General features: G+C 72.6%; 101 protein-coding genes and 1 tRNA gene (2 of these 102 running past the window's edge). 77 read left to right on the top strand and 25 right to left on the bottom strand.

Annotated elements, in window-relative coordinates:
• On the bottom strand, positions 1–1,592 hold the 5' portion of the coding sequence (acs, locus tag ACIOD1_RS26575; RefSeq protein ID WP_365615524.1) for an acetate--CoA ligase. The gene continues 406 nt to the left of window position 1, outside the view; only the first 1,592 of its 1,998 coding nucleotides appear in the window; it begins with the start codon at positions 1,590–1,592; the stop codon falls past the left edge of the window.
• A gap of 209 nt (positions 1,593–1,801) precedes the next feature.
• Positions 1,802–4,315: a SulP family inorganic anion transporter gene (locus ACIOD1_RS26570; protein WP_401905040.1), complete on the bottom strand. Its 2,514-nt coding sequence runs from the start codon at positions 4,313–4,315 to the stop codon at positions 1,802–1,804.
• A 234-nt stretch (positions 4,316–4,549) separates the two neighbouring features.
• Here ACIOD1_RS26570 and ACIOD1_RS26565 point away from each other — a divergent pair, with 234 nt between their 5' ends.
• Positions 4,550–5,860 carry a hypothetical protein gene (locus tag ACIOD1_RS26565; protein WP_365615518.1) on the top strand — a complete coding sequence of 437 codons (1,311 nt, stop codon included), beginning with the start codon at positions 4,550–4,552 and terminating at the stop codon, positions 5,858–5,860.
• Here the strand turns inward: ACIOD1_RS26565 and ACIOD1_RS26560 are convergent.
• Complete coding sequence (locus ACIOD1_RS26560) at positions 5,817–6,827, bottom strand: ATP-binding protein (RefSeq protein WP_365615515.1); 1,011 nt, start codon at positions 6,825–6,827, stop codon at positions 5,817–5,819. The genes ACIOD1_RS26565 and ACIOD1_RS26560 overlap by 44 nt on opposite strands.
• A gap of 109 nt (positions 6,828–6,936) precedes the next feature.
• Here ACIOD1_RS26560 and ACIOD1_RS26555 point away from each other — a divergent pair, with 109 nt between their 5' ends.
• Positions 6,937–7,758 (top strand): oxidoreductase, encoded by an 822-nt coding sequence (locus ACIOD1_RS26555; protein ID WP_401905036.1) that lies wholly within the window; start codon positions 6,937–6,939, stop codon positions 7,756–7,758.
• Positions 7,759–8,262: 504 nt separating this feature from the next.
• Here ACIOD1_RS26555 and ACIOD1_RS26550 read toward each other — a convergent pair.
• Positions 8,263–9,132, bottom strand: a complete 870-nt coding sequence (locus ACIOD1_RS26550) for an HAD-IB family hydrolase (protein WP_365615509.1) — start codon at positions 9,130–9,132, stop codon at positions 8,263–8,265.
• Positions 9,133–9,642: 510 nt separating this feature from the next.
• Here ACIOD1_RS26550 and ssd point away from each other — a divergent pair.
• The 7 genes from ssd (at position 9,643) to ACIOD1_RS26515 (ending at position 14,594) form a co-directional block, all read left to right on the top strand.
• Complete coding sequence (gene ssd, locus ACIOD1_RS26545) at positions 9,643–10,797, top strand: septum site-determining protein Ssd (protein WP_401905090.1); 1,155 nt, start codon at positions 9,643–9,645, stop codon at positions 10,795–10,797.
• Positions 10,794–11,942 (top strand): TadA family conjugal transfer-associated ATPase, encoded by a 1,149-nt coding sequence (locus ACIOD1_RS26540; protein WP_401905033.1) that lies wholly within the window; start codon positions 10,794–10,796, stop codon positions 11,940–11,942. The genes ssd and ACIOD1_RS26540 overlap by 4 nt, the downstream gene beginning before the upstream one ends.
• Positions 11,939–12,823, top strand: coding sequence for a type II secretion system F family protein (locus ACIOD1_RS26535; protein WP_401905031.1), 885 nt, complete (start codon positions 11,939–11,941; stop codon positions 12,821–12,823). Before ACIOD1_RS26540 ends, ACIOD1_RS26535 begins: the two co-directional genes overlap by 4 nt.
• An 11-nt stretch (positions 12,824–12,834) precedes the next feature.
• Positions 12,835–13,599: a type II secretion system F family protein gene (locus ACIOD1_RS26530; protein ID WP_401905028.1), complete on the top strand. Its 765-nt coding sequence runs from the start codon at positions 12,835–12,837 to the stop codon at positions 13,597–13,599.
• Positions 13,600–13,694: 95 nt separating this feature from the next.
• A complete protein-coding gene (locus ACIOD1_RS26525) occupies positions 13,695–13,892 on the top strand; it encodes a DUF4244 domain-containing protein (protein WP_365615497.1) in 198 nt (65 codons plus the stop codon).
• The gene (locus ACIOD1_RS26520; protein WP_401905025.1) at positions 13,879–14,256 is read left to right on the top strand and encodes a TadE family type IV pilus minor pilin; all 378 of its coding nucleotides are present in this window, start codon (positions 13,879–13,881) and stop codon (positions 14,254–14,256) included. Before ACIOD1_RS26525 ends, ACIOD1_RS26520 begins: the two co-directional genes overlap by 14 nt.
• Positions 14,253–14,594 (top strand): Rv3654c family TadE-like protein, encoded by a 342-nt coding sequence (locus ACIOD1_RS26515; protein WP_365615491.1) that lies wholly within the window; start codon positions 14,253–14,255, stop codon positions 14,592–14,594. The genes ACIOD1_RS26520 and ACIOD1_RS26515 overlap by 4 nt, the downstream gene beginning before the upstream one ends.
• A 707-nt stretch (positions 14,595–15,301) precedes the next feature.
• On the opposite strand, the gene ACIOD1_RS26510 is transcribed toward ACIOD1_RS26515, so the two are convergent.
• Positions 15,302–17,932, bottom strand: coding sequence for a DEAD/DEAH box helicase (locus ACIOD1_RS26510; protein ID WP_401905022.1), 2,631 nt, complete (start codon positions 17,930–17,932; stop codon positions 15,302–15,304).
• An 81-nt stretch (positions 17,933–18,013) separates the two neighbouring features.
• Between ACIOD1_RS26510 and bldG the strand changes: the two genes are divergently transcribed.
• From bldG to ACIOD1_RS26455, 11 genes are all read left to right on the top strand, one after another.
• The gene (bldG, locus tag ACIOD1_RS26505) at positions 18,014–18,355 is read left to right on the top strand and encodes an anti-sigma factor antagonist BldG (protein WP_069920854.1); all 342 of its coding nucleotides are present in this window, start codon (positions 18,014–18,016) and stop codon (positions 18,353–18,355) included.
• A gap of 103 nt (positions 18,356–18,458) precedes the next feature.
• On the top strand, positions 18,459–18,899 hold the full coding sequence (locus ACIOD1_RS26500; protein ID WP_365615485.1) for an ATP-binding protein: 441 nt from the start codon (positions 18,459–18,461) through the stop codon (positions 18,897–18,899).
• A 334-nt stretch (positions 18,900–19,233) separates the two neighbouring features.
• Positions 19,234–21,642 (top strand): sodium-translocating pyrophosphatase, encoded by a 2,409-nt coding sequence (locus ACIOD1_RS26495; protein ID WP_365615482.1) that lies wholly within the window; start codon positions 19,234–19,236, stop codon positions 21,640–21,642.
• A gap of 198 nt (positions 21,643–21,840) precedes the next feature.
• Positions 21,841–22,407, top strand: a complete 567-nt coding sequence (locus ACIOD1_RS26490; RefSeq protein WP_401905017.1) for a small secreted protein — start codon at positions 21,841–21,843, stop codon at positions 22,405–22,407.
• Between the two features lie 260 nt (positions 22,408–22,667).
• Positions 22,668–24,185, top strand: a complete 1,518-nt coding sequence (locus ACIOD1_RS26485) for a class I SAM-dependent methyltransferase (RefSeq protein ID WP_365615476.1) — start codon at positions 22,668–22,670, stop codon at positions 24,183–24,185.
• Between the two features lie 159 nt (positions 24,186–24,344).
• Complete coding sequence (locus ACIOD1_RS26480) at positions 24,345–24,542, top strand: hypothetical protein (RefSeq protein ID WP_365615473.1); 198 nt, start codon at positions 24,345–24,347, stop codon at positions 24,540–24,542.
• A 404-nt stretch (positions 24,543–24,946) separates the two neighbouring features.
• Positions 24,947–27,784: a type I DNA topoisomerase gene (gene topA, locus ACIOD1_RS26475; protein WP_365615470.1), complete on the top strand. Its 2,838-nt coding sequence runs from the start codon at positions 24,947–24,949 to the stop codon at positions 27,782–27,784.
• A 265-nt stretch (positions 27,785–28,049) separates the two neighbouring features.
• Positions 28,050–31,265, top strand: coding sequence for a dTMP kinase (tmk, locus tag ACIOD1_RS26470; protein ID WP_401905013.1), 3,216 nt, complete (start codon positions 28,050–28,052; stop codon positions 31,263–31,265).
• A gap of 95 nt (positions 31,266–31,360) precedes the next feature.
• Complete coding sequence (locus tag ACIOD1_RS26465; RefSeq protein ID WP_365615464.1) at positions 31,361–32,572, top strand: DNA polymerase III subunit delta'; 1,212 nt, start codon at positions 31,361–31,363, stop codon at positions 32,570–32,572.
• A gap of 194 nt (positions 32,573–32,766) precedes the next feature.
• Entirely contained in the window at positions 32,767–34,329 is a 1,563-nt protein-coding gene (locus ACIOD1_RS26460) for an alpha/beta hydrolase (RefSeq protein WP_401905010.1), read from the top strand.
• 101 nt (positions 34,330–34,430) lie between these two features.
• Positions 34,431–34,504 (top strand) — tRNA-Thr (locus ACIOD1_RS26455).
• Positions 34,505–34,997: 493 nt separating this feature from the next.
• Here the strand turns inward: ACIOD1_RS26455 and ACIOD1_RS26450 are convergent.
• Complete coding sequence (locus tag ACIOD1_RS26450; protein WP_365615434.1) at positions 34,998–35,714, bottom strand: DUF4352 domain-containing protein; 717 nt, start codon at positions 35,712–35,714, stop codon at positions 34,998–35,000.
• 220 nt (positions 35,715–35,934) lie between these two features.
• Here ACIOD1_RS26450 and ACIOD1_RS26445 point away from each other — a divergent pair, with 220 nt between their 5' ends.
• From ACIOD1_RS26445 to ACIOD1_RS26405, 9 genes are all read left to right on the top strand, one after another.
• Complete coding sequence (locus ACIOD1_RS26445) at positions 35,935–36,504, top strand: NADPH-dependent FMN reductase (RefSeq protein ID WP_401905007.1); 570 nt, start codon at positions 35,935–35,937, stop codon at positions 36,502–36,504.
• Complete coding sequence (epsC, locus tag ACIOD1_RS26440) at positions 36,504–37,115, top strand: serine O-acetyltransferase EpsC (RefSeq protein WP_365615428.1); 612 nt, start codon at positions 36,504–36,506, stop codon at positions 37,113–37,115. The genes ACIOD1_RS26445 and epsC overlap by 1 nt, the downstream gene beginning before the upstream one ends.
• 93 nt (positions 37,116–37,208) lie before the next feature.
• On the top strand, positions 37,209–38,216 hold the full coding sequence (locus tag ACIOD1_RS26435) for a cysteine synthase family protein (RefSeq protein WP_365615425.1): 1,008 nt from the start codon (positions 37,209–37,211) through the stop codon (positions 38,214–38,216).
• A gap of 72 nt (positions 38,217–38,288) precedes the next feature.
• On the top strand, positions 38,289–38,507 hold the full coding sequence (locus ACIOD1_RS26430; protein ID WP_365615422.1) for a 4-oxalocrotonate tautomerase family protein: 219 nt from the start codon (positions 38,289–38,291) through the stop codon (positions 38,505–38,507).
• Positions 38,504–39,799, top strand: coding sequence for an MFS transporter (locus tag ACIOD1_RS26425; protein WP_365615419.1), 1,296 nt, complete (start codon positions 38,504–38,506; stop codon positions 39,797–39,799). The genes ACIOD1_RS26430 and ACIOD1_RS26425 overlap by 4 nt, the downstream gene beginning before the upstream one ends.
• Complete coding sequence (locus ACIOD1_RS26420) at positions 39,796–41,031, top strand: ATP-grasp domain-containing protein (protein WP_365615416.1); 1,236 nt, start codon at positions 39,796–39,798, stop codon at positions 41,029–41,031. Before ACIOD1_RS26425 ends, ACIOD1_RS26420 begins: the two co-directional genes overlap by 4 nt.
• Complete coding sequence (locus ACIOD1_RS26415; protein WP_401905002.1) at positions 41,031–42,350, top strand: ATP-grasp domain-containing protein; 1,320 nt, start codon at positions 41,031–41,033, stop codon at positions 42,348–42,350. The genes ACIOD1_RS26420 and ACIOD1_RS26415 overlap by 1 nt, the downstream gene beginning before the upstream one ends.
• The gene (locus ACIOD1_RS26410) at positions 42,347–43,603 is read left to right on the top strand and encodes a hypothetical protein (RefSeq protein WP_401904999.1); all 1,257 of its coding nucleotides are present in this window, start codon (positions 42,347–42,349) and stop codon (positions 43,601–43,603) included. Before ACIOD1_RS26415 ends, ACIOD1_RS26410 begins: the two co-directional genes overlap by 4 nt.
• Before the next feature lie 192 nt (positions 43,604–43,795).
• Positions 43,796–43,954 (top strand): hypothetical protein, encoded by a 159-nt coding sequence (locus tag ACIOD1_RS26405; protein WP_365615407.1) that lies wholly within the window; start codon positions 43,796–43,798, stop codon positions 43,952–43,954.
• A gap of 73 nt (positions 43,955–44,027) precedes the next feature.
• Here the strand turns inward: ACIOD1_RS26405 and ACIOD1_RS26400 are convergent, their stop codons facing one another.
• Positions 44,028–47,129 carry a BTAD domain-containing putative transcriptional regulator gene (locus ACIOD1_RS26400; RefSeq protein ID WP_365615404.1) on the bottom strand — a complete coding sequence of 1,034 codons (3,102 nt, stop codon included), beginning with the start codon at positions 47,127–47,129 and terminating at the stop codon, positions 44,028–44,030.
• 158 nt (positions 47,130–47,287) lie between these two features.
• On the opposite strand from ACIOD1_RS26400, the gene ACIOD1_RS26395 reads away from it, so the two are divergent.
• The 12 genes from ACIOD1_RS26395 to ACIOD1_RS26340 all read left to right on the top strand — a co-directional run bounded on the left by ACIOD1_RS26395 (position 47,288) and on the right by ACIOD1_RS26340 (position 60,131).
• A complete protein-coding gene (locus ACIOD1_RS26395; protein WP_401904995.1) occupies positions 47,288–48,097 on the top strand; it encodes a cupin domain-containing protein in 810 nt (269 codons plus the stop codon).
• Positions 48,098–48,102: 5 nt separating this feature from the next.
• Complete coding sequence (gene asnB, locus ACIOD1_RS26390) at positions 48,103–49,947, top strand: asparagine synthase (glutamine-hydrolyzing) (protein ID WP_365615399.1); 1,845 nt, start codon at positions 48,103–48,105, stop codon at positions 49,945–49,947.
• Entirely contained in the window at positions 49,944–50,999 is a 1,056-nt protein-coding gene (locus tag ACIOD1_RS26385) for a PrpF domain-containing protein (protein ID WP_365615396.1), read from the top strand. Before asnB ends, ACIOD1_RS26385 begins: the two co-directional genes overlap by 4 nt.
• A complete protein-coding gene (locus tag ACIOD1_RS26380; protein WP_401904992.1) occupies positions 50,978–52,141 on the top strand; it encodes an acyl-CoA dehydrogenase family protein in 1,164 nt (387 codons plus the stop codon). The genes ACIOD1_RS26385 and ACIOD1_RS26380 overlap by 22 nt, the downstream gene beginning before the upstream one ends.
• Complete coding sequence (locus tag ACIOD1_RS26375; protein ID WP_401904990.1) at positions 52,129–53,712, top strand: dihydroorotase family protein; 1,584 nt, start codon at positions 52,129–52,131, stop codon at positions 53,710–53,712. Before ACIOD1_RS26380 ends, ACIOD1_RS26375 begins: the two co-directional genes overlap by 13 nt.
• A complete protein-coding gene (locus ACIOD1_RS26370) occupies positions 53,709–54,242 on the top strand; it encodes a flavin reductase family protein (RefSeq protein WP_365615390.1) in 534 nt (177 codons plus the stop codon). Before ACIOD1_RS26375 ends, ACIOD1_RS26370 begins: the two co-directional genes overlap by 4 nt.
• A gap of 3 nt (positions 54,243–54,245) precedes the next feature.
• Entirely contained in the window at positions 54,246–54,725 is a 480-nt protein-coding gene (locus ACIOD1_RS26365) for a MarR family winged helix-turn-helix transcriptional regulator (protein WP_401904986.1), read from the top strand.
• A gap of 100 nt (positions 54,726–54,825) precedes the next feature.
• Complete coding sequence (locus tag ACIOD1_RS26360; protein WP_401905088.1) at positions 54,826–56,109, top strand: MFS transporter; 1,284 nt, start codon at positions 54,826–54,828, stop codon at positions 56,107–56,109.
• Between the two features lie 40 nt (positions 56,110–56,149).
• Positions 56,150–57,364, top strand: a complete 1,215-nt coding sequence (locus ACIOD1_RS26355; protein WP_401904983.1) for a serine hydrolase domain-containing protein — start codon at positions 56,150–56,152, stop codon at positions 57,362–57,364.
• A 76-nt stretch (positions 57,365–57,440) separates the two neighbouring features.
• Positions 57,441–57,941, top strand: a complete 501-nt coding sequence (locus ACIOD1_RS26350; protein WP_365615378.1) for a GNAT family N-acetyltransferase — start codon at positions 57,441–57,443, stop codon at positions 57,939–57,941.
• A gap of 89 nt (positions 57,942–58,030) precedes the next feature.
• A complete protein-coding gene (locus tag ACIOD1_RS26345; protein ID WP_365615375.1) occupies positions 58,031–58,558 on the top strand; it encodes a SigE family RNA polymerase sigma factor in 528 nt (175 codons plus the stop codon).
• Positions 58,559–58,664: 106 nt separating this feature from the next.
• Complete coding sequence (locus ACIOD1_RS26340) at positions 58,665–60,131, top strand: hypothetical protein (RefSeq protein WP_401904980.1); 1,467 nt, start codon at positions 58,665–58,667, stop codon at positions 60,129–60,131.
• A gap of 49 nt (positions 60,132–60,180) precedes the next feature.
• Here the strand turns inward: ACIOD1_RS26340 and ACIOD1_RS26335 are convergent, their stop codons facing one another.
• A complete protein-coding gene (locus tag ACIOD1_RS26335; RefSeq protein WP_401904977.1) occupies positions 60,181–61,866 on the bottom strand; it encodes a bifunctional 3'-5' exonuclease/DNA polymerase in 1,686 nt (561 codons plus the stop codon).
• Positions 61,867–61,992: 126 nt separating this feature from the next.
• On the opposite strand from ACIOD1_RS26335, the gene ACIOD1_RS26330 reads away from it, so the two are divergent.
• On the top strand, positions 61,993–63,165 hold the full coding sequence (locus ACIOD1_RS26330; protein ID WP_365615369.1) for a DUF2786 domain-containing protein: 1,173 nt from the start codon (positions 61,993–61,995) through the stop codon (positions 63,163–63,165).
• A gap of 79 nt (positions 63,166–63,244) precedes the next feature.
• On the opposite strand, the gene tatA is transcribed toward ACIOD1_RS26330, so the two are convergent.
• On the bottom strand, positions 63,245–63,418 hold the full coding sequence (tatA, locus tag ACIOD1_RS26325; protein WP_365615366.1) for a Sec-independent protein translocase subunit TatA: 174 nt from the start codon (positions 63,416–63,418) through the stop codon (positions 63,245–63,247).
• 129 nt (positions 63,419–63,547) lie between these two features.
• Here tatA and ACIOD1_RS26320 point away from each other — a divergent pair, with 129 nt between their 5' ends.
• Entirely contained in the window at positions 63,548–65,599 is a 2,052-nt protein-coding gene (locus tag ACIOD1_RS26320) for an FUSC family protein (protein WP_365615363.1), read from the top strand.
• A gap of 101 nt (positions 65,600–65,700) precedes the next feature.
• The gene (locus tag ACIOD1_RS26315; protein ID WP_365615360.1) at positions 65,701–65,946 is read left to right on the top strand and encodes a DUF397 domain-containing protein; all 246 of its coding nucleotides are present in this window, start codon (positions 65,701–65,703) and stop codon (positions 65,944–65,946) included.
• A gap of 117 nt (positions 65,947–66,063) precedes the next feature.
• On the opposite strand, the gene ACIOD1_RS26310 is transcribed toward ACIOD1_RS26315, so the two are convergent.
• A complete protein-coding gene (locus tag ACIOD1_RS26310) occupies positions 66,064–66,558 on the bottom strand; it encodes an ATP-binding protein (protein ID WP_401904973.1) in 495 nt (164 codons plus the stop codon).
• Between the two features lie 360 nt (positions 66,559–66,918).
• On the opposite strand from ACIOD1_RS26310, the gene ACIOD1_RS26305 reads away from it, so the two are divergent.
• The 4 genes from ACIOD1_RS26305 (at position 66,919) to ACIOD1_RS26290 (ending at position 70,680) form a co-directional block, all read left to right on the top strand.
• Entirely contained in the window at positions 66,919–67,797 is an 879-nt protein-coding gene (locus tag ACIOD1_RS26305) for a helix-turn-helix transcriptional regulator (protein ID WP_365615354.1), read from the top strand.
• 92 nt (positions 67,798–67,889) lie between these two features.
• On the top strand, positions 67,890–69,347 hold the full coding sequence (locus tag ACIOD1_RS26300) for an aldehyde dehydrogenase family protein (RefSeq protein ID WP_365615351.1): 1,458 nt from the start codon (positions 67,890–67,892) through the stop codon (positions 69,345–69,347).
• 150 nt (positions 69,348–69,497) lie between these two features.
• Positions 69,498–70,010 (top strand): DinB family protein, encoded by a 513-nt coding sequence (locus ACIOD1_RS26295; RefSeq protein WP_401904969.1) that lies wholly within the window; start codon positions 69,498–69,500, stop codon positions 70,008–70,010.
• 43 nt (positions 70,011–70,053) lie between these two features.
• Positions 70,054–70,680 carry a PadR family transcriptional regulator gene (locus ACIOD1_RS26290; protein ID WP_401904963.1) on the top strand — a complete coding sequence of 209 codons (627 nt, stop codon included), beginning with the start codon at positions 70,054–70,056 and terminating at the stop codon, positions 70,678–70,680.
• Between the two features lie 172 nt (positions 70,681–70,852).
• Here ACIOD1_RS26290 and ACIOD1_RS26285 read toward each other — a convergent pair whose 3' ends face one another.
• On the bottom strand, positions 70,853–71,440 hold the full coding sequence (locus ACIOD1_RS26285) for a pyridoxamine 5'-phosphate oxidase family protein (RefSeq protein WP_365615342.1): 588 nt from the start codon (positions 71,438–71,440) through the stop codon (positions 70,853–70,855).
• 154 nt (positions 71,441–71,594) lie between these two features.
• On the opposite strand from ACIOD1_RS26285, the gene ACIOD1_RS26280 reads away from it, so the two are divergent.
• Positions 71,595–72,353, top strand: a complete 759-nt coding sequence (locus tag ACIOD1_RS26280; protein WP_401904960.1) for a MerR family transcriptional regulator — start codon at positions 71,595–71,597, stop codon at positions 72,351–72,353.
• A 183-nt stretch (positions 72,354–72,536) separates the two neighbouring features.
• Complete coding sequence (locus tag ACIOD1_RS26275) at positions 72,537–73,238, top strand: DedA family protein (protein WP_401904957.1); 702 nt, start codon at positions 72,537–72,539, stop codon at positions 73,236–73,238.
• Between the two features lie 93 nt (positions 73,239–73,331).
• Here ACIOD1_RS26275 and ACIOD1_RS26270 read toward each other — a convergent pair whose 3' ends face one another.
• Positions 73,332–74,975, bottom strand: coding sequence for a threonine/serine exporter family protein (locus ACIOD1_RS26270; RefSeq protein WP_365615336.1), 1,644 nt, complete (start codon positions 74,973–74,975; stop codon positions 73,332–73,334).
• 216 nt (positions 74,976–75,191) lie between these two features.
• Entirely contained in the window at positions 75,192–75,686 is a 495-nt protein-coding gene (locus tag ACIOD1_RS26265; protein WP_214947725.1) for an inorganic diphosphatase, read from the bottom strand.
• 157 nt (positions 75,687–75,843) lie between these two features.
• Between ACIOD1_RS26265 and dacB the strand changes: the two genes are divergently transcribed.
• The 7 genes from dacB to ACIOD1_RS26230 all read left to right on the top strand — a co-directional run bounded on the left by dacB (position 75,844) and on the right by ACIOD1_RS26230 (position 83,781).
• Positions 75,844–77,265, top strand: a complete 1,422-nt coding sequence (dacB, locus tag ACIOD1_RS26260) for a D-alanyl-D-alanine carboxypeptidase/D-alanyl-D-alanine-endopeptidase (RefSeq protein ID WP_365615333.1) — start codon at positions 75,844–75,846, stop codon at positions 77,263–77,265.
• 38 nt (positions 77,266–77,303) lie between these two features.
• Positions 77,304–78,455, top strand: a complete 1,152-nt coding sequence (locus tag ACIOD1_RS26255) for a zinc-dependent metalloprotease (RefSeq protein WP_365615330.1) — start codon at positions 77,304–77,306, stop codon at positions 78,453–78,455.
• A gap of 313 nt (positions 78,456–78,768) precedes the next feature.
• A complete protein-coding gene (gene tilS / locus ACIOD1_RS26250) occupies positions 78,769–79,830 on the top strand; it encodes a tRNA lysidine(34) synthetase TilS (protein ID WP_365615327.1) in 1,062 nt (353 codons plus the stop codon).
• 66 nt (positions 79,831–79,896) lie between these two features.
• Complete coding sequence (gene hpt, locus ACIOD1_RS26245) at positions 79,897–80,457, top strand: hypoxanthine phosphoribosyltransferase (RefSeq protein ID WP_030158549.1); 561 nt, start codon at positions 79,897–79,899, stop codon at positions 80,455–80,457.
• A gap of 204 nt (positions 80,458–80,661) precedes the next feature.
• On the top strand, positions 80,662–82,692 hold the full coding sequence (gene ftsH / locus ACIOD1_RS26240) for an ATP-dependent zinc metalloprotease FtsH (RefSeq protein WP_365615324.1): 2,031 nt from the start codon (positions 80,662–80,664) through the stop codon (positions 82,690–82,692).
• A gap of 106 nt (positions 82,693–82,798) precedes the next feature.
• The gene (folE, locus tag ACIOD1_RS26235; RefSeq protein ID WP_365615321.1) at positions 82,799–83,416 is read left to right on the top strand and encodes a GTP cyclohydrolase I FolE; all 618 of its coding nucleotides are present in this window, start codon (positions 82,799–82,801) and stop codon (positions 83,414–83,416) included.
• A complete protein-coding gene (locus tag ACIOD1_RS26230; protein WP_365615318.1) occupies positions 83,413–83,781 on the top strand; it encodes a hypothetical protein in 369 nt (122 codons plus the stop codon). Before folE ends, ACIOD1_RS26230 begins: the two co-directional genes overlap by 4 nt.
• Positions 83,782–83,814: 33 nt before the next feature.
• Here ACIOD1_RS26230 and ACIOD1_RS26225 read toward each other — a convergent pair whose 3' ends face one another.
• From ACIOD1_RS26225 to ACIOD1_RS26200, 6 genes are all read right to left on the bottom strand, one after another.
• On the bottom strand, positions 83,815–84,300 hold the full coding sequence (locus ACIOD1_RS26225) for a DUF3180 domain-containing protein (protein ID WP_365615315.1): 486 nt from the start codon (positions 84,298–84,300) through the stop codon (positions 83,815–83,817).
• 47 nt (positions 84,301–84,347) lie between these two features.
• A complete protein-coding gene (folK, locus tag ACIOD1_RS26220) occupies positions 84,348–84,956 on the bottom strand; it encodes a 2-amino-4-hydroxy-6-hydroxymethyldihydropteridine diphosphokinase (protein WP_365615313.1) in 609 nt (202 codons plus the stop codon).
• The gene (folB, locus tag ACIOD1_RS26215; protein ID WP_030010912.1) at positions 84,953–85,312 is read right to left on the bottom strand and encodes a dihydroneopterin aldolase; all 360 of its coding nucleotides are present in this window, start codon (positions 85,310–85,312) and stop codon (positions 84,953–84,955) included. The genes folK and folB overlap by 4 nt, the downstream gene beginning before the upstream one ends.
• Before the next feature lie 130 nt (positions 85,313–85,442).
• The gene (locus tag ACIOD1_RS26210) at positions 85,443–85,886 is read right to left on the bottom strand and encodes a nuclear transport factor 2 family protein (protein ID WP_365615310.1); all 444 of its coding nucleotides are present in this window, start codon (positions 85,884–85,886) and stop codon (positions 85,443–85,445) included.
• A gap of 28 nt (positions 85,887–85,914) precedes the next feature.
• A complete protein-coding gene (folP, locus tag ACIOD1_RS26205; protein ID WP_365615307.1) occupies positions 85,915–86,787 on the bottom strand; it encodes a dihydropteroate synthase in 873 nt (290 codons plus the stop codon).
• Between the two features lie 139 nt (positions 86,788–86,926).
• Positions 86,927–88,786, bottom strand: coding sequence for a phosphatidylglycerol lysyltransferase domain-containing protein (locus tag ACIOD1_RS26200; protein ID WP_365615305.1), 1,860 nt, complete (start codon positions 88,784–88,786; stop codon positions 86,927–86,929).
• Positions 88,787–88,938: 152 nt separating this feature from the next.
• Between ACIOD1_RS26200 and ACIOD1_RS26195 the strand changes: the two genes are divergently transcribed.
• On the top strand, positions 88,939–90,048 hold the full coding sequence (locus ACIOD1_RS26195) for an alpha/beta hydrolase-fold protein (protein ID WP_365615302.1): 1,110 nt from the start codon (positions 88,939–88,941) through the stop codon (positions 90,046–90,048).
• A 139-nt stretch (positions 90,049–90,187) separates the two neighbouring features.
• On the opposite strand, the gene ACIOD1_RS26190 is transcribed toward ACIOD1_RS26195, so the two are convergent.
• Positions 90,188–91,162 carry an ATP-binding cassette domain-containing protein gene (locus ACIOD1_RS26190; RefSeq protein WP_365615299.1) on the bottom strand — a complete coding sequence of 325 codons (975 nt, stop codon included), beginning with the start codon at positions 91,160–91,162 and terminating at the stop codon, positions 90,188–90,190.
• A gap of 155 nt (positions 91,163–91,317) precedes the next feature.
• On the opposite strand from ACIOD1_RS26190, the gene ACIOD1_RS26185 reads away from it, so the two are divergent.
• The 5 genes from ACIOD1_RS26185 to ACIOD1_RS26165 all read left to right on the top strand — a co-directional run bounded on the left by ACIOD1_RS26185 (position 91,318) and on the right by ACIOD1_RS26165 (position 95,395).
• Entirely contained in the window at positions 91,318–92,010 is a 693-nt protein-coding gene (locus ACIOD1_RS26185; RefSeq protein ID WP_365615296.1) for an ABC transporter permease, read from the top strand.
• A gap of 4 nt (positions 92,011–92,014) precedes the next feature.
• The gene (locus tag ACIOD1_RS26180) at positions 92,015–92,683 is read left to right on the top strand and encodes an ABC transporter permease (RefSeq protein ID WP_365615293.1); all 669 of its coding nucleotides are present in this window, start codon (positions 92,015–92,017) and stop codon (positions 92,681–92,683) included.
• A gap of 55 nt (positions 92,684–92,738) precedes the next feature.
• On the top strand, positions 92,739–93,722 hold the full coding sequence (locus ACIOD1_RS26175) for an ABC transporter substrate-binding protein (protein WP_365615290.1): 984 nt from the start codon (positions 92,739–92,741) through the stop codon (positions 93,720–93,722).
• A 98-nt stretch (positions 93,723–93,820) separates the two neighbouring features.
• Complete coding sequence (locus ACIOD1_RS26170; protein ID WP_365615287.1) at positions 93,821–94,891, top strand: hypothetical protein; 1,071 nt, start codon at positions 93,821–93,823, stop codon at positions 94,889–94,891.
• A 39-nt stretch (positions 94,892–94,930) separates the two neighbouring features.
• The gene (locus ACIOD1_RS26165; RefSeq protein ID WP_401904947.1) at positions 94,931–95,395 is read left to right on the top strand and encodes a hypothetical protein; all 465 of its coding nucleotides are present in this window, start codon (positions 94,931–94,933) and stop codon (positions 95,393–95,395) included.
• Positions 95,396–95,480: 85 nt separating this feature from the next.
• Here the strand turns inward: ACIOD1_RS26165 and ACIOD1_RS26160 are convergent, their stop codons facing one another.
• Positions 95,481–96,029, bottom strand: a complete 549-nt coding sequence (locus ACIOD1_RS26160) for a TetR/AcrR family transcriptional regulator (RefSeq protein WP_365615281.1) — start codon at positions 96,027–96,029, stop codon at positions 95,481–95,483.
• A gap of 240 nt (positions 96,030–96,269) precedes the next feature.
• Here ACIOD1_RS26160 and ACIOD1_RS26155 point away from each other — a divergent pair, with 240 nt between their 5' ends.
• Positions 96,270–97,157, top strand: coding sequence for an NAD(P)-dependent oxidoreductase (locus ACIOD1_RS26155; RefSeq protein WP_401904944.1), 888 nt, complete (start codon positions 96,270–96,272; stop codon positions 97,155–97,157).
• Between the two features lie 12 nt (positions 97,158–97,169).
• Here the strand turns inward: ACIOD1_RS26155 and ACIOD1_RS26150 are convergent, their stop codons facing one another.
• The 4 genes from ACIOD1_RS26150 to ACIOD1_RS26135 form a co-directional block, all read right to left on the bottom strand.
• Positions 97,170–98,504, bottom strand: a complete 1,335-nt coding sequence (locus ACIOD1_RS26150) for an alpha/beta hydrolase (protein WP_401904942.1) — start codon at positions 98,502–98,504, stop codon at positions 97,170–97,172.
• A 109-nt stretch (positions 98,505–98,613) separates the two neighbouring features.
• The gene (locus ACIOD1_RS26145) at positions 98,614–98,829 is read right to left on the bottom strand and encodes a hypothetical protein (protein ID WP_365615273.1); all 216 of its coding nucleotides are present in this window, start codon (positions 98,827–98,829) and stop codon (positions 98,614–98,616) included.
• Between the two features lie 104 nt (positions 98,830–98,933).
• Entirely contained in the window at positions 98,934–99,782 is an 849-nt protein-coding gene (locus tag ACIOD1_RS26140; RefSeq protein ID WP_401904939.1) for an arylamine N-acetyltransferase, read from the bottom strand.
• Between the two features lie 84 nt (positions 99,783–99,866).
• Entirely contained in the window at positions 99,867–101,009 is a 1,143-nt protein-coding gene (locus ACIOD1_RS26135) for an NADH-quinone oxidoreductase subunit D (RefSeq protein ID WP_365615267.1), read from the bottom strand.
• Between the two features lie 31 nt (positions 101,010–101,040).
• On the opposite strand from ACIOD1_RS26135, the gene ACIOD1_RS26130 reads away from it, so the two are divergent.
• From ACIOD1_RS26130 to eccCa, 13 genes are all read left to right on the top strand, one after another.
• A complete protein-coding gene (locus tag ACIOD1_RS26130) occupies positions 101,041–101,532 on the top strand; it encodes a PH domain-containing protein (RefSeq protein ID WP_365615264.1) in 492 nt (163 codons plus the stop codon).
• A gap of 50 nt (positions 101,533–101,582) precedes the next feature.
• Entirely contained in the window at positions 101,583–102,986 is a 1,404-nt protein-coding gene (locus ACIOD1_RS26125; RefSeq protein ID WP_401905085.1) for a PH domain-containing protein, read from the top strand.
• Positions 102,987–103,348: 362 nt separating this feature from the next.
• On the top strand, positions 103,349–103,681 hold the full coding sequence (locus ACIOD1_RS26120; protein WP_365615261.1) for a hypothetical protein: 333 nt from the start codon (positions 103,349–103,351) through the stop codon (positions 103,679–103,681).
• 20 nt (positions 103,682–103,701) lie between these two features.
• On the top strand, positions 103,702–104,013 hold the full coding sequence (locus ACIOD1_RS26115; protein WP_365615258.1) for a pore-forming ESAT-6 family protein: 312 nt from the start codon (positions 103,702–103,704) through the stop codon (positions 104,011–104,013).
• A 55-nt stretch (positions 104,014–104,068) separates the two neighbouring features.
• Positions 104,069–104,449 (top strand): DUF6507 family protein, encoded by a 381-nt coding sequence (locus ACIOD1_RS26110; protein ID WP_365615255.1) that lies wholly within the window; start codon positions 104,069–104,071, stop codon positions 104,447–104,449.
• Entirely contained in the window at positions 104,446–106,800 is a 2,355-nt protein-coding gene (locus ACIOD1_RS26105; RefSeq protein ID WP_401904934.1) for a hypothetical protein, read from the top strand. Before ACIOD1_RS26110 ends, ACIOD1_RS26105 begins: the two co-directional genes overlap by 4 nt.
• An 11-nt stretch (positions 106,801–106,811) precedes the next feature.
• The gene (locus tag ACIOD1_RS26100) at positions 106,812–107,456 is read left to right on the top strand and encodes a hypothetical protein (protein ID WP_365615250.1); all 645 of its coding nucleotides are present in this window, start codon (positions 106,812–106,814) and stop codon (positions 107,454–107,456) included.
• 28 nt (positions 107,457–107,484) lie between these two features.
• The gene (locus ACIOD1_RS26095) at positions 107,485–108,519 is read left to right on the top strand and encodes a hypothetical protein (RefSeq protein WP_401904930.1); all 1,035 of its coding nucleotides are present in this window, start codon (positions 107,485–107,487) and stop codon (positions 108,517–108,519) included.
• 124 nt (positions 108,520–108,643) lie between these two features.
• Positions 108,644–109,168: an immunity 49 family protein gene (locus ACIOD1_RS26090; protein ID WP_401905083.1), complete on the top strand. Its 525-nt coding sequence runs from the start codon at positions 108,644–108,646 to the stop codon at positions 109,166–109,168.
• On the top strand, positions 109,168–109,410 hold the full coding sequence (locus ACIOD1_RS26085; protein ID WP_365615245.1) for a hypothetical protein: 243 nt from the start codon (positions 109,168–109,170) through the stop codon (positions 109,408–109,410). Before ACIOD1_RS26090 ends, ACIOD1_RS26085 begins: the two co-directional genes overlap by 1 nt.
• 22 nt (positions 109,411–109,432) lie before the next feature.
• The gene (gene eccD / locus ACIOD1_RS26080) at positions 109,433–110,773 is read left to right on the top strand and encodes a type VII secretion integral membrane protein EccD (protein WP_401905081.1); all 1,341 of its coding nucleotides are present in this window, start codon (positions 109,433–109,435) and stop codon (positions 110,771–110,773) included.
• Positions 110,774–110,789: 16 nt separating this feature from the next.
• The gene (locus ACIOD1_RS26075) at positions 110,790–111,950 is read left to right on the top strand and encodes a hypothetical protein (protein ID WP_401904927.1); all 1,161 of its coding nucleotides are present in this window, start codon (positions 110,790–110,792) and stop codon (positions 111,948–111,950) included.
• Positions 111,947–114,994: the 5' portion of a type VII secretion protein EccCa gene (eccCa, locus tag ACIOD1_RS26070; RefSeq protein WP_365615239.1), read on the top strand. The gene runs 999 nt beyond the window's last position; only the first 3,048 of its 4,047 coding nucleotides appear in the window; the start codon lies at positions 111,947–111,949; its stop codon lies off the right edge, out of view. The genes ACIOD1_RS26075 and eccCa overlap by 4 nt, the downstream gene beginning before the upstream one ends.

Here is a 114,994-nt window from a genome sequence, read left to right as displayed (position 1 = left end):
ACCCGGCCCAGCAGCCAGATGTCGCCGTCTTCGTCCTTCTTGGCGCCGTCGCCGGCGAAGTACTTGCCCTCGAAGCGGGACCAGTAGGTGTCGATGAACCGCTGGTCGTCGCCCCAGATGGTGCGCAGCATCGAAGGCCACGGCTCGGTGAGGACGAGGTAGCCGCCTCCGCCGTTGGGGACCTCGCGGCCCTCGTCGTCCACCACGGTGGCCCCGATGCCGGGCAGTGCGCGCTGTGCGGATCCGGGCTTGGTCTCGGTGACGCCCGGCAGCGGTGAGATCATCATCGCGCCGGTCTCGGTCTGCCACCAGGTGTCCACGATCGGGCAGCGGTCGCCGCCGATGTGTTTGCGGTACCAGATCCAGGCCTCGGGGTTGATCGGTTCGCCGACCGAGCCCAGCACGCGCAGGCTCGACAGGTCGAACTTCGCGGGGATGTCGTCGCCCCACTTCATGAACGTGCGGATGGCCGTGGGCGCGGTGTAGAGGATGGTGACGCCGTACTTCTGCACGACCTCCCAGAACCGGCCCTGGTGCGGGGTGTCCGGCGTGCCCTCGTACATGACCTGGGTGGCGCCGTTGGCGAGCGGCCCGTAGACGATGTAGGAGTGCCCGGTGACCCAGCCGATGTCGGCGGTGCACCAGTAGACGTCGGTCTCCGGCTTGAGGTCGAAGACCGCGTTGTGGGTGTACGCGGCCTGCGTGAGGTAGCCGCCCGAGGTGTGCAGGATGCCCTTCGGCTTACCCGTGGTCCCCGAGGTGTAGAGGATGAAGAGCGGGTGCTCGGCATCGAAGGGCTGCGGGGTGTGCTCGGTGGACTGGCGGCCGACCACGTCGTGCCACCAGACGTCCCGGCCTTCGGTGAAGGCGGTGTCCTGTCCGGTGCGACGGACGACGAGCACGTGCTCGACCTGCGGGCACTTGGCGACGGCCTCGTCGATGGCGGGCTTGAGCGCGCTGGGCTTGCCGCGCCGGTAGCCGCCGTCGGAGGTGATCACCAGCTTGGCGTCGGCGTCCTGGATCCGGGAGGCGACGGCGTCGGCCGAGAAGCCGCCGAAGACCACCGAGTGCGCGGCGCCGAGGCGGGCGCACGCGAGCATCGCGACGACGGCCTCGGGGATCATCGGCAGGTAGACGGCGACCCGGTCGCCGGCCCGCACACCGAGCTCGGTGAGGGCGTTGGCGGCCTGGGAGACCTCGTCCTTGAGCTGGGCGTAGGTGATCGAGCGGCTGTCGCCCGGCTCGCCCTCGAAGTGCAGTGCGACGCGCTCGCCGTTGCCGGCCTCCACGTGCCGGTCCACACAGTTGTACGCGACGTTCAGCTTGCCGTCCGCGAACCACTTGGCGAAGGGCGGATTGGTCCAGTCGAGCGTCTGGGTCGGCTCGGTGTCCCAGTTCAGCCGCCGCGCCTGCTCGGCCCAGAAGCCCAGCCGGTCCGCGTCGGCCTGTGTGTACGCCGCCTCTGTCACGTTGGCGGCGGCGGCCAGATCGGCGGGCGGTGCGAACCGCCGCTCCTCTTTGAGCAGATTGGCCAGGCTGTCATTGCTCACGACATCTCCCTTTCCCAGGGTGTCCGTTGTGTCCCCGGGCATAGCTCATCAGTTCAGACGCCCAGGTGACAAGGGGTAGCCGTAAATTGGTTTAGACCTATACCACGCCAAGGCGTCGCGCATGACCGTCGTGCGCGCCCTCGCGGACGGCTCGCGGACGACGTGCCGACGGCCCCTTCCGTCGCGAGTGCGGGGAAGGGGCCGACAGCGTGCACGGATACGGGAGGGTATCGGTTCGGGCGGGCAGCGGGTCAGGCGCTCTGGCCCACGGTGTCGAAAACGCGGCAGTCGAAGAAGTCCTCGCCCTCCGACAGCAGGTACGCCTGGGCCTCGCCCACGTGGAAGTACATCCCGTGCAGCTCCAGGGTGCCCTCGGCCAGACGCCGGGCCACCGATTCGTGGGCCCGCAGGTGCTCCAACTGCTGGACCACGTTGGTCAGGCAGAGCTGTTCCACGGCGTCCGCCGGGAGCCGGCCCGAGATCCGGGCCCAGGCGTGGTGCCGGCTTGCCATCCGCTCCAGGCTGGGCAGCCCGTGCCGCAGCCACCGGCGCAGCGGGGTCATCGGAGCCCCGGGGTGGGAGTTCAGCAGGGCCTGCATGGCCCCGCAGCCCGAGTGCCCGCAGACCGTGATGCTGTCGACCTGGAGCACGTCCACGGCGTACTCGATGGCCGCCGCGACCGAGTCGTCCGTGGACTCGGCGCCGGGGAGGGGGACGAGGTTGCCGACGTTGCGGACGGTGAAGAGGTCGCCCGGCCCGCTGGCCGTGATCATGCTGGTCACCAGGCGGGAGTCCGCGCAGGTCAGGAAGAGCTGAGACGGCTGCTGCCCCTCCCGGGCCAACCGGGCCAGCTCGTCACGGACGTGCGGTGCGGTGTCCCGCTGGAAGGCGCCGATCCCGTTGGCCAGTTGACCCGCTCCGCGCCGCCGGACAGGGGCGGCCATGGCGTCGGGAGGACCTCCCGCCCCCGGAATCACCGGGGCCCGCATGCCGTCGGGGAGACCGGGGACGGCCGCCGGGGTCGCCGGCTGCTCGGGGTGCGTGACCCGGTGGTCGCAGTGGTTCTGCCAGGGCGTCCAGGGGCGGCAGCACTGGTGCGCCACCCGCCCGGAGTCGCCCCGGTGGCCACCGGACCCGCCGACCGCGGTGCTCCCGCCCACCGGTGCCCGGCCGGAGCCGGTCGAGGAATCCCGGCCCGACTCCGCCCCGTCGTGGGCAAGGGGCGCCGTCTCCTCCGGGTCCTCCGGCGAACGGCCACCGTGGGAGATGGCGGCGCCGGCCCGGCCGGTGAGCTTCACGGAGCCCCCGTGGGCGCGGTGCGAGTCCTGCCAGTCCTGGAGGATCTCGTAGGCCGCGTGGTCGATGAACGAGCCGTCCAACTCGATCACGACGTGGCCCCCGTGCGGGATCGAGTTCAGGACCCGGCTCAGGCGGGGCACGGCGAGGAAGGTCAACTGTCCTCGCGCGCGCACCCGGTGGACTCCGTCCGCCTCGGCCAGGGTGATCCTGGTGCGGGCCAGTCGGTGCAGGGCCAGGGCCACCGCGACGGCGATGCCGACGGCTGCGCCCTCCAGCACCCCGCCCAACACCACGGCCACGATGGTGGCCGCGTAGACCAGGACCTCCCGGTGCCGGGTGACCGTCCTCAGGTGCGTGATGCTGACCACCTGGATGCCGATGGCCAACACCAGTGCAGCGAGCGCCGCGAGGGGGATCAGGTCGAGGACCGGGACGAGCAGTCCGGCCGCGAGCACCACCCAGAGCCCGTGCAACATGGCCGATTTCCGACTGACCGCACCGGACTTGACGTTCGCCGCGCTGCGTACGGCCACGGCCGCGACGGGCAGCCCGCCGAGCATCCCGGAGACGATGTTGGCGGCGCCCTGACCGCGCAACTCGCGGTCGAGGTCGGCGCGGGGCGGGCGGTTGTCCGCGCCGCGCTCGGAGGCGATCAGCTTGTCGGTGGCGACCGAGGACATCAGGGACTCGACGCTGCCGACCAGGGTGATGGTCAACACGGCGGCGATCAGTCCGAGGACCGGACCCTGCGGGAGCTCCGGCAGGGCGTGGCTGCTCCAGGAGGGGAGGTTCACCCGAGGCAGGGAGAGCCCCGCCAGGGCCGCGAAGGCGGTGGCCGTGGCGACCGCGGCCAGTGCGGCGGGGATCTTGCGCAGGGCTCGTCCGGCCCGCCCGGGGATCCGGGACCAGCCCAGCAGGACGCACAGCGTCAGCGCGCTCACCCCGAGCGCGGCGGGGTGCAGATCGGCCAACTGGGCGGGAAGCCCGATCACGTTGGCGACGGCCGAACTCTGCGGGGTGCCGCCGAGGACGATGTGCAGCTGGGCCAGCGCGATGGTCACGCCGATGCCGGCGAGCATCCCGTGCATGATCGCCGGACTCACCAGGAGGGCCGAGCGGGCGGTGCGCAGGAAGGCCAGCGCGAGCTGGCAGCAGCCGGCGAGCACGGTGACGGCACAGGTGGTCCGCCACCCGTAGTGCTGGATCAGCCCGGCCGTCACCACGGTCAGTCCGGCGGTCGGCCCGCTGACCTGGAGGGGGGCCCCGCCGAGCCGGCCGGCGACGATCCCGCCCACGGCGGCGGCGACGAGCCCGGCCTGGAGGGGGGCGCCCGTGGCCAGCGCGATGCCGAGGGAGAGGGGTAGGGCGATGAGGAAGACGGCGACGGACGCGGACACGTCCGCTGAGAAGTCCTTGCGCGGACCTCTCGCGAGGGCGGTGGTCGGGGTGGTTGCTGTGCCTGTCATGGGTTCCCGTCTCCTCTGGGGAGGGATGAAGCGGCGGGAGTCTCAACACTCAGTAAACGGATGGTAATGGAGAGTAAAGAGTAGTGGTGGGGAATGCGGGCAAATGGTCTAGGAATTAGCACTGGAGGATGAATAGGCATTTTGTCTGGCTTGTCACACCTTCCTTAAAGCGGACCGCATGGGACGTTGCGTCGCGTAAGTCCTGCGATGGAACTGCGAGGGAGAGGTGTGCGGATGATCGCCGCCACGAAGAAGATCGCCGGCGGCCTGGTCGCCACGGCCCTGGTCTTGGGCGCTGCCGGGTGTGGCACCTCGGAGCCCGTCAAGCCCGCCCCCGGCGCACAGAACGCCAGGAAGGGCGCGGCCGCTCCGGAGGCCCCCGGCAGCGTCAACCGCCCCATCGGAGACGGCTCGACCGCGTACACCGGCACCCAGCCGAACGTGCAGAAGCCCCAGAAGCTCAAGCCCGGGGAGAAGCCCCCGCAGTTCGTGGTGTTCTCGTGGGACGGGGCCGGCGAGGACAGTCAGAAGCTCTTCTCGCACTTCCGCGAGGTCGGGAAGAAGTACAACGCCCGGATGACCTACTTCCTCAGCGGCGTGTACATGCTGCCGGAGGAGAAGCGTTCCCTCTACACCGCTCCGCAGCACTCCTCGGGCCGCTCCGACATCGGCTTCGGCGATCTCCAGGGCATCAAGGACACCGCCACCCAGGTCCGCGGGGCCTGGCTGGAGGGCAATGAGATCGGCACCCACTTCAACGGTCACTTCTGCGGCCCCGAGGGCGGCGTCGGAACCTGGTCGGTGGAGGAGTGGAAGAGCGAGATCAATCAGGCCAAGTCCTTCGTCAAGAACTGGAAGACGAACACGCCGGACCTCAAGGACCTGGAGGCGCTCCCCTTCGACTACGACAAGGAGATGATCGGAGCGCGCACCCCCTGCCTGGAGGGCCAGAAGAACTTCATGCTGGCCGCGAAGGACATGGGGTTCCGCTACGACTCCAGCGGCATCAGCAAGCAGATCTGGCCGAAGAAGACGGACGGGCTCTGGGACATCCCGCTCCAACTGGTACCCATGCCGGGCCGCGCCTTCGAGACGCTGAGCATGGACTACAACTACCTGGTGAATCAGTCCGGGACGACCACCCAGGGCGACCCGTCGCAGCACCAGTACTGGGGCGACCAGATGCGCGACGGCCTGAAGGAGGCCTTCGACCGCGTCTACAAGGGCAACCGCGCGCCGCTGATCATCGGCAACCACTTCGAATCCTGGAACGGCGGCACCTACATGCGTGCCGTCGAGGAGTCGATCGAGACCATGTGCACCCAGAAGGAGGTCCGCTGCGTGCCGTTCCGCGAGCTGGCCGACTGGCTCGACGCCCAGGACCCGAAGGCCCTGGAGTGGATGCGCTCGCTCGACGTCGGCGAGGCGCCGAAGGAGGGCTGGCAGAAGCTCCTCACCGCGGGGCCGCCGGCCAAGCCGGCCGCCCCGTCCGGTGCCGCGGTCAAGCCGGCTGAGGAGTCGGCCGCAGGTCCTGACGAGGGCTGACGAGGGCCTCGCTCAGGATGAAGTCGGGGTCGACCTGGTCCGCCAGGTCGACCCCGGTCTTGGCGTTGCCCCAGCTCTCCGCGTTGCGCAGGTGGAAGTGGACCATCTGCTCCGTGTACTTGGCCCAGTCGCGGTCGGCGTAGGAGTCCTCGGCCGCGTCCTGGAGCGCCTGCAGCGCCAGCCGGTTGGTGGCCTCCAGCAGCTCGAACCGGGCCGGGCGCCCCTTCTCCATCGCGCGCACCCAGTCGGAGTGGCCGAAGGTGACGAGGAGGTCCTCGCCCACTTCGTCCTGGAGGAACTCGATGTCCTCGGGCCCCTGCACCTTGTTCCCGACGACCTTGAGCGTGATCCCGAAGTCCCGGGCGTACTCCTTGTACTGCCGGTAGACCGAGACGCCCTTGAGGGTGGGCTCGGCGACGAGGAAGGTCATGTCGAAGCGGGTGAACATGCCCGAGGCGAAGGAGTCCGAGCCCGCCGTCATGTCGACGACCACGTACTCCTCCGGACCGTCGACCAGGTGGTTGAGGCAGAGTTCGACGGCCCCGACCTTGGAGTGGTAGCAGGCCACCCCCAGGTCGGCCTCGGTGAACGGCCCCGTCGCCATCAGTCGGACCGGCTCCCCGTCGAGCACCAGCGTCCGCGCGCAGGCCTCGAAGACGGGGTTGTCCTCGGTGACCCTCAGCAGCCGCGAGCCCGCGCCGGGCGGAGTGGTCTTGATCATGCTGTCGGTGGACGCGATGCGCGGATTGGAACCGCGCAGGTACTCCTTGATCAGCGGCAGGTGCGCGCCCAGGGCGGGCAGCGCGGCGGCCTCGTCCTCGGCGAGTCCGAGGGCGGCGCCGAGATGCTGGTTGATGTCGGCGTCCACCGCGACGACGGGGGCTTCGTTGGCTGCGAGGTGGCGGATGAAGAGGGAGGACAGCGTGGTCTTGCCGCTGCCGCCCTTTCCCACGAAAGCGATCTTCATGTTCACCAAGCGTAGTGGGTCGGTAGCGCCATGTGGTCAAGGTGAGTGAAGAAGACCACTCCAAGGAGGGGTCGGTGCCAGGGGTGGGCAGTGCGTAGGCTCCCTACTTATGAGTAGCGCAGCTGACCCGTTGGCGGCCCTGGGGGCGCTCCCGGGTGTCGCAGAGTCCGTGGATTCCGTACGCAAGGCCGTGGACCGGGTCTACGGGCACCGGGTGATGCGCCGGCGGAGCGGAGAGATCACCTCGGAGGCCGCGCTGCGCGCCGCCCGGGGGAGCGCGGCGCTGTCCGGAGCAGACTGGGCGCTGGAAGAGGTGCGCCGCCGGACCGACTTCGGCGCGGAGACCGATGCGCGAACGGTGGGCGCGGCCCTGCGCCTGACGGCCGAGGCCGGCCAACTGCTCAGCATCTGGAGGCAGTCGCCGCTCCGGGTCCTGGCCCGACTGCACCTGGTCGCCTGTGGATCGACCGAGGCCGGGGACGTGGTCGGCCGCCCGCGGCTGGCGGGCGAGCCGGTGGACGAACCGCTGGTGGAGCTGCCACTGCCGAGCGCGGACGAGGTCGCGGGGCGGCTGGACGGCCTGTCCCGGCTGATCATCGCCGGCGGGTCCGCTCCGGCGCTGATCACGGGAGCGGTCGTGCACGGAGAACTGCTGGCGCTGCGCCCCTTCGGCTCGTACAACGGCTTGGTCGCCCGCGCCGCGGAGCGGATCGTGCTGATCAACAGCGGTCTCGACCCGAAGGCGATCTGTCCGGCGGAGGCAGGGCACGCCGAGCAGGGGGCCGAGGCCTATCTGGAGGCCTTCGAGGGCTACGTCTCGGGCACCGCGGAGGGGATGGCCGCCTGGATCGCGCACTGCGGCCGGGCGATCGGACTCGGGGTGCGTGAGTCGACGGCGGTCTGCGAGGCGCTCCAGCGGGGCGCGGCGTAAGGGTCTCCGGTCCGGGGACGGGGCGGGCCTCGACGCGTAGGGGTCCGGGCATGGGTTGCGGCGACACCGTCTTGCTTTGGTGTCGCCGCTGGCACTTGCGCCCAGTTACCAAGCGTCCTCGATGATTGCCCATCAGGTCGGGAACTTAGCCCGTTCCCTGGTGCGGCTGGCCCGTAATCGACGGGTCGACGTCGCGTGGGTGCTCGGCGCTCATGCTTCGGTCCGTGGGCCTTACTGCGGTTTAAAGATGATCCTCTCGGATGTTCTTTGGTCTCGCGGGCCGTTGACTCCTTTGTACTCCGCTTCCGAGCGGAGCGAAACCCCTGGCCTGAGTTCTTTACTTTCCGGGACGAGTCGGGGTGATTCGGACAGGCCATATCGGTGCAGGCCCGGACAGTCGTGCAGGTCGGGACGGTCCGGCGGGCGGGGTCCGGGGCCGGTGCCCGGCGACCGGGGCCCCGCGACCGGGCCCGGGGTCCGGGGCCCGGTGGGGCGGGCTTCGGGTCAGGCGGAGGCGGTGCGCAGGGCGGCGCGACGTCGGCTGGCGTACCAGACGAGTCCGGCGGTGGCCGCGGCCGCTCCGACCGCCACCGCGGCGACCAGGGCCGGCCGGGCGGGCATCGAAAGTCCGGGTAGCCGCTGCTTGAGGCGCACCGGCTTGTTGAAGACCAGTACGGGCCACTCCCGGGCGACGGCCTCGCGCCTGAGGGCCCGGTCGGGGTTGACCGCGTGCGGATGCCCCACCGCCTCCAGCATCGGGACGTCGGTGAAGGAATCGCTGTACGCGTAGCAACGGGCGAGGTCGTACCCCTCGGACTCCGCCAGCTCGCGGACGGCCTCCGCCTTCGTGGGGCCGTAGGCGTAGTACTCGATCTCTCCGGTGAAGCAGCCGTCGTCGCCGACGACCATGCGCGTGGCCACCACCCGGTCCGCGCCGAGCATCTCGCCGATCGGCTCGACGACTTCGGCGCCCGAGGTCGACACGATCACGACGTCACGGCCGGCCGTGTGGTGGGCCTCGATCAGGGACGCGGCCTCGTCGTAGATGATCGGGTCGATCAGGTCGTGCAGGGCTTCGGCGACGATCTCCCGCACCTGCTGCACGTTCCACCCCTTGCAGAGGGCGGACAGGTACTCGCGCATGCGCTCCATCTGATCGTGGTCGGCGCCGCCGGCCAGGAAGATGAACTGCGTGTACGCGGTGCGCAACACGGCCCGCCGGTTGATCAGGCCGCCTTGGTAGAAGGACTTGCCGAACGTCAGGGTGCTCGACTTCGCAATGACCGTCTTGTCCAGGTCGAAGAAGGCAGCGGTTCGGGGCAAGGAGTGCGGCGAGGGCTGATTTTCCACGCCCCGAGCATATGCGCCCACCATTCGGCGTAAGGCGTGGCGCGTGGGTTTGCTTGAGAAGCCTCTCGGGTACACCATGGAAGTCACGGATCGTTCGCGACCGTGCTAACCCGGTCTGGCTCCTCCCCCCCCGAGTCGGACTGTGGGGACGACCCCCGCTCTCCCCCCCGGCGGGGGTCGTCGCATGTCCGGACGCGGTTCGCGTCCGATGCCTCGGCTCTCAGTGATCGTCATCCCGGCACCTCCCTCGTGGTGGGCCCGCATGACACGAGCCTTCACCCATCGAAGAGTCGTGACGCTGTGTAGTGGTTCCCGTGCGCTCGGGAACTCACCTGATGGTGTGGCGAAGTTATTCACAGCCCCCTTCTTGTCCACAGTTTTCGACCAAGATCCACTTCATTTTCCCGATCGCCGCAGTGTGATTCCGGCCGCGAAGTCCGCGGTTCGTGCATTCGCAGGGAGAAGGGGGCGGAGATCGTGGCTGGATCGAAGTCGTGTGAAGCAACGGCGCCCGTACCGGCCGGTGGACGGGGCCTGCCCGACCGCGCGCCGGGCGTCGGGCCCGGTGGTGGGCGGCCGCTGATCATCACGGAGGACCCGCTGTTGCTCGACGACCTGCTGCGGCTGTGCGCCGCGGCGGGCGCCGAACCGCACGTGCGGCATGCGGTGCCGGAGCCGAGCGGCGCCGGTGGTGAGCGTGGTGGCGGTGGTGAGCGCGTTGGCGATGGCGGTGTTCGGGACGTGGGCATCGACTGGGAGTCCGCCCCGCTCGTGCTGGTCGGCGACGACATCGCCCGCCGGATGGGCGGCGCGCCGCGTCGGGACGGGGTCCTGCTCGTCGGGCGGGATCTCGACGACCCCCTCGTGTGGCAGCGGGCGGTGGAGATCGGCGCCGAGGAGGTGCTCCGGCTTCCCGATGCGGAGCACCGGCTCGTCGACCGCATCGCCGACGTGATGGAAGGGGCCGGAAAGCCCGCCGTCACCGTCGGAGTCATCGGCGGCAGCGGCGGGGCCGGTGCCTCCACCCTCGCCTGCGCGCTCGCCCTCCGGGCAGCCCGGGCCGGGGAGCGCACCATCCTCATCGACGGCGACCCGCTCGGCGGAGGCGTGGACGTCCTGCTCGGCGGCGAGAGCGCGGAGGGGCTGCGCTGGCCCGATTTCGCCGCCTCCCGGGGCCGGGTCGGCGCCGGCGCCCTGGAGGAATCCCTGCCCGAGCTGCACGCCTTGCGCGTGCTCAGTTGGGACCGGGGGGAGCGGGTGGCGGTGCCGCCCGCGGCGGTGCGTTCGGTCGTGGCCGCCGCCCGCAGGCGGGGCGGGGTGGTCGTGGTCGACCTGCCCCGGCGGGTGGACGAGTCGGTGGCGGAGGTGCTGGCCCAACTGGACCTCGTGCTCCTCGTGGTCCCCGGAGAACTGCGGTCGGTGGCCGCGGCGGGGCGGGTGGCCGCCGGGGTGCGGATGCTGGCCCGGGACGTCCGCGTCGTCGTGCGGGGCCGGTGCCCGGACGGACTCGACGCCGAGGCCGTGGCGCGGCTGCTGAGGGCGCCGCTGGCCGGGGAGGTGCCGGTCGAGGTGGGGCTTCCCGGGCGGGTGGCCGAGGGGGAACCGCCGGGCGCGCGGGGCGCCCTGGCCCGCTTCTGCGACGGCTTCTGGCAGCGGGCGCTCGGTCCCGCTCAGGGGGCGCCGGTATGAACGTGATGCTGCTGGACGCAGTGCGCCACCACCTCGCGGAGAGCGGCGCCGAGCCGACGCCGGCGCGGGTGGCGGAGGCGCTGCGGGCCCAAGGGCGACTGCTGGGGGACGCCGAAGTACTGGGAGTGGCAGCCGAGTTGCGCAACGAACTGGTCGGCGCGGGCCCGTTGGAAGGTCTCCTGGCCGACCCCGGGGTCACCGATGTCCTGGTGGCCGCGCCGGACCGGGTGTGGGTGGACCGGGGTGGCGGGCTGGAACTGACCGGGGTGACCTTCCCGGACGCCGAGGCCGTGCGCCGACTGGCCCAGCGACTGGCCGCCGTCGCGGGACGCCGGCTGGACGACGCCAGGCCCTGGGTGGACGCCCGGCTGCCCGACGGCACCCGCCTGCACGCCGTGCTCCCTCCGGTCGCCGTCGGATCGGCCTGCCTGTCCCTGCGGGTGGTGCGGCCGAGGGCCTTCACCCTGGAGGAACTGGTGGCCGCCGGGACCCTGCCTCCGGGAGGACAGCGCCTGCTGCGGGCGATGGTGGAGGCCCGGCTCTCCTTCCTCGTCTCCGGGGGGACCGGTACGGGGAAGACCACCCTGCTGAGCGCCCTGCTCGGGCTGGTCGGGCCGGGCGAGCGGATCGTCCTCGCCGAGGACTCCGCCGAGTTGCGACCCGACCATCCCCACGTGGTGAGACTGGAGACCCGGCCGGCGAACCAGGAGGGGGCCGGTCTGGTCACCCTGGCCGACCTGGTCCGCCAGGCCCTGCGGATGCGGCCCGACCGGCTCGTGGTCGGCGAGGTGCGGGGCGCCGAGGTGGTCGATCTGCTCGCGGCCCTCAATACCGGGCACGAAGGAGGGTGCGGCACCGTGCACGCCAACGCCGCCGCGCATGTACCGGCCCGGCTGGAGGCCCTCGGCAGCGCCGCCGGTCTGGATCGGGCCGCACTGCACAGCCAGTTGGCGGCCGCGCTGACCATGGTGGTCCACCTGGTCCGGGACCGGGCGGGGCGTCGCCGGGTCGCCGAGGTGCACGTCCTGGAGCGGGACCCGACCGGGTTGGTGGTGACCGTGCCGGCGCTCCGGTGGGCTGCGCGCGGCTTCGTCCGGGAGCGGGGCTGGGCGCGGCTCGGTCCACTGCTCGGGGGCGCCTCGTGAATGCCGAGACCCTCGCGTCGGTGCCCGTGTTCGCGGGGGTGCTCTGCGCCGGTGCGGCCGGTTGGGTGCTGACCGGCGGCGATCGACTGCCCAGGCGCGTCCGGTTGGTGTTGGCCGGGGGAGCCGCGGTGGTGCCGGGTGCGTCGGTGCGGGCGGCGCGGGTGGTGGCGGCGTTGCGGGCCGGGGCCGACCGGTGGCCCGACTGGGTTCCGCCGGCGGTCGGGGTGGCCGTGGCCCTGCTGGGGTGGTCGCCCATCCCGTTGGTGTTGGGGGCCGCCGGAGTGCCCCTGCTGCGCAGGTGGTCGCGGGCCCGGGAGCGGGAGCGGGCGCGCGCCGCTCGGGCCGCCGGAGTGGTCGCGCTGTGCGGGGCCGTGGTCGGCGAGTTGAGGGCCGGGGCGCAGCCGGGCCAGGCGCTGACGGCGGGGGTGCGTCGGATGGTCGAGGAACCCGGTGGGCCGGGGGCCGCTGAGGCGGGGGTGCTCGCGGCGGCGGCCTTCGGTGGGGACGTGGCCGGAGCGCTGCGCGAGGCGGCCCGGGAACCGGGTGGGGAGGGGCTGGCCGGGATGGCGGCGTGTTGGCGGGTCTCGGTCGACGGGGGCGCCGGTCTGGCGGCCGGACTGGACCGGCTGGAGGGCGCGTTGCGGGCCGAGCGGGACCGGGAGGAGTCGCTGCGGGCCCAGTTGGCGGGGGCCAGGTCGACGGCCGTGGTCCTCGCGCTGCTCCCGTTGGTGGGGCTGCTCATCGGCACCGGGCTGGGGGCGGATCCGCTGCTGGTGTTGCTGCACTCCCCGATGGGGTGGGGCTGCCTGCTGGTGGGCGGGGTGTTGGAGGCGCTGGGACTGCTGTGGTGCCGGCGCATCGTGCGGGCGGGGGAGCGGTGATGGGTGGGGCGGTGGTCCACAGGCTGGGGACGGCCGTGTGCCTGGCGGTCATGGCCTGGTGCGCGGTGTCGGGGGTGACGGCTCGGCTGCGGAGTCGGGCTGCCGGACGTCGGCTCACGGTGCTGTTCCGGGCGGAGCCCGCGCGGAGCGGGCCGGAGTGGGGCCGCCGGATACGGGCGGCGGCGGTGGTGTGGGCGGGTCCGGCCGGGGCGTTCCTGGCGGGCTGGGTGTTGGTCGGCGGTGTACTCGGAGTGCCGGCCGGCTGCGGGGCGGCCTACGCGACGCACCGTCTGCTGGCTCGGGCTCGGCCGGCGGTCGGGGTCGATCCGCATGAGGCCGAGCGGCAGTTGCCCTTGGCCGCCGACCTGCTGGCCGCGTGTCTGGCGGCGGGAGCGGGGCCCGTGGAGGCGGCCGAGGTGGTGGGTGAGTCGTTGGGCGGCCCCGTCGGGGAGCGGCTCGCTTTCGCGGGGGCGCAGTTGAGGCTCGGCGGGGATCCGGTCTCCGCGTGGGGGAGCCTCGCGGAGATACCGGGGGCCCGGGGGCTGGCGGAGTGCCTGGAGCGGGCCGCGCGGACCGGGGCTCCGGCCGCGGAGCCGGTGTCCCGGCTGGCGGGGGCCCTGCGGGCGGAACGCTCCCGACAGGCGGGCGCCAGGGCGCAGCGGGCGGCGGTGCTTGTCACGGCTCCGGTGGGGCTCTGTTTTCTCCCCGCGTTCCTCGCGGTCGGGGTGGCCCCGGTGGTGATCGGAATGGCCTCCGGATTTCTCTCCGACCACTGACGAACCATCTGGATCACCGGAATCATCGGACCGGCCCGCATGCCGGAATCACAACCTGAAAGAACATCAAGAACGTAATCCCACTGGAGGGTGTCATGAAGGTCATCTGGAATCGTTTGCGGGCGGCGCTGAGTGGGCGCGGGCGCGATGACGGAATGTCGACTTCGGAATACGCCATGGGCACGATCGCGGCCTGTGCGTTCGCCGCGGTTCTGTACAAGGTGGTGACGAGTGACGTGGTTTCGACGGCGCTCCAGTCGACCATCGGGAAGGCGCTCGATGCGCCCTTCTGAAAGAAACCCGCGGGGAAGCGGGGACCGCGGATACGTGACGGCGGAGGCGGCCGTGGTGATCCCCGCGCTGGTGCTGTTCGCCGCCCTGCTGGTGTGGGCGCTGATGGCGGCCGCCGCGCAGATCCGGTGTGTGGACGCGGCCCGGGCCGGTGCCCGGGCGGTGGCCCGGTCGGAGTCCGTGGAAGCGGCACGGGCGGCGGCCCGGGAAGCCGCCCCGCCCGGGGCGGAGGTCGAGTTGGAGCGGTCGGGTGACCTGTGGCGGGTCCGGGTGGTGGCCCCGGCCCCCGGTCCCGACGGGCTCCCGGTCCGGCTGGGGGCGCGGGCGGCGGCCCTGGCCGAGGACAGCGTGGGGCCGCCGCCGTGAGCCGGGACCGGGGTTCCGCGACGGTGTGGGCCACCGTGGTCGTCACCGTCCTCGGGACGGTGTTCGGGGGCGTACTGCTCCTCGGCCAGGCGGTGGTCGCCCGACACCGGGCGGGAGCGGCGGCCGACCTCGCGGCCCTCGCGGCGGCGGCGACCTGGGCCCGGGGTCCCGAGGCGGCCTGCGCGACGGCCGCCCGGGTCGCCGGGGCCCAGGGGGCGGCGGTGGCGAGCTGCCGGGTCGGGGGCGAGGTCGCCGAGGTCACGGCCCGGGTCCGGGCGGGCCCCTTCGCCCCCGAGGTCCCGGCCCGCGCGGGCCCACCCCTGCTCCCCGAGCCATGACCCGACGGGGCGGCCCGGCCGCCCGGGCCGCCCCGTCGCCGGGGTGCCGGGGCTCGCGGTGCGGGCTCCTCCGCGCGGTGCGGGTGGGACCCGCCCCGGGTGGCCCAGGGGTCTCGGTGCGGGGCGCCCGGACGGTGTGGGCGCCCTGGGGCCCCCGGTCGGTCCAAGGCCCCTTCGGCGGGCGCCCAGGGGTGCTGGAGGGGCCTCCGTGCAGGCGGCCCCGGTGTCGGCGGCGCTCCCGGAGCCCGGGGGCGGAGGCTCAGGCCTCGGTCGGTCGGGCCGCACGGAGCGACACCTGGGCAGCCCAGATGCCTCAGGGGGCCGAGCGTCACCCGGGGTCGGGGTCGGGGGTCGGGGGCTCAGGGCGCCGGGCCGGGCAGCGCGGCGTGCGACGGGCCGCACGGTGGGCCGCCCGGGGTGCCCGGGCGGCCCGGGTGCCTGCCGGGGCCGGGGGCTCCGGGGCGCCGGTGGGACGGGCTGCTCGGGTGGTGTCCCCGGCGGCTCGGTCGTCGTCCCGGCGGGCCAAGCGCCCGAGTGGCCTGCGGGTCAGGCGCTCTGGGGGCGCCCTGGGTTACGCCTGCGGTCCTGCCACCACGGGTTACACCTGCGGGTCAGGTGCCCCGGGTTGCACCGGCGCGCCAGGGGTGGTCGGTGTCGCGGGCGGGCCGGAAGGCGTGGGGGCTTCTGGGGGTCGGGCGGGTCGGGAGCTACGGGGCCTCGTGGGGTTCCGGTGGGCCGGGAGCTACGGGGGGCTCCTGGGGTTCCGGTGGGCCGGGAGCTACGGGAGCTACGGGAGCTACGGGGGCTTCGTGGGTCTCGGGCACGACCGCGGGGGTGGAGGGTTCCGCTGGGGTGGGGGGGGCAGGGGGGTTCGGTGGGGACGACGGGGCGGGGGCGGGTGGGGCGAGGAGGCGGGTCAGGAGGCGGATGGCGCCGCGCTTGTGGAGGGGGTCGTTGCCGTTGCCGCACTTGGGCGACTGGATGCAGGAGGGGCAGCCGGCCTCGCACTCGCAGGCGGCGATGGCGTCCCGGGTGGCCGTCAGCCAGGCCCGGGCCGTGTGGAAGGCCCGCTCGGCGAAGCCCGCGCCGCCCGGGTGGCCGTCGTAGACGAACACGGTCGGGAGGAGGGTGTCGGGATGCAGCGGGACCGAGACCCCGCCGATGTCCCAGCGGTCGCAGGTGGCGAACAGCGGGAGCAGGCCGATGGAGGCGTGCTCGGCGGCGTGCAGGGCCCCGCCGAGGATCTCCGGGTTGATCCGGGCCTCGTCGAGTTGGTCCTCCGTCACGGTCCACCACACGGCCCTGGTGCGCAGGGTGCGCGGGGGCAGGTCCAGCTTGGCCTCCCCGAGCACCTCGCCGGTGATGAGCTTGCGCCGCAGGTAGGAGACGACCTGGTTGGTGACCTCCACGGAGCCGAAGCAGAGCCGGGCCGAGCCCCAGGGGATCTCGGTCTCGGTCTCCAGGATCGTGATGGCGGTGGTGTCGCGGGCCGTGGTGGAGAACGGCGGCGACGCCTGCTCGACCAGGGCCACGGAATCCTCCAGGTCCAGGTGCTTCACCAGGTAGGTCCGGCCCTGGTGGAGGTGGACGGCGCCCTCGTGGACGGCGGTGTGGGAGGCGGCCTCGTCCACCGTTCCCAGCAGCCTGCCGGTCCCGGCCTCCACGATCTGGACCGGCCGGCCCCCGCCGCCCCGGATGTCGGTGAGGTCCGAGGCCCGCTCGCGGCGGGTCCAGTGCCAGGCCGTGGCCCGGCGGCGCAGCAGCTTCGCCGCCTCCAGCTGGGGCAGCAGCTCCCGGGAGGCGGGGCCGAAGAGGTGCAGGTCGCTCTCGGTCAGGGGCAGCTCGGCCGCCGCCGCGCACAGGTGGGGGGCGAGGACGTACGGGTTGTCGGGGTCCAGCACGGTGGCTTCCACGGGCTGCCGGAAGAGGGCTTCGGGGTGGTGGACCAGGTAGGTGTCCAGGGGGTCGTCGCGGGCGACGAGGACGGCCAGGGCGCCCTGCCCCGCGCGGCCGGCGCGGCCCGCCTGCTGCCACAGGGAGGCCCGCGTGCCCGGGTACCCGGTGATCAGGACGGCGTCCAGGCCGGACACGTCGATGCCCAGCTCCAGGGCCGTGGTCGCGGCCAGCCCGAGCAGTTCCCCGGAGTGCAGGGCCCGCTCCAGGGCGCGCCGTTCCTCGGGCAGGTAGCCGCCCCGGTAGGCCGCGACACGCCGGGGCAGGGACCGGTCGACCTCCGCGAGCCGCTCCTGGGCGATCACGGCGATCAGCTCGGCGCCGCGCCGGGAGCGCACGAAGGCCACCGTACGGACCCCCTGCACGACCAGGTCGGTCAGCAGGTCGGCGGTCTCGGCGGTGGCGGTACGGCGCACCGGGGCGCCCTTCTCGCCCTTCAGGTCGGTCAGCGGCGGCTCCCACAGGGCGAAGACGACCTCGCCGCGCGGCGAGGCGTCGTCGGAGACCTCCGTGACCGCCACGCCGGTCAGCCGGGACGCGGCGGCCGCCGGATCGCTCGCCGTGGCGGAGGCCAGCAGGAAGACCGGCTCGGAGCCGTAGCGGGCGCACAGCCGCCGCAGCCGACGCAGGACCTGGGCCACGTGGGAGCCGAAGACCCCGCGGTAGGTGTGGCACTCGTCGATGACCACGTAGCGCAGGGCCTTCAGGAAGGAGGCCCAGCGGGCGTGGGAGGGCAGGATCCCCCGGTGCAGCATGTCGGGGTTGGTCAGCACGTAGTTGGCGTACTGGCGGACCCACTCGCGTTCCTCGAAGGGGGTGTCCCCGTCGTACACGGCGGCGCGTACGGCGTTCCCGAGGGGCGCGGCCAGTTCCCGTACCGAACGGCGCTGGTCGGCCGCGAGAGCCTTGGTGGGGGCCAGGTAGAGGACCGTGGCGCCCCGACCGTTGGGCGCCTCGGCGCCGTCCGCGAGGGCGGAGAGCACGGGGGCCAGGTAGGCCAGCGACTTGCCCGAGGCGGTTCCGGTGGCGACGACCACCGATTCCCCGTCCAGGGCGTGCTCGGCCACCGCGGCCTGGTGTTCCCACGGATGTTCGATCCCGGCGGCCTGGATGGCGGCTACGACATCCGTTCGGATGCGATCGGGCCAAACCGCATGACGACCCGCCCGAGGGGGCAAGTGCTCCGTATGGGTGATGCGCGCAGCCCGGGAAGGCCCCCGTGACAGGCGGTCCAAGACCGTGCCGGGGGTGGGTCTGGGGTCCGCGTGGGCCGTGGGCTGCCCGGGGCGGTGAGTGTTGGCCATTGGAACCGAGTGTGTCACCGGCGTGCGGGACAATGGTCCCAAGGCGTCGTGCGCGCCTGCCGGTAAGTGATTGAATGCCATCGCGGCAGCCGATCCCTCCCCTACCTTCGGGTGGGGAGGCCCCTGGGGGGCGCCGCTCGATAGCAAGGTGCTGGAGGATCCGTGGACCTGTCCCTGTCGACTCGCACTGTCGGCGACCGTACGGTCGTGGAGGTCGGTGGCGAGATTGATGTGTATACCGCGCCCAAGCTGCGCGAGCAGTTGGTGGAGTTGGTGAACGACGGCAGCTACCACTTGGTTGTCGACATGGAGCGAGTGGACTTCCTCGACTCCACCGGCCTCGGTGTGCTCGTGGGCGGACTCAAGCGCGTCCGTGCGCACGAGGGCTCGCTGCGCTTGGTGTGCAACCAGGAGCGCATTCTGAAGATCTTCCGGATCACCGGTCTGACGAAGGTGTTCCCGATCCACACCTCGGTGGAGGACGCGGTCAACGCCACCGACTGACGGAAGGCTCCGGATACCGAGGAGCCGATGAGGAGCGGGGGTACCGGGCCGTTGTCGGTCCGGGCCCCTGTCAAGGCACGCCCGTAGTCCGAGGGGGACGCACATGGCCACCGTTGAACTGCGCTTCAGCGCCCAGCCCGAACACGTCCGTACGGCCCGCCTGGTGGCAGCCGCGGTGGCGCGCCGGGCCGGGGTGGAGGAAGCCGTCCTCGACGAGGTCCGCCTCGCCGTGGGCGAGGCGTGTTCCCGTGCCGTCGGACTGCACCGCAGCAATGGGCTGACCGCGCCGGTCCGGGTCGTGCTGACCGAGGAGGAGAAGCAGTTCTCCATCGAGGTCGGCGACGAAGTGCCCGGTCCGGCCGGCGGTTTCCCCGGCACCGTGCCGGGGATCACCGCCGTCCTGGACCCGGACATCGACGGCGAGGACGAGATGGGTCTCGCGGTCATCAGCGGGCTCGTCGACGACGTCTCCGTCACCACTGGGGAGCACGGCGGAACGATTCGGATGAGCTGGCCCGTCTCGGGAGCCTCCGAACTCGCCTAGCGCGGACGGGGAGTCCGGGCCGCCGATGGGCTGTCCGCGCGTCCGGGCCGCCGACGGGCCGCCCGCGCCCACCGCCGTCGTATCTTCCGATCTTTATCAAGGCCCTGCTGAGCAGGGCCTTTTTTATTTTCCCGGAAAATTCCGCAGCTCGCCGAGCGTGCGTCACGGCCCGTCAATGCCTTTGCCCCATTACTACTTTCGAGGGTATTGGAGTGACGTGATCTATTGCTGAGGAGCGAGTGCAGGCCAATTCCGTTCCACGCCCACTGTTTTGATCAGGGCGCGCTCCCTACAATCCGTCCACATCTTGGGCTCATCACGTCAAGGAGGACGAATGACGGGGCTCTTCACCCCTATCGCGCCGGATCGCTTCGAAGATCTGGCAGGCGCAGTACTCACCGATGACAATCGGCTCATCGTTTTCGTGATCGCGGGCGTCGCGCTCGCCGCCCTCGTCGTCGCGCAGATCCTGGTCCGCCAGGTCCTCGCCGCCGACGAGGGGACCTCCGCGATGAAGGAGATCGCCGCGGCCGTACAGGAGGGCGCCAACGCCTATCTGGGACGGCAGTTGCGGACCCTCGGCGTCTTCGCCGTCGTGGTCTTCTTCCTGCTCTTCCTGCTCCCCGCCGACGACTGGTCGCAGCGGGCGGGACGGTCCGCCTTCTTCCTCGTCGGCGCGCTCTTCTCGGCCGCCACCGGCTACATCGGCATGCGGCTCGCGGTCCGCGCCAACGTGCGTGTCGCCGCGGCGGCACGCGAGGCCACCCCCGCCGAGGGCGAGCCCGCCAAGGACCTCACCGACGTCTCCCACAAGGCGATGAAGATCGCCTTCCGCACCGGCGGCGTCGTGGGCATGTTCACCGTCGGCCTCGGCCTGCTCGGCGCCTCGTGCGTCGTCCTGGTCTACGCCGCCGACGCGCCCAAGGTCCTGGAGGGCTTCGGCCTCGGCGCCGCGCTCATCGCGATGTTCATGCGCGTGGGCGGCGGCATCTTCACAAAGGCCGCCGACGTCGGCGCCGACCTGGTCGGCAAGGTCGAACAGGGCATTCCGGAGGACGATCCGCGCAATGCCGCGACCATCGCCGACAACGTGGGCGACAACGTCGGCGACTGCGCGGGGATGGCGGCCGACCTCTTCGAGTCCTACGCCGTCACCCTCGTGGCCGCGCTCATCCTGGGCAAGGCAGCCTTCGGGGACCTCGGTCTCGCCTTCCCGCTGATCGTGCCCGCCATCGGCGTCGTCACCGCGATGATCGGCATCTTCGCGGTCGCGCCGAAGCGCTCCGACCGCAGCGGGATGGCGGCGATCAACCGCGGATTCTTCATCTCCGCGGTGATCTCCCTGGTGCTCGTCGGGATCGCCGTCTACGCCTACCTGCCCGCCACCTACAAGGAGCTCGTCGGCGTCGAGGACGCGGCGATCTCCAACCACTCCGGGGACCCGCGCGTCCTGGCCGTCGTCGCCGTGGCGATCGGCATCGTGCTCGCGGCCCTCATCCAGCAGCTGACCGGCTACTTCACCGAGACCAGCCGCCGTCCCGTCCGGGACATCGGCAAGTCCTCGCTGACCGGCGCGGCCACCGTCGTCCTCGCCGGCATCTCCGTCGGCCTGGAGTCCGCCGTCTACACCGCACTGCTGATCGGCCTCGGCGTCTACGGGGCCTTCCTGCTCGGCGGGACCTCGATCATGCTGGCGCTGTTCGCCGTGGCCCTCGCCGGCACCGGTCTGCTCACCACCGTCGGCGTCATCGTCGCCATGGACACCTTCGGGCCGGTCTCCGACAACGCCCAGGGCATCGCGGAGATGTCCGGCGACGTCACCGGGGCCGGCGCCCAGGTGCTCACCGACCTCGACGCGGTCGGCAACACCACCAAGGCCATCACCAAGGGCATCGCCATCGCCACGGCCGTGCTCGCGGCGGCCGCGCTCTTCGGCTCGTACAACGACGCCATCGCCACCGCGGTCAAGCAGGTCGGGGCCAAGGCGGGCGAGATGAACCTCAGTCTCGACATCGCCCAGCCCAACAACCTGGTCGGCCTGATCCTGGGCGCGGCCGTCGTGTTCCTCTTCTCGGGCCTGGCCATCAACGCCGTCTCCCGCTCCGCGGGCGCCGTCGTCTACGAGGTGCGCCGGCAGTTCCGCGAGCACCCCGGGATCATGGACTACACCGAGAAGCCCGAGTACGGGCGCGTCGTGGACATCTGCACCAAGGACGCGCTGCGCGAACTCGCCACGCCCGGCCTGCTCGCCGTCCTGACCCCGATCGCGGTGGGCTTCTCCCTCGGCGTCGGGGCCCTCGGCTCCTTCCTCGCGGGCGCCATCGGCACCGGCACCCTGATGGCGGTCTTCCTCGCCAACTCCGGTGGGGCGTGGGACAACGCGAAGAAGCTGGTCGAGGACGGCCACCACGGCGGCAAGGGCAGTGAGGCCCACGCCGCGGTGGTCATCGGAGACACCGTCGGCGACCCCTTCAAGGACACCGCCGGACCGGCCATCAACCCGCTCCTGAAGGTGATGAACCTGGTGGCGCTGCTGATCGCCCCCGCCATCGTGCAGTTCAGCTACGGCGAGGACGCCAGCGCGGTCGTCCGGGCGGTCGTCGCGGTCCTCGCGATCGGGATCATCATCGGCGCGGTCTACGTCTCCAAGCGCCGCGGGATCGCCGTCGGCGACGACCCCGAGCCGGAGGCGGGGTCGGCCGACCGGGTGGCCCAGCAGAGCAGTCAGGCGGTCGTCTCCTGACCCCGGGAGCCACACGAACCGGCTGAACACCGGATGCGGCCCGGGGGACGGGCCCGGCGGGGGCCCGGCATACGGGCCCGAGGATGCGCCCGAAAGGCGGACGGGCGGCGCGGACTGACGCGCCGTCTGTCCGCCTTTGTGCTTACCCGGATGGCGGGCGTGTATCTTCCGGCCGAGACCTTCGAAGGGACCAATCCGGTGAACAAGAAGCTTGCGGCCGCGCTGTCCGGCGGTGCGGTACTGATGCTCGTCCTGTCCGGTTGCGGTGGTGGTGGGGACGACGGCGACAAGAAGGCCGACGCCTGGGCCAAGAAGGTCTGCGACCAGTGGGAGCCACAGCTCACGAAGATCAAGACGACCAACGACGAACTGAAGCGGGTGGCTTCGCAGAGCAGCAAGCCCGACGAGGTCCAGAAGACCGACTCGACCGCCTTCCAGACGCTGTCGGAGGCGTACAAGAGCATGGGCGGGTCCCTGTCGTCCGCCGGTGAGGCACCCGTCAAGGACGGCAAGACGGCCCAGGACTCGGTGGTCAAGAGCTACGACCAGATCTCCAAGGGCTACACCGATCTCAAGACGAAGATCGACGCCCTCGACGCCAAGGACCAGGCCAAGTTCGCGGAGGGCCTCCAGCAGGTCGCCGGCGGCCTGACCGAGGTCGCGGCCAACGAGACGGCGAGCAAGGAGAAGCTCAACTCGTCCGGCCTCAAGGTGATCTACGGCCAGCAGGGCTGCAAGGTCACCACCGAGGTGCCCAAGAGCTGAACGCGGGCGGCCCGCGACGGGCCGTACGCCGGGTGCGGGGCGGTCGGGATCCGAACGGACCCGGCCGCCCCGCGGCGTTCCCGGCGGCCCGGCGTCCGTTCACCCGTGGCCCGTGGCCCGTGGCCCGCGGCCCGTGATCGTGGCCCGCGGCCGCGGCGCGGTCCGGGCGCGTTCCCGGCGGGGCGGGCGAAGTCCGGGCGTGCGGCGTTCCCGGTCGTGTGGTCGTACGGATCGCCGGCGTCAGCGGCCACAATGGACGGGTGAGTACCACCAGCCTTCCCCAGCCCGATCGCGCCGCCGGACTCCGCGCCGCCCTGCTCGCCTCCGGCTTCACCGCCGACGGTCTGCTCGACCTGCTCGGCGCCCCCGCCTACGCCGCGCTCGCCCGCAGCGAGACGGTCCCCGCCCTGCGCGCCACCCGCAGCCACGGCGACGGCCCCCTCGGGAGCCTGGTCCGGCTGTTCCTGCTGCAGAGCCCCGTGCCGTACGCGCACGCCGCCGCCGCGCTGCCCGTCGACGACGCGCTCGCCGACGGTTGGCTCCGGCGCGAGGGCGACGAGGTGCGCGCCACCGTCGACGTGCGCCCGTACGGAGGCCCGGACGGCGAGGACTGGTTCATCGTTTCCGACCTCGGCTGCGCCGTCGGCGGGGCCGGTGGGATCGGCAGCCGCGAGGAGGGGGTGGTGCTCGGCGTCGGCGGTGCCTCCACCACGCTGGCCGGGATCACCGTTCGCCTCCCCGTCGACTCGGCCCTCGACCTCGGCACCGGTTCCGGGATCCAGGCCCTGCACGCCGTCCAACACGCCACCCGGGTCACCGCCACCGATGTCAACCCGCGGGCGCTCGACTTCACCCGTTTGACGCTGGCGCTCTCCGGGGCGCCGGAGGCCGAGCTGCTCGCCGGTTCGCTGTTCGAGCCGGTGGGCGAGGCGACGTACGACCTGATCGTGTCCAACCCGCCCTTCGTGATCTCGCCCGGCGCGCGGCTGACCTACCGCGACGGCGGCATGGGCGGCGACGACCTGTGCCGGACCCTCGTCCAGCAGGCCGGATCGCACCTGAACCCGGGCGGGTACGCCCAGTTCCTCGGCAACTGGCAGCACGTGGAGGGCGAGGACTGGCACGAGCGGGTCCGTTCCTGGGTGCCGCGCGGTTGCGACGCCTGGATCGTGCAGCGCGACGTGCAGGACGTCACCCAGTACGCCGAACTGTGGCTGCGCGACGGGGGCGACCACCGGGCCGATCCGGCCGAGTACGCGCGCCGTTACGAGGCCTGGCTGGACGAGTTCGAGGCCCGCGGGACCAATGCCGTCGGCTTCGGCTGGATCACCCTGCGCCGCAGTGACGCGGCCGAGCCCTCGATCGTCGTCGAGGAGTGGCCGCACTCGGTGGAACAGCCCCTCGGGGAGGCCGTCCTGGCCCACTTCGCCCGCCAGGACTACCTGCGCGAGAACGACGACGCCGCCCTGCTGGCGGGGTACTTCCGGCTCACCGCCGAGGTGGTCCAGGAGCAGGTCGGCCCGCCCGGGGCGGAGGACCCGGAGCACGTGGTGCTGCGCCAGTACCGGGGGATGCGGCGGGCCACCAAGGTCGACACCGTCGGAGCGGGCTTCGCCGGAGTGTGCGACGGCTCGCTCAGCGCGGGCCGGATCCTGGACGCGATCGCGCAGCTCGTCGAGGAGGACCCGGTCCTGCTGCGCGACCGGACCCCGGAGGCGATCCGGATGCTGGTGGAGCAGGGCTTCCTGGAGCCGGTCCAAGGCCCGCCGGCGGGCTGAGGCGTGGCGGGCCCTCGCGGGGCGCCGGGCGGCCCGCGACGGCCCGTACCCGTGATGTAACCCGGGGTTCGCCCGCCGTACCCCCACGGCTGTCAGGCTCCCCGGACAGCGGGATCCGGGGGGATCCCCGAGCGGCCCACGGGTAAAAGGGGGAACGGCATGGAGCGCGGTCCGGCGGTATTCGCGGCGACCGTCCTCCTGCTGTTCGGGACCGCTCTGCTGGTCTGGACGGGGGCGCGCGCTCTGCACCGCGCGCCGGTGGCCGAAGGCGTGCGCCCCGTTCTGGCCGTTCCTCTGGCGCTGCTCGCCGGGGCGGGTTCGCTGGCGCTCGGCGTCTGGTGCCTCCAGCGTTCCTGAGGCGCCGCTGAAGCGGAGCGCGAGCTTCCGCGACGCGCCCGGGGACGTTCCGCGGCGTCGGAAAGCGGCGCGACGCGGGGTGGGCAACGCGGGCCGGGGTGGTTCCGAGGCGGTGGGACGCCTTCCGGAACGGTCTGGTGCGGGCTCCGGAGATGATCTCCGCGATGTGGGAAACCCGACGTCGCAGGTGGTGCGAGGGCGGGGCCAGACGGCCCCCACACCACTCTGCCCGGTGACCGCGAGGGGTCCGCCGAGGCATCCGGGCGGCAGAAACGGCACTTGTCGGGTTACCGTTCGAGTGGCCGTTGCGGTCTTGTGCCGTTTGACACGGGGGCGGGTTGTACCGTCACACTCCGCAGCGTCGCCGTACCGCGACCGAGTGCCGACCGGAGAGAAGAGCCAAGTTGTCCCCGACTAGCGAGACCGCAAAGGGCGGCCGCCGACTCGTCATCGTCGAGTCCCCTGCCAAGGCGAAGACGATCAAGGGCTACCTCGGCCCGGGATACGTCGTCGAGGCGAGCGTCGGGCACATCCGCGACCTCCCCAGCGGCGCGGCCGAGGTTCCCGACAAGTACACCGGCGAGGTCCGCCGTCTCGGAGTGGACGTCGAACACGACTTCCAGCCGATCTACGTCGTCAACGCGGACAAGAAGGCGCAGGTCCGCAAGCTCAAGGAGCTGCTGGCCGAGTCCGACGAACTCTTCCTCGCCACCGATGAGGACCGCGAGGGCGAAGCCATCGCGTGGCACCTGCAGGAAGTCCTCAAGCCCAAGGTCCCCGTCCACCGGATGGTCTTCCACGAGATCACCAAGGACGCGATCCGCGACGCCGTCGCCAACCCGCGCGAGCTCAACCAGCGCATGGTCGACGCCCAGGAGACCCGCCGCATCCTCGACCGCCTCTACGGCTACGAGGTCTCGCCGGTCCTGTGGAAGAAGGTCATGCCGAAGCTGTCGGCGGGCCGCGTGCAGTCGGTGGCCACCCGCATGGTCGTCGAGAAGGAGCGCGAGCGCATCGCCTTCCGCTCCGCCGAGTACTGGGACCTGACCGGCACCTTCGCCACCGGCCGCGCGGGCGACCCGTCCGACCCCTCCACGCTGGTCGCCCGCCTGAACTCGGTCGACGGCAAGCGCGTGGCCCAGGGCCGCGACTTCGGTTCGACCGGGAAGCTCAAGAGCGAGGTGCTGCACCTCGACGAGGCGGGCGCCCGCGAGCTGGCCGCCGCGCTGGAGGCGACCTCGTTCGCCGTCCGGTCGGTCGAGTCCAAGCCGTACCGCCGCTCCCCGTACGCCCCGTTCCGTACGACGACGCTCCAGCAGGAGGCCTCGCGCAAGCTCGGCTTCGGTGCGAAGGCGACCATGCAGGTGGCGCAGAAGCTGTACGAGAACGGCTTCATCACCTACATGCGTACGGACTCCACGACCCTGTCGGAAACCGCCGTGACGGCGGCCCGCGCGCAGGTCACGCAGCTCTACGGGTCCGAATACCTGCCGGAGAAGCCGCGTGTCTACACGGGCAAGGTCAAGAACGCCCAGGAGGCGCACGAGGCGATCCGCCCCTCGGGTGATCGTTTCCGCACTCCGGCCGAGACCGGCCTGACGGGCGACCAGTTCCGTCTGTACGAGCTGATCTGGAAGCGGACCGTCGCCTCCCAGATGAAGGACGCCGTCGGCAACTCGGTCACCGTCAAGATCGGCGGCCGGGCCTCGAACGGGCGCGACGCCGAATTCAGCGCCTCCGGCAAGACGATCACCTTCCACGGCTTCATGAAGGCCTACGTCGAGGGCGCGGACGACCCGAACGCCGAGCTCGACGACCGTGAGAAGCGGCTGCCGCAGGTCACCGAGGGCGACGCGCTGTCGGCCGAGGAGATCACCGTCGACGGCCACTCCACCAAGCCGCCGGCCCGCTACACCGAGGCCTCGCTGGTCAAGGAGCTGGAAGAGCGCGAGATCGGCCGCCCGTCGACGTACGCGTCGATCATCGGCACGATCCTCGACCGCGGCTACGTCTTCAAGAAGGGCACGGCGCTCGTCCCGTCCTTCCTCTCCTTCGCCGTGGTCAACCTGCTGGAGACGCACTTCGGCCGGCTCGTCGACTACGACTTCACCGCCAAGATGGAGGACGACCTCGACCGCATCGCGCGGGGCGAGGCCCAGTCCGTACCGTGGCTCAAGCGCTTCTACTTCGGCTCCGAGGAGGCCTCGGAGGTCGTACCGGCCAACGGTGACCACCTCGGCGGCCTGAAGGAACTGGTCACCGACCTGGGCGCGATCGACGCCCGGGAGATCTCCTCCTTCCCCGTCGGCGACGGGATCGTGCTGCGCGTCGGCCGCTACGGGCCGTACGTGGAGCGCGGCGAGAAGGACACCGAGGGCCACCAGCGGGCGGACGTGCCCGAGGACATGGCTCCGGACGAGCTGACGGTCGAGTACGCGGAGGAGCTGTTCGCGAAGCCGAGCGGTGAGTTCGAGCTGGGTCAGGACCCGATCAGCGGGAACCAGATCGTCGCGAAGGACGGTCGCTACGGGCCGTACGTGACGGAGATCCTTCCCGAGGGCACGCCGAAGACGGGGAAGAACGCGGTCAAGCCGCGGACGGCTTCCCTCTTCCAGTCGATGGCCCTGGACACGGTCACTCTCGACGACGCGCTCAAGCTGATGTCGCTGCCGCGCGTGGTCGGCGTGGACGCGGAGGGCGTGGAGATCACGGCCCAGAACGGTCGCTACGGTCCGTACCTGAAGAAGGGCACGGACTCGCGGTCGCTGGAGACCGAGGGTCAGCTCTTCTCGATCACCCTCGACGAGGCCCTGGCCATCTACGCGCAGCCCAAGCAGCGCGGGCGGGCCGCGGCCAAGCCCCCGCTCAAGGAGCTGGGCACGGACCCGATCAGCGAGAAGCCGGTGGTCGTCAAGGACGGCCGGTTCGGCCCGTACGTGACGGACGGCGAGACGAACGCGACGCTGCGCCGGGACGACGACGTCGAGACGATCACGCCGGAGCGGGGCTACGAGCTGCTCGCGGAGAAGCGGGCCAAGGGGCCGGCGAAGAAGACCGCGAAGAAGGCGCCCGCCAAGAAGGCCCCGGCGAAGAAGGCGACGGCGACGAAGACCGCCGCGGCCAAGAAGACGACGACGGCCAAGAAGACGGCCGCGAAGAAGACGACGACGGCTACGGCGACGACTACGGCGAAGAAGGCGGCGGCCAAGAAGACCGCTTCGGCGGCTTCGACCGAGGAGTAGTCGACGGGCGGGTGGTCGACGGCGGTCGGTCGCTTGCGGTGATCGGTTGCCTGCGGTGATCGGTCGCGATGGTGATCGGTCGCTCGTGGTGTTCGGTCGCTTGTGGTGGTCGGGCGCTTGTGGTGAGGGGAGGGCCCCGCGCGGATCGCGCGGGGCCCTCCCGCGTCGCCGGTGGCCGGCCGTTGTCCACAGGTGGGTTCCGGGTCACATCCGGGGTTGTCCACAGGCCCCCGCGCCTGCCAGGTACAGCGGATAGGCTGGGCGGATGACGCGAGCCGAGCAGCCGACGGTCGTGACCGCCTCCGAGAAGCCCACCTACGACGAAGCCCTGGCCGCGGACTCCCGCGAGCGAGCGGTGCGCGCCCTGCTGCGCACCCCCAGACTGCGTCGTCTGTGGAGCGCCCAGTTGGTCAGCGGCATCGGCGACGCCCTCGCCCTGCTGACCCTGGTGCTGCTGGCTCTCCAGGCGGCCGTGGCGGCCGATCCGGGAAGTCCGTTCGGCGGCGGCATCCGCGGTGTGGCCTTGGCCGTCGCCGCCGTGTTCGGGGTGCGGATCCTCGCCACCGTGCTGTTCGGGGCGGTTCTGCTCGGCCCACTGGCCAAGCTCACCGCCCCCGGCGGCACGCTCGACCGGCGCTGGACGATGGTGGGCGCCGACGGACTGCGGATAGCGCTCTTCGTCGTGGCACCGCTGTGGATCGACTGGATCCCGAACCAGGCCACGACCGCGCTGCTCGCCACCGTCTTCGTCTCCGGGGCCGCCGAGCGCGTGTGGACGCTGGCCAAGGAGAGCGCCGCCCCCGCGCTGCTGCCGGAGCCTCCGCCGGAGGGCGCGACCATACGGCCGCTCCCGGACCACCTCGACGCCCTGCGGCGCCTGACCCTGCGCACCGCCTTCGCGGCGGTCCCGATCGCGGCCGCCGCGCTGCTCGCCGCGAACCTCGTCGGGCGGGCCTTGGGCCTGGGCGTCGACTGGTTCGCCGAGAACGACGCGGCCCTGGGTTCGTACGTCGCCGCCGGACTGTTCGCCGCCTCCGTCTCGCTGCTGCTCCCCTTGACGCTGCCCGCGACCAAGACGCCGAGGCCGCGTTCCCCGCTGGAGGGGCTGCGCGCGCCCAAGTCGGGCGACCGTCCCGAGAGGGGCCGGACGGGCGCGATCCCGCTGTTCGTGCTCGCCTGCGCCGCCGTCGCCGGAGCCGTCGCGAGCGCGGCCTCCATCTCGGTCCTGCACGCCTTCGACCTGGGCGGCGGCCCGTCCGCCTACGCCCTGCTGGTGCTCGCCCTCGTCGGGGGCGCCGCTCTGGGCATCCGCGCCGTCCAGGCCGGGAAGGTGCTCCCCGGGCTGTCCCGGCGCCGTCTGTTGGCCCTGGCCATCGCGGTGGCCGGGCTCGCGCTGCTGCTGACCGGGCTCGTCCCGGACACGGCGACCGTGATCTTCCTGGCGCTGCTCGCGGGCACCGCCGCGGGCGTGGCCGCCAACACCGGACACACCCTGCTGGACCAGGAGACCGAGGAGTTCCGCCGGGCGAGGGTCACCGCGCACCTCCAGGCCGTGGTCCGGGTGGCCATCGCGGTGGGCGCCGTCGCGGCCCCGCTGCTGGCCGCCGTCATCGGCCCGCACCGGCTGGCCGGCGGCGACGTGGTCTTCTCGCACGGCGGCGCGGCCTTCACCCTGATGCTGGTGGGCGCGCTGTTGCTGCCGGTTTCCGTGGTGGTGCTGGCCAAGGCCGACGACCGGGGTGGCGTACCGCTGCGCCGCGACCTGCGCGAGGCGCTGCGCGGCGGGGAACCCAGCCAGGCCCCCTCCGCCACCGGGTTCTTCATCGCCCTGGAGGGCGGCGACGGAGCCGGCAAGTCCACCCAGGTGCAGGCGCTGGCCGAGTGGATACGGGGCAAGGGCCACGAGGTGGTCGTCACGCGGGAACCCGGCGCGACCCCGGTCGGCAAGAGGCTCCGTTCGATCCTGCTCGACATCTCCTCCGACGGACTGTCCAACCGCGCCGAGGCGCTGCTGTACGCCGCCGACCGCGCGGAGCACGTGGACACGGTGGTCCGGCCGGCGCTGGAGCGGGGCGCAGTGGTCATCTCCGACCGCTACATCGACTCCTCGGTGGCCTATCAGGGCGCCGGGCGCGACCTGTCCCCGACGGAGATCGCCCGTATCTCCCGCTGGGCCACGGACGGGCTCGTCCCGCACCTGACCGTGCTGCTCGACGTCTCCCCGGAGGCCGCCCGGGAGCGGTTCACCGAGGCCCCGGACCGGTTGGAGTCGGAGCCGACGGAGTTCCACCAGCGGGTGCGGGCCGGCTTCCTGACCCTCGCCGCGTCCGACCCCGGTCGCTACCTGGTGGTCGACGCCGGCCAGGACCCTGGTTCGGTGACCACCGTCGTACTGCACCGCCTGGACCGGATGCTCCCGCTCTCGGAGGCCGAGGTGGCGGCGCAGTTGGAGGCCCGCCGGCTCGCCGAGGAGGAAGCCCGGCGCAGGGCCGAGGAAGAGGCTGCCCGCAAGGCGGAGGAAGCCCGGCTGAAGGCCGAGGAAGAGGCCCGCTTGGTGCGGGAGGCCGAAGAGTCCCGGGTCAGGGCCGAGGCGGAGGCCGCTGAGGCGCGCCGGGTCGCGGAGGCCGAGGCCGCGCGCAAGGCGGAGGAGGAGCGGCTGCGCGCCGCGGAGGAGGCCCGGGTCCGGGCCGAGGCCGAGCGGCTGCGCGTCGAGGCCGAGGAGAGGGCGCGGGCCGTCGAGCGGGAGCGGCTGCGGCTGGAGGAGGAAGAGGCGGCCCGGCTGCGTGCCGAGGCCGAGGCGCGGCGGCTGGAGAAGCAGCGCCGGGCGGAGGAGGCCCTGCTGCGGGCGGAGGAGGCGCGCCGGCTGGCGGAGACCTCGGCGGCTGCGGCTGCCGCGGCCGCCGCGGCGTCGGGCACGGCTGCGGCGGGTACGGGTACGGGTACGGCTTCGGGTTCCGGAGCGGCTTCTGCTGCGGCGGAGGCTCCCGCTCCCAGGGTCGGGATGCGCAAGGCACCGCACCATCCGGACGACGCCCTCACCGTCGAGACCCCGGTGATCAAGCGGGTCGTACAGCCCGACGACGTCACGCAGACCGTTCCGGTGCCTGTGGTCGACCCCGCGGCGCGGGAGCGTGCGGCGGACGAGACGGCGGTGCTCCCGCCGGTCCGGCCCGAGGCCGGCCGCACGGCGCCCCCGGCCGGGGGACGTACCGGATCGGCGGAGCGGCCCACGGCCCGGCGCCAGGACGGGGAGCCGGCCGACCGGGTCCCGCCGGGCATCTTCCGGGACGCCGCCGGCAACGACGTGACCCGCGAGCTCCCGGTCCTCGGCGACGACGGCAGGCCGCGCAGGGCCCCGTCCGACTGGGCCGAGGCCACCCCGATGGACGACCTGCCGACCCTGGCCGACGAACTGCTGGGCTCGCGCCGGGACGACGAGGGCGACCAGGGCCACGAGGACGGCCCGCGCCGCCGTCGCTGACCGGTCCGCTGATCGGCCCGCCGGCCGGGATTGTCGGTGGCGGGCGCGACAATGGAGCAGGACACGCACACGGACAGTGAGAGGCGGTGGGCGGGATGCCCGTATGGGACGACCTGGTGGGACAGGAGCGCGTGCAGACGCAGCTCGCCGCCGCCGCCCGCGACGCCGACGCCCTGGTGACGGCCATCGCGGCGCGCACCCCGGCGCCCGCCGCCTCCAAGATGACGCACGCCTGGCTGTTCACCGGGCCGCCCGGCTCCGGTCGGGCCACGGCCGCCCGTGCCTTCGCCGCCGCCCTCCAGTGCGTCAGCCCGGACCGTGCCCTCGGCGGTGAGCCGGGGTGCGGATTCTGCGAGGGCTGCCACACCACGTTGGTCGGCACCCACTCCGACGTGGAGATCGTCCGCACCGACCTGCTGTCCATCGGTGTGAAGGAGACCCGGGACCTGGTGCGCCGGGCCCAGCTCTCGCCGGCCGTCGGCCGCTGGCAGGTCATCGTCCTGGAGGACGCCGACCGGCTCACCGAGGGCGCGGGCAACGTTCTGCTGAAGGCCGTGGAGGAGCCCGCTCCGAGGACGGTCTGGCTGCTGTGCTCGCCCTCCCTGGAGGACGTGCTGCCCACCATCCGCTCCCGCTGCCGGCACCTGACCCTGGGCACTCCGTCGGTGGCCGCCGTGGCCGACCTGCTGGTGCGCCGGGACGGCGTCGAGCCCGCCGCCGCCGCGAGCGCCGCCCGGGCGACCCAGGGCCACATCGACCGGGCCCGCCGGCTCGCCACCGACGAGAGTGCCCGCACCCGACGGTCCACCGTGCTCAGAATGCCGCTGCGCGTGGACGACGTCGGGGGCTGCCTCAAGGCCGCCCAGGAACTGGTCGACGCCGCCGCCGAGGACGCCAAGCAGATGGCGGAGGAGGTCGACTCCAAGGAGACCGAGGAGCTGAGGGCGGCGCTCGGTGCCGGAGCGGGCGCGGGAAGCCGTATGCCGCGCGGTACCGCGGGCGTGATGAAGGAGCTGGAGGACCGCCAGAAGCGTCGGCGCACGCGTACCCAGCGCGACAGCCTCGACTTGGCGCTGACCGACCTGACCGGCTTCTACCGCGACGTGCTGGCGCTGCAGCTCGGCTCCGCGCTGGCCATCGCCAACGAGGACGTACGCCAGGACCTCGACCGGATCGCCCGCGCCTCGGGCCCCGAGCGGACGCTGCGGCGCATCGAGGCGATCATCGCCTGCCGGGTCGCCCTCGACCGGAACGTGGCGCCGCTGCTCGCCGTCGAGGCCATGACGATGGCGCTGCGCGCGGGCTGACCGGAGCCGGCCGGGAGCCCGAGGGGATCGGCCTGCGGGCCGGCCACCGCTCGGGTTCATCCGTACGAGGGATCCGGCGCGCCCAACGGGACCGCTCGGGCCCGGCGGGGCGGCGGGTCGGGCCCCGGTCGGGGGACCGCCGCCCGATGCCCGTGCGCCGGACGCGGGCGCCGGGCAGGACGTAGTCTCCCCGCATGGACACCAGGAGCCTGCTGCGTACCACCGGCATCGTGATCGCGGCCGGCGGGCTGCTGCTCTCGGGCTGTACCTCCGGCGGCTCGGAGGCGGCCTCCGGTTCCGCCTCGGGCGCGGCCTCCGCCTCGCCGAGCCCCGTCCCGGCCGCGCTGCGCCCGTACTACGAGCAGAAGCTGACCTGGCGCGAGTGCGGTGTCGCCGGCTTCCAGTGCTCGACGATGAAGGCGCCGCTGGACTACGCGGATCCGGGCACCCCCGACTCGGCGAAGGCCATCGACATCGCGGTGTCCCGTCGCGTGGCCACCGGCCCGGGCAAGCGGCTCGGTTCCCTCGTGGTCAATCCGGGCGGGCCCGGCGGCTCCGGCATCGGCTACCTCCAGGCGTACGCGGGCATCGGTTACCCGGCCGGCGTGCGGGCCCAGTACGACATGGTCTCCTTCGATCCGCGCGGAGTGGAGCGCAGCAGCCCCGTCGAGTGCCTGAGCGGTCCCGAGATGGACCGCTTCACCCAGGTGGACCAGACCCCGGACGACACGGCGGAGCGGGCCCGGCTGGTGACCGCGTTCAAGGAGTTCGCGGCAGGCTGCCAGAAGAAGGCGCAGCGGGTGCTCCCGCACGTCTCCACCGTCGAGGCCGCCCGGGACATGGACCTGCTCCGCTCGGTCCTCGGGGACGAGAAGCTCAACTACGTCGGCGCCTCGTACGGGACCTTCCTCGGGGCGACGTACGCGGACCTCTTCCCAGGACGGGTGGGGCGGCTGGTGCTGGACGGGGCGATGGACCCCTCGCGGCCCGCCCTCGAACTCAACCGGGACCAGACGGCGGGCTTCGAGACGGCCTTCCGGTCCTTCGCGAAGGACTGCGCGTCGCAGCCGGACTGCCCGTTGGGCCAGGGCGATCCGGACGCGGTGGCGGAGCGCCTCAAGGAGTTCTTCGCCAAGCTGGACGCCCAGCCGATCCCCTCGGGCGATTCGGTGCGCCCGCTGGGCGAGTCCCTCGCGACGACCGGGGTGATCGCGGCCCTGTACGACGAGAGCGCCTGGCCCCAGCTGCGCACGTCCCTCACGGACGCGATGAACGGCGACGGCGCCGGGCTGCTGGCCCTCGCCGACAGCTACTACGAGCGGGCGCCGGACGGGAAGTACGCCAACCTGATGGCCGCGAACGCCGCCGTGAACTGCCTGGACCAGCCGCCGGCCTTCTCCGGCCCGGAGGCCGTGGACGCGGCCCTGCCCTCGTTCCAGAAGGCCTCCCCGGTGTTCGGCGCGGGCCTGGCCTGGGCCTCGCTGAACTGCGCGTACTGGCCGGTGAAGGCCACCGGCTCGGCGAAGCCCCTGGCGGCGAAGGGCGCTGCCCCGATCGTGGTGGTCGGCACGACCCGCGACCCGGCGACCCCGTACAAGTGGGCGCAGGGCCTGGCCGCACAGCTCGACTCGGGCACCCTGCTCACGTACGACGGCGACGGCCACACGGCGTACGGGCGCGGCAGCGACTGCGTGGACACCGCGATCAACCGCTACCTCCTCCAGGGCGCCCCCCCGCCGAAGAACAAGCGCTGCTGACCTCAGGAGACCCCGGTTCGGGGCACCCCTTCAAAGCCTGTAGACTTGGCGCCGCTGCTGATGAGAGCCTTCCTTCGCGGGAATTCTTGTCTCCCAGCGGTGCCGCCTTAGCTCAGCTGGCCAGAGCAACGCACTCGTAATGCGTAGGTCTCGGGTTCGAATCCCGAAGGCGGCTCTGTAGAACCCCCAGGACTCACTCGCCGTGACCTGGGGGTTTTGCTATTTCTGGGACCCCCGGCGTCGCCGCGCGCGGGCTGCCCGGTGTCGTCGGGCGCGGTGCGGGGAGCCGCGAACGCCTCGCCCTTCGGGGCCGGCCTCACGTACGAACTCCGGGGGACCCTTCGGGTCGGGCCGGGCGCCCGGTCGATAGGGGCTGCTGCTGCGGCTTCCGGGAGTGGCGGCCGCTCTTTTGCCGTTGTGGGGGTTCCCCGGCTGCCACGTTCCGTCAGCTTGCGCTGGGGGCGATCATGCTTCGTAGTGCACTGTGTGTCGGGTCAAATCTCCTTGTGCACAAAGGGAGTTCCGGTCTCTGGAGGTACGCAGCCCGGGTGGGCCGTCCGCGGACAGGGCTGAGCCCCAGGGCGCGGGGAGCGGGGCCTGGGGCTTGAGGGGAGGCGCGGGCGCGGTCGTGGCCGGGGCCGTTTGGGCGGTGCGGGCGGTCGCGTCGGTCAGGAGACCTCGGCGCGGTTGGCCTTGCCGATCAGGCCGTCGGTGTACGTCACCGTCTTCGGGGTGAAGACGCCCTTGCCGGTGATCGAACCCGTCACGTTCTCGCCCGGGGCGAGTTCGACCGTGTCGATCTGGTTCTCGTCGACGGCGAGTTCGGCCGTGTGCTTGGTCCCGTTGGTGTCGGTGATCGCGAAGTAGAGCGGGTTGACCGCGATCGGCTTCGACGAGTTGTTGGTGATCGTGACGGACACGCTCGTGTGGGCGTCGTCCGACGCGAGGATGCTCTTCTTGAACTCCGTCTTCTTCGCGACGACGTCGATGGCGGCCTTCTTCGCCGGTGCGGACGAGGACGGCTTGGACTCCGGGGTCTTCACCGGAGCGGAGGAAGCGGCCGCCGGCGGCGCGGGGTTCTTCGCCGTGTCGTCGCCGCTGTTTGCGCCGAAGACCGCACCGATGATGCCGAGCACCACGACGAGTCCGACGATGCCCAGGCACGAGAAGCCGACGATCTTCCCCGCGGAGGACTTGCGCGGCGGCTGCGGCGGCGGGTACCCGTACCCCGGCTGGGGCTGGCCGGGCGGCAGGTAGCCGTAGCCGGGCTGCTGGGGCTGGCCGGGCGGCAGGTAGCCGTAGCCGGGCTGCTGGGGCTGGCCGGGCGGCGGGTAGCCGTAGCCGGGTTGTTGGGGCTGGCCGGGCGGCGGGAATTGCTGGGACATGGAGGACCCCCCACGGGAACGGATGCGAATCCGGTCACCGTATGGGGACATCAGCCCCCAGGGGTGTCTATGTCCGAACCGTGATACGCGCCGACTCGCCCGGCGCGGCGACCCGCGGGGGCGAGGGGGAACGGAGCGGGAGGGGTTCGGGAACTCGGAGAGGGAGGGTCTGGGGAGTCGAAGGCCTGCCGATCGGGGAGGCCGTGGAGGAGGGGTTCCCGTGGCGAAGATCGTTCTGGTATCCGGCAGCACGCGTCGGGACTCGGTGAACGGGGCGGTGGTCGAGACCGTCCGCCACATCCTGGCGGGGCTGCCCGGTGGGCACGAGGCCGTGACGCTGTCCGTGGCGGAACTGCCGTTCTACGAGGCGGAGCTGGAGCGGGTCGACGGTTCGGCCGCGGTGCGCGAGGCCAAGGCGCTGGTCGCCGGCGCGGACGCGCTGTTCATCAGCACCCCCTCCTACAACGGCGAGATGCCCGGCGCGCTGAAGAACGCCCTGGACTGGCTGTCCCGGCCGGGCGGTGCGAGCCCGCTCGTCGGGAAGGTGACGGCCGTGGCCAGCGCCTCCCCGGGGGCGCGCGGCGGGCTGGACGCGCAGGCCGGGCTGGTCGGCGTACTCGGGCGCTGCGGCGCGCGGGTGGTCGAGCACGAGCCGGTCGCCGTGGGCGGTGCGGGTGGGCCGGCCGTCGAGGGCGGCCGGTTCACCGACCCGGACCTCGTGGCCCTGCTGGAGGGCCTGACCCTGGGCGTCCTCGCGGCCGTCGCCGACCGCGCCGGGGCGCTCGTCTGATGGCCGTCGACCCGCCCGGCCTGTTCCGGATCATGAAGGAGGACCTGGACGTGGTGGTGGCCCGGGACCCGTCCATGCGAAACCGCCGCGAGGCCCTGCTGCACGCGGCCCTGCCCGCGCTGTGGGCGCACCGGGTGGCGCACCGGCTGCACCGGCGCGGACTGCGGATGACGGCGCGGGCCATCGCCTGGTACGCCCGCCGCAGCACCGCGGTGGAGATCCACCCGGGCGCGGTGCTCGGCCGGCGGGTGTTCATCGACCACGGCGCGGCCGTGGTGATCGGTGAGACCGCGGTGGTCGGGGACGACGTGACCATCTACCACCAGGTGACGCTGGGCGCGGTCGGCTGGTGGAGCGACAACGAACGGCCCGAGGGCGCACGCCGTCACCCGGTCGTGGGCCGGCACGTCGTACTCGGTACGAACGCGACCGTGTTGGGGCCCGTCACCATCGGCGAGCACGCCGTCATCGGGGCGCAGGCCCTGGTGAACAAGGACGTGCCCGCGGGCGCCCGGGTGCTCGCCGCCACCGCCGTGATCAAGGTGGTCGGCTCGCAGCCGAAGCCCATGGAGGACCTGTACGCGGCGACCGCCTCCGCCGGGTCCTGGTAGTACCCCACCCCGTACTCCGCCCGTGCCCCACCCCCCTTCTCCTGCCGCCGGCGTACGCGCCGATCGTGCGACCTGACTTGTGAGGAACCAGACGTGGAAAGCCGTGAGACGCGCGCCATCGCCGACAGCATCGAGGACCTGGTCGGTTCGACCCCGTTGATCCGCCTGCGCTTCGAGGACACCGCCCCGGGCACCGAGGTGTTGGCCAAGCTGGAGTCGGCCAACCCGATGTCCAGCAGCAAGGACCGGGCCGCCCTGTACATGCTGCGGGCCGCCGAGCTGCGGGGCGACCTGACGCCCGGCAGCGGCACCGTCATCGAGGCGACGTCCGGCAACACCGGCATCTCGCTGGCCGCGTTCTCCGCTGCCCGCGGCTACCGCTGCGTGATCGTGCTGCCCGACAGCGCCACTTCCGAGCGGGTCGCCCTGCTCAAGGCGCTCGGCGCGGAGATCGTGCAGACCCCCCGCGAGGCGGGTTACCCCGGCGCGATCGCCAAGGCCGAGGAGCTGCACGCGGCCACCCCGGGCTCCTGGTTCCCCTGCCAGCACGAGAACCCCGACAACGTACGGGCCCACTACGAGACCACCGGGCCGGAGATCTGGACCGACACGGCCGGCCGCATCGACGTCCTGGTCTGCGGGGTCGGCACCGGCGGCACCCTCAGCGGCGCCGCGAAGTACCTGAAGGAGCAGGACCCGACGATCCGTGTCATCGCGGTCGAGCCGGAGAACTCCCCGGTCCTCTCCCAGGGCGTCGGCGGCCTGCACCGGATCCCCGGCCTCAACGGCGGGTTCGTCGCCCCCACCACCGACGTGTCCCTGATCGACCACGTGGTCACCGTCTCCGACGAGGACGCGATGGCCGCCGCCCGTGCGCTCGCCCGCCGCCAGGGCATCTTCGTCGGGGTCTCCTCCGGCGCCGTCGCCCACGCCTGCGCCCGACTGGCCGCGCACCCCGACTACATCGGCGCGTCGATCGTCACGGTGCTGCCCGACACGGGCGAGCGCTACCTGAGCCTGTGGGGCGAGGACGGCGCCGCCGGTGCCCCCGGTGCCTCCACCGCGGCCGGTGCCTCCACCGTCGCCCCCGTCACGTCCTGACACGTACGACCCCCGACCTCCCGCTCCCCCCAACTCCCACCCCCCACCCCCCACTCCGCAAAGGAACCCGACATGCCGGTGATCACCGTCGACTGGTGGCAGGGCAACGACCGCGCCCAGCGCACCCAGCTCGTCTCCGAACTGACCGAGACCGTCTCCCGGATCGCCCACTGCCCCCACGAGGCCGTGACCGTGATCGTCCGGGACGTGGAGCTGAGCCACTGGGGCAAGGGCGGCGTCCTCGCCGACCGCCTCGTCGGCGAGCCGGCGGACACCGGGGGCGGGGCGTGAACCTCCGGGAGCTGCACCCGAACATCAGGCTGAGGCTCGGGGTCGGCTTCGTCCAGAGGCTGCTCGGCATCATGCTGATGCCGCTCATGGTCATCCACCTGGCCGCGCTCTACGGCGCCGCGACGGCCGGCGTGCTCACCCTGGTCGTGGCGGTCTGCGGCATCGCCGCCAACTTCCTCGGCGGCCACCTCGCCGACGTCCACGGCCGAAAGCCGCCGATGGTGGTCGGCGAGATCGGGGCGACCCTGACCTTCGCCCTGCTCGCCCTGGCCAACTCGCCCTGGTGGCAGTCGGGAGCGGCGACCTTCGTCCTCTTCCTGCTCAACACCTGTCTGGCAAGCGCCGCCACCCCGGCCGCCGACGCGATGATGATCGACGTCTCCAGCCCGGAGAACCGCACGCTCGTCTACACGATCAACTACTGGTCGATCAACATGGCGTTCACCGCCGGCGCCCTGATCGGCGGGTTCTTCTACGGGGACCACTTCGCCCTCCTGCTGACTGCCGCGGCCGTGCTGTCCGCGCTCACCGCGCTGGTCACCTGGCGCTGGATCGCCGAGAGCGCCCCGGAATCCGCCAAGGAACGGGCGGCAGGTGTCCCGGCGATGGTCCGCGGCTACCTCGCGGTCGCCCGTGACGGAGTGTTCCTGCGGCTGATGGTCGCGGCGACCCTCACCCGGGCCGTCGAGGTCCAGATCGGCTACTACATCGCCGTCCGGCTCGCGGACGAGTTCCCCGAGCAGGCCCTGACCGGCCTGGAGCGGTGGTTCCCCGCCGTGGACGGTGTCGGGATGCTCGGCATCCTGAGGGCCGTGAACACCGCCCTGGTCGTGGCGCTCGCCCTGTTCGCGGGCAGCCTGTTCCACCGGCTGTCCCAGCGGGTCCGACTCCACGCGGGCCTCGCCGTCTTCACCGCCGGGTACATGGTCCTCGCCGTCAGCAACAGCGGCTGGATCCTGATCGCCGCCGCCGTCCTCATGACCCTGGGCGAGATCGCGAACGTCCCGGTCAAGCAGGCCATCCTGGCCGACCTCGTGGACCCGGCCGCCCGTACCAAGTACCTGGCCGCCTACGGGCTCAACGCCCGCGTCGGCCTGCTCGTCGGCTCGCTGTGCGTGACCGTGGGCGCCTTCCTGCCGCCGGTCGGCATGAGCCTCCTCTTCGGGGCCTTCGGCCTCGGCGCCATCCTCGTCTACCGCTCCCTGCTGCCGTTGTGCGAGACCCGCCGCGCGGCCGCCGAGGAGCCGGAGCCCGCGACCGCGGAGCCGGTCCGGAACGGAGCCACGTCATGACCCCCTTCCACAGCGCCGACCGGCTCCTCATGGTGATGCCGTACGAGCAGCTCGTCCGCAAGGCCGTGGACGCCGGCTTCCGGGTCTGGTCGATCTGGGACCCCGCGCTGCGCGGTGCCGACTACCTCGCCCAGGTCGCGGCACATTCCGAGGACCTGGCCCTGGTCGACTTCGAGGACGAGGCGGCGCTGCGCGCCCTGATCGCCCGTACGGCCCGGGAGAACGACATCCGGTACGTCCTGCACCTGGGCAGCGAGTCCAGCATGGCCCCCGTGCTCGCCGAGGCCGAGGCGCTCGGCCTGTCGCCGAACCGCGCCGAATCGGTCCGGCTGCTCAACGACAAGAACGCGATGCGCCGCCTGCTCAACCGCAATGGCGTCTCCGTGGTCCGCGCCCGGGAGGCCTCCCACCTCGCCGAGGTGGAGCCGCTGCTCACCGAGTTCGGCCTGCCGGCCGTCGTCAAGCCGGCCAATTCCGCCGGCAGCCGGGGGATCGCCCTGGTCCGTACGGCCGCCGACCTCACGGAGTGGACCGACCGGGTCAAGTCCGCCGGGATCGAGGGGCCGTTCATCATCGAGGACTTCCTGGAGGGGCCGGAGTTCAGCGTCGAGACCCTGACGGTCGACGGCATGCACCAGGTCGTCGGGATCACCGCCAAGCAGACCGGTGGGCCGCCCGGGTTCGTCGAGACCGGACACGTCCACCCGGCCCCGCTCCCGCTGGTCGACGAGGGCGCCATCCGCTCCACCGTCACCGCCCTGCTCGACCTCGCGGGCTACGAGTTCGGCCCCGCGCACACCGAGGTGATCCTCACCCCGGCGGGCCCGCGCATCGTGGAGTCCCAGGCCCGTCTCGGCGGCGACCGGATCCCGTTGCTCGTGGAGGTCGCCACCGGCTTCGACCTGGAGGCCGCGATCTTCCGGGCGCTGGCCGGCGAGGACGTCACGGCGCCCGCGCCCCACCGCTACGCCTCCGTGGGCTTCTTCCGGCTGCCCGCCGGGCGACTGGAATCCGTCGCCGGGCTCGATGCGCTGGCCGCCGAAGAGCACGTGCACGCCGTCCACTTCCCGTACGCGCCGGGTGACCTGCTGCCGCACACCACCGACTCGGGCAGTCGCCACGGCTACGCGGTCGTCGACGCCCCGAGCCCCGGCGAGGCCGCCGAACGGATCGCCGCCGCCCACGCCGCGCTGCGCGCCACGACCACCCCCACCCCGAAGGAAGCACCCTGATGACCGCGCAGACCGCGCAGACCGCGGACCGGACGATGCTGCTCGTCGGCGGCACGGACCAGCACCTGGAGCGGGCCAAGGCCCTCGGCGTCCGCGTGGTGCTGCTCCAACACCCCGACAAGATCAACGCGTTCCAGACCGGCACGGCCGACGCCCTGTTGATGGTCGACTACACCGACTGGGACACCGTACGGCCCCTCGCCGAGGCCGCCCGTGAGGTCTGGGCCTTCGACGCCGTCGTCTCGCTCACCGAGGGCGGACTCGACATCGCGGCCCGCCTCAACGAGCACTTCGGCTTCCCCGGGACTCGCCCCGAGGTCAGTCGACGGCTGCGCAACAAGGCCCTGATGCGGCAACACCTCCGCGACCGGGGCGCATCGACGATGCACTGGGACCGGGTCACCGACCGGGAGTCGCTGGAGGACTTCGCCCGACTGGCGGGCTTCCCCTTCATCGTCAAGCCCACCGACGCCACCGCGAGCTTCGGCCTGATCCGGGTCGCCGACGCGGGCGCGCTCGACGCGGCGTGGGAGCGGATCGAGGAACTGCGCGGACGGCGCACCGACCGCGGCTCGACCCTCTTCACCGTCCACGAGTTCCTGATGGAGTCCTACCTCGACGGCCCCGAGTTCAGCGTGGAGGCCTTCAGTTTCGCCGGTCGGCACGTGGTGGTCGCGGTGACCGAGAAGCTCGTCGACGACAGCCACTTCGCCGAGCTGGGCCACGCCCTGCCCGCCAGACTGGCGCCCGAGGCGCACGCCCGGATCACCTCCGCCGTCACCGGGTTCCTCGACGCGATGGGCGTGGCGGACGGGCCCAGCCACACCGAGCTGCGCCTCGGCTCCCGGGGCCCCGCGGTCATCGAGTCCCACAACCGGGTCGGCGGCGGCCACATCAACGAGCTGGTCGAGGCCGCCTACGGCATCGACCTCATCGGCTACGGCGTGGCCTGGCCGATGGGTCTGGTCGAGGCGCTCCCGGAGCCTCCGGCGGCCCGCGCCGGGGCCTGCACCCGCTTCGTGCTCCGCGATCCCGGCACGGTCACGGCCGTCTCGGGCGTGGAGGAGATCGCCGCCCGGGCCGACGTGCTCGCGGTGGAGGTCTCCGTACGGCCCGGCGATCCGGTCCGCCCGCTGCGCGACAACTGGGACCGGCTGGGCTTCGCGGCGGTGACCGCCGCAGACACCGACGCGGCGATCGCCCTCTGCGAGCGGCTCACCGGCGAGATCCGGATCGACGTGGCTCCCCACGCACCCGACGGGGCCGCCGGCCCCGACCGGTCGGCCGTCGCCACGCACGACATGGAGGTGGCGGCATGACCGCCCTCGTACTGCACCGCTTCCCGCTGGAGCCCTTCCCGTACGACCGCTGGCTGGCGGAGCTGGACGGCGGGGTGGTGATGATCGCGGCCCGCGACAAGATCCTGGCGGGCGGCGAGCGGCTTCCGGACGGGAACGGCGGCTACCGTCACTTGGAGCTGGTGGACACCTTCGACGACGAGGAACTCGTCGACCGGCTGGCCCGCGACCTCGCCCACGAGCACCGGGTCACGCACGTGATCGCGCACCACGAGGCGGACCTGATCCGGGCGGCCGGACTGCGCGAGAAGTTCGGCTTGGCGGGCCAGCTCCCCGCCGGGGTCATGGCCTTTCGGGACAAGGTCCTGATGAAGCGGAAGCTGGCGGAGGCCGGCATCGAGGTCGCCCCGCACACGCTTCCCGCGACGGCCGACGAGGTACGGGACTTCGCGGCGGAGCACGGCCTGCCGCTGGTCTTCAAGGCCCGCGACGGCTTCGGCTCGATCGGGCTGCGGATCGTCCGGACCGGGGAGGAGCTGGAGCGGCAGCTCGCCGAGGCCTTCGCGCCCGGCGCCGGGCCCCGCGAGGACCTGCTGCTGGAGGCGTACGTACCGGGGCGGATGTGCCACGTGGACGGTGTGGTCGCGGGGGGCCGCACCGTCATGGCCTGGCCGTCCCAGTACCAGTACGACCTCTCCTCCTTCCAGGCCGACGGCGGCGCCCGGGTGGACCTCACCCTGGACCCCTCGGACCCGCTGACGCCTCGGCTGCTGGAGCTGACGGAGCGGGCGCTGGAGGCGCTGGAGGGTCCGGTGGACCACGCCTTCCACGCGGAGGTCTTCCACACCCCGGACGACCGCCTCGTGGTGTGCGAGGTCGCGGCCCGCCCGGCGGGCGCCCGGATCCGGGACGTGCTGACCGCCGTCTTCGGGACGCACCCGGTGGAGCTGGCCGCGCGGGCCCACACGGGGCTGCGGCTACCGGCCCTGGAGGCCCTGCCCGAGGGCCGGGAGCGGCTGGAACCGGTCCGGATGGCGGGGCAGGTGCTGATGATGAAGCGGCCCGGAACCGTCCGCGCTATTCCGGCCACCCCGGAGGAACCGTGGGTGGAGTTCTACGGGGTCTTCGCGGAGCCGGGCGAGGTCATCGGCGAGGCGGCGATCTCCTCGGACTTCCTGGCGGCGGCGGTGCTGTCGGCGACGACGCGGGAGGAGTGCGAGCGCAGGCTGCGGGCGTTGGGGGGCCGTTTCGAGACGGAGATCGTGATTGATTGAGTCATTGGTCTGAATTTGTTGTAAAGCGGCTGCTCAACGAGCGGACAGAACCTGGTTCCCGGTTCGTTCCCGCTGTAGCGTCCGAGCGCGGTATCGCGGAGGGAGTCGTTGGGGAACGGCTCCGGGGAATCTCTGGGTGTCGCAAGCAGCACGCACGACAGCACGGGACCAACGGGGCGGGGAACAAGAAAAATGCGCAGCAAGCTGGCCGGAATCGTCGGAATCATCGCACTGGGCCTGGCGGTCGTCGCCGGAGTCACGGCCGACCCGGGAACGGTCCCCGCGAACGTGCAGTACGTCCAGGCGGACGGCAAGGGCCCGGCCGGCCCGGTGCCCGCCCCCGGCAACTGATCACCGGGCCACCGGCCTGCGGCGCACGACGACGGCCCGCCCCCTTCTGGGGGCGGGCCGTCGCGCTGTCACCTCACAGAGGGCGGCGCGCCGTATCGGGGACGCCCATCGCGTCGAACAGTGCGACGGCACGGGCCCTGCACTCCTCAGCGCGCGGCAGGTCTCCCAGGGCGTGCGCGGCCCGGGCGATGCCGGCCAAGGCCCGGGCCTCTTCCACCCGGTATTCGGCGGCCGTCGCCCGGCCGAGGGCTCTCTCGTAGAGCGTCAGGGCGCCCTCGTTCTCACCGCGCTCCAGCCGGGCGTCGCCGACCAGACGCTCGACGACCGTCTGTCGGGCGGGAGAGCTTCGGAGGCGCAGGAGCTCCAGGGCTTCCGCTTCGGAGCGGCGCGAGTCCTCCGGTCGGCCCAAGCGCTGGAGGACGTCGGCCATGAGAGCGAGCGTCAGCGCGAAGTGGTCACTGTGCTGTGACTCGTCGAAGAACGCCAGGGCCTGCTTGAGGTCGGCCTCGGCCTCCGTGTAGCGGCCCAGGTCCAGGTGTGCGGACGCCAAGTCGTTCAGTGCCGTGACCTCGTGGCCGAAGCTGCCGATTTCCCGGGCGAGCCGTACTCCCTGTTCCGCGGTGCCCACGGCCTCCTCGTGGCGCCCCATGCGCGAGTACGTGGTACTGAGCGAGCAGAGCACGTGGATCTCGCTCTGCACGCCGCCCGTCTCCCGGAACATCGCGACCGCCGGCTCTTGGTGGCGCAGCGCGGCCTCGAACTCTCCGAGGCAGCTGAGCAGAAGTCCGAGCGACTCCAGGGAGTAGGCCTCGCCCACCCGGTCGCCACGCGAACGGGCGGAGTCGAGGGCCTCTTCGGCGACAGTGAGCCCTTCCCGGAGCCTGCCGAGCTTCCACAGCGCGGTGACCTGGTTGGTGAGGCTCAGGCTCAGGGCGCGGGCGTCGCCCAGTTCCCGGGCGGCGGCGGCCGCGAGGCGGCCCACCCGCAGGTCCTGCTCGGTGTAGGTCCGCAGGTCCAGGAAGAAGGCGAGGTTGCGGCCCAGCCACACGGCGTGCCGCGTGCGGCCGTTTCCGCCGGCTACGGCCACGCTTGCGATCAGGGCCTCGATCTCCCGGTCGAACCAGGTGGTCGCGGCATCGGCGTCCGCCATCGGGGGCAGTCCGGCGCCGGAGACGGGCAGTCCGGTCTCGTACTGCTTGCGGCCGGGGAACAGCACCGCGCACGCGCGCTCCGTCGCCGCGTAGAAGTAGTCCAGCAGGCGTTCCACCGCCGATGTGTCGTCTTGCGCCGTCTCCGGGTTGCGCAGGCTCTGGGCGAAGCTGCGGACCAGGTCGTGGAAGGCGTAGTAGCCCAGCTCGTGCTGCTGGACCAGGTGCATGTCGAGGAGGTCCTCCAGGAGGTCCTCCGCGTCGCGGGTGTCCGTGCCGAGCAGGGCGGCGGCCGAGTGGACGTCGACCTCCGCGCCCGGGTGCAGGCTCAGCAGCCGGAACGCGCCGCGGTGGTCCTCGTCCATGGCCTGGTACGAGAGCCTCAGCGTCGCCGCGACGCTGCGTTCGCCGGAACTCAGCTCGTCCAGCAGTCGGGTCTCGTCGCCCAGCCGGTCCACCAGGTGCCGCACCGTCCAGCGGGACCGGTTGCGCAGTCGGGCCGTCGCGATGCGCAGGGCCAGCGGGAGGTGGCCGCACAGGGCGGCCAGCGCGCGGGCGGCGTCCGGTTCGCGGGAGGTGCGCTCGGCGCCCAGGGTCTCGGTGATCAGGGCCAGGCTGTCCGAGGGGGACATCACCCCGATGGAGATCCACTCGGCGCCGTCCAGCTCGACCAGCCTGGCCCGGCTGGTCACGAGGACCAGGCAGCCGGGGGAGGCGGGCAGCAGCGGGACGACCTGGGCCGCGTCGCAGGCGTTGTCGAAGAGGAGCAGCAGCCGGCGCCCGACGAGGGTGGCCCGCCACAGGGCGGCGCGGGCCGCGGCGTCCTCGGGGATCTGCTCGCCGGGCACGCCCAGGGTGCGCAGCAGACCGGCGATGACGGCCCCGGGGAGCAGCGGCCGCTCGCCCGGGGTGTAGCCGCGCAGGTCGACGTGGAGCTGCCCGTCGGGGTAGCGCTCGGCCAGCCGGTGGGCGACCCGGACGGCGAGGGAGGTCTTGCCGGTGCCGCCCATGCCGTCGACGGCGACGACCCGGGTGCCGCTCTCCCCGCCGTCGCCGGTGGCGGCCAGCAGCTCGGTGAGTTCCCGCTCGCGCCCGGTGAAGTCGGCCAGGTCGTACGGGAGGGTGCAGGGCGTGGCGCCGTCGCGGGCGCCGCCGCCCGCTTCGGCGGGGGTGGCCGTTCCCGGTGTGCCGGGGGCCGGGGGCGCGCCGGCGGGGGCCGGCTCGGCGGGCGCGGGCACGGCCGCGGGCGGCGGCTCGGGGGTCGCCAGTTCCGGGCTGTCGCGCAGGATCCCCTCGTAGAGCTTGCCGAGCCGCGGGCCGGGGTCGACGCCCAGTTCCTCGACGAGCAGCTCGCGGACCCGGCCGAACTCCTCCAGGGCCTCGGCCTGCCGTCCCGAGCGGTACAGGGCCAGCATCAGGTGGCCGCGCAGGGTCTCCCGCAGCGGATGGGCGGCGACGAGTTCGCGCAGGTCACCGATGAGTTCGGCGCTCTCGCCGCGCTCCAGGCGGAGCTGGAAGAGCTGCTCGGCGGCGGCCAGCCGGCGCTCCTCCAGGGCGGTGGAGGCGGATTCGACGACCGGGCCGCCGGAGCCGGACAGCACCGGCCCCCGCCACAGGGCCAGCGCGGCGCGCAGTTCGGCCTCGCCGTCCGCCGGGCGCCCGGCGGCCAGGGCCTCGCGGGCCCGCTGGGTGTGCAGGAGGAAGAGGGTGAGGTCGAGCTGCCCCTCCTCGACGACGGCCCGGTAGCCGGGTCCGTCGGTGGCGATCACGCCGGCTCCGCCGGGGATCCGCTGGCGGAGGTCGGCGACCGCCTTGCGGATCTGATGTGAGGCGGTTGCGGGCGGTTCGTCCTCCCACGCGGCCTCCACGAGCCGAGTGACGGGGACCACTCTTCCCGGTTCCAGAAGCAAAGTGACGAGCACCCGTTCCTGGATCGGACCGCCGAGCCTCAGCCGGTTCCCCCCGGACCAACCCTCCAGCGACCCAAGGACGTTGAACCTCACTCCGGCCTCGGTCTGCTCCGCCATGTCCCCCACCCTCATGCACCCCAAAACCCCAGGTAGAGGTCCCGTATGAGAAGAGGGTAGAGGCTTCCGGGATCGGGCGGTACTGCTCCGGGAGGTGATCGGGAACCCCGAAACGGAAGCTTCACGGGCCAGCAGGAGCGAGTACAGACGGAGCACCGATGAAGACTTCCAGCCACCTCGGCACCGCCCGGATCATCACCTCGCGCGAATTCGAGTACGAGAACACGCCGGACGGTTCCGGGACCGAGGTCGCGACCCCGGTGAGCCCGGCCGTGGGCGCCCCCTGCGTCACGCTGCACGTCGTACGGGTCGCCCCGGGCGCCGCGTGGAGCCCCGAGGACACCCTCGTCGAGGAGAACACCGCGGTGGTCTACGCGGGCTCCGGCCGGGTCCATGTCGGCTCCGAGAGCCGCGAGGCGCGCCGTGCCTCCGCCGCCTACGCGCCGACCGGCCGGGCGCTGACCCTGACCGCCGGCCCGGAGGGGCTGACCGCCTACGTGTGGCGCACCCCACTGGCCGAGGGCCGCACCCCGGGCACCGACCCGAAGGTCTTCTCGACGCTCTGGGACGACGAGACCCGGCTGCGGGGCTTCGCGGGCACCGGCCAGATCGACCCGGAGGCGGCACCGCGCGCCACCATGAACTTCGTCTTCTGGCCGGGCGCCGGCAGCGCCCAGCTCTGTCTGCACTGCGGGATCCAGCAGCCCGGCGAGACCTTCAACGTGCACCTCCACACCCACAGCGACGAGGCGTTCATCGCCTTCGAGGGCGTCGGACAGATGTACCTCGTCGACCGCTGGATCGACGTCGAGGCCGGAGACGTGCTCTTCGCCGCCCCGGGCGTGCTGCACGGCGCCCGCAACCCCCACACGGGTTCCGAGGCCCGCCGCTTCGTGACCTGCGGCGGCCCGACCCCCTTCGACCCTGCCCTCTACGACGCCGCCGGCGTCTCTTCCCAGGTGGTCTGACCCACATGTGCCGTATCTACGGATCCTTCAACGCGGCCACGAGCGACCAGGAGCTGCGCACCGTCGCCGCCCTGCTGCGCCACGGCGGCCCCGACGCCCAGACGTACGCCGGCGCCCCCGACTGGGCCCTCGGCAACAACCGGCTCTCGATCATGGACCCCGAGGGGGGCGAGCAGCCGTACCGGCTGGGCGCCGTCACGGTCGTCTTCAACGGCGAGCTGTACAACCACCGCGAGCTGGCCGCCCGTCTGGAGGCGCGCGGCCACCGCATCCCGGACCGCTGCGACGGCTCGGTGCTGCCCGCCCTGTACCTGGAGTACGGGGAGCGCTTCGCCGAGCAGCTCGACGGCATGTACTCCGTCGCGGTGATGGACCTGCGCGAGGAGCCCAAGCTCGTCGTCGCCACCGACGCCTCGGGCATGAAGCCGCTGTACTACGCCTGGGACGAGCGCGGCGGACAGTTCCGCTTCGCCTCGGAGATCCCGGCGCTGCTCGGCTTCGCCGACGTCACCGCGCAGGAGGACGAGTACGGCCTCGACGCCTACCTCGTCTCCAAGACCCCCTTCGGCGACCGGACGATGTTCCGCGGCATCCGGGTGCTGCCCCCGGCCGCCACCGCCGTGGTCGGCCGGCGCGGCGGACTGCGGATCACCACCCGCCCGCTGGGCCACACCGAGACCGTCGCGAACCCCTCCCGGGGCCTGAACCAGGCCGGCGAGGAGCTGCGCGAACTGCTGGCGACGGAGGTCTCGCGGCTGCTGATCGCCGACGCGCCGGTCGCCGCCATCACCTCCGGCGGCCTGGACTCCAGCCTGGTCACGGCGCTCGCGGCCCGCTCCGCGACCGACCTGCACACCTTCAACATCGCCTACACCGGCAACTGGCCCAGCGACGAACGGGCCTTCGCGGCCGAGGTCGCCGAGGCGGCCGGCACGGTCCACCACCAGGTCGAGGTGGACCCCGCCACCTTCCCCGACCTCCTCGCGGACGTCGTGTGGCACCTGGGCCAGCCCAACGCCGACCCGATCACCCTGTCGACGTTCTCCCTGTTCCGCGCCGTCCGCGACGCCGGCTTCAAGGTGGCGCTCACCGGCGACGCGGCCGACGAACTCTTCGGCGGCTACGCCCGCATGACGCAGGCCATGGCCGCCCCCGGCGGACTCGGTTGGGTCCAGGACTACCTCGATCACCTCTCCGCCGTCCCGCGCGCCCTGCGCGAGCGGCTCTACACGGACGACTACACGGCGGCCGTACGGGCCCACGGGCCGGCGCTGCCGGCCGGGCTCACCGAGACCCTGGAGAGCGGCGCGGGCACCCGGATGCGCCGGATCTGTGCCATCGAGCAGGAGTTCCGCCTGCCCTCCTACCACCTGCGCCGCGTCGACCACCTGTCGATGGCCAGCTCGGTCGAGGCCCGACTGCCGTTCTGCCAGCCGGAGGTGGTGCGCTTCGCCTCCACCCTCACCGACACCCAGAAGATCGACTCGACCGGAGTCAAGCGCGCCCTGTACGCCGCCGCCCGCGGACTGGTCCCGGACAGCGTCCTGAACCGCCCCAAGCAGCCCTTCACCCTGCCCATCACCGCCATGCTCCGCCCCGGGCAGGCCCTGTGGGACGTGGCCCGCGACGCCCTGTCCGAGTCCGCGCTGCGCGCCGACGGCCGGATCCGCCCCGAGGTCGTCACCGGCCTCTTCGAGGAGCAGGCGGGCCGTCCCTCCGACAGCGCCTCCCTCGCGCTGTGGGCGCTGATGTCCCACCAGCTGTGGCGCACCCAGTTCTTCGGTCCGGGCCTGCCCGGCTCGCCGCGCGAGCCCCGCGTGGCGACGTCCAGCCCGGGTGGGGCGCTGTGAGCGGCTACTTCGCCAACGCGCACGGCGCGCCCTGCCCGACCCTGGTCCTGGACGGCGGGGGACTTCCCGAGGACACCGACCGGCTGCTGGAGACCCTGACGGCGATCCGCGGCGACCTGAGCGCCGACGGCGTCGGGCACGTCCTGAAGAACGCGATCGTCCGGCCGTCCGCGCATCCCCTCTTCGACCTCGACTACCGCTTCGTGCAGTCACTCCCGCAGTCCACCTCCTCCTTCGACCTGCGCGGTTCCTGCGGCCACTCGATCCTGGCGGCCGTCGAGGCGGCGGCCCGGTCGGGAATGATCCCGCCGCTGGTCAGCGGGGCCCGGGTGCGGGTCAACGTCCTCAACAACGGCGACAACGTGGTGTGCGAGGTGGAGGAGGCCTCCGAGGGCGGCACCCGCTTCACCGCGCACTTCCTGTGCACGCCCACGAAGCCGTTCCACGAGCTGCTGATCACGGGCGACACCGTCACCGAGGTCTCCGTGGACCGCACGGTCATCCCCGTCTCGCTCGTCTCCATGGGCAATCCGTATGTCTTCGTGCCCGCCGGGCACCTGGGCGTCGCCACCCGGGAGGAGCTGTTCTCCGCCGGCGACCGGCTCTTCGAGCAGTTCGCCCGGATCCGCCTCGCGGTCTGCGAACAGCAGGGCTGGGACGCCTCCGGGGCCTTCCCGAAGATCGCCGCGGTGCTGTCGGAGCCCGGCGGCGCGCTGGCGGTCCGCGCCGTGTCGGTGCCGTCCTGGCACCCGACCCTCGCGCTGACCGGCGCGATCTGCCTGGGCACCGCCGTCGGCATCGAGGGGAGCGTCCCCTGGCAGCTGGCGCGGGACGGCGGCCACCGCGGCGGCCCGGTCCGGCTCGTCACTCCCGGGGGCGAACTCCAGGTCTCCGCCTCGTCGGTGGTGACCGACACCGGCCCGCGGCTCGCCTGGGTCTCCGTCGCCGGCAAGCAGGTCGACTACCAGGGGTGGGCGGGCCTGCCCGCCGATCACTTCAGCTATCCGTCCCCGTCCGCCGAGGAGCGCGCATGTCTGTCACTGTCAGTCTGAACACCGCAGGCGCGGACGTACGGTTGTCCCTCGCCGCCCTCGACCCCGAGGTCCGCGAGGCGCTGGAGCGGTGCGCGGTCGCCGCGGACCGTACGGGCGAACCCGACCGGGACGCCGTCGCCGTGCTCCGCGAGAGCCGGCTGCTGGGGCTCGCCGTACCGCGCGAGTTCGGCGGCGCGGGTGCCGGCCCGGTCGACCTGAACCGGTGCGTCGAGCAGGTGGCCGCCGTCAACGGCTCCGCCGCGATCATGCTCTTCCAGCACTTCGCGGTCAGCAGTCGCATCGTCGAGCAGGGCAGCCCGGCGCAGCACCGCGAGGTGCTGCCCAAGCTCGCCTCCGGAGAGTGGCTCGCCGCCTCCGCGTGGAGCGAGACGGGCGCCGGCGCCAACAAGAAGAACCTCGCCACGCGGGGCCGCCGGATCGCGGACACCGGCTGGCACCTGGAGGGCGCGAAGGCGTTCACCACCAGCGCCGGACTCGCCGACGTCTACCTGGTGCTCGCCCAGACCGGCGACGACGCCCCGGCCGACGGCGGGGACGGCGACACCGGCTACGGGGCCGCCGGCCAGACCTTCTTCCTGGTCCGCGGGGACAACCCGGGCCTGATCCCGGACACCTCGATGAGCCTGGCCGGCATGCGCGGCTCCGCGACCGGCTTCGTCGACCTGCGCGACTGCCGGCTCACCGACGAGGACCGGCTCGGCGCCGAGGGAGTGGCGGCCTCCGTCATCGCCCGGGTCCGCGAGAGCGGCGCGACGCTCGGCGCGGTCGCCGTCGGACTGGCCCAGGCGGCCCTGGACGCGGCCCACGAGCACGCCCGCAAGCGCGGCCTGCTCGGCCACCAGGCGCTGCGCTACCGCCTCGTCGACCTCACCACCCGCGTCGAGGCCGCCCGCGCCGTCGTCGAGCGGGCCGGGCGCCGGGACGCCGCCGACCCCGGCATGGCCACGCTGCACTCGAAGCTGTTCGCCTCCGCCGCCGCCGACCGGGTCGTCTCCGAGGTGGAGCAGATCCTCAGCTCGGCCGGCTACGTGGACGGCCACCCGATCAACCGGTACGGCCGTGACGCCCGTGCCGTCGCCCTCATGGGCCCGACCAACGACCTCTGCAGGGAACTGGTGAGCATCTCGTGGAACCGCTGAACCCCGGCCCGCTGAACCCCGAACCGCTGAACCCCGGCCCGCTGAACCCCGAACCGACGGGCTCCGAAGCCCCGAACCCCGCCGGTCGCCTCGACGGCCGCACCGCCACCGCCGACCTCGTTGTCGAAGGCGGGCGCCTGGTCACCCCCGACGGGGTCCGGGACGGCTCCGTCGTCATCCGCAACGGCCACATCGACGCCGTCCTCGGCCCGGACGAGGAGCTGCCCGAGGGCCCCCGCGTCGACGCCCGCGGACGCTACGTCCTGCCCGGGCTCATCGACAGCCACGTCCACTTCCGCACCCCGGGCCTGGAGTACAAGGAGGACTGGGAGCACGCGGGCCGGGCGGCCATCCTGGGCGGCGTCACCACCGTCGTCGACATGCCCAACACCCGCCCGCCGTCCCTGAACGAGGCGGACCTGCACGCCAAGGCCGCGCTCATCGAAGGCCGTTCGTGGGTGGACTACCGCTTCCACATCGGCGCCGACCCCGAGCACCCGGAGGTCCTGGCCACCCTCGACCCCGAAGTGGCCACCTCCGCGAAGGTGTTCATGGCCGGACACCACACCGCCCCGGTGGTCTTCCGCGACTGGCGGGCCCTGGAAGCGGCCTTCGAGGCCGCCGCGCGGGGCAACGTACAGCTCGTGCTGCACGCCGAGGACCAGCACATCTTCGACCTCCTCGACACCTGGCGCGGAGACCCGGACTCCTACGACGAGTACGAGCCGCACCGCCCGCGCTCGGGCGCCATCGTGGCCTGCGCCAAGGTGATCCAGCTGGTCCGTACGTACGGCACCCGCGCCCACGTCCTGCACGCATCCACGGCGGAGGAGGCGGACATGCTCGTCGCCGCCGCCCAGGAGGGGCTGCCGCTGACCTTCGAGGTCACCGGCCACCACCTGTCCTTCACCGACGCCGACACCTGCCGACGCGGCCCGCGCACCCGCCTCTCGCCCGCCATCCGCGGCCTGAGCGATCAGGACCGGCTGTGGCACGCGGCGCTGGCCGGCGAGGCGGCGAGCCTCGGCAGCGACCACGCGCCGCACACCATCGAGGAGAAGAACAAGGTCCCCGCCGACGCGCCGCCCGGCCTGCCCGGGGTGCAGGAGCTGGCCATCGCCTCCTGGACCGGGATGATGACCCGACGCGTCGCCCCTGACGAGGCGGCCACGCACCTGGCCCGCCTGATGGGATCCGGGCCCGCCGACCTGTTCCGGCTGCCCGGCAAGGGCCGGCTCGTGCCGGGCGCCGACGCCGACCTCGCGCTCCTCGACCCGACCGAGCGCTGGCAGCCGACCCGGGAGGACATCCAGGCCAAGTGCGGCTGGTCCGCGTACGAGGGCTGGCTGTTCCGGGGCCGCTTCACCACCGTGATCAAGGGCGGCGAGCAGGTCTGGGACCTCCGCTCGGGCTTCGCCGGCGCCCCGGCGGGCCGCTGGCTCGCGCCCTCCCCGGCGGTGCTGCCGGCCGCCGTACCGGCCGCGGAACGGGCGGCGTCCCCGGCCGTTTCCCCGGCGGCGTCCCCGGCCGTTTCCCCGGCCGCCCCGCAGGACGGGGAGGCGGCCCGATGAGCGCCGCCGTCCTGTCCCGGGCCGATGTCAGCGCGGAGGAGTTCCGCGCGGCGATGGCCGCCCTCGCCGCCCCCGTCACCGTCGTGACCTGCTACGACGAGTACGGGACCGCGCGCGGACTCACCGCGAGCGCCGTCTCCTCGCTCTCCCTGGACCCCCCGCTGTTCCTGGTCTGCCTGGACAAGGGGTCCTCCAGCCACGAAGCGCTCTCCGGCGCCGACGAGTTCTGCGTGAACCTGCTGGGTCCCGGAGACGAGGCCCTCGCCCTGAAGTTCGCGGGCCGACCCGACCGCCGCTTCGAGGGGGTCGCCCTGGCCCCCGCCTCGGGCCGGGTCCCGGCCCTGGCCGCCGCCGCGCTGCGGCTGGTCTGCGAGAACGACCGGACCCTGGACGCGGGCGACCACACCATCCTGATCGGCCGCGTCACCGCCGTCGAGGGCGAGGGCCTCGGCCTCACCCCGGCCGGGGGACTCGTCTGGCACCAGCGCGGCTTCGCCCACGCCCGCCCGGTGCCCCGCCCGGGGGACTGAGCGGTGCGGGGCACCGCCGCCGAACCGGCGGCGCGCCCGGCGGGGCTGTTCCACCGCGCCGAACTGCTGGCGCAGGCCGTGGAGGAACACACCCGACCCGTGTGCCGCCGGTACGGGCTCAGCCGTACGGGGCTGCGCGTGCTGAGCGAACTCCGCCATGCGCAGGCCCCGTACACGCTGGCCCCCGGCGCGCTCTCCCGCACCCTGGGCATCACCTCGGGCGCGCTGACCGGCTGCCTGGACCGGCTGGAGGAGGCGCGGCTCGTCACCCGCCTCCCGGTCCCCGGCGATCGGCGCCGCCTCGGCATCCGCCTCACCCCCGAGGGCGTGCGCACCGCCGGCCTGGCCCTGGCCGACCTGGACCGGATCCAGCGGGAGGCGCTCACGCTGTCCGCACCGGACACGGCCCTGCTCACCGCCCTGTTGGACTCGCTGACGGCCGCGCTGCCCGGCACGCGGGGGCTCGGCGCCCCACCGGCTTGACGCGGTTTTCGGGGTCTGCCTATAAACCACCATGTACGACGGTGACGCACCCAAGACCGCCGATTCCCCCGATACCCTCGCCCCTCCTCCGTCCTTTCGCCTGCCCGCTCCGCCCTCTCCGCCGACGTCTTCCGTTCCCCCGCTCACGAAGATCCGCGGGTTCCGTTTCTTCCTGCTGTCCCGGGTGACGTCCGCACTGGGCTCCGCCGTCACCTCGGTGGTCCTGCCGGTCCTCGTCTACCAACAGACGCGTTCGCCGCTGCTGGTCTCCCTCGTCGCCGCCGCCGGAACCCTCCCGTACCTGCTCTTCGGCCTCGTGGCCGGCGCGGTCGCCGACCGGGTCGACCGCAGGCGGCTCATGGTGACCGCCGACGGCCTCAACGCCCTCTGCCTGGCGACGGTTCCGCTCGCCGCCGTGCTCGGCGTGCTGACCGTCGGGCAGGTGATCGCCGTCGCGCTGCTGTCGTCGAGCCTGTGCCTCTTCTTCGACGCCGGGGTCTACGGCCTGGTCCCCGAGGTGGTGGGCAAGGAGAACATCGCCCGCGCCAACGGCCTGTTGTACGGGGCGGAGTCGACGGTCCGGATCGCCGGGACCTCCCTCGCCGGAGCGCTGCTGGTGCTCCTGCGGCCCAGCGACGCCCTCGTGGTCGACGTGGTCTCCTTCGCCGCCTCCGGCCTGCTGGTGCGGGCGATCGGCCGCCGGCCCCGGGGCGCCGCCGACCCGGCGCCCGAAGTCCCGCCCGAAGTCCCGCCCGAAGTCCCTTTCCAGGAACCCGGGTTCGTGAAGTCCGTCGGCGAGGGGCTCCGCTTCCTGTGGGGGCATCCGGTGCTGCGCGTCCTGACGGTCGTCGGGACCCTGCAGTCCTTCGCCGGGGGCGCGGTCGTCGGCCAGCTCGTCGTCCACGCCGACCGGGTGCTGGGCATCCACGGCACGGACCCGCGGATCGGCTTCCTCTACACCGCCTGGAGCGCCGGCGGGATCGGCGGTGCGCTGCTCCTGCCCCTGCTGCGGCGGCGGCTCGATCCGCTCCGGATCCTGCTCGTCGCGCTCCCTGCCGGGGCCGCGCTCGGGGTGGTGGTGGTGTTCTCCGCCGACTGGCGGCTCTCCGTCGTCGCGCTGACCCTGTGGGGGTCGGCGTACCTGGTGGTGCTGGTCAACACCATGACGTACGCGCAGGAGGTCACGCCCCCGCGCCTCCAGGGCCGGGTCAACACCACGCGCCGGATGCTCTCCTCGGGCCTGGGCGTTCCGCTGGGCGCGCTGGTCGCCGGCGCCCTGACGGCGCGCTTCGGCATCCACACCGGCATGTCCGCCGCGGTCGTCTCCGTCACCGCGGCGGCGCTGCTCGCCCTGCGGTCGCAGGGCGAGCGGGTACGGGCTTAGCGTGGTGAGGGGGGCCGCTGCGTGTGGCAGGAGGCCGGGCATGAGGACACGGTGGTGCAACGTGACGGTCGCGGCGGCGGCGATCGGCCTGGTGGTGGTCCCCTTGAGCGCCGGCGCGGGATACGCCCGCACCGGGGAGCCGACGACGGCGGTGGCGCCCGCGGCGCCCGCGGCCGATCAGTTCCCGCAGCTCACGCCCGCGGTGAAGGCGCGGCTCGACGCGGCCGTCCGGAAGGTGATGCAGCAGGCGAAGGTGCCCGGGGTGATGGTCTCCCTCTCGGCCCCCGGCAAGGGCGAGTACGTGAAGGCCTTCGGGGTCGCCGACACGGCGACGAAGCGGCCCATGGCCACCGACCTCTACATGCGGATCGGCAGCGAGACGAAGACCTTCACGGTGACGGCCCTGCTCCAGCTGGTCGACGAGGGCAAGGCGGCCCTGGACGACCCGATAGGGAAGTACGTGTCCGGAGTGCCCAACGGCCAGAAGATCAGCCTGCGCGAACTGGCCGGGATGCGCAGCGGCCTGTTCAACTACTCCGCCGACGAGGCCTTCTTCAAGGCCCTGACCGGCGACCCCCACCGCCAGTTCACCCCGCGTGAGCTGCTCGCGTACTCCTTCGGGCACCCGGTGAACTTCGCCCCGGGCGCGAAGTTCGAGTACTGCAACACCAACCTGATCCTGCTGGGGCTGGTGGTGGAGAAGCAGAGCGGGCAGCCGCTCGCCTCGTACATCAACGAGAAGGTCTCCAAGCCGGCCGGCCTCAAGCACACGCTGTTCCCGATCGCGGCGGAGTTCCCCGGGCCGCACGCGCACGGCTACACGAACCAGACGGCCTCCGGGAAGATCGAGGACGCCACCGACTGGAACCCCTCCTGGGGCTGGGCGGCCGGATCGATGATCTCCGACCTCCCCGACCTGCGCAGTTGGGCGAAGACCCTGGCCACCGGCACCCTGCTGACGCCCGCGACCCAGGCGCAGCGGCTGAAGGTCAGCCCCGCCGGGCCCCTCCCGGACACCGGCTACGGCCTGGGCATCTTCAACGTGGACGGCTGGATCGGTCACAACGGCTCGCTGCCCGGCTACCAGTCCCTGACCATCTACCTGCCGCAGTCGCGGGCCACGCTGGTCGTGATGCTCAACACCGACGTCACCTCCGGCGGCTCCGCACCCAGCACGCTGTTCGGCGAGGCGATCACGCGGATCGTCACCCCGGACCACGTCTTCACGCTGCCGGCCGAATCCGCTCCCCACTGACGTCCCCCGTCCGCCGGCGCCTCCCCCCGCTCGCGCACAATGAGCCCGGGCGTGCGAGCGGATCAAGGAGACGGACATGGACGACGACCGACAGCGGACGGCGGACGGGACCACGTGGGACGGCGGCGTGGTCCTGCGCGTCGCGGCGGAGGCGGACCTCGACGTGGCGGCGGAGCTGTTCCGCGGCTACCTCGACTTCTACGAGGTGACGGTCGCCGACCCGGACGGCCCCCGCGCCTTCCTGGCCGAGCGCGTCGCGAAGGACGAGTCGCTGGTGCTGCTCGCCGAGGTGCCGGGCCTCGGCACGGTGGGCTTCGCGCAGGTCTACCGGCTGTTCTCCTCCCTCACCCTGAGCACGGCGTGGCTCCTGAACGACCTGTACGTGGACCCGCGCGGCCGCCGCACCGGCGCCGGCCGCGCCCTGCTGCGCGAGGTCCTGCGCCGGGCCCGCGAGGCCGGGGTGGCCGGCGTGCAGCTGGAGACCGCGTACGACAACGACGTCGCGCAGGCGCTGTACGAGGCCGAGGGCTTCGAACGCGAGGAGTTCCACGTCTACTTCCACGGCCTGGAGGGCTGAGGGCCCGCCGATTTCCTCCCGCGGGTGTGAAACATTCCCCCACCCCCGCCGCGTCTATGGGGTGAGTCGGACGCGAGGGGGGACGGGGCATGCGGCAAGCAGGCAGGGAGGGGTTCCGCGAGTTCGCGGAAGGCCGGGCGGGGAGTCTTTACCGTTCGGCCTGTCTGCTGGCGAGTGGGGACACCCATCTCGCCGAGGACCTGGTGCAGGAGACCCTGGGCCGGATGTACCTGATCTGGGGCAGGACCTCTCGCATCGACAATCCGGCGGCGTACGCGCAGACGGTGCTGGTGCGGGAGTTCCTCAAGCACAAGCGCCGCCGCTCGGCCGGGGAACGGCCCTTCGCCGTCCCCGCGGAGCCGGGCGGGGCGGTGCCGGCGTTCCCGGTCGCGGGGGCCGATCCGGTCCTGCGGTTGACCCTGTTGGAGGCGCTCGGCCACCTGGCTCCCAAGGACCGGGCGGTGCTCGTGCTGCGGTACTGGGAGGACCGCAGCGTCGAGGAGACCGCCGAGGCGATGAACGTCAGCTCGGCCGCCGTGCGGACGCGCAGTTCCCGGGCGCTCGCCCGGCTCCGTGCGGAACTGGGCGGCAGTCTCAGTGTGTTCGTGGCCACCTGAGCCCGCCGGGCACACCGTGCCGCTGTCGTACCCCCGTTCCCGTCACGTTCGTCGCCGGGCCACGCACCGGCGCATTACCCACCACCCCATCGGAAGGTGATTCGGCATGCCCTTTGAAGACGAGCTCGGTGAAGCCCTGCGGCGGACGGGAGACGAATTCGTTCCCGGCCGCCCGGACCTGGTGGCCTCCGGCGAACGGCGCGGGCGCCGGCTGGTGGCCCGCCGTCGGGCGGCCGTCGTCGGCGGCTCGGCCCTGGCCCTGGCCGTCGTCGGCTCCGTCGGTGCCTACGGTGGCGGCCTGTTCGGCGCCGCGGGCACCGGGGGCGACGGCATGGCGAACGTCGCCGCCGCCCCCGTACCCACCACCCAGACGGCGGCCGCCTCCACTCCGACCTCCGCGCAGCCCGCCGGCGGTGTGAGCGCCGCCCGACTGATCGAGATCTACCGCCAGTTGTTGTCGGGCGGCCGGGTGAGCGACACCACGGCCCGCGGGACGGGCGGCGCCGACGAATCGTCGAACGCGATGGTGGCCGGCGTGTACGACGACGGGAAGGGCCGGGCGGCGATCTCCGTCGGTCTCGCCCGCACCGACCCGCGCGGTCAGGCGGCGAAGGACATGCTCGCGTGCCCGGACAAGGAACTCGTCCCCTATGACTCCTGCACCGTCGAGACGCTGCCGGACGGGGGGAAGCTGAACCTCTTCCAGGGCTACGAGTACCCGGACAAGCGCGAGCCCACCAAGCTCTGGCGGGCCGTCCTGGTCACCCGGGAGGGCTACCAGGTCGACGTGTCGGAGTGGAACGCCCCTGCCGAGAAGGGCGAGCCCGTCAGCCGGCCCGCCCCGCCCCTGAACAAGGCCGAGCTGAAGGCCTTCACCACCTCGGCCCTGTGGCGCCAGGTCCTGAGCCGGCTGCCCGCGCCCCAGCAGGCACCGCAGGGGGCGGAAAGCGCCGCGGACACGGGCGCGGGCACGGCGGCGAGCCCCCGCGCCTCCACGGGAACGAACACGGGCGGAAACACGGGCACCACCACCGGCACCCCCGCCGGAACGGGCACGGGCAAGGGCACGGCCGGCGCCGGCGCCGACGACCCGCAGGCTCCCGCCGGGACGGGCCAGACTCCGGACCAGGGCGACCCGAACCAGGGCGACCCGGGCCGGGGCGGCACGGTCGCGGTGCTGGAGTCCCTGGTGCCGAAGTCCGGGATCACGGTCCTGCGCCGAGCAGGGCAGCCCGGCTACGGCTCCCTCGTGCTCGACGACGGCAAGGGCGCCTCGCTGGTCCAGGTCAATGTCCAGGAGGGGATGGGCGAGCTGCTCAAGGACCGCATGGAGGGCCCGGGCGCCGTCGTCCTGCCCGACGGCACCCGAGTGCTGGCGGAGCAGAAGTCGGGCGAGAAGGGCGGTTCGGGCGTGGTGTGGTGGAGCGTCGACACGCTGCGTCCCGACGGGCGGCGGGTGGTCGTCTCGGCCTTCAACACCGGCGACCAGTCGAAGGCGGCGACCCGGGCCCGGCCGATCCTGACGATGGAGCAGATCAGGGCGATCGCCCTCGACCCCAAGTGGTTCGGCTGACCGCGCGCGGGGCCCTGCCCGGCCTCCGGCGCGGGGGCCGGCCGGTGCCTCACTTGGCGTCGGCGTAGCACTCCACGACGGCCGTGGTGAAGGGGAAGCGGACCGGGGTCTCGCCGAAGCAGATCCGGCCCGCCCGTTCGGAGGCGGCGCGGATGGCGTCGGCGACGGCCTCGGCCTCCTCGGCGGGGCAGTGCACGATGACCTCGTCGTGCTGGAAGAACACCAGCTCCGCGCGCATCCCGGCGGCGGCGATGGCCTGGCGCAGGGCCGCGAGCAGCAGCAGGGCCCAGTCGGCGGCGCTGCCCTGGACGACGAAGTTGCGGGTGAAACGGCCGCGGGCCCGGGTGTTGGTGGAGGCGTAGCTCGGGGTCCAACCGTCGTCCCGGCTCCCGGAGTCCTGCGGGATGCCGGCCTCGCCCTCGTCGGGGGCCGTGGCCGGCGGCGGGCAGGTGCGGCCGAGCCAGGTACGGACGAGGCGCCCCTCCTCGCCGGCCTTCGCCGCCTCGTCCACGTAGGCCACGGCGCGGGGGAAGCGGCGGCGCAGCGCGGCCAGGTTCTTGAGGCCGTCCCCGGAGGTCTGACCGTAGACGGCGCCCAGGACGGCCAGCTTGGCCGAGTCCCGGTCGCCGGCGAAGCCCTGCCGGGAGACGGAGGTGTAGAGGTCCTCGGGCCGACCGGCGACCTCCATGAACGCCGGGTCGCGGGAGATCGCGGCCAGGACGCGCGGCTCCATCTGGTCGGCGTCGGCGACGACGAGCCGCCACCCCGGATCCGCGACGACCGCGCGGCGGATCACCTTGGGGATCTGTAGGGCCCCGCCGCCGTTGGTGACCCAGCGGCCGGTGAGGGTGCCGCCGGGGATGAACTCGGGGCGGAAACGGCCCTCGTGCACCCAGTCCCCGAGCCAGGACCAGCCGTGCGCGGTGTAGATCCGGTACAGCTTCTTGTGGGCGATGAGCGGTTCCACGGCCGGATGTTCCAGGTCCTGGATTTCCCAGCGGCGGGTCGACTTCAGCTTGATGCCGGCCTCCGCGAACGCCTTGATGACATCGGCGGGCAGCTCGGGGCGCACTCGGCGGCCGAAGGCGGCGGAGACCTCGTCGGCCAGCTCGGCCAGGCGGCGGGGCTCGCCCCGGCCCGCGTAGCGCTCGCCGAGCAGCTCCGTCAGCAGGGCGCGGTGGACGTCGGCCCGCCAGGGCAGGCCCGCCCGGCGCATCTCGGCGGCGATCAGGAACGCGGCCGACTCGGAGGCGATCAGCAGGCGTATCCGGTCGGGGTGGGCGGTGGCGGCGATGCGCCGCGCCTGGTCGGCGTGGACCGCGAGGAGGGCGTCGAGGGGGACGGAGACGGTGGGCCGGGGGTCGAAGAGGGAGTCCTGGGTGCCGGGCACGGCGGCGCGCTGGGGCGGATCGGGCGGTACGGGGGCGTCGGTGAGGCGGGCCCAGGCGGCGGCGGCCGATCGGGGTTCGCCGAAGCGGCCCTCGTGGCCGAGGAGCAGCAGCTCGGCGTCCTCGACGTCGTAGCAGCGCTCGACGCGGACCCCGGCGGCGAGCAGCCGGGGGTACACGGCGGCGGTGGAGCGCCAGACCCACCGGGCGCCGGCGGGCGCGGCCCGCACGGCCTCGGCCGGGTCCCGTACCCCGCCGACGCGCTGACCTCCGGGCGCCACGGGCGCGGCGTGCCAGCGCCCGTCGGCGTCTTCGGCGAGGGCCCATGCCCCGGGGTGACCGCTCACGGCTTCGAGTCTCGCACCCCCCTCTGACACACCCCGCCCCGCCGCCCCGGGCCGCACCGCCCGGGCCCCGTCGGGCGGGGCGGCCCCGTGGAGCCCCGGCCGGGGAGGGGGTGCAAAGCTGAGGGGGTGAGTGAGTTCTCCGAGATCGTCGACCGGGCCTTCGCCGCCGCCCTCCACAACCAGGACCACGGGGGCCTGGACACCGGGGCCTCGCTGCTCGCCGCCGACCCCGGTCGGTGGAGCGGGGCCGCGCGGGAGGTGCTGGCGCGCGGTGAGGCGTACGTACGGCAGGCCTGGGAGCGGGGCTGGCAGCCCGCCGACGTGCTGCGACTGGTCCGGCGGGACCTGGAGGAGCTGCACGTCCGGCTGGCCGGGGACCTGGTGGCCGCCGAGGCGCGCCGCTACGCCCGGCTGCCGGAGCGGTGGACCGACGCCGAGGTCTGGTGGGGGAGCGACGCGGAGTACGGCGACCGGCTGGCCGGGCGCGAGCGGACGGACCGGTTCACGCTGGCCACGGCCGTCCTGGAGCTGCTGCGGCTGCTGGTCCGGCTGCCGTCGATCGAGCCGGTCGGTCCGCTGCCCGGCGACCCCACCGAGGAGGTCCACGCGCACATCGAGCCCCGCATGCTGGGCCGGATCCGGGCCCTCCTCGCCAAGGCGGAGGCGACGAACTTCCCGGAGGAGGCGGAGGCGCTCAGCGCCAAGGCCCAGGAGCTGATGGCCCGGCACACCGTCGACGAGGCGCTCCTCGCGGCGCGCGGCGGCGGTCCCCAGCAGACGCCCGGGGCCTGCCGGATCGGGGTGGAGCAGCCGTACGAGGAGGCCAAGGCGGTCCTGCTGGACGCCGTGGCCGGGGCGAACCGCTGCCGGGCCGTGTGGAACAGCGGCTTCGAGTTCTCCACGGTGGTCGGCTTCGAGAGCGACCTGGAGGCGGTGGAACTGCTGTACACCTCGCTGCTCGTGCAGGGCACCGCGGCGATGACCCGCGCGGAGGCCGGCCAACGGGCGGGCGGCCGCAAGCGGACCAAGACGTTCAGGCAGTCCTTCCTGCTGGCCTACGCGAGCCGGCTCGGCCACCGCCTGGCGCGGACGGCGGAGCACGCCGCGTCCGAGGTGCCCGACCACCTGCCGGCGCTGGTGGCCCGGGACGTGGCGGTGACCTCCCGGGCGGAGGAGATGTTCCCCCGCACCACCACGACCCGGCTGCGCGGGGCCACCGACCTCGCGGGCTGGGAGGACGGCACGGCCGCAGCCGACCGCGCCCACGTGGGCGGCCCGGACCGCAAGCGCCTGCCGTAGCCGGACCGCAAGCGCCTGCCGTAGGGCGTCGGCCGTCACAGGCCGTAAGGCGCCGTAGGCCGTCGGCCGCCGCAGGCGTTCACGCCGGCCGGTCGGGGTCCTCCGTGCGCAGGGCCCGCGCCTCCGACTTCAGGATCCGCGCCGACCTGCCCAGCGAACGGGCCATGTCGGGGAGCTTCTTCGAACCGAACACGAGCAGGCACACCACGAGGACGACGATCAGGTGCCAGGGTTCCAGGGCGTTTCGGAACACGCGCGTTCCACCTTTCGGCCTTTCGGCGGGTGACCGGAGACCCGATCGGGGTCATGGAACCGCCACAGACAGGGTCCTGACAAATCTGAAGAAGTCCTGAAAGCCGGTGGTACGGATAACCTCGGAGCCATGAGCTGGCTCCGGGCGCTGAAGGACACCGCACGCTCGGCGGTGAAGGTCGAGCGGACCCGGCTGGAACCCCTCGTCGCCTTCCGGGCCACCGTCGGCCTCGCGATCTCCGTCGCCGCCACCCTGGCCCTGCTGGGGCCGGGAGCGGCGGCGAGCGCCGCCTTCGGCTCGTACATGGCCGCCATCGCCGGCTTCCAGAAGAGCTGGCGCACGCGCCCCGTCCTCGCCCTCGCCTCCGGGTTGACCCTGGCCGTCTCCACCTTCGTCGGCTACCTGGTCGGCTCCTCCGCCACCGGGCTCTTCCTCCTCCTGCTCGCCGCCTGGTCCTTCGTGGCCGGGATGCTCTGGGCGGCCGGTCCCACCGCCGGGATCATCGCCTCCGGCAACGTCGCGATCATGCTGGTCACCGTCACCCTGCCGACCTCCGTCCCCCAGGCGGCCGGCCACGCGGCCGTCATCGCCGGGGGCGCGGTGGTGCAGGCGCTGCTGATCGTGCTGTTCCCCGTCCGACGCTGGGGCGCCCAGCGCGACGCCCTCGCCGACGCCCTCGCCGCCGAGGCCGACTACGCCCGCCGGCTGCGCCACGACCCCCGCGCGCCCTTCGACCCGGCCCCCCTGATGAAGGCGCGGGACGCCGCCGCCGTCACCGCCCGCCAGGCCCGCCGGCGGCCGGCCGAGCTGCACGGGGCGCGCGGGCTCGCCGAGCGGATCCGGCCCGTGCTCGCCTCCCTCGCCGACCCGGCGGTCGGGGCCCCCGCCGAGGGGCCGGGGCGGGACCGGGTGCGGGAGCTGTTGGCCGCCGCCGCGGCCGTCCTGGACTCCGCCGCGCGCGCCATCCGGCACGGGGACCCCGTACGGGTGCCCGCCTCCGACCTGGCCGTCCTGAAGGCCCCCGACCTGCCGGACCTGCTCCGGGGCGCCCCGGAGCGGGCCGCGCGGAGGCTGGCCGCGCTGTTGGACGACGTACTGGAGACGGCCGAGCCCGGCTCCGGACGCACCGCCGATCCCGCCGAGTCGATGCTGCGGCCCGGGCTGTGGGCGCTGCTGCCGCTGGTGTGGCGGGCCGTACGGGCCGAGCTGCGCCCCGACTCGCCCGTCCTGCGGCACGCCGTGCGGGTCACGGGGGCGGTCTGCGCCGGGTACCTGATCGGGCGGGCGCTGCCCTTCGGGCACGGCTACTGGGCGCCGATGGCCGCCGTGATGGTGATGCGGCCCGACTTCACGCAGACCTGGTCCCGGGCCGTCGCCCGGTTCGCCGGGACCCTGGTCGGGGTCGGCCTGGCCACCGCGATCGTGCAGGTGGCGGCGCCGGGGATGTACCTGTCGGGGCTGCTCGCCGTGATCAGCGCGGGCCTGATGTTCGTGCTGATGCGCACCGGGTACGCCGTCGCGCAGGTCTTCGTCTCCGCCTACGTGGTCTTCCTGCTCGGCATGGGCGGCGTCCGCTGGGACCAGAGCGTGCCCGACCGGATCGCCCTCACCCTGGTCGGCGGGCTCATCGCGATGGTCTCGTACGCCCTCTACCCGGCGTGGGAGACCCCGAGGCTGCGCACCCGGCTCGCCGACTGGATCGCCGCCGACGGGCGCTACGCCGCCGCCGTGCTCGGCCGGTACGCCGACCCGGCCGGGGCCCCGCGCGCCGACGTCCGCGAGGCGCTCCTCGCGGTCCGCGACGCCCGGGTGGCCTGGCACGACGCCCTCGCGCGGGCCGAGGGGGAGCCGGTCCGCCACCGGGGCCTGTCCCGGGCGGCCGCCGACGGGGCGGGGGAGGCCCTCGCCGGTCTGGGGCGGGCCGCCATGCTCCTGGAGGCCCACCTCCCCGACCGCTCCCACGATCCGGTGCCGGGCGCGGCGGAGCTGGCCGAGGCCGTGCGGGAGGCGACGGAGGAGGGCGCGCGGGCGGTGCGGGAGCGGCGGGTGCCGGACTGGGACCGGGTCCGGGAGCTGCTGGCGGAGGGGAACGTCCCGGGATCACCCGTCTTGTACGGGGCGGCGGTGCGGTTGCTGGCCTCGCTGGACGAGGTGTCCGAGGCACTCAGCCCCTCTGAGTGATCAACGGAGCACCGCGCGTGCACGTGCATCTGCCCATGCAGGCGCTGATGAACACAGCTATGATCCGGTGCAGTTGACATCTGCACTATCGGGGGCTTCCTGTGGACCACGCGTACAACGGGATGGCAGCTGCAGAACTCGCTTCCTTGTATCAGCTGACCTGGCAGAAGAGCAGACACAGCAACTCGCAGGGATCCTGCGTCGAGTTCGCGAAACTGCCGGGCGGGGACGTCGCCATGCGCAATTCGCGCTTTCCCGACGGACCGGCCCTCGTGTACACGCCGGCCGAGATAGAGGCGCTGCTCCTCGGCGTCAAGGACGGCGAGTTCGATCATCTGATCGGCTGAGCCAAGCGTCGCGCGACCGAGGGAACGGCGCATCGAAACAGGCCATGCACGTGCACTGGCCGGGACTGATCTAAACGATCAATCCCGGCCGGCTCCGCTGCCCGTCGATCCGGATGCTCAGTCCTGGAGCATGAACAGCGCCCAGACCACCTTGCCGGTCAGCCGCCCCGCGAGCGGGTGCCAGCCCCAGCCGTCGCTGTAGGCGTCCACCAGGAACAGACCCCGGCCGGACTCCATGTCGCAGTTCTCCTCCGTGCGCTCCGGCGCGAAGGCCCCGCCGGGCCGCGCCTCGCTGGGGTCCCGCACCGCGCAGACCAGTCGCGTGCTCCACCGCATCAGGTGCAGCCTTACGGCAGCCTCCTGCTCGCCGGACGCTGCCGCGGGGCGCCCGTCGTCGGGCAGGGCATGGCGCAGCGCGTTGGTGACCAGCTCGGAGACGACCAGGGAGACGTCGTCGAAGCGGCAGTCGAGTCCCCACTGGGACAGCGTCGAGCGAGTGAAGGAGCGTGCCGCGCGCACCGCCTCGAAGCGGGCGGGCAGGGCGCATGACGCGGACCCGGAGACAGCCGTGGGATCGACCGGGGGAAGCCCCTGCCGTAACGGCTCGAGCATGGTCGATCCATTCGTCCCCATGCGAGGCACTCCCGGGATTCGCGGACGAAGCGGCGGCTCTGTCCATAGAGAACTGCGGGGTGGGTCCCGCGCCGGCGCGAAGTGCACGCAGGTGCGCGGCACCATCGTTCCGAATGCCGAAGCCGGATGCAAGGGCAGATGCACGTGCATGCGCCGGACCTGTCCACTCACGTGACGGTTCTTGCTCATTTCTTCCTACGCATACTTACGGACTTCTTCTCCGGGGCGCCGGATTCCGTTACAGAACGAGTACGGCCCGATGCGTTTTGGTGGCAGACTGCGGCACCGGGGTACGGGGGTCCCGACGAGGCACGCGCACACCACGCGCACACCATTGCGATGGGGAGGGCAGTACTAGTGACCGCAGAAGCCAGCGGTTCTGTGGTGCGCCGCATCCTCCTGGGCTCTCAGCTCAGGCGACTCCGAGAATCCCGCGGCATCACCCGTGAGGCGGCCGGCTACTCGATCCGCGCATCAGAATCGAAGATCAGCCGCTTGGAGTTGGGAAGGGTGAGCTTCAAGGCCAGAGACGTCGAGGACCTCCTCACGCTGTACGGGGTCACGGACACCGTCGAGCGCGAATCCCTGCTGGGACTGGTCCGAGAGGCCAACGCGACCGGTTGGTGGCACAGCTACGGCGACGTGCTGCCCGGTTGGTTCCAGACGTACGTCGGACTGGAGGGCGCGGCCTCACTCATCCGGATCTATGAGGTCCAGTTCGTCCACGGTCTGCTCCAGACGGAGGCCTACGCCCACGCCGTCGTCGAACGCGGCATGCCCGGTGCGAGCGCCGCCGAGATCGACCGCCGCGTCGCGCTGCGCCTGGAGCGCCAGAAGGTCCTGGTCTCCGAGAACGCCCCCGTCTTCCACGCCGTCCTCGACGAGGCCGCGCTGCGCCGGCCCTACGGCGACCGTGAGGTGATGCGCGGTCAGCTCGAACACCTGATCGAAATCAGCCAGCGGCCCAACGTGCAGCTTCAAGTGATGCCCTTCTCCTTCGGCGGCCACGCGGGCGAGAGCGGGGCCTTCACCCTGCTGCGCTTCCCCGAGTCCGACCTCCAGGACATCGTCTATCTGGAACAGCTCACCAGCGCCCTCTACCTGGACAAGGACGAGGAAGTGGGGCAGTACTCCCGCGCGATGGAGCGGCTCCAGGCCGATTGCCCCGATCCCGACAAGACCCGTGATCTGCTGCGCGGTCTGCTCCAACTGTCTTGAACCGCACGTACTATGACGACTGATCAGTGCATGAAGTCGACCGATCGGTCTCCGGTGCAGCGCAAGGGTGCGCGCTCGCAGTAAGGGATGGCATGTCCATATTCACCGACCTGGCTCACCAGTACATCGACGGCGAATGGCTGGCCGGCACCGGTTCGTGGGACATCATCGACGTCAATCCGTACAACGGCGAGAAGCTCGCGGCCATCACCGTGGCCACCGTCGAGCAGGTCGACCGGGCCTACCGCGCCGCCGAGCGCGCGCAGCGGGAGTGGGCCGAGACCAGCCCGTACGTCAGGCGCGCGGTCCTGGAGCGCGCGCTGCGGATCACCGAGGACCGCCGCAAGGAGATCGTCGAGGCGATGATCGACGAGCTCGGCGGGACCCGTCCCAAGGCCGAGTACGAGGTCCACCTCGCGATGGAGTTCCTCCGCGAGTCGATCCAGTTGGCCGTCCGACCCGAGGGCCGCATCCTGCCCTCGCCGGTCGAGGGCAAGGAGAACCGGATCCAGCGCCTGCCCGTCGGGGTCGTCGCCGTGATCAGTCCGTTCAACTTCCCGCTCCTGGTCACCCTCAAGTCGGTCGCCCCGGCCCTGGCGCTCGGCAACGCGGTCCTCATCAAGCCGAACCAGAACGCGCCCGTCACGGGCGGCGGGATCATCGCCAAGATCTTCGAGGACGCGGGGCTGCCGGCCGGACTGTTGAACGTCCTGATCACCGACATCGCCGAGATAGGCGACGCGATCCTGACGCACCCCGTCCCCAAGGTGATCTCCTTCGCCGGCTCGGACCGCACCGGCCGGCACGTGGGCGCGGTCGCCGCCCGCCACTTCAAGCGGACCGTGCTGGAACTCAGCGGCAACAGTGCCCTGGTCGTCCTGGACGACGCCGACGTGGACTACGCCGTGGACGCCGCCGTCTTCAGCCGGTTCGTCTTCCAGGGCCAGGTCTGCATGGCGGCCAACCGGATCCTCGTCGACGCCTCCCTGGCCGAGGAGTTCACCGAGAAGTTCACCGCCCGGGTGCGCGGGCTGAAGACCGGCGACCCGCGCGAGGCCGACACGCACATCGGCCCGCTGATCAACTCCTTCCAGGCCGACGCCCTGACCACGCTCGTGGACCGCGCCGTCGAGGCCGGCGCGGTGGCGCTCGTACGGGGTTCTACGCGCGGCAACCTGGTTGAACCGACCGTCCTGGCCGGACTCCCCGAGGATTCCCCGCTGCTGACGCAGGAGATCTTCGGCCCCGTGGCCCTGCTGGTGGTCTTCGACGGCGAGGACGAGGCCGTACGGCTCACCAACGCGACCCCCTACGGCCTCAGCGGCGCGGTGCACACCCGCGACGTCGAGCGCGGGGTCCGCTTCGCGCGGCGCATCGAGACCGGGATGATCCACGTCAACGACTCCACCATCGGGGACGAGCCCCTCGCCGCCTTCGGCGGGGAGAAGGACTCCGGGCTGGGCCGGCTCAACGGGGAGGCCACCGTAGAGGCCTTCACCACCCAGAAGTGGATCTCCGTCCAGCACGGGCGCACCCGCTTCCCCTTCTGACCCCTGCCGATCCGCTGCCGATTCCCTGTCGATTCCCTCCGAGTCGCGGACCGAAGCTGACCGCAAGTCTTCGTAGCGTGGTCCTCGCAGGGAAGGGGCGCCGCAGGCAGGAAGCGGCGCGAACACAGCAGCGGGAAGAGGCGGTCAACCATGGCTCACATGTCGGACGAGGTCCCCGGTGACGAGCGCGCCACGCTCCTCGTCTTCGTCGATTCGCAGCGCCGGGCGTTGCGCGCGACCGTCGAGGGGATGACCGAGGAGCAGGCCGCGAGCCGCCCGACCGTCAGCGAGCTGTCCCTGTCGGGGCTGCTCAAGCACGTCGCCGAGGTGGAACTGAACTGGCTGCGGATGGCCCAGCAGCGGCCGAACCCGTCCCGGCGCGCACAGGAGGACTGGGCGGGGGGCTTCCGGCTGACCGAGGAGGAGAGCATCCCGGACGCGCTGGCCTTCTGGGACGGGGTGGTCGCGGAGACGGAGGCCTTCATCCGGTCCGTCCCCAGCCTGGACGACACCTTCCCGCTGCCGCCCGCGCCCTGGTTCCCCCAGGACGCCAAGGTCTCGATGCGCTGGATGCTGCTGCACCTGGTCAGGGAGTTCGCCCGGCACGCGGGCCACGCCGACATCATCCGCGAGTCGCTGGACGGCACGAAGGCCATGGGCTGACGGCACCGGGTCCGGCTCCGGCGCAGGTCGGTAGCCTGGCCCGATGTCAGCGATTCGGCTTCTCGTCCTCGGGGCGGTCCGCCAACACGGCCGGGCGCACGGCTACCAGGTGCGCGGCGACCTGGAGTACTGGGGCGCGCACGAGTGGTCCAACACCAAGCCCGGCTCGATCTACCACGCCCTCAAGCAGATGGCCAAGCAAGGGGTCCTGCTCGCCCACGAGGTGGCGCCGAGCGCGGCGGGCGGGCCGCCGCGCACCGAGTACGAGGTGACGGACGTGGGCCGCGAGGAGTACTTCAGGCTGCTGCGCGAGGGCTTGGCGGCCTACGACCAGAAGGCGGACGTGCTGTCGGCGGCGATCGGCTTCATGGTCGACCTGCCCCGGGCCGAGGTGCTGGAGCTGTTGGGGCGGCGGCTGGCGAAACTGGCCGGCTGGCGGTCCGCCGTGAGCGACTACTACACGCCGGAGGGCGGCCCGGGGCAGTTGGGCCACATCGGCGAGATCATGCACCGCTGGGTCCACTCGGCCGACGCCGAGGCGCAGTGGACGCGCGGGCTGATCGGGCGGATCGAGGGGGGCGCGTACTCCTTCGACGGGGAGGGCGGCGAGCCCTTCGTCGGGGTCCTGGCGGAGGGCCAGGAGAACCCGTACGCCCGGAAGGACCGCTGATCAAGTTCGCCCAACCCGGATCCCGGGCGTACTTCGACGACCCCTCATCTACTCAATCCCGGTCCGGCCGCTCGCCCTCCTGGCCGTCTTCGCCCCGCTCGCCCTGCGCCGCCACCGGGGGCTCGGCCGCTGGGGCCGGCCCGGCCGGGGCGCCGTCCGGCGGCGGCGCTGCTCAGAAGTTGCCGGGCGGCAGTGGCAGGGGGAGGCCGGGCAGGCCGTCGATGCTCTGCGCGATGTGGTCCTTCTTGCTGAAGTACGCGCTCAGCGAGGCGTCGTCCTCCCGCGAGAAGCGCTTGCCGTGCAGGTCGCGCTCTTCGTCGTACGACATGAAGGGCACGCCGTACCCGCAGGAGTCGCGGACGAGTTCGGCCGTGACCACGATGATCGCGCGCAGCCCGTGCAGGGTCGGGTCGATGTCCGGGAAGTGCGCGAGCAGTTCCTTGAAGCGCGGGTCGTCACGGAAGACGGGCTCGCCCCGGCCGTGCACCCGAACGATGTTGGGCGGTCCCTGGAAGGCGCACCACATCACCGTGATCCGGCCGTTCTCCCGCAGGTGCGCGATGGTCTCGGCGGTGCTGCCGGCGAAGTCGAGGTAGGCGATCCGCTGCTCGTCCAACACCACGAAGGAGCCCTTGAGGCCCTTGGGCGAGAGGTTGACCGTGCCGTCGCCCACCAACGGGGCGGTAGCGGTGAAGAAGATCGGCTGCTGCTCTATGAAGGTGCGCAGCCGACCGTCGATGCGTTCGTAAGTCTTTCCCATGCCTAAGGATTATGTAATGAAAATCTTCGCCTGTCTAACGACTTCCCGGGCCCGGCCCCCGCCCCGGTCGCACGCGGGCTCGGGAGCGGGCTTGCACCTCACGCGGCGTGAGGATCCACAGTGAGGGGCGTACCCAATCAGAGGAGCGGAAGAGATGAGCTACTCCGTGGGCCGGGTCGCCGGTCTCGCCGGGGTGACGGTGCGCACCCTGCACCACTACGACGAGATCGGCCTGCTCTCCCCGAGCGGTCGCAGCGGGGCCGGACACCGGCGTTACGACGACGCCGACCTGGACCGGCTCCAGCGGATCCTGTTCTACCGGGAGCTCGGCTTCCCGCTCGAAGAGGTCGCGGTCCTGCTGGACGATCCGTCGTCGGACCCCAGGGAGCACCTGCGCCGGCAGCACGCCCTCCTGTCCGACCGGATCGCCCGGCTCCAGCAGATGGCCGAGGCCGTTGAGCACGCCATGGAGGCGAAGAAGATGGGCATCAACCTCACGCCCGAGGAGAAGTTCGAGGTCTTCGGGGACAAGGACCCGGAGCGGTACGCGCGGGAGGCCGAGGAGCGCTGGGGCGGCACCGACTTCCACGCCGAGTCCCAGCGCCGGGCCGCCGGCCACACCAAGGCGGACTGGCAGCGGATCCAGGACGAGACCGCCGACTGGGGCGCCCGGTACGCGGCGCTCGTGGCGGCCGGGGAGCCCGCCGAGGGGGAGGCCGCGACGGACCTGGCCGAGGAGCACCGCCTCCACATCTCGCGGTGGTTCTACGACTGCCCGTACGACATGCACGCCTGCCTCGGTGACATGTACGTGGCCGACGAGCGGTTCAAGGCGTTCTACGACTCCATGGGGGCCGGAGTGGCCGAGCACCTGCGGGACGCGATCACGGCCAACGCGGTGCGCCGGATGTAGCCGGCCGGAGCGAGGGGTTGCGGAACGCGTCGCGGCGGACGGCCGGGCGGACCGCTGATGTTTCCCGGGAGGCCCCCACCGGGACCTGGAACCCGGTGGGGGCCCTGTGCGTTCATAATTGGAACCACCCGTCCTGCCTTCGCACCCCCGCGAACACCCCCGATCCAGGAGAGCCCGGAACCCGTGAACACGCTTGCGCTCGGCCCTGAGTGGCTCTCCCCGGATTACCTGATCGGGGAATTCGGCCTGATCGGCATCCTGATCATCGTCTTCGCGGAATCGGGTCTCTTCGCGTTCCTCCCCGGCGACTCCCTGCTCTTCACGGCGGGCCTGTTCGTCGCGAGCGGTGACATCAGCCAGCCGCTGTGGCTGGTCTGCACGCTGATCGTGGCCGCGGCGATCACCGGCGACCAGGTCGGCTACCTGATCGGCAAGTACTTCGGCCCCAAGCTCTTCAACCGGCCGAACAGCAAGGTGTTCAAGCGCGAGAACCTGGACGCGGCCCACGACTTCATGGACAAGCACGGCCCCAAGGCGATCGTGCTGGCCCGCTTCGTGCCGATCATCCGCACCTTCGCCCCGATGGTCGCGGGCGCCGGCGCGATGAAGTACCGCACCTTCCTGACCTACAACATCATCGGCGGCATCGCCTGGGGCGCGGGCGTCACCTGCCTCGGCTACCAGCTCGGCCAGTTCGACATCATCAAGAACAACGTCGAGACGATCTTCATCGGCATCGTGCTGATCTCGGTCATCCCGGTGATCTTCGAGGTGCTCAAGGCGCGCAAGAACAAGCCGAAGGCCGGCGAGGCCCCCGCGGCCCCGTACGGCGCCCCGGAGGACCCGCAGGCCCCGGGGCAGCGCGGTCGCCACGCCAAGCGCTAGCCGCCCGACGGAAGGCCCCGTACGGCCCCTCGTGCGCCCCGGAGACCACGCGTCCCCGGGGCGTTCGCGTACCCCGGACAGGGCGGGCGGCCCTCAGAAGCCGCGGGTCCGCTTCGCCGCGCGGCGCTTGGCGGCGCTCGCGGCGCCCGGGATCCGCATGAACAGCCGCGAGCTCTCCGAGCCCAGGTTGACCCCGATGGCGATGGCGAAGGCGATCGCGGCGGCGTTGGTCAGCGAGGCGAGGCCCTGGTCGGGGTGGTTCTGGGCGATCAGGAGCAGTCCGTAGTACGTCGCCGAGCCCGGCAGCAGCGGACCGATGGCCGCCGTGGTGTAGGGGAGGGCGGAGGCGAAGCGGTAGCGGGAGAAGAGCTGGCCGAAGAGGCCGACCAGCCCGGCGGCGGCGGCGGTGGACGGCACGGGCGGGATGCCGCCCGCGTAGTGCAGGGCGCCGTACGTCGCCCAGGCGACCCCGCCGTTCAGCGTCACGATCAGCACGGTGGAGCGTTCCTGTTGGAGCAGGATCGCGAAGGTGAAGACCAGCACCATCGAGGCCACGATCTGGAGGACCGGCCGCTGGGTGATTTCGAGGGCTTCCTCCGGATTGGGTTCGCTGCCGCCCAGATGAACGCCCAGGTAGATCACCACCAGCACGCCCATGATGATCCCGATGAAGAGGTACATGACCTCCAGCAGCCGGGCGGACGCGGTGATGTAGTAGCCGGTCAGGCCGTCCTGCACGGCCGCCACCAGGGCCCGCCCCGGCAGCAGCGCGAACAGACCACCGGTGATCACGGCCGAGGCGCGGACGTCGATCGGCGCGAGCTGGAGGCCCACCCCGAGCGCGGCGGGCGGCATCCCGGCCACCACGAACTGGTAGAACTCCGGCAGCCCGCGCCCCGCGCACAGCCAGGCCAGCCGGTCGCCGAGCACGGCTCCGATCGCCGCCGCGAAGAACACCACCACCCCGCCGCCGACCAGCGTGGAGGCGGCCCCGGCGAGCAGCCCGGCCGCGGCCGTGAGCACCCAGCCGGGGTACGGGTGGCGGTTGCGGCGGATCTCGGCGAGGCGGCGGTAGGCCTCCTCCAGGGAGACCTCCATCTCGTCCACGCTGATGTCGTCGACCAGCCGGAACACGGCCGCCAGCCGGTTGTAGTCGGTGCCCCGGCGGCGCACCGTCCGGTTCGCCGAGACGGGGTCGTCCACCAGGGAGGGCTGGTGCGTGATCGAGAGCATGGTGAAGGTGACCGTCGGCTCGCAGCGGTCGAGCCCGTAGGAGCGGGCCACGGCGAACATCGCGGCCTCCACGTCCTCGGCGCCCTCGCCGCCCGCGAGCAGCAGCTCGCCGATGCGCAGGGTGAGGTCGAGGACGCGGCCCACGGGGGGCCCGGCCTCGCTCGCCTTCTGCGCGGCTTCGGAGATCGGCCGGGCGTCCACCGGCATGCGCAGCATCGTGCGCATCCGGTCCTGCCAGGGGGACTCCTTCAGCCGGGACACGGGATAGCCCGGCGGGGGCGTGTACGCGGGCGGGGAGTGCTGGGCGCTGTAGGTGGCCGGGGTGGCGAAGGCGGAGCCCTCGGGCTCGACGACCTGCGGGGCCATCCCGTCGGGGACGGCGAACTCCGAGGTCGGCTGGTCGTCCTCCGGGGCCTCCGGCCACGTCCCCGCAGGCGTGGTGAACGCGCTGCGCGCCTCGTCGGACTTGGGCTTCGCGTCCTCTGTCCCGTCGGCCTCCGCCACGCGCCCTCCAGTCCGTGATCATCCGCCGTACCAGTATGCGGAACCGTTTCCTCCTCCGCGCACGGGACGAGCCCGTCCGCCACGGCCGCACCTGCCCAGGACCACCCCCGCGGAAAACACGACGGCGGGCGGCACCCCCGAAGGGATGCCGCCCGCCGTGCGCGGTCCGTCAGCCGGTCGGCCCAGAGGGGCCCGCCGGATTCACGGAACCGGAATTCAGTGGTGGCCGCCCTGGGCCTCAAGGCGCTTGTACGAGGCCTCGATCTCGGCCTCGGCCTCGGTGCGACCCACCCAGTTGGCGCCCTCGACCGACTTGCCCGGCTCCAGGTCCTTGTAGACCTCGAAGAAGTGCTGGATCTCCAGGCGGTCGAACTCGGACACGTGGTGGATGTCGCGCAGGTGCTCGACACGCGGGTCCGAGGCCGGCACGCAGAGCAGCTTGGCGTCGCCGCCCGCCTCGTCCGTCATGTTGAACATGCCGATCGCGCGGCACTTGATCAGGCAACCCGGGAAGGTCGGCTCGTCGAGGATGACCAGCGCGTCCAGCGGGTCGCCGTCCTCGCCGAGGGTGTTCTCGACGAAGCCGTAGTCGGCCGGGTAGCTGGTCGAGGTGAAGAGGCGACGGTCCAGACGGATCCGGCCGGTCTCGTGGTCCACCTCGTACTTGTTCCGCGAACCCTTGGGGATCTCGATGGTGACGTCGAACTCCACGTCCTGCTCCTCCATGATCAGCTTCAAGCGACTTGAGTGCTTCGAGTGACGACGCGTCCGGCCCAGCCCTGCCGGGTGGGGTGCCATGCTCGCGGCAAGACGCAGTGGTTAAGTGTCCCTCACGCATATGTGTGATCGCGAAAGGGGCTGGTCCGAGGTGCCATTGGTCAAGACGTGGCAGCTCATCGCGGGGTCGACCGTCGCCGGCCTCGCCCTCGCGGCCACGACGGTGGTCGCCGCCGGTCCGTGGGACTCCGGTCAGCGTAAGGCCGAGCAGGACAGGGCCGCCTCCTGGGGCCGTACGGGTGGCACAGATCACGCCGCCGGAGGCCTTCCGCAGGCCGCGCCCAGCGCCCCCGGAGTGCTCGCCGGGGTCGCACCGCGCGCTCCGGGCGCACGTCAGGCCTCCTCCGGCGCCCTCGCCGGGGTCCTCGGCCCGATGCTCGCCGACACCGCGCTCGGCACCCTACGGGCCGCCTCCGTGGTGGACACCGCGACCGGCGAGGTCCTGTACGAGTCCAACGCCGGGGAGGCCATGACCCCCGCCTCCACCGTCAAGATCGCCACCGCGAGCGCCGCCCTGGTCGCCCTCGGCCCCGAACACCGGCTCCGCACCACCGTGACCCCCGGAGCGGGCCCCGGACAGATCGTCCTGGTCGGCGGCGGCGACCCCTCGCTCACCGCCAAGAAGAAGAGCCCCGCCGGATCGGGCGGCAGCCTCGTCGCGCTCGCCGCCGACGCCGCCCAGGCCCTCAAGGCCGCCGGCACCAACAGCGTCTCCCTCGGCTACGACGACTTCCTCTACACCGGGCCCGTCCGCCACCCGATCGGCCTCAACGACAACATCGCACCCGTCACGGCCCTCACCGCCGACGAGGGCCGCCCCGACGACTCCACCTCCGGGCCCGTCGCGCGCACCGACGACCCCTCCAAGGACACCGCCCGCGCCTTCGCCGGCCTGCTGCGCGACCGGGGCATCGAGGTCACCGGCGAACCCGCTCGCGTCCAGGCCCCGGCCGGGGCCCAGCCGCTGGCCACCACCCTGTCCACCCCCCTCGCCGGGCTCGTCGAGCGGATGCTGACCAACAGCGACAACGACATCGCCGAAGCCCTCGCCCGGCACACCGCCCTCGCCTCCGGACAGCCCGCCGGCTTCGAGGGCGCCGAGAAGGCCGTACGCGACCGGCTGGCCTCCCTCGGCGTGGACGTGAACGGCTCCCGCTTCGCCGACGGCAGCGGGCTGAACCGGGCCGACAAGGTCACCACCCGCCTCCTGACGGGCCTCCTCGCCAAGGCCGCCGACCCCCAGCGGTCCGAGCTGCGCCCGGTCCTGACGGGCCTGCCCGTCGCCGGGTTCACCGGCACCCTGAAGTCCCGCAACGCCGGCACCTCTCCGGCCGCCGGGCTGCTCCGCGCCAAGACGGGCACCCTGACGGGCGTCAACTCCCTCTCCGGCACCGTCGTCGACCCCTCGGGGCGCCTGCTCGCCTTCGCCTTCCTCACGGCCGGCGCCGGCGACGGGGGGGCCGCCGAGAAGGGCCTCGACAAGCTGGCCGCCGCGGTCGCCACCACGCCGTAGGGGGTCCGCCGGAGCGAAGCTCCACGTACGGTTGACGCATGACGAGCATCGGTGGTGCGGAGATGGTCGACTGGAACCTCGCGGTGGCGACCGCGACCCGGCTCGTGCGGCCGGGTCCGGAAGTCGGCCGCGACGAGGCCCGGGCCGTGGTGGCCGAACTGCGGCGGCACGCGCGGACCTCCGAAGAGCACGTGCGCGCGTTCACCCGGATGATGCCCGAGGGCATCGAGGTCCCCGACACCCCCGTCCTGGTCGTCGACCGGGCCGGCTGGGTCAAGGCCAACGTCGCGGGCTTCCGCGAACTGCTGGGCCCGCTGCTCGGCAAGATGCAGGAACGCCGGGGCTCCGCCGCCGCCGGCGCCGTGCTCGGCACGGTCGGCGGCAAGGTCACCGGCGTCGAGCTGGGCATGCTGCTGAGCTTCCTGGCCTCCCGCGTCCTCGGCCAGTTCGAGACCTTCGCCCCCGCCACAGCGGGCCTGCCCGGCTCCGCCTCCACGGGGGGCCGACTGCTGCTCGTCGCCCCCAACATCGTGCACGTGGAGCGCGAGCTGCAGGTGAACCCGCACGACTTCCGGCTCTGGGTCTGCCTCCACGAGGAGACGCACCGTACCCAGTTCACGGCCGTCCCGTGGCTGCGCGCCCATCTGGAGGGCGAGATCCAGACGTTCCTCGGCGCCACAGAGATGGAGCCCGGAGCCGTCCTGGAACGGCTCCGCGAGGCCGTCCAGTCCTTCTCCGGAGCCCGCCCCGACGGGGAGCGCGGGGAGGAGGGCGAAGGCCGTTCCCTGGTCGAACTCGTCCAGACCCCCGAGCAGCGCGAGGTGCTGGGCCGGCTCACCGCCGTCATGTCCCTGCTGGAGGGGCACGCCGACTACGTCATGGACGGCGTCGGCCCCCAGGTCGTGCCCTCCGTCGCCGAGATCCGCGAGAAGTTCCAGCAGCGCCGGGCCAGCGGCGCGGGCCGCCTCGACGCCACCCTGCGCAAGCTCCTCGGCCTCGACGCGAAGCTCCGCCAGTACCGCGACGGCGAACGGTTCGTCCGCGCCGTCGTCGACCAGGTCGGCATGGACGGCTTCAACCGCGTCTGGACCTCTCCGAACACGCTGCCGACCAAGGCGGAGATCGCCAGGCCGGCGGAGTGGGTGGCGCGCGTGCACGGCAGGGGGAGCGCGGGGAGCGAAGAAAGGTGACGCAGGGGGCGTAAACATGTCTCACTGGGGGAAGCAGCGTCACCCTTCCGAGGGACCGTGGGGCGTGCAAGGGCGTGCGATGCTCGGGGAACGGCCCTGTTCTGTCACCATCGACGCACTCTGAGTGACAACCCGCGCGGCACGAGGGCGCCCCACCGGGCACCAGCGAACACCGCGAGGGCACTCCGGGCAGCGTCGATCAGCACCGAACAGCACCGAACAGCACCCCCGCGCAACACCCCAAGGGGGCAACCCCCGGCGCCCGGCCGGGAGGAGCCTCCCCCGCATCGGAACTCCACGAAGGGCACCGGACATGGGTCCCCATCCTGCGGTCGCGGCGATACGCCTGGCGGTCCGCCGCGTACTCCACGACGTACTCACCGACCTCACCGACGCCGGCCACCTCGCCGACGCCACGCCCCGTACCGCCGACCGTCGCACCCCCGCGGCCGACGCGCCACTCGTCCTCGTCGCCTGCTCCGGCGGCGCCGACTCCATGGCTCTCGCCTCCGCCCTCGCCTTCGAGGCCCCCAAACTCGGCCTCCGGGCCGGCGGCGTCACCGTCGACCACGGCCTACAGGCCGGCTCCGACCTGCGCGCCGCCGAGGTCATCACCCGCATGACCGCGCTCCACCTCGACCCGGTGGAGTCCGTCGCCGTGCGCGTCGGCCGCGAAGGCGGACCCGAGGCCGCGGCCCGCGACGCCCGCTACGCCGCCCTCGACGAGGCCGCGGACCGGCTCGGCGCCGTCGCCGTCCTGCTCGGCCACACCCGCGACGACCAGGCCGAAACCGTTTTGCTGGGCCTCGCCCGGGGCTCCGGGATCCGCTCCCTGTCCGGCATGGCGGAGAAGTCCGGCGCGACCGGCCGCACCCACCGCTACCGCCGCCCCTTCCTCCAGATCGACCGGCAGACCGCCCGCAAGGCCTGCATGGTCCAGTCCCTCCCCGTCTGGGACGACCCGCACAACATCGACCCCGCCTACACCCGCTCCCGGCTGCGCCACGAGGGGCTCCCCGCCCTGGAGAAGGCGCTCGGCAAGGGAGTCGTGGAGGCCCTCGCCCGGACCGCCCAGCTCTCCCGGGACGACGCCGACGCCCTCGACGCCTGGGCCGCCGACGCCGAGAGCGGCGTACGCGACGCCGACGGCCGCCTGGAGTGCGCGAAGCTCTACGCCCTGCCCCCCGCCGTACGCCGCCGCGTGCTCCGCCGAGCCGTGGTCGCCGCGGGCTCCCCGGCGGGCTCGCTCTTCGCCCGCCACATCGAGGAAGTCGACCGCCTCATCACCGGATGGCGCGGCCAGGGCGCCATCAACCTGCCCGGCCGCGTCGAGGCCCAGCGGCAGGGTGGCAGACTGGTCATCCGGCAGGGCTGATTGGTGCTGAAACACGGCTGAGTCCTCCGGGGTCACCCCCCGGAGCCCCGGCCGACAACGAAAGTGATGCGGGTGGACGAGAAGGACATGGGCAGCGACCTCCAGTCGGTGCTCATCACCAAGGAAGAGATCGACGCGAAGCTGGCCGAGCTGGCCGCGAAGATCGATGCGGAGTACGCGGGCAAGGACCTGCTCATCGTCGGTGTGCTCAAGGGCGCCGTGATGGTGATGGCGGACCTGGCGCGTGCCTTGTCCACCCCGCTCACCATGGACTGGATGGCGGTGTCCTCCTACGGCGCCGGAACCCAGTCCTCGGGCGTCGTCCGGATCCTCAAGGACCTGGACACCGACATCAAGGACAAGCACGTCCTGATCGTCGAGGACATCATCGACTCGGGCCTGACCCTGTCCTGGCTGCTGTCGAACCTGGGCTCCCGCCAGCCGGCCTCCCTGGAGGTCGTCACGCTGCTGCGCAAGCCCGACGCCGCGAAGGTCGCGATCGACGTGAAGTGGGTCGGCTTCGACATCCCCAACGAGTTCGTCGTGGGCTACGGCCTCGACTACGCGGAGAAGTACCGCAACCTGCCGTTCGTCGGCACGCTCGCCCCGCACGTCTACGGCGGCTGACCCCGCGCGTCGCGAACCCCGCAGATCTCGCCCCCGGGGGAACCTGAGGGCGATTCCCGGCGTTGAAGCATGGGAAGGCGGGTCTGTCAGCCGTCCCACGAGGCCGCGGGTGACAATACAGGGGTACATTCCGAAGAACAGTCTTTACTCACAGCAGCATTTACCTACGGGCAGGAGGGACGGGGTGCCTGGCGCCCCGTATGGATGGACGTGAAGCGATACTTCCGTGGGCCGGTCATGTGGATCGTGCTGGCCGTCCTCGCCGTGGTCGTGTTGATGAACGTCGTCGGCTCCGGCGGCGGCTACAAGTCGGTGGAGACCAGCGAGGTCATCAAGGCGATCAACAGTGGCCAGGTGGACAGCGCCAAGCTGACCACCGGTGACAGCCAGATGATCAAGATCGAGCTCAAGAAGGACCAGAAGCTCGGCAACAACGACGGCACCAAGTTCCAGGCCAACTACATCGGGGATCAGGGCGTTCAGCTCGCCCAGAACCTCCAGACCAAGTACGAAGCCGGTCAGATCCCGGACGGCTACTCCGTCACTCCGGACAAGACCAGCCCGTTCCTGAGCGTGCTGCTCTCGCTCCTGCCCTTCGTCCTGATCGTCGTCGTCTTCCTGTTCCTGATGAATCAGATGCAGGGTGGCGGCTCCCGGGTCATGAACTTCGGCAAGTCCAAGGCGAAGCTCATCACCAAGGACACCCCGAAGACGACGTTCGCGGACGTCGCGGGTTCGGACGAGGCCGTCGAGGAACTCCACGAGATCAAGGAGTTCCTCCAGGAGCCGGCGAAGTTCCAGGCCGTCGGCGCCAAGATCCCCAAGGGCGTGCTGCTCTACGGCCCGCCCGGCACCGGTAAGACCCTGCTCGCGCGTGCCGTCGCGGGCGAGGCCGGTGTTCCCTTCTACTCGATCTCCGGATCCGACTTCGTCGAGATGTTCGTCGGTGTCGGTGCCTCGCGTGTCCGCGACCTGTTCGAGCAGGCCAAGGCCAACGCGCCGGCGATCGTCTTCGTCGACGAGATCGACGCGGTAGGCCGGCACCGCGGTGCGGGCCTCGGCGGCGGTCACGACGAGCGCGAGCAGACCCTCAACCAGCTGCTGGTCGAGATGGACGGATTCGACGTGAAGGGCGGCGTCATCCTGATCGCCGCAACGAACCGCCCCGACATCCTCGACCCGGCACTGCTGCGCCCGGGACGCTTCGACCGGCAGATCGCGGTCGACCGCCCGGACATGCTGGGCCGGCTGGCGATCCTCAAGGTCCACCAGAAGGGCAAGCCGGTCGCCCCGGACGTCGACCTGGGCGCGGTTGCCCGGCGCACGCCCGGCTTCACCGGTGCCGACCTCGCCAATGTCCTGAACGAGGCCGCGCTGCTCACGGCCCGTTCGGACAAGAAGCTGCTCGACAACCACGCCCTGGACGAGGCGATCGACCGTGTCGTGGCGGGCCCGCAGAAGCGGACCCGGATCATGTCGGACCGGGAAAAGAAGATCACCGCGTACCACGAGGGCGGACACGCCCTGGTCGCGGCGGCTTCTCCGAACTCCGACCCGGTCCACAAGATCACGATTCTGTCCCGCGGTCGGGCCCTGGGTTACACCATGGTCCTGCCCGACGAGGACAAGTACTCGACCACGCGCAACGAGATGCTCGACCAGCTGGCCTACATGCTGGGCGGGCGCGCGGCCGAGGAACTGGTCTTCCACGACCCGACGACGGGCGCGGCGAACGACATCGAGAAGGCCACCGCCACGGCGCGGGCCATGGTCACGCAGTACGGCATGACGGAGCGTCTGGGAGCGATCAAGTTCGGTGGCGACAACACCGAACCGTTCCTGGGCCGCGACATGGCGCACCCGCGGGACTACTCGGAAGAGGTCGCGGCGCTGGTCGACGAAGAGGTCAAGAAGCTCATCGAGACCGCGCACAACGAGGCCTGGGAGATCCTGGTCGAGAACCGGGACGTCCTGGACAACCTGGTCCTCGCGCTGCTGGAGAAGGAAACGCTGAACAAGGAGCAGATCGCTGAGGTCTTCTCCACGATCGTGAAGCGTCCGGCCCGCCCCGCGTGGACCGGCTCCTCCCGCCGCACCCCTTCCACCCGTCCGCCGGTGCTCTCCCCGCGTGAGCTCCAGCTGACGAACTCCGCCAACGGCACCTCGGCGTCCTCGCCGGCCGTCTCGGTGGAGAAGGCCCCGGAGCCCTCCCCGGAGGATCGCCCCGAGGCCTGATCAGGTCCGGAATGGATGCCGCGCCCCCCAGGTTCTAGCCTGGGGGGCGCGGCACTTTCACATGACCGCGCGTGTCGCGTGTGTGCGGACCAGGAACGAGGATGAGATGACCGACCCAGTGACCCTGACCGGTGGCGAGGGCACGATCGGCGAGTTCGACGAGAAGCGGGCCGAGGCGGCCGTACGCGAGCTCCTGATCGCGGTCGGCGAGGACCCGGACCGCGAGGGCCTCCTGGCGACCCCGGGCCGCGTGGCGCGGGCGTACAAGGAGATATTCGCCGGTCTGCGGCAGCGCCCCGAAGACGTCCTGACGACGACCTTCGACCTGGGGCACGACGAGATGGTCCTGGTGAAGGACATCGAGGTCATGAGCACGTGTGAGCATCATCTGGTCCCGTTCCACGGCGTGGCGCACGTCGGCTACATCCCCTCCATCGACGGCAAGATCACCGGCCTGTCGAAGCTGGCCCGCCTGGTGGACGTGTTCGCCCGTCGCCCGCAGGTGCAGGAACGACTCACCACCCAGATCGCCGAATCGGTCATGGAGATCCTCGATCCCCGCGGCGTGATCGTGGTCATCGAGTGCGAGCACATGTGCATGACCATGCGCGGCGTGCGCAAGCCCGGCGCGAAGACCATCACCTCGGCCGTACGCGGCCAGCTCCGCGACCCGGCCACGCGCAACGAGGCCATGACGCTCATCATGGCCCGCCAGCGCGGTTGACGGCCCCCTGGACGCCGCTCGACGAGGACGTACGGCGTTGCCTGGATCTCCTGCTGCCGGGTGACGCCGCACCTCTGGCCGGCTACCGGGCCCAGCTCCCGTACGTCCGGATGCGGCCCGGCTGCGGCTGCGGGTGTCCCACGGTGGACCTGGACGTCCGCCCCGGGGCCGTTGCCGCGGGGCCCCTCCCGAGCGGCGAGAGCCCGATCGTGGCGAGCCGGAACGTGCTGACCCCGGAGGGCGCCTGGATCGGCGAGGCGATGCTCTTCGCCCGGGGCGGCTTCCTGACCACCATGGAGGTCTGCCACTGGGACGACCTCGGCCCCTTCGTCCCGCCGCTCTGGCGGCGGCTGGAAGCCGGCTGAGGCGGTCCGCCCCGGACGGATTCCCGCCGGGGCCTACGCGGTCGCCGGGGCCTTCTGGGGGTCCTCGTCGTCCGGGAGTTTCAGGACGTGCTCCAGGAAGAGGGCGGCGGCGATCACGGCCGCGCCCGCCAGGACGGAGCCGCCCGCGTACCAGGCCTGGTCGCGGCGGGCGGGCACGTCGAGGGCGTCGGTCAGCAGGAACACGCCGACACCGCCGTACATGCCCGCCACCAGGGCGGCGACCAGCGCACTGGCCTGCCCGAAGACCACGGCGCGGGCCGCCATCAGCGGGTCGACGCCCTTGGCCCCCGGGCGACGCTCGCGCTGGGCCTTCAGCCGGTTGCGCAGCGACAGGGCGGTGGCGAAGAGGACCACCGCGATGACCGCGAGCACGATGGGGGCGGCCAGCGGCACGCCCGGCAGGTTGCCGTACGCGTTCCACAGCCGGGCGCCCGCCCAGGACAGCACTCCGGCGATGAGGAAGATGCCCGCCAGGACCGCCGGCCTCAGTTGTTTCACTAGCCCGTTCTCCACTTCTCTGCCATGTGCGGTGAACAGGCTAACGACTACTCCGGCAGGCGGAGTTCCAGGTCGGGGCGCGGCGTGATGCCCGTCAGGCCGATTTCGGACAGGAGGGTCGTGACGGGGCCGTGGCCGGGGAGCTGGGCCTCGGGGTCGATGTCGTTCCACGGGGCCAGCACGAAGGCCCGCAGGTGCGCCCGGGGGTGCGGGAGGGTGAGGACGGGGTCGTCGGAGAGGACGTCGGCGTAGGACACGATGTCGACGTCGATCGTGCGCGGTCCCCAGCGCTCCTCGCGGACCCGGTCGAAGGCCTCCTCGATGGCCTGTCCGCGCTCCAGCAGGGAGGACGGCGGCAGGGTGGTCTTCACGGAGACGACCGCGTTGAAGTACGAGGGCTGCGAGCCGGGCTCGACGCCCCACGGTTCGGTTTCGTACACCGGGGAGACGGCCTTGACCCGCAGGCCGGGGGTGTCGCCGAGGGCGTCGATGGCGCCCTGGAGGGTGTCCAGCCGGTTGCCGAGGTTCGCGCCGAGCGCGACGACGGCCCATTTGGGGTTGGACAGCGTGACGTCCGCCGCGTCGACCGCATCGGTGACGGAGGCGGGTACCGGCTGGACCGTGGGGTCGCTCTGTGCGTGCAGTCCGTTGTTCATGCGCGGCTCCGGGTGATCGTGATGGTCACGTCGTCGAAGGGGACGGTGATGGGTGCGTCCGGCTTGTGGACGACGACCTCCACCTGTGCCACCGCTTCGTGCTTGAGGCACTGCTGGGCGATCCGCTCGGCCAGGGTCTCGATGAGGTCGACGGGCTCTCCCTGGACCACGTCGACGACCTCTTCGGCGACGACCCCGTAGTGCACGGTCTTCGCCAGGTCGTCTCCGGCCGCCGCGGGGCGGGTGTCGAGGTGCAGCACGAGGTCGACGATGAAGGTCTGGCCCTCTTCGCGCTCCCGGGGGAAGACGCCGTGGTGCCCGCGAGCCTTGAGGCCGCGCAGTGCGACACGATCCACGCGAATCACTCCTGCTTTCGTAGGTGCTCCGGTCCCGGGACTCCCCGGGGCCATGGGCCTACGCCGAGTGCGGTCGGCGTCGTCCACCTTCGAATTTACCTGCGACACACCCCCGTCCCCGCCCTAGGGGTCAGCCAGTGCCCTCTTCTTCCTCGTCATCGGAGTCCGTGAGCACCGGAGAACCGTGGTGGGACCAGAGTCTCCAGCCCTCCGGTGTGCGACGGAACACATTCGTGGCGACCACCAGCTGGCCGACCAGCGGACCCAGCTCGCCGGCCTCTTCGGCGGGTCCGCCGCTGAGGATGTTCTCCGTGCACGTCACCAGCGCGGTGTCGCCTATGAGGGCGACCTTGGTGTCGGTGAGGAAGAACTGGATGTACTCGGTGTGGGACATGATCAGCGCGTACGAGCGGAGCACCTCGCCCCGTCCGGAGAGCACCGGCCAGCCCGGGTGCACGCAGGAGATCTCGTCCGCGAGCCAGAGCGCCGACAGTGCGTCGAAGTCCCCCTGCTCCATGGCCTCGTAGAAGGCCGCGTTGACCTCTTCGACGGCTTCGATGTCGGTACGGCTCACCGTGCCCCTTCCCTGTTCGTACGGTGGGTCACAGTGCCCCTTCCACGGCACGGGCCACCCGAACCGCGTCGGCGGTCGCCCGTACCTCGTGCACCCGTACGGCCCACGCGCCCTGGTGGGCGGCGATGGCCGAGACGGCGGCCGTGGCGGCGTCCCGCTCGCGTGCGGGCGGCGGGGCGGTGTCGGCGGCTCCGGCGAGGACCCGGCCGAGGAAACGCTTGCGCGAGGCGGCGACCAGCAGCGGGAAGCCGAGGGCGCGCAGCTCGGGGAGGTGGGCGACGAGGGCCAGGTCGTGCTCGGCGTTCTTGGCGAAGCCGAGGCCGGGGTCGACGAGGAGCCGCTCGGGGGCGATGCCGCCGCGGACGACGGCGTCGATGCGGGCGCCGAGTTCGGCGGTGACCTCGGCGAGGACGTCCTCGTAGACGGCGAGGCTGTTCATGCCGTCGCTGAAGCCGCGCCAGTGCATGACGACGAAGGGCACCTCGGCGGCGGCGACGGCCGGGATCATGCCGGGGTCGGCGAGGCCGCCGCTGACGTCGTTGACGAGGACCGCGCCGGCCTCGACGGCCCGGGCGGCGACGGTGGCGCGCATGGTGTCGACGGAGACGGCGACGCCCTCGGAGGCGAGTCCGCGCACCACGGGGACGACCCGGCGCAGCTCCTCCTCGGCGTCCACGCGGGAGGCGCCGGGGCGGGTGGACTCACCGCCGACGTCGACGAGGTCGGCGCCCTGGGCGACGAGTTCCAGGCCGCGCTTGACGGCGGCGGCGGTGTCGAACCAGCGGCCGCCGTCGGAGAAGGAGTCGGGGGTGACGTTGACGACGCCCATCACCCCGCAGCGGTCCCAGTCGGGCAGCCCCGTCACCTGGCCCCTGGGGACGGGCCCGCGGTTGGTGTTCATGGGTTCCAGGGTAGATGGCCCGTTCAGGCGGGGCGGCCCGTGGGGAGCGGGTCCGTGGGGAGCGGGCCCGGACGCGACGGGAGCCCGACCCCGGGTGGGGGTCGGGCTCCCGAGAGGGCCGGGGAGTCCCGGGCCGGGGTCAGGCCGGCTGGACCTCGCGGTCGGCCTGGGCCGGGACCTTCGCGGAGGTGTGGTCGTGGCCGTGCGCGCAGGTGCGGACCGGCTTGGGGCGGCGCCGGCTCGCGAACAGCCGCGGCAGGGCCAGCGTGACGAAGCCCTCGGCCTGCATGGCGGCGAAGCCGATGCGGGGCAGGTCACGGGTGTGCCGGAAGACCACGAAGCGCGGCTCCCAGCGGGGGCGGAACTTCGCGTTGAACTTGTACAGGGACTCGATCTGGAACCAGCGCGACAGGAACACCAGCAGGCCGCGCCACATCCGCAGCACCGGGCCGGCGCCGATCTTCTCGCCGCGTGCCAGGGCCGAGCGGAACATCGCGAAGTTCAGCGAGACCTTCTCGATCCCGAGCGCGGGGGCGGCCTCCAGGGAGGCGACGATCAGCAGCTCGTTCATGCCGGGGTCGGCGGCGCGGTCGCGGCGCATCAGCTCCAGCGACATGCCGTCCTTGCCCCACGGCACGAAGTGCAGGACGGCCTTGAGGTCGCCGAAGGGGCTGGTGTCGCCCTCCTCGACGCGGTGGGCGGTGGCGATGTAGCAGTCGCCGTCACCCGGGTCGCCGACGCGGCCCAGGGCCATGGAGAACCCGCGCTCGGTGTCGGTGCCGCGCCAGGCGTTGGCCGCGCCCCGGACCTGCTCCAGCTCGATCTCGGTCAGCTCGCTGACCCGGCGGACCTGGGTGGTGTAGCCGTTGCGCTCGATGCGCTTCACCATCTGGCGGACGTTGCGCATCGCGCGGCCCGACAGGGAGAAGTCTTTGACGTCGACGATCGCCTCGTCCCCGAGTTCCAGGGCGTCCAGCCCCGTCTCGCGGGTCCAGACCTCGCCGCCGGTCTCGCTGCAGCCCATGACGGCCGGGGTCCAGGAGTGGGCCTTGGCCTCCTCCATGAACCGCTCGATCGCGCCCGGCCAGGCCTCGACGTCGCCGACCGGGTCGCCGGAGGCCAGCATCACGCCGGACACCACGCGGTAGGTGACGGCCGCCTTGCCGCTGGGGGAGAAGACCACGGCCTTGTCGCGACGGAGCGCGAAGTGGCCGAGCGAGTCGCGACCGCCGTGCTTGGTGAGCAGCTCGCGCAGCTTCGACTCGTCGTCGGCGGTGAGCCGGGCGGCCGGGTGCTCGGGGCGGAAGGCCAGGTAGATCGTGGTGACGGCGGTCAGCATGCCGAGGGCGCCGAGCGAGTAGCCGACGGTCCAGGAGACCCGGCCGGCGTAGTCGACGGGGCCCTCGAAGCCGAAGAGCCCGTAGACGACGTGGGTGATCTGCTCGTACAGGCCGGGGTTGCCGACGACCTTGTTCGGGTGGACGTTGACGATGACCAGTCCGAGGCCGATGGAGCCGGCGCTCATCAGGACGAAGTTGGCCAGGGCCTTCCAGCGGCTGCGCGGGTCGGGCAGCGCCTTGAATTCACTCTGGTGGCGCAGGAGCAGCGCGAGGAGCACCGCCGCGATGACCACGCCGATGAAGGAGTGCCGGTACGCGAACTGCGCCGCGGCGCCCGCGGGCAGCAGGACCACGGAGGCGCGCCAGGCCCGGCGCTTGTGGCGCTTGAGGCCGTGCGCGAGCAGCAGGATCAGTACGCCCGCACTGATCGAGAGGGCCGCCGCGAACGGCCCCAGGGAGCCCGGGAGCACCTCGGTGGCCGCGTGGAAACGGCTGTTGCGGAATCGCGGGAAGACGCCCGCCGCGATGTCCAGAAGGCCGACGATCATGACGGCCGTACCTACCAGCCCGGGCACGGCCTCCGGTCGTGGGCCCTTGAGGATTCGACGGACCCCGCTCGGAACCTGTCCCGACTTATCGCCATCTATCCTGCTAGACATCGCTTCCCGTTGCTCCGCGAGAGATCATGTGGCCGAAGGCCGCGACAGCCTCCGGTGTGTGGTGCGTCCATTAGGACGCCATCGAGGAGGAGCGGGTTCACTCTTCCGTCGGAAATTTCCGGTCCTGCCATCAGAAAGTCGACTCACTGCTCATGGGTCTCACCAGTAACACGGTCCTGGTTCTGGCCATCATCGCCGGTGTGTTGCTCTTCGCCGCCACCATCTGGTTCTGGCCGAAGCTCGGCGGCCGCTCCTGGCGTTCGGTCGTCGGCCGGATCGGCCTCCTGCTCGCGACCCAGTTGGCGCTGTTCTCGGCGGTCGGTCTCGCGGCCAACAAGTCCTTCCTCTTCTACGGTTCCTGGGCCGACCTGTTCGGTCAGGAGACCTCCATCGGCAAGGTCGTCGACCACTCGATGGGCGGCCGGGACATCAAGATCGTCGACAAGCAGAAGCTCGACGTTCCCGGTGGCGACAAGCCGCACATCGGTGGACAGATCCTGAAGGTTGCCATAACCGGTGAGAAGTCCAAGATAACGAGCCCCGGCTACGTCTGGCTCCCGCCGGAGTACTTCCAGCCGCAGCACAAGAACCAGAACTTCCCGGCCTCCATCGTCCTCACGGGCTACCCGGGCACCGCGGAGAACCTGATCAAAGGGCTGAACTACCCGATGACGGCCTTCAAGCAGGCCAAGCAGGGCAAGATGAAGCCGATGATCCTGGTCATGCTGCGCCCGACCGTCGCGCCCCCGCGCGACACCGAGTGCGTGGACATACCGGGCGGCCCGCAGACCGAGACCTTCTTCGCGCAGGACCTCCCGCAGGCCATCCGCAAGGGCTTCCGGGTCGGTGGGAAGCCGCAGAACATGGCCTTCGTCGGCAACTCCACGGGCGGCTACTGCGCCCTGAAGATCGCCGCGCACTACCCGCAGACCTTCGGTACCGCCGTGGGCCTGTCCGCGTACTACGAGGCCGCGCACGACGCGACCACCGGCGACCTCTTCCAGGGCGACGACAAGCTGAAGAAGCGCGCGGACGTCCTGGACAGCATGGACGCGAAGAAGCCGACGGGTACGTCCTTCCTCGTGACCAGCAGCGAGAAGGGCGAGCCGAACCTCGGTGACACCAAGAAGTTCATCAAGAAGGTCAAGGGCCCGGACCGGGTCTCCTCGATCATCCTGGACAGCGGCGGCCACAACTTCAACACGTGGCGCCGTGAGATCCCGCCGATGCTGGTGTGGCTGAGCGGACGCGTCCAGGCCTGAGGCGCGGACGCGTCCGGGCCTGAGCGGCCGGTGCGGGAAGCGGAGCGTGCGAGGGGAAGCGCGCGAGGCGAGGTGGAGGGTCCGACCGCGGTCGGGCCCTTCGTGTTTCCCCGTTGAGGCTCCTACCGCGTCCGCCCGGCTACGCCGTCCGCGCCGGTTCCAGGCCCGCCCGGCGCAGGGCCCGGTGCACGCCCTCCGGGGTGAGGACGCCGACCAGCGCGCCGGATTCCGGGTGCGTGACCCCGATCCGGCCCGAGTCCTCCTGGAGCAGGGCGGCGAGGGCCTCGCGCAGGGAGGCCCCCAGGGCCACGGTCGCGGCCGGGGCGCTCCCGCCCGGGGCGGCCGTCAGGTCGGCCTCGGTGACCGGGGTGACGGCGAGCCGCTTGAGGCCCCGGTCGGCGCCGACGAAGGAGGCCACGTAATCGGTCGCGGGGGCGGCGAGGACCTCCGCCGGGCGGGCGAACTGCTCGATGGTGCCGGTTCCGTACACCGCGATGCGGTCGCCGAGCCGGACCGCCTCCTCCAGATCGTGCGTGACCAGCAGGATCGTCTTGCGGACGGTCTTCTGAAGGGCGAGGAACTCGTTCTGGAGGCGTTCGCGCACCACCGGGTCCACCGCGCCGAAGGGCTCGTCCATCAGCAGGACCGGCGGGTCGGCGGCGAGCGCGCGGGCCACGCCGACGCGTTGGCGCTGCCCGCCGGACAGCTGCTCGGGGTAGCGGCCCCCGTAGACGGCGGGATCGAGTCCGACCAGTTCGAGCAGCTCGGCCGCCCGTGCGCGGGCCTTGGCCTTGGGGGTGCCGATCAGCTGCGGCACGGTCGCCGTGTTCTCCAGCACCGTCTTGTGCGGGAACAGCCCGACCTGCTGGATGACGTAGCCGATCCGGCGGCGCAGCTCGACGGGATCGGCCGCCGCGATGTCCTCGCCGCCGAGCAGGATCCGGCCGGAGGTGGGCTCGATCAGCCGGTTGACCATCTTCATGGTGGTCGTCTTGCCGCAGCCCGACGGGCCCACCAGAGTGACCAGCTCACCCTCCGCGACCTCGAAGGACAGGTCCTCGACAGCCGTCGTCCCGTCGGGGTAGCGCTTGGTCACGTGCTCGAATCGGATCACCCGACCATCCTCCCCCACGCCCGCGGTCGCGTGGGCGAAGGGTTTGTAAGAGGAGTGTTGCGTGTGTGCGAACGATTCCGGCCATTGTCGGTCCCGGGGGTTAAGGTCGCTCCTGGCATTCATGGGCGACGGGACGGGGGACGGAGGTGCGGAGCGTGGCCGGGCAGAACTGCCTCGTGGCGAACGACTGGATCTGCTGGGACTACGTCAGCTCCCGCTCCCAGGAACTCACCGACGCCACCGTCGAGCACGTCTGGATCACCGTCGTCTCGGTGCTCATCGGCGTCGCCGTGTCCCTGCCGCTCGCCCTGCTGGCCCGCCGGGGCCGCCGTTGGGCGGCCCCCGTGCTGGGCCTGACCACCCTCCTCTACACCGTCCCCTCCCTCGCCATGTTCTCGCTGCTGCTGCCCTTGTTCGGGCTGTCGGCCACCCTCGTGGTGACCGGCCTGGTGCTGTACTCGCTGACCATCCTGGTCCGCAACGTGCTGGCCGGTCTGGAAGCCGTCCCCGAGGAGGTGCGGGAGGCCGCGCGCGGGATGGGCTACGGCCCCACCCGACTGCTGTGGCAGGTCGAACTGCCGCTGGCGCTGCCCGCGCTGCTCGCCGGGGTGCGGATCGCGACGGTCTCCACCGTGGCGCTGACCACCGTCGGCTCCATCGTCGGCAAGGGGGGCCTGGGCAACCTGATCGCCCCCGCCGTGAACAGCTCCTTCAAGGCCCAGGTGCTCACCGCCTCCGTGCTGTGCGTGCTGCTCGCGCTCGTCGCCGATCTGCTGCTGCTCGGGCTGCAACGGCTGCTGACCCCCTGGACCCGGGCCGGAGCCGCCCGCTCCGCCAAGGAGGCCTGACCCGATGGGCGTACTGGGACAGGCCTGGGACTGGCTGGCCGACGGGGCCAACTGGGCCGGGGAGAACGGCGTCTGGCACCGGCTCGGCGAGCACGTCTACGTCAGCGGGATCGCCCTGGCCGTCGCCTGCGCGGTGGCCCTGCCGATCGGGCTGTGGCTCGGCCACCTCGGCAAGGGCGGCACCCTCGCGGTGAACGTCTCCAACGTCGGGCGGGCCGTGCCGGTCTTCGCGGTGCTGGCCCTGTTCATGGTCTCGCCGCTGCGCAGCGCCGGCTACCTGCCGACCATCGTCGCCCTGGTGCTGTTCGCCGTGCCCCCGCTGCTGACCAACGCCTACGTGGGCATGCGCGAGGTGGACCGTTCGGTGGTCGAGGCGGCCCGGGGCATGGGCATGTCCGGCCTCCAGCTGTTCCTGCGCGTGGAGCTGCCGCTCGCGCGCGGTCTGGTGATGACCGGGCTGCGCTCGGGCGCCGTGCAGGTCATCGCCACCGCCACGATCGCGGCGATGGTCGGCCAGGGCGGTCTGGGCCGGATCATCACGGCCGGCTTCAACACGTACAACACCCCGCAGGTCGTCGCCGGGGCGCTGCTGGTGGCCCTGCTGGCGCTGCTGGTGGAGGGCGCCCTGGTGGCGGCCGACCGGCTGCTGCTGCGGCGCCCGGCGGCGCGCTGACCCCTGGCCGCCCCCCTGCTCGATCCCCTGACCCTTCGCGAAACGGAGTACCTCCATGAGCAAGTCCACGCGTGTCCTCGGCGCGTCCCTGGGCGCCCTGGCGCTGACGGTGTCCCTGGCCGCGTGCGGCGGTGACACCCTGGAGAAGTCCAAGGACGGCGGCTCCTCCGCCCCCGCGGCCTCCGGGGGCGCCAAGGGCAAGCTCGTGATCGGCGCGGCCGGGTTCACCGAGTCCAACGTGCTGGCCGAGCTGTACTCCCAGCTGCTCCGCCAGGCCGGCTACAGCCCCTCCATCACCACGGTCAGCAACCGCGAGCTGTACGAACCCTCCCTGGAAAAGGGCGAGATCGACGTGGTCCCGGAGTACGCGGCCACCCTCGCCGAGTTCCTCAACGCCAAGGTCAACGGCAAGGACGCGCCCAAGGACAAGCCGGTCGCCTCCAGCGACGTGACCGCCACGGTCGCCGCCCTCGACAAGCTCGCGACCCCGCTCGGCATCAAGGCCCTGCCGGTCGGTCAGGCGGTCGACCAGAACGCCTTCGCGGTCAGCAAGGAATTCGCCGAGAAGAACAAGCTCAAGACGCTTTCCGATCTGGGGAAGTCCGGGCTGAAGGTGAAGATCGCGGCGGGCGACGAATGCTCCGTCCGCCCCTTCTGCTCCCCCGGGTTGGAGAAGACGTACGGAATCCAGGTTTCCGGTATCGACCCGAAGGGAGTCGGCACCCCGCAGGCCAAGCAGGCGGTCAAGGACGGCGTCGACCAGCTGGTGCTGACGACCACCACCGACGCGACCCTCGACAGCTTCGGCCTCGTCCTCCTGGACGACGACAAGAAGCTCCAGAACGCCGACAACATCCTGCCGGTGGTCAACGCCAAGGACGCGGGCTCCCCGGAGATCGAGGCCGCACTCGGCGGTCTGACCAAGGTCCTCACGACGGCCGACCTCGTCGACCTGAACCGGAAGGTGGACGCCGAGCGCGCCAAGCCGGCGGACGTCGCGAAGGCCTATCTCGAAGCCAAGGGCCTTCTGACGAAGTAGCAGTTACCGGTTTGAGGGCTATTCGTGGGGTAACTGCCCGGCAAGAGATTGCCGGGCGGGTATCCCACGGGTCGCCCCCGCCCTGTAAATTTCAGGCCATGCCCCGTGGACGCCACCGCAATCCCGAACCCTTGCACCGTCTCCTCACGCCGACGGCCGTCGCCGGGGTCAGCGTGGCCAGTGCCGGCGCCGCCTGGACCATGGCGGAACCCCTTCCGCTCCGGCTGCTCGTGGCCCTCACGGCCGCCGCGGGCGTGGGCGCCGCCGTCCTCATGCGCGCCTGGGACCGGGCCGCCGGCCGCCGGGTGGCGGAACTGGCCCGGGACCGGGTCAAGGACGAGTGGAAGACGGACGAGCGGATAGCCGAGCTCGAATCCGACCTGGAAGAGGCGCGGGTGCTGCGGGCGAAGCTCGACACCAAGCTGCGCGCCAAGCGGGTCGAAGTCGCCGGTCTGCGCGGGGAGCACGCCGCTCTGCTGCGCCGCTACGCCACCGCCGAAACGGAGCGCGCGGGCGCCCTGGAGAAGCGCCGGCTGCTGGCCATCGAGGCCGCGTCCTCCGCCCCGGTGGCCCCGAAGGAACTCCCGGCCGTCTCGCAGGAACGTAACTCCAGCGGCGCCCCCACGGCCGTCGGCTACGCCCGCGCCAACGCGGCGATGGCCGCGCTGGTGCGCAAGGCCGAGGCGACGGAGGCCGCGAAGGCGGCGAAGAGCGCGGAGCCCGCCGCCGGGAGCGCGGGCGCCGTGCCGGCTCCGGCCCCGGCCGCCGCGAAGGCGCTCGGTCCCAGTCCGGTCGCCGAGTCCCACACCCGCCCGGCCACCGCGCCGCCCGCGCTCCCGGCCCGGCGCCCCGCCGCGGCCGTGGCCCCGTACGCGGCCCAGCGCCGCTCCGCCTCGCGCGTCGAGGGCGGCTTCGACTTCTTCGGCACGAAGACCGCTGCCCAGGCCCGCGCCGTGATCGAGTCCGTGCAGAACGAGGACCTGGCCGACGTGGTCGGCGCCGAGGTGCTCGCCGTGCACAAGGCGGAGTCGGTCGAGGGCGGTTCGTCGGACCCGGCCTTCAAGCCGGCCACCCCCGAACACCTCGCGGTGGGCCAGGTCATCGACCTGACGGCCCACGACGAGACCGAACCGATCGACGTCGCCCGCCTGCGCACGGCCATCTCCTAGGAGCCGGCCGGTCGATCACCGGGTGAGTACGCTCGGCTCGTGATCGATCACGGCATTGCCCTGCCGCAGTACCGTCTCCATGTCGTGCCCGCCGTCGTGGCGTTGGCCGGCCCGACATGGCAGCGTGAGGTGTGGCTCGACCCGGGTCGGTTCGAGAACCTCGACCACACCGTGCACGTGCTCTTCGACGACTTCTGCGATGCGGACGATCCGTCGCCCTGGCTGGGGCGGTCCCTTCGCACCGAGGAAGAAGTCGAGCTGATGGCGCGCCTCGGCGCCGCCTACGGAGCGGTGCAGGATTCGGTCGGGGCCGATGCCCGTGACGAGGTCTACCTGGACTCGCCGGGATGGTCCGCGGTGGTCGCCGTCGCGGCTCGACTGGCCCAGGTGCTCGTGTCCAACGATCACGTGGCTCTGAGCAATCTGCATGACGCCGGCCATCACTGGCCCCCCGGCACCGAGCCGACCACGTCCGGGACCGAGAACCGGCCCTCCGCCTCATGAGTGCGACCGGACGACCGGGGGCCCGGGCCGCTGTGGTGACTGCGCCGAGGAAGACGTAGCGGTCCTCGACTCCGCGGCGGGCCGCTCAGGCCGGGGTGTACGTGGTGACCAGGCGGGCCAGGTGGTGGCCGGCCAGAAGGAGCGGGGTGCGGCTCGATGTGAGCTGGGCGGTGGTCTCGGCGCCTTCCAGGGCGGCGACGATCGTCACCGCGAGGTCCCGGGCGTCCTCCTCGCCGATGCCCGAGGCCAGCAGCTTCGCCGCGACGACCTCCTGCCAATGGGTGAAGGCCCGCGCGCACGCCTCCTGGATCTCGGGGAGGCGGCCCACCGTTTCCAGGGCGGTGGCCGTGACGGGGCAGCCGTCGCGCCAGTCCGAGTCCGCGAGCGCGTCCGCGAGGAGGCGGGCCAGCGCCCGGAGCGCCTCGGCGGGATCCGGGTGCGCGTCGAGGCCCGCGCGGAGCATTCCCGCGAACTCCTCGTCGCCGAAGTGGATGGCGGCGACCGCCAGTTCCCGCTTGCCGCCCGGGAAGAAGTGGTAGAGCGAGCCCAGGGTGGCCCCGGCTTCGCGGACGAGCTGCTTGACCGGGGTGTTCTCGTAGCCCCCGTGCTGCATCAGCCGGGAGGCGGTGCCCACCAGGCGCTCGCGCGTTCCCGGTGCGGCCTTCGTAGCCGTAGCCGTGACCCCAGCCGTAGCCGTCGTCGTCGCGGACGCCTTCGCTGTCGCCGCCCCTGTCCCTGTCACTCTCTCCGCCGCCATGGTCGCGATCGTACCCCGAGGAATGGATAGAGCGTTCGTTCTAGTCCCATGCTACGGTCGGCCCGAGCGCTGGATAGAGCGCTCGTTCTAGTGCTTCGTCGTGAGGAGAACCCCGTCGTGAACCAGGTCTCGATCGTCGGTCTCGGTCCCATGGGCCGGGCCATGGCCCACGCCTACCTCGACCGCGGGTACCGCGTCACCGTGTGGAACCGCAGCGCCGGCAAGGACGCCGACCTGCTCGAACGCGGCGCCCTGCGGGCCGGGAGCGTCGCCGGGGCCGTCACCGCCGGAGGGCCGGTCGTGCTCAGCGTCATCGACGTGGACGTCGTGCGCTCCGCGCTCGACGACGCGCCCCTGGAGGGCCGGGTGCTCGTCAACCTGTCCTCGGGCGTCCCGGACCGGGCCCGCGAGGTCGCCCGCTGGGCGGAGGCGCGGGGGGCGTCGTACCTCTCCGGCGGGGTCAACGTCCCGCCCACCGGGATCGGCCGGGAGGGCTCCTCGATCTTCGTCAGCGGCCCCCGCGCGGTCTACGACGAGCATCGCGCCACCCTCGACGTGCTCGCCGCCACCGACTACCGGGGGGCCGACGCCGGCTACGCCCAGCTGTACTACCAGCTCAACATGATCATGTTCTGGACGGCCTACACCGGTTGGTACCAGGCCCTCGCGGTCGCCCGGGCCAACGGCCTGACGGCGACCGACGTCCTGCCGTACGCGGGCTACACGGCCGACACCATGCGGGGCTTCTACGAGGGCTCGGCGCCCCTGGTCGACGCGGACGCGCACGCGGGCACCTACGAGCGCCTCACCATGTGCGCCGCGAGCGTCGAGCATGTGCTGCACACGGCCGCCGACTCCGGCGTGGACACCGCGATCCTCGCCGCCCACGCCGACCTGTACCGGCGCGGGGTCGAGGCGGGCTTCGGCGCGGACAGCAGCTCGCGGCTGATCGGGCTGTTGGGCGGCGGCGGCGGTGGCGCCGTATCGGGCGCCGGCGGGGCCTGATCCGGAACCGGTTCAGCGCACGGAGTCGAACCAGCGGGCGGCCTGGGGGGCCGAGCGGAGCGCCGTCGTCGTGTGGTCGGCGTCCGGGCCCTGGTCGACCAGGTTCGCGCGGACCCCGTGGCGGGCCAGGTCGGCCGTGCAGGCGCGGGCGTTGGCGATCGGGACGTCGGTGTCGCCCGCGCCCGCGTAGAGGCGCACCGGAACGGCGGGCTTCCAGTCGCAGGCCCCGTCGTTGGCCTTGAGGACGTCGAGGAAGGCGCCCTGCGGGTGGCGGACGTTCTCGGACCAGCGGGGGGTGAGCAACCGGTCGAGGTCCTCGGGCAGCCCGTTGATGATCTCCTCGAAGGTGTGGCTGCCGTCGAACAGTCCTTCCACAGCCTGTGCATAAGGTGCCCGGAACGCTTCGGCGGGGTCCCGGTACAGGGGGTGCAGCCGGTTCTGCGCGGTGAGGAAGTAGGCGAGGTAGAAGACGGCGCTGCGCGGTGCGACGCTGCCGTCGGCGATGCCGGGGAGCTCCGAGCCGCTCAGGTCGTACGGTCCGGCCATCGGCGCCAGCGCCCGCAACCGGAACCCGTCGCGGCCGCGGGAGAGTTCGCGGCCGACGGCCATCGCCACCTGGCCGCCCTGGGAGAAGCCGGTGGCGTACACGTCCCGGGTCAGGGGCCGGCCGAGCCGGTCCGCGGCGGTCCTGGAGGCCTTGAGCATGTCGACGGAGGCGGTGACGGCGGAGCCGGTGTCCATGTAGGGGTGCGGGCCGGGGCCGCCGCCCAGGCCCAGGTAGTCCGGGGCGGCGACGGCGCGGCCGGCGGCGGCGTGCACGTAGGGGCTGAGCCGGTTGTAGCCGGCGCCGCCGGAGGGGGCGTCGTCGCGGGTGGCGACGGTGCCGTGGGTGTCGGAGACCAGGTCGAGCCGGTGCGGGCCGCCGCGCGGCAGGACCAGCAGGCCGGTGGCGGTGGCGGGGCGGCCCTGGGGGTCGACGGTGGCGTAGGTCAGCCGGTACGCGGAGACCCCGTGGCGGACGGTGGAGGTGTCCATCCCCTCGGCGGAGAGGGTGGCCGCGACCCGGTCGCGGTCGAGGGATTCGAGCGGGGTGACGGAGATCAGGGCGCCCCGCTCGGACCGTGCGGAGGCCGTCGAGGCGGTGGGGGCGGCCAGGGCGACGGGGGCGGCGAACCCGCCGAGCACGGCGGCGAGGGCCACGGCCGCCGCGCCCCGGCGCAGCCAGGGCCCGCGACCCCGCGCGGTGCGGGTCGAGGTGGCGGCCGTGGCGTTGGCGGCGGTCGTGGTGCTCGCCGCGTCCGTGTGCGCGTGCGTCGTTCCCCGGGTGGCGTTCGCGTGCGTCGTCATGCCCCGAACGCTACGGAGACGCCGCTGCGGCCGACATCCCGGCGACCCCCGGCGCCTGACGGGGGGTAACCCCCGGGCGGCGGGAGGGCGGGCGGCGCCCCGGCCGGGCTCAGAACAGCGGGAGTTGTCCCGGGTGCGGGCCGAGGGCGAAGCCGTCCAGGGTCGGGGCCGAAGCGCCGAGGACCACCCGGGCCCGGGAGCCGGGGCAGGACACGAGGTCGCCGCCTCCGCGTCCGGCGGGCGGGTCGTGGCGGGCGATCCGGCCGGCCGTCACGGCGCAGTCGCGGCCACAGGAGGGGCAGGCCCGACGGGGGGAGTGGGACATGCCCCCAGTCTGCCCTGCCCCACCGACATCGACATCGCCACCGCCATCGCCACCGTCGACGGCCCGGGCGGGGGCGCGGTCGGTGGTCCGGGCCGGGGACCCGGTCAGTCGGTGCGCGAGGCCGCCCAGGTCTCGTGGGCCGCGTCCACCCGGGCCCACAGGGCGGCGCGGTCCTCGGGGGTGAGGTCGTCGAGCCTGCGCCGGAAGAGCCCCTCGATGACCTCGAACATCTCCCGCGGCCCGCTCAGTTCCCGCTCCGTCTTCCCCTTCCCGGGGACGGACCGGGTCAGGACACGGCCGCGCAGGCTGTCCGCGCCGTCCGCGTCCCGCCGGATCACCGCGAAGGTCCGTACGAAGGGGGAGTCCTCGGAGGTGGACATCCAGGTGTGCATCGCCTCGAAGTCGGCCGTCGTCGCGGGGGCGTCCCGGAAGTTGACCCGGGGCATGTGTCCGAGCGGGCTGAGGAAGGTCCAGCCCGGGGCCTCGCCCGCCGGCGGCTCCAGCCGCTCCATCGCGTACGCGGAGCCGCCCTGTCGGTAGGCGCCCTCGCGCAGCGGCAGCGGCTCGTGGGGGCCGTCGCCGAGCCCGACGTCCACCCAGTACGCCCGGCCCTCGACGCGCACCGTCAGGGTGAGGTGCCCGCCGTTGACCTCGCGGGAGGCCGCGTCGTCGAGCACGCCGCCGACGTGGCGCGTGACCTCGTAGCCCAAGGTCTCCAGGAGGTGCGCGAAACCGCCGTTGAGGTGGTAGCAGTAGCCGCCCCGGCCGGCGGCGAACCGGCGCACCGACAGCTCGGGGTCGATGCCGGGCGGCCGGCCGAGCTGGATCTCGATGTTGTCGTAGGCGACGCGCTCCAGATGGGCGCGCTGGAGCGCGAACAGGCCCCCGGCGGAAGGGGATCCGGGGTCGGTGATGCCCAGCCGGCGCAGGTAGGCGGATACGGGAGTGCTCATGACGGCACCCTAGGACGGGCCGCCGGCCCGGTCCCGGGGATTTCCCCGGGGTCCGTCAGGTCCGCGACCCGCCCCGGACCGGGCCTACTTGTCGATGTCGCCGACCACGAAGAAGAGCGAGCCGAGGATCGAGACCATGTCCGCGACCAACTGCCCGGGCAGCAGGACGGCGAGGGCCTGGATGTTGTTGTAGGAGGCACTGCGCAACTTCAGCCGGTACGGGGTCTTCTCGCCCTTGGAGACGAGGTAGTAGCCGTTGATGCCGAGGGGGTTCTCGGTCCAGGCGTACGTCGCCCCCTCGGGCGCCTTGAGCACCTTCGGCAGCCGCTGGTTGATCGGCCCCGGCGCCAGCTCCGCCATCCGGTCCAGGCAGGCCACGGCCAGGTCGAGGGCGTTGTGGGTCTGGTCGAGGAGCACCTCGAAGCGGGCCAGGCAGTCGCCCTCGCCGCGGGTGACCACCTTGAGCACGTCCTGCAGCTCCCCGTAGGCGAGGTACGGCTCGTCGCGCCGGAGGTCGAAGTCGACGCCGGAGGCGCGGGCGACGGGGCCGGAGACCCCGTACGCGTGGACGGCCTCGGCGGACAGCACGCCCACCCCGCGGGTGCGGCCGCGGAAGATCTCGTTGCCGTGGACGAGCTTGTCGTAGACGTCCATGCGGGTGCGGACGTCGGCGATGGCGGCGCGGGCGCGGCCGAGCCAGCCGGCCGGGAGGTCCTCCTTGAGGCCGCCGACCCGGTTGAACATGTAGTGCATGCGGCCGCCGGAGATCTCCTCCATCACGGCCTGGAGCTCCTCGCGCTCGCGGAACGCGTGGAAGATCGGGGTGATCCCGCCCAGTTCGAGCGGGTACGACCCGAGGAACATCAGGTGGTTCAGGACGCGGTTCAGCTCGGCGAGGAGGGTGCGCATCCACACCGCCCGCTCGGGGACCTCCATCCCCAGCATCCGCTCGACGGCCATGACCACGCCCAGCTCGTTGGAGAAGGCGGACAGCCAGTCGTGGCGGTTCGCGAGCATCACGATCTGTCGGTAGTCGCGCGCCTCGAAGAGCTTCTCGGCGCCGCGGTGCATGTAGCCGACCACCGGCTCGGCACTGACGATGCGCTCGCCGTCCAGGACGAGGCGCAGGCGCAGCACGCCGTGGGTGGAAGGGTGCTGCGGTCCGATGTTGAGCACCATGTCGGTGCTCTCCGCCGCGCCGCCGATGCCGACCGTGGTCTCCGTCATGGCGGCATTCTCTCAGCCCTACGCTGGGGGCATGGGAACCGGGACGAAGGGTGAGACGACCCCGCCCGAATGGGTGGGGTTGCCGGGCGGGCTGCTCGGGATGCGAAGACTGCTGCTGGTGATCTGGACGGTGCTCCTCACGGTGGCGACGGCGGTTCCGCTGGGCCTGTTCGTCGGGCCCGGCTGGGCGGCCCTCGGGGTGGTGTGGATCGGGGTCCTGGCGTGGGGGTGGGTGATGATCGGGCGGAACTGGCGGTCCTGGCGGTACGCCGAGCGGGCCGACGACCTGCTGATCAGCCGGGGCGTGCTGTGGACGGAGCAGACCGTCGTCCCGTACGGGCGGATGCAGCTGGTGGAGGTGACCTCGGGCCCGCTGGAGCGGCGCTTCGGGCTGGCCTCCCTCCAGCTCCACACCGCCGCCGCCGCGAGCGACGCCCGGATCCCGGGGCTGGCGCCCGCCGAGGCGGAGCGGCTGCGGGACCGGCTGACGGAGCTGGGCGAGGCCCGATCGGCCGGGCTGTGAGCGCGGGGGAGGCGCCCGGCGGGCGGGGCGGGGAGGGCTCTGCGGGGTCGGTGGGGTCGGCGGGTCCTGCGGGTCCTGCGGGTCCTGCGGGTCCAGTGGGTCCAGTGGGGCCTGTGGGTTCGGTGGGGTCGGACGGTGGTGCGGGTTCCGCCGGATCCGTCGGTTCCGGCGAGCGGAGGTTGCACTTCCTCACGCCGCTGCGCCGGGCCTGGGTGCCGATCGCCGCGACCCTCGGCATCGTCGTCCAGCAGGGCGACCGCGCCCAGGAGTGGGTCACCGAGGCCTCCGTCGTGCTGCGGCTGCTCGGGCTGGCGGTACTGGTGGTCGGCTTCGGCTCGTACGGCTTCCTCAGCTGGTGGTTCACCCACTACTCCGTCACCGACACCGAACTCCGCATCCGCACCGGGCTGCTCTTCCGCCGCACCGCGCACATCCGCCTCGACCGGATCCAGGCCGTGGACGTCACCCGTCCGCTGCTGGCCCGGGTGGCGGGCGTCGCGAAGCTCCGGCTCGACGTGATCGGCACCGAGGACAAGGACGAGCTGGCCTTCCTCTCCGAGCCGGACGCGGTCGCGCTGCGCGCCGAGTTGCTGGCCCGGGCGGCGGGCTTCGCGCCGGCGACCGCCACCGAGGTGGGTCAGGCCCCGGAGCGGGAGCTGCTGAGGGTGTCGGTGCGGGACCTGGTGGTGTCGATGCTGCTGACCCTGGGCGCGTGGGCCGCCCTGGCGGGCGGGGTCGGGGCCCTGGCGGTGGTGTGGACCCTCAGCCTGAGCCCCTGGGCGGCGTTGGCGGCCCTGGTGCCGGTGCTGGGCGCGGCGTGGGCGGGCACCGCCGGCCGTTTCCTCGCCGAGTACGACTGGACCGTCGCCGAGTCCCCCGACGGGCTCCGCCTGGACCACGGACTGCTCGACCGGGCCCACGAGACCGTCCCGCCGGGGCGGGTGCAGACCGTGCGGGTCGTGGAGCCCCTGCTGTGGCGCCGGCGCGGGTGGGTCCGCGTGGAGCTGGCCGTGGCGGGCTCCAAGAACGACGTCCTGGTGCCGGTGGCGACCAGGGCCGCCGCCCACGCCGTGATCGCCCGGGTGCTGCCGGGGGCGGATCTGGACGCCCTGGAGTTCAGCCCGTCCCCGAGGGCGGGCTCGCGGTGGGTGGTGCCGGTGTGGTGGAAGGGGTACGGGCTGGCGGTGTCGCCGGAACTGTTCGCGGCCCGGCGCGGGCGCCTGTGCCGGCGTACGGAGATCGTTCCGCACGCGAAGGTGCAGAGCGTGCGGCGTACGCAGGGCCCCTGGGAGCGGGCCCGCGGCGTGGCCGACCTGCGCGTGGACACCGGCGCGAACGGCACCGTCACCGCTCGGCTCCGGGGGGCGGACGAGGCCACCGAACTGCTCGCCGCCCAGGCGTCCCGCTCCCGCACCTCCCGCGCGAGCGCCCGCCCGGACCGCTGGATGACCTGAGCCGCCGGCGCCCACGGGCGCCGTCCCGGTGGGGACTTCCCGGCCGGCCGGCCCCGTACGCCCGGCTCGTCGACCGATGGTTTTCGGCCGACCCTGGCCGCGAGGCCGCCCGTCGGGGGGCGGCGGACGCTGGGAAGTCGGTCGGCGGCCGGTGCGCTTCGGGGCCGACCGGCGAGGTGTCGCGCTCCTGTCCAGGGCGATCGCGGGGGTCTCGCTGCCGGGGAGAAGTGGAGGCGGGGCCTCGGCAGGGGCGAATTTCGGACAGACGTTCCAGCCATGTGAAACCGTGTTTGTGTTCGCAACGTCCCTTGGGTAGACAGGTACGCACACGAGTGACGCCACGACACTTCAGGGGTGGGTGAATGAAGTTCGACATGGGCAGTACGACGCTGTCCGAACTGGGCAAGGCCACGGGTGGCTCCAGCGAGGACCTCGGCACGCTGATCAAGCTGCTGATCGCCGCCGCGGACCCGCTGGAAGGCAAGTTCAACGGCGCCGGCCGGGCCGCGTTCGACTCGTTCAAGCAGCGTTCGGACGCCATCACCGGCGAGCTGAACGCCTCGCTGCGCGCCATCATCGGCGGCCAGTCCGGGATGGACACCTCGTTCGTCGCCGGTGACCACGAGCAGGCGGACCAGGCCCACCAGAACATGGGCTCCGCGAACTTCGACGCCGCCCGCTTCGGCGCGCGCTGAATCCGGGGGGATCGAACCACATGGCACAGAACATGGACCGCACCTCGTACGACATCGGCGCTTCGGTGGAGGTGCAGGGCGGCATCGGCGGGATCATCGGCCAGTTGGAGCGGGTGCTCGGCGACCGCGACACCGCGGTGAAGGCCGCGATGGCCGAGTTCACGGCCGACGGGGTGTCGGACGAGTACCACGGCAAGGAAGTCCGGTGGAACCGGGCCGCGAACGAGGTCCGCGACATCATCCGCCTCGTGCGCACCACGCTGGAGCAGAACGACGCGACCGCGCAGGCCACGCTCTCCAAGGCCAAGGCGGCGGTCGACAACATCGGCTGACGCCGGGCGGGCCGGTCGACGCGGAGTCGCCGGGGAAGGGACACGGGGGTAGGTCATGGACTGGGACATCAAGCCGTCCGGTGTGCAGGGGGTCGTCAACAAGACCATCACCGCCTCCGAGGGCTTCCAAAAAGCGGGCACGTCGCTCCAGAAGGAGCTTCCGGAGGCCGCCAAGCACGCTGGGACGATCACTCCGGGCGGCGGTACGGGCGGCGAGGGCGGCGGCATGGGTCCGATCGCGGGCGCCCTGGGCGAGCTCATGGCCTCCCACGAACACCGCCTCGCCTTCATCGGGGCGCGTACGTCGGCCTCGATCAACGGGGCGGTGAACGCGACGACGGCGTACGTGCACGGAAATCTGGAGCAGGCGGCGAACGCGCAGCGCGAGGCGCTCAAGGAACCGAAGGTCGACCTCCCGGGGGCGGGGCAGAAGTGACGGACCACGTACCGATCAATCCGTGCACGATCCCGCAGTTCACCGGTGACCTCGCCGCACTGGAGCTGAACAAGACGGCGCTGACGACGGCCGCGGGGACCTTCCGCGACGCCGGCTCGAACGTCGACTCCGAGTTCCAGGGGCTGGCCGCCTTCTACACGGCGCCGGAGGCGGCGCAGCTGTTCGCGACGACCAAGCCGATCAAGACGGACAGTGATTTCTTCGCCGACCAGTTGGAGACGGCCGCGAAGGCGCTGGGGGAGTACGCGACCGAGGCCAGGCCGATCGTGGCCCGGCTGAAGGAGCTCCAGGCGAAGGCCACCACCTTCAGCAACAAGATCAGTGGGGACGAGCACTGGAAGGACGACGGGGACAAGATCGATGAGAACAACGATCTGATCCACGACGTCAACGCGGCCGTCTCGGCGTTCTGGGCGGCCGAGCGCACCTGTGCGAACAAGATCCGCGCCCTGTACTGCGCGGCGCCGCTGACGGCCGACGACGGCTCGCACGGCGCGAACATGTACGGCTACAAGGGCGAGGACCTCAACAACGCGCAGGATCTGCCCTGGGGTTCGCAGCTGGAGGAGACCCACCGCTGGTACGAGGTCGGGCACTGGGTGAAGTCCTTCGTCTGGGACGGCCTGATCGTCGACGGCATCTGGGGCACGATCCGCGGGCTGGGCACCCTGGTCGGCGTGGACGGCCTCGACGCCGCGGGGAAGGCCTGGACGGGTCTGGCCAAGCTGGCGACGGGGCTGGCGATCACCATCACGCCGGGGCTGGGCACCGCCTTCTGGATGGCCGACGACAAGCAGCTCCCGGGGTGGATCCGGGACTCGCGCACGGCGATGAAGGAGACCGGCAAGGCCCTGGTCGCGTGGGACGAGTGGGGCAAGAACCCGGGCCGCGCGGCGGGCGCGGTCACCTTCAACGTGCTGACCACCGTGTTCACGGGCGGCGCCGGTACGGCCGCCAAGACGGGCGCCGTCGCGAAGGTGCTCAGCGTCGCCGGCAAGGCCGGCAGGCTCATCGACCCGATCACCTACATCGGCAAGGCCGGCTCGCTGGCGAAGCTGAAGGTCGGTGACCTGTTCGCGAACCTGGGCAAGGTCGACGGGGCCTTCCCGAAGATCGACGACGTGGTCTGGAAGGACCTCCCCAAGGCCGACGCCCCGGGCATCACCTTCCCGCACCCGGACGACACGGTCCGGCTGCCCGACGACGCCATGGGCCGTCCCCAGTACTACGACAAGACCACGAACCAGCTCCTGGACCACACGGGCGCCCCCAAGCAGGACCTCACCTCAGTACCGAAGGGCTCCGACCACCCGCTGGTCGAGGTCCCGAAGCGCGAGCCGGTCACGGTCGGCGCCCCGGCCCACACGGTGGACGTCACCTCCCACACCCCGGGCGGCGTGGCGGGCCACACCCCGGGCGGCCCGGTCACCCACACCCCGGGCGGCGTCGCGGACAACACGGTCCACAACAGCCACACCGAACCGGGCGGAGGCGGCGGCACGACGGGCCACGGCGGCTCGGACACCACCCCCACGACGGGCGGCACCCACCACACGGACACCCCGGGCCCGACCGGCCACGGCGACACCCCGGGCATCCCCCACCAGGGCGACGGCCCGGGCGGCGGCGCCGGTGGCGGCCACGACGGTCCGGGCGGTGGCCACGACGGGGCGGACCCCAACAACCCGCCCGTCCACCTGGACGGGGACAGGATCACGCAGCAGCCCTCGGGCAAGATGGCGCCCGAACGCGAAGTCGCGGTCACCGAGTCCCTCACGAAGTCGAAGGTCCCCGCAGGCGATCAAGCGCGCATGCTGACACAACTGAAGAAATCGGAGTACGGGGCGGCCGTCGCGGACTACATCGCCGGCGGGAAGTTCTCCGACATCCCCAACTATCGGGAATTGATCTTCCAGGTAAAGCAGCCGGGCATGATGCCCGCGGTGCACCAGGCGCTGGAGCACGCGGCGGAACTCCAGGCGAAGAACATCGGACACATCGAGTTCGAACTGAAGATGCCCGAGCGGGGCCTGGACCTGGATGTCGCGACCAGGGTCGACGGTCGGATCGAGTACGGTGCCCAGCTCAAGGACGTCCAGAGCGTCAAGGGCATCAAGTCGGCTGTCAATGGAATCGCCGAAAAGCAGCTGAAGGGCGACGGAGTTGACGTCAAGGCCGCGATCCTCGACATCCACGACGTGAAGGGCGCATTGTCGGAACGGGACCTGAATGTGGTCCAGCGGGCCGCGGACCGTACCAATGCCTCGTTCGAGCTCCGCTTCAACGACGGTTCCATCACCGTCTATCCGACCAAAGCCACTCAGCCGTGAGGAAAAATTCAATGTCGCTTCTGATGCGCGCGCCGAGGGAGAGCGGCTCGTGGTTCTGGGACCTCGACGACGTGAGCGAGGTTGGGCTGGAGCCCGCCCTCGCGACGGCCGAGCGGATGGCCGCCGTGCTGTCCGCGCACGGTCTCCTGGAGCCGTACGGCCTGGAGTGGAGCTGGTTCGAGGTCGGCAAGGGCGGGCTCGGCATCGACAGTGGGCTGAGCCTCGTCAGCAGGTCGCTGGGTGACGAGAAGCTCGCCGACGAGATCCGTGCCTGCCGGCCCGTGGGCCACCCGGGCGCGGAGATGACGGGCTTCGTCGTCGTCGGGTCGGGGACGTGGTTCGACGCCGAGGGGGCCGGCCACAAGGAGCAGCGCCTCGTGGAGCTGCTGGTGTCTCCGGACTCGATCGGGCCGTCGGCGGAGCTGTCGGTGTTCCACGACGTCTGGGGCACCTGCGACTTCCGCGGCACCCCGCATCCCGCCGTGCAGGCCCACAACGCGCCCCGCCTCGCCGCGGCCCTGCGGGAACTCGACGCGCTGCTGGGCGTCGAGGCCGAACCGGGGGAGCCGACCTACTTCGGCACGGCCAAGGCGTACGGAGTCGAGGACGCCGAACTCCTCGACGGCCGCGGGCCCGACCTCACCGACCTGATGTAGCCGCGAGCCCCAGCCCGCCGGGAGAGCTGTGATCACATCCGAGCCGGTCGGCGCATGGTTCTGGGAGCCCGCCCCGGTCGCCCGCGCCTCCGAGGACGGGACGCCGAGGGCGGCGCTCGATCTGCTGACGGACGTCGGGGACACGTTGGTCGCCCTCGGGCTGGTCACGGGCGAGGGCACGGCGTCGATCGTCCTGCGCGAGCGGCGTGCCGTGACCGTTCCCCGGTACGAGATCCGTGACGTTCCCGTGGGGCCGGGTGACGGTTTCGGCCCGGGTGTCACGGACGCGGTCGGGCGGGCCGCTGACGTGGGCCTGTTGCCGGGGCGCCTGCTGACGCTGAGCCTGAAGCAGGCCGGCGAGTGGTCGGAGGCCGGAGTCGGGCGCCGTGCGGAGAAGCGGTTCAGCGTACGGATCGACGTGTGGGGCGAGGGTGCGGTGGTGCTCGCGCTGGCCGCCTATGCGGACGCCTGGCTGACCCTCGACCTGAGGGAGCGCCCGCAGCCCGAGGTGGCCGCCGAGAACGCGCCCCGTCTCGCTGCCGCTCTGCGACGGATCTCCGAACTGACGGGATCGGAGGTCGACCCCGGGGACCCCACCCGGCACGCCCGGCCCACCACCGTAGGGTTCGCCGACCTGCTGGTGGAGGGGGCGGAGTACGAGGACTCCTGGGGCACGTTCGAGGTCCCGGCACGCTGGAAGCGGCTCATGGGGATGCTCCCCGCGCCCTCCGAGGGCCAGGACTTCGCGAGCACCACGGACCGCCCCGTCCGCTACGCACGGGTACGACGCGGGGAGCGGGTCCTCGGCTACCTCTGGGCGTCCGTCGGTGACGAGGCGGCCGGGTACGAGCCCCGTACGGCGGCCGGCGACGCGGCCTTCGAGGCCGGCGTGCCGTGGCTGCTCGGGCTCCGCGCCGAGCGACTGCGGGGCGCCGGAGCCCTCCGGGCGTGGCAGGGGCTCTTGGGCGGGTCGCACAGCGGCCCGGAAGGCTCGGCGGTCGACACCGAGGAGCACGAGGCGGCCTCGCTGGACGCCTTGGCGGAACGGTCGGCCAGGTACTGAACCCCGCCTCAGGCGACGAGCAGGGTCTTGGCGCGGAGGAGGACGTCGTCGTCATCCAACGCCACCGCCCCCGCCTCGACATCGGTCACGATCCGCCGCAGGACCTTAGCCCACTCCCTCTGAGCTGCCGCTCGACGTGCTGAGGGCTTCTGGCACGGATCACGACGATTACCTGTACCACTGGGTGGCGGCGCTCCAGGCGTATGGGTTGAAGCGGCCGGGGTTGGTGGAGCAGTTGACGGCGACGTTCGACCGGACGCATCCGGATGTCGCGGTGATCGCGGGTCGGGAGTACATCCGGCAGGCGGCGCATCCGCCGATCAATGTGTTCTACACGTTCCTCGGCAAGGACGAGGCGGCTTTTCACGCGACGCTGTTGGAGGCTCTGGAGCTTCATCGGCGGTATTGGACGGCGACGCCCGAGCGGGCCGGTGACATCGACGGGCTCGTGCCGCTTGGCATCCTCGCGGTGGCCTGTCTCGCCCATGACGGCGGGATTCCGGTCCGGGTCGAGTCCCCGTATCTGCCCGCGCACCTCCTCAGGCGATCCCGGGTCGGCGGGGACATCGTTACGGAAGCGGGGGCGGGCGCCGGTTTCGCCGGGGGGAACGGACGTACTAGCGTCGGGGGCGACAGGGAGGGGGCGTGATGGCGGCAGAGGACTACGACAGCCAGTTGCTGGAGTCGGTCGCGGTACGGCGGCGCCGGATGCGGGACGCCGTGCTGTTCGGGGCCCAACGCGGCCGGCGGATGGCCGACGAACGGATCGGGAAGGCCGTCGCCGGGCTCGTCATCGCGGCCGTGCTGTGCGCCGGCTGCGTCGGCTGGTCGTTCATCTCGCACCGCCTCATCGGCAAGGTCGGCACCCCGGGGCAGGTCAGTACACGGTGATAGGTTCGGGCGCGTGGTGAGCATGGGGGCGGGAAGCGGTACGGCGTTGAGTCGGGTCACCCTCGTCGGTGAGCGGCGGCGGATGGATCTCGTACTGCCCTCCGAGGAACCCGTCGGGCGGCTCCTGCCCGACGTCATACGGATGTTGGACGACCGCGTGGCCGCGCAGCCGACGCTGCGCCACCTCGTGACCGGCGACGGGTCGGTGCTCGAACACGACACCTCCCTCGCGGACGCCGGCATCGTCGACGGGGCCGTGCTGCGCCTGGTCCGGGTGCAGGACGTGCCGTCCGCGCCGGTGGTGCACGACGTCACCGACGAGGCGGCCGAGGACCTCGACGTACGGGCCTGGCGCTGGCGGCCCGCCGCGCGCAGGGTCACCTCCGGGGCGGCCCTGGTCGCCTGGGCGCTGCTCGCCGGCTGGTTCGCCCGCCGGGAGTTCGCGCCGGGCGCGGTGGCCGGGGTCCTGCTCGCCGGCGCCGCCGGCTGCGGGCTCGCCGGGGCGCTGCTCGGGCGGCTCGGGCGGTCCGGGATCGCGGCGGCCCTGCTGGCCACGACCGGCGCCGTCGGCGTGCTCGGGGCGTGGACCCTGGGCGACGCGCAGCACTGGGGGGCCATGGGCCGGCTCGCGGCGGTGGCCGCGGCGCTGACCGTCGCGCTCGCGCTGCTGGGGTGGTTCACGCCGCTCGGGCGGGGCGGCTTCGTCGGAGCGGCCGCCCTGGTGGTGCTCACCGGGGCCTGGGAGGTCGTGGCCGTGCTCCAGGGCGGCTCGGGGGCCCGTACCGGAGCCGTGCTCGCCGTGGTGTCGGTGGTGCTGCTGGGGATGTTGCCGCGTCTCGCGCTGGCGGCGGCCGGACTGACCGGGCTCGACGACCAGCGGGCGCGGGGGGCCTCGGTCAGCCGGTACAAGGTCGCGACCGCCCTCGGCGCCACCCACCGGGGCATGGCGCTGGCCACCCTGGCCACCGCCGTCTCGGCGGGCGCGGGCGGGGTTCTGGCGCTGCGGGACCCGGACGTCTGGACGGTGTCCCTGGCCGTGGCGACCGCTGCCGTGCTGTGGCTGCGCGCCCGGGCGTTCCCGCTCGTCGCGGAGGTGGTGGCGCTGCTCCTGGGCGGCGCGGCCGTCACCGTGGCGGCCCTGCTGGTGTGGGCGGAGCGGTCCGGCGCGGCCGGGCCCTTGGCCGCCCTGCTGGTGCTGGCCCTGCTGTCGCTCGGCGTGCTCGCGGTCCAGCCGCCCGAGCACGTACGGGTCCGGCTGCGGCGGTTCGGGGACACCGCCGAGTCGCTCGGCGTCATCGTGCTGTTCCCGCTGCTCATCGGGGTGTTCGGCGTGTACGGGCGGCTGCTCGGCACCTTCGCGTAAGGGTTGCGACTCACACATGTCAGACATGAACCGGCACGACGTGAACCGGCAGGACGTGAACCGGCACGACGACTGGCAGGCCGGGGTCCTCGGCGAGCTGACCGGAGCGGCGCCGACGCCCGCACCGCCCGGCCCCGGCCCCGGCCCCGTGCACCCGGCGCCCGCCGGCCCCGTCCTCGCGCAGGCCCCCGCGCCGCCCCCGGCCCCCTACGCCTACGCGCAGGCCACCGGCCGCGTCGCCCCCGAGACCGTGCAGGTCCCCGGCGCCGACGCCCCCGTCGGCCGCGCCCGGCACGGCGACCCCCTGGCGCGCCGCGCCCTGCGAACCCTGCGCGGGGCGCTCGGCTCCTCCGTGGCCAGGGCCGTCGCCGTCGAGACCGGGCTCGCGACGCAGGTGCAGCAGCCCGTCACCACCGGCCGGCACATCGTCGTCACCAGCATCCGGGGCGGCTCCGGCAAGACCACCGTCACCGCCCTCCTCAGCCGCACCTACAACCACCTCCGGCACGACCCGGTGCTGACCGTGGAGGCGGACGCCGCCCTCGGCACCCTCCCCGTCCGGCTCGGCGTGCGGTCGCTGCGCTGGACCTGCGGCGACCTCGCCCAGATCGTCCGCCCCTCCATGCAGCTCACCGACGTCACGGGCTACCTCGTCCCGCTCGCCGACGGCGGTTGGCTGCTGCCCGGCAGCCAGGGCCGGATCGGCGCCCAGGTGGACGTGGCCACCTACCGGACCGTGATGGTCGCGCTGCGCCGCTACTTCGGGGTCACCGTCGTCGACTGCGAGACCCTGCCCGGCGAGGTGGCCCGTACCGCCCTCGACACCGCGCACGCCCGGGTCCTCACCACCCCCGCCACCACCGAGGGGCTGGTGTCCACCCTCGCCGTCCTCGACTGGCTGGCCACCCTCCCCGTGCCCGTGTTGCCCCGCACGGTCGTGGTGCTCACCGCCCAGTCCCCCCACCCCGCCCTCGACCTCGACAAGGCCGCCGAGAAGCTGCGGGCCACCGGCGCGGGGGTCGTCGTCCTGCCCTACGACCGCCACCTCGCCTCCGGCGGCGCCGTCCGCACCGAACTCCTCGGCGCGCGGACCCGGGAGGCGAGCGTACGGCTGGCCGCCGAGGTGCTCCAGCGGGCCGTCGCGCTGCCGGCGACCGGCGCCGGAGGCCCGAAGTGACGCAACAGCTGGTCCACCGGCCCGCCCGGGGCACCCTGCCGCCGGCCCCCGCCGAACCGCACACCGTCGAGGCACCGCCGAACCTGCCCGAGGGCAAGATCGGCAGCCCGGCCACGGCCCTGCTGCCGATGGCCGGAGTCATGGGCTCCGTCGTGATGATGACGGTCATCCGCAACAGCCAGTTCGCGGCCGTCGGCGCGATCGTCCTGGTCTTCGCGCTGATCGGCGCCGTCGCCCTGTTCTGGTCCCAGCGCGGCAAGGCCCAGCGCACCCGCCGCGCCCAGCGCGAGCGCTACCTGGAGTACCTGGAGGAGCAGCGCGAGGAACTCGGCGCCCGGGAGAAGGCGTTGCGCGAGGAGGCCCGCCGCCTCAATCCGCCGCCCGAGGCCCTCTACGACCTCGTCCGCGACCCGGCCCGGCTGTGGGAACGCCGCCGCACCGACGCCGACTTCCTGCGCCCGCGCCTGGGCACCGGCGCGGTCGCCGTCCAGCAACCCGCTCTCGGGCAGGGGGCGGGCGGGGTCCTCACCCCGCCCGACCGCTTCATGCTGAACGAGGCCGGCGCCCTCATGTCCCGCTTCGCCCGCGCCAGCGACTTCCCGCTGACCGTGCCCCTCGACCGGGCCGGGAACATCAGCGTCATCGGCGACCGCGAGGGCGTCCTGCGCGTGGCCCGCGCCCTGCTCACGCACACCGCCGTCCTGCACGCCCCCGAGGACGTGGCCATCGCCCTCGGCATCCCCGGCGACCGCATGGAACAGGACTGGGAGTGGGCCAAGTGGCTGCCCCACGTCCTCGACCCGCAGGAACAGGACGGGCCGGTCGCCGCCCGCCGCATCGCCCCCGGCCTGCCCCGCCTCGCCGCCGGCGTCCTCGCGCCCGAACTGCGCCGCCGGGCCTCCTACGCCGCCGAGGTGCGCCGGGGCCTGTCCGGCCGCGACGCGCTGCGGCTCGCCGGACGGCTGCTCGTGATCAGCGACGAGTACGGCGAGAACGCCGTCGAACTGCCCCGCCCCGACACGGCGGTGGGCCTGGCCGACATGAACACCACCGTGATCCACCTGCTCGCCGAGCAGGTCCACGAACCGGACGAGGTGTCCATACGGATCACCGTCGACGGCTCCGGCGGCCCCGACGGCGTCCACGTCACCGTCCGGGACCTGCGCACCCCGCAGGCCCCCGCCGCCGAGGGTCGGTGCGACGACCTCGGCCCCGCCACCGCCGAGGGCCTGGCCCGCATGCTCGCCCCGCTGCGGCTGTCCGCCGAGTCCGTCGCCGAGGGCACCCCCGTCTCCGGACCCGTCGACTTCATGGGCCTCCTCGGCATCGACGACCCCGCCGCCCTCGACGTCGAGCGGCTGTGGGCCCCGCGCGGGGAGCGGGACTTCCTGCGCGTGCCGATCGGCATCGACGACCGCCACGGCCCCGTCCTCCTCGACCTCAAGGAGTCCTCGCAGCTCGGCATGGGCCCGCACGGGCTGTGCGTGGGCGCCACCGGCTCCGGCAAGAGCGAGCTGCTCCGTACGCTCGTCCTGGCCCTGGTCGCCACCCACTCGCCCGAGGACCTCGCGATGGTCCTCGTCGACTACAAGGGCGGCGCCACCTTCGCGCCCTTCGAGGAACTCCCGCACGTCGCCGGTGTCATCACCAACCTGGAGAACCAGGCCGGGCTCGTCGAACGGGTCCACAGCAGCCTCGCCGGCGAGGTCAAGCGCCGCCAGCAGGTCCTCAAGGACGCCGGACACGTCGCCGACATCGGCCACTACGCCGTCCTGCGTGCCGAGAAGCCCGAACTGGAGCCGCTGCCGCACCTGTTCGTCGTCATCGACGAATTCGGCGAACTGCTCACCGCGAAGCCCGACTTCATCGACCTGTTCCTCTCCATCGGACGCATCGGCCGCTCCATCGGCGTGCACCTGCTGCTGTCCAGCCAGCGCATCGAGGGCGGCAAGCTCAAGGGCCTCGACACCTACCTCTCCTACCGGCTCGGCCTGCGCACCTTCTCCGCCGACGAGTCCCGCACCGTCCTCGACACCACCGACGCCTTCCAACTGCCGCCGCTGCCCGGCTTCGGCTACCTCAAGGTGGACACCTCCACCTACACCCGCTTCAAGGCCGGCTACGTCTCCGGCCGCCACCGGGGTCCCGTCCTCGACCGCGACGACGCCGACCGGGCCTCCCTCGCCCTGCCCTACCCGTCCTTCAACACCCTCCAGGACAGCGCCGCCCCGTCCGAGGGCGTCGAGGACAAGCCCACGGCCACCGCCCGCGAGACCGGGCCCAGCGTGCTCTCCGTCATCGTCGAGCAGCTCGCCCGGGCCGCCCCGCCCGTACGCCGGATCTGGCTGCCGCCGCTGCCCGACGCGGTCCCCCTCGACTCCGCCGCCGGACCCCTCACCGTCACCGGCGAGGGGCTGCGCTTCGGCGACCGCCGCCGCCCGCCGATGACGGTGCCGCTCGGCCTGCTCGACGACCCGGCCCGGCAGTGGCGCGGCCCCTGGGAGCTCGACCTCAAGGTCGCGGGCGGGCACACCGCCGTCACCGGCGGCCCCCAGTCCGGCAAGACCACCCTGCTGCGCACCCTCGCCCTGTCCCTCGCGCTGACCCACACCCCGCAGGAGGTCGCCGTCTACGGCCTCGACCTCGCCGGGGGCGGCCTCGCGGCCCTCGCCGGACTCCCGCACGTCGGAGGCATCGCCGGCCGCGCCGACCGCGAACGGGCCGCCCGTACGGTCGCCGAGGTGCGGGGCATGCTCGCCGCCCGCGAGCAGCTGTTCCGCGAGCACTCCATCGACTCCGTCGACCAACTGCGCCGGCTGCGCGCCGACGGCGCCGTCCCCGAACTGGCCTCCACCGACATCGTGCTGCTCGTCGACGGCTACGGCGCCCTGCGCGAGGAGTTCTCCGAACTGGACGACGCCGTCACCGACCTCCTCAAGCGGGGCGGCGGCTACGGCATCCACGTGGTCGCGGGCATGCTCCGCTGGAACGACGTACGCATCGCCAACCAGTCCCTCTTCGGCGGGCGCGTCGAACTGCGCCTC

The organism is Streptomyces sp. NPDC088097 (assembly GCF_044741845.1).
Classification (GTDB): Bacteria; Actinomycetota; Actinomycetes; order Streptomycetales; family Streptomycetaceae; genus Streptomyces.
The sequence above is the reverse complement of the archived record's forward strand: the minus strand, read 5'-3'. Positions and strand labels throughout refer to the sequence as shown.

Bases quoted from the DNA above. Each gene is read 5' to 3' on its own strand.
- ACIOD1_RS26395 (WP_401904995.1), top strand. From the start codon at position 47,288: ATGAAGACTTCCAGCCACCTCGGCACCGCCCGGATCATCACCTCGCGC.
- ACIOD1_RS26305 (WP_365615354.1), top strand. From the start codon at position 66,919: ATGGGGAGGGCAGTACTAGTGACCGCAGAAGCCAGCGGTTCTGTGGTG.
- ACIOD1_RS26550 (WP_365615509.1), bottom strand. From the start codon at position 9,132: ATGGTGGGCGCATATGCTCGGGGCGTGGAAAATCAGCCCTCGCCGCAC.
- folP (WP_365615307.1), bottom strand. From the start codon at position 86,787: ATGAACACCAACCGCGGGCCCGTCCCCAGGGGCCAGGTGACGGGGCTG.
- ACIOD1_RS26320 (WP_365615363.1), top strand. From the start codon at position 63,548: ATGAGCTGGCTCCGGGCGCTGAAGGACACCGCACGCTCGGCGGTGAAG.
- ACIOD1_RS26420 (WP_365615416.1), top strand. From the start codon at position 39,796: ATGACCCCCTTCCACAGCGCCGACCGGCTCCTCATGGTGATGCCGTAC.
- ACIOD1_RS26280 (WP_401904960.1), top strand. From the start codon at position 71,595: ATGAGCTACTCCGTGGGCCGGGTCGCCGGTCTCGCCGGGGTGACGGTG.
- ACIOD1_RS26300 (WP_365615351.1), top strand. From the start codon at position 67,890: ATGTCCATATTCACCGACCTGGCTCACCAGTACATCGACGGCGAATGG.
- ACIOD1_RS26175 (WP_365615290.1), top strand. From the start codon at position 92,739: ATGAGCAAGTCCACGCGTGTCCTCGGCGCGTCCCTGGGCGCCCTGGCG.
- ACIOD1_RS26355 (WP_401904983.1), top strand. From the start codon at position 56,150: ATGAGGACACGGTGGTGCAACGTGACGGTCGCGGCGGCGGCGATCGGC.
- ACIOD1_RS26525 (WP_365615497.1), top strand. From the start codon at position 13,695: ATGAAGGTCATCTGGAATCGTTTGCGGGCGGCGCTGAGTGGGCGCGGG.
- ACIOD1_RS26465 (WP_365615464.1), top strand. From the start codon at position 31,361: ATGCCCGTATGGGACGACCTGGTGGGACAGGAGCGCGTGCAGACGCAG.
- ACIOD1_RS26140 (WP_401904939.1), bottom strand. From the start codon at position 99,782: ATGAGCACTCCCGTATCCGCCTACCTGCGCCGGCTGGGCATCACCGAC.
- ACIOD1_RS26540 (WP_401905033.1), top strand. From the start codon at position 10,794: ATGAACGTGATGCTGCTGGACGCAGTGCGCCACCACCTCGCGGAGAGC.
- ACIOD1_RS26110 (WP_365615255.1), top strand. From the start codon at position 104,069: ATGGACTGGGACATCAAGCCGTCCGGTGTGCAGGGGGTCGTCAACAAG.
- ACIOD1_RS26115 (WP_365615258.1), top strand. From the start codon at position 103,702: ATGGCACAGAACATGGACCGCACCTCGTACGACATCGGCGCTTCGGTG.
- ACIOD1_RS26340 (WP_401904980.1), top strand. From the start codon at position 58,665: ATGCCCTTTGAAGACGAGCTCGGTGAAGCCCTGCGGCGGACGGGAGAC.
- ACIOD1_RS26135 (WP_365615267.1), bottom strand. From the start codon at position 101,009: ATGACGGAGACCACGGTCGGCATCGGCGGCGCGGCGGAGAGCACCGAC.
- ftsH (WP_365615324.1), top strand. From the start codon at position 80,662: ATGGACGTGAAGCGATACTTCCGTGGGCCGGTCATGTGGATCGTGCTG.
- ACIOD1_RS26510 (WP_401905022.1), bottom strand. From the start codon at position 17,932: ATGGCATTCAATCACTTACCGGCAGGCGCGCACGACGCCTTGGGACCA.
- ACIOD1_RS26085 (WP_365615245.1), top strand. From the start codon at position 109,168: ATGGCGGCAGAGGACTACGACAGCCAGTTGCTGGAGTCGGTCGCGGTA.
- ACIOD1_RS26255 (WP_365615330.1), top strand. From the start codon at position 77,304: ATGACGAGCATCGGTGGTGCGGAGATGGTCGACTGGAACCTCGCGGTG.
- ACIOD1_RS26495 (WP_365615482.1), top strand. From the start codon at position 19,234: ATGACGGGGCTCTTCACCCCTATCGCGCCGGATCGCTTCGAAGATCTG.
- ACIOD1_RS26520 (WP_401905025.1), top strand. From the start codon at position 13,879: ATGCGCCCTTCTGAAAGAAACCCGCGGGGAAGCGGGGACCGCGGATAC.
- tmk (WP_401905013.1), top strand. From the start codon at position 28,050: ATGACGCGAGCCGAGCAGCCGACGGTCGTGACCGCCTCCGAGAAGCCC.
- ACIOD1_RS26145 (WP_365615273.1), bottom strand. From the start codon at position 98,829: ATGTCCCACTCCCCCCGTCGGGCCTGCCCCTCCTGTGGCCGCGACTGC.
- ACIOD1_RS26180 (WP_365615293.1), top strand. From the start codon at position 92,015: ATGGGCGTACTGGGACAGGCCTGGGACTGGCTGGCCGACGGGGCCAAC.
- ACIOD1_RS26345 (WP_365615375.1), top strand. From the start codon at position 58,031: ATGCGGCAAGCAGGCAGGGAGGGGTTCCGCGAGTTCGCGGAAGGCCGG.
- ACIOD1_RS26480 (WP_365615473.1), top strand. From the start codon at position 24,345: ATGGAGCGCGGTCCGGCGGTATTCGCGGCGACCGTCCTCCTGCTGTTC.
- ACIOD1_RS26120 (WP_365615261.1), top strand. From the start codon at position 103,349: ATGAAGTTCGACATGGGCAGTACGACGCTGTCCGAACTGGGCAAGGCC.
- ACIOD1_RS26380 (WP_401904992.1), top strand. From the start codon at position 50,978: ATGTCTGTCACTGTCAGTCTGAACACCGCAGGCGCGGACGTACGGTTG.
- ACIOD1_RS26500 (WP_365615485.1), top strand. From the start codon at position 18,459: ATGGCCACCGTTGAACTGCGCTTCAGCGCCCAGCCCGAACACGTCCGT.
- ACIOD1_RS26400 (WP_365615404.1), bottom strand. From the start codon at position 47,129: ATGGCGGAGCAGACCGAGGCCGGAGTGAGGTTCAACGTCCTTGGGTCG.
- ACIOD1_RS26415 (WP_401905002.1), top strand. From the start codon at position 41,031: ATGACCGCGCAGACCGCGCAGACCGCGGACCGGACGATGCTGCTCGTC.
- folE (WP_365615321.1), top strand. From the start codon at position 82,799: ATGACCGACCCAGTGACCCTGACCGGTGGCGAGGGCACGATCGGCGAG.
- ACIOD1_RS26370 (WP_365615390.1), top strand. From the start codon at position 53,709: ATGAGCGCCGCCGTCCTGTCCCGGGCCGATGTCAGCGCGGAGGAGTTC.
- ACIOD1_RS26560 (WP_365615515.1), bottom strand. From the start codon at position 6,827: ATGAAGATCGCTTTCGTGGGAAAGGGCGGCAGCGGCAAGACCACGCTG.
- ACIOD1_RS26130 (WP_365615264.1), top strand. From the start codon at position 101,041: ATGGGAACCGGGACGAAGGGTGAGACGACCCCGCCCGAATGGGTGGGG.
- hpt (WP_030158549.1), top strand. From the start codon at position 79,897: ATGCGGGTGGACGAGAAGGACATGGGCAGCGACCTCCAGTCGGTGCTC.
- ACIOD1_RS26200 (WP_365615305.1), bottom strand. From the start codon at position 88,786: ATGTCTAGCAGGATAGATGGCGATAAGTCGGGACAGGTTCCGAGCGGG.
- ACIOD1_RS26295 (WP_401904969.1), top strand. From the start codon at position 69,498: ATGGCTCACATGTCGGACGAGGTCCCCGGTGACGAGCGCGCCACGCTC.
- ACIOD1_RS26570 (WP_401905040.1), bottom strand. From the start codon at position 4,315: ATGACAGGCACAGCAACCACCCCGACCACCGCCCTCGCGAGAGGTCCG.
- ACIOD1_RS26430 (WP_365615422.1), top strand. From the start codon at position 38,289: ATGCCGGTGATCACCGTCGACTGGTGGCAGGGCAACGACCGCGCCCAG.
- folK (WP_365615313.1), bottom strand. From the start codon at position 84,956: ATGAACAACGGACTGCACGCACAGAGCGACCCCACGGTCCAGCCGGTA.
- ACIOD1_RS26565 (WP_365615518.1), top strand. From the start codon at position 4,550: ATGATCGCCGCCACGAAGAAGATCGCCGGCGGCCTGGTCGCCACGGCC.
- epsC (WP_365615428.1), top strand. From the start codon at position 36,504: ATGGCCGTCGACCCGCCCGGCCTGTTCCGGATCATGAAGGAGGACCTG.
- ACIOD1_RS26310 (WP_401904973.1), bottom strand. From the start codon at position 66,558: ATGCTCGAGCCGTTACGGCAGGGGCTTCCCCCGGTCGATCCCACGGCT.
- ACIOD1_RS26285 (WP_365615342.1), bottom strand. From the start codon at position 71,440: ATGGGAAAGACTTACGAACGCATCGACGGTCGGCTGCGCACCTTCATA.
- ACIOD1_RS26075 (WP_401904927.1), top strand. From the start codon at position 110,790: ATGTCAGACATGAACCGGCACGACGTGAACCGGCAGGACGTGAACCGG.
- tilS (WP_365615327.1), top strand. From the start codon at position 78,769: ATGGGTCCCCATCCTGCGGTCGCGGCGATACGCCTGGCGGTCCGCCGC.
- ACIOD1_RS26410 (WP_401904999.1), top strand. From the start codon at position 42,347: ATGACCGCCCTCGTACTGCACCGCTTCCCGCTGGAGCCCTTCCCGTAC.
- ACIOD1_RS26555 (WP_401905036.1), top strand. From the start codon at position 6,937: ATGAGTAGCGCAGCTGACCCGTTGGCGGCCCTGGGGGCGCTCCCGGGT.
- ACIOD1_RS26290 (WP_401904963.1), top strand. From the start codon at position 70,054: ATGTCAGCGATTCGGCTTCTCGTCCTCGGGGCGGTCCGCCAACACGGC.
- asnB (WP_365615399.1), top strand. From the start codon at position 48,103: ATGTGCCGTATCTACGGATCCTTCAACGCGGCCACGAGCGACCAGGAG.
- eccD (WP_401905081.1), top strand. From the start codon at position 109,433: ATGGGGGCGGGAAGCGGTACGGCGTTGAGTCGGGTCACCCTCGTCGGT.
- ACIOD1_RS26450 (WP_365615434.1), bottom strand. From the start codon at position 35,714: ATGTCCCAGCAATTCCCGCCGCCCGGCCAGCCCCAACAACCCGGCTAC.
- ACIOD1_RS26195 (WP_365615302.1), top strand. From the start codon at position 88,939: ATGGGTCTCACCAGTAACACGGTCCTGGTTCTGGCCATCATCGCCGGT.
- ACIOD1_RS26100 (WP_365615250.1), top strand. From the start codon at position 106,812: ATGTCGCTTCTGATGCGCGCGCCGAGGGAGAGCGGCTCGTGGTTCTGG.
- ACIOD1_RS26460 (WP_401905010.1), top strand. From the start codon at position 32,767: ATGGACACCAGGAGCCTGCTGCGTACCACCGGCATCGTGATCGCGGCC.
- ACIOD1_RS26170 (WP_365615287.1), top strand. From the start codon at position 93,821: ATGCCCCGTGGACGCCACCGCAATCCCGAACCCTTGCACCGTCTCCTC.
- ACIOD1_RS26350 (WP_365615378.1), top strand. From the start codon at position 57,441: ATGGACGACGACCGACAGCGGACGGCGGACGGGACCACGTGGGACGGC.
- ACIOD1_RS26405 (WP_365615407.1), top strand. From the start codon at position 43,796: ATGCGCAGCAAGCTGGCCGGAATCGTCGGAATCATCGCACTGGGCCTG.
- ACIOD1_RS26150 (WP_401904942.1), bottom strand. From the start codon at position 98,504: ATGACGACGCACGCGAACGCCACCCGGGGAACGACGCACGCGCACACG.